At 69.5% G+C, this 114,060-nt stretch carries 101 protein-coding genes and 1 pseudogene (1 of these 102 only partly in view); 53 read left to right on the top strand and 49 right to left on the bottom strand.

All coding sequences use genetic code 11. From position 1 onward, the window contains the following. The 7 genes from FE263_RS05865 to FE263_RS05835 all read left to right on the top strand — a co-directional run. Nucleotides 1-369 carry the 3' portion of a hypothetical protein gene (locus FE263_RS05865; RefSeq protein ID WP_138325050.1) on the top strand. 153 nt of this gene lie to the left of the window's left edge, so the window shows 369 of its 522 coding nt (coding positions 154-522); its start codon lies beyond the left edge, outside the window; it ends in the stop codon at nt 367-369. Further along, nucleotides 366-653, top strand: a complete 288-nt coding sequence (locus FE263_RS05860) for a hypothetical protein (protein ID WP_138325049.1) — start codon at nt 366-368, stop codon at nt 651-653. Before FE263_RS05865 ends, FE263_RS05860 begins: the two co-directional genes overlap by 4 nt. An 85-nt stretch (nt 654-738) precedes the next feature. After that, the gene (locus tag FE263_RS05855) at nt 739-1,626 is read left to right on the top strand and encodes a DUF3034 family protein (protein ID WP_205880283.1); all 888 of its coding nucleotides are present in this window, start codon (nt 739-741) and stop codon (nt 1,624-1,626) included. An 11-nt stretch (nt 1,627-1,637) separates the two neighbouring features. Next, nucleotides 1,638-2,057 carry a group I truncated hemoglobin gene (locus FE263_RS05850; protein WP_171033972.1) on the top strand — a complete coding sequence of 140 codons (420 nt, stop codon included), beginning with the start codon at nt 1,638-1,640 and terminating at the stop codon, nt 2,055-2,057. After that, entirely contained in the window at nt 2,044-2,418 is a 375-nt protein-coding gene (locus tag FE263_RS05845) for a cupredoxin domain-containing protein (RefSeq protein WP_138325047.1), read from the top strand. Before FE263_RS05850 ends, FE263_RS05845 begins: the two co-directional genes overlap by 14 nt. Beyond that, nucleotides 2,419-4,911, top strand: a complete 2,493-nt coding sequence (locus FE263_RS05840; protein WP_138325046.1) for a putative bifunctional diguanylate cyclase/phosphodiesterase — start codon at nt 2,419-2,421, stop codon at nt 4,909-4,911. Between the two features lie 104 nt (nt 4,912-5,015). Further along, complete coding sequence (locus FE263_RS05835) at nt 5,016-6,197, top strand: acyltransferase family protein (protein ID WP_171033971.1); 1,182 nt, start codon at nt 5,016-5,018, stop codon at nt 6,195-6,197. A 155-nt stretch (nt 6,198-6,352) separates the two neighbouring features. On the opposite strand, the gene FE263_RS05830 is transcribed toward FE263_RS05835, so the two are convergent. The 6 genes from FE263_RS05830 to FE263_RS05805 all read right to left on the bottom strand — a co-directional run bounded on the left by FE263_RS05830 (nt 6,353) and on the right by FE263_RS05805 (nt 14,956). After that, nucleotides 6,353-7,684, bottom strand: coding sequence for a deoxyguanosinetriphosphate triphosphohydrolase (locus FE263_RS05830; RefSeq protein ID WP_138325044.1), 1,332 nt, complete (start codon nt 7,682-7,684; stop codon nt 6,353-6,355). A 160-nt stretch (nt 7,685-7,844) separates the two neighbouring features. After that, nucleotides 7,845-8,927, bottom strand: a complete 1,083-nt coding sequence (locus FE263_RS05825) for an alkene reductase (protein WP_138325043.1) — start codon at nt 8,925-8,927, stop codon at nt 7,845-7,847. Between the two features lie 605 nt (nt 8,928-9,532). Further along, nucleotides 9,533-10,891, bottom strand: coding sequence for a cytochrome P450 (locus FE263_RS05820; RefSeq protein WP_240759262.1), 1,359 nt, complete (start codon nt 10,889-10,891; stop codon nt 9,533-9,535). 2 nt (nt 10,892-10,893) lie between these two features. Further along, nucleotides 10,894-12,429, bottom strand: a complete 1,536-nt coding sequence (locus tag FE263_RS05815) for a complex I subunit 4 family protein (protein ID WP_138325041.1) — start codon at nt 12,427-12,429, stop codon at nt 10,894-10,896. A gap of 121 nt (nt 12,430-12,550) precedes the next feature. After that, nucleotides 12,551-14,380, bottom strand: coding sequence for a DNA mismatch repair endonuclease MutL (gene mutL / locus FE263_RS05810; protein ID WP_171034016.1), 1,830 nt, complete (start codon nt 14,378-14,380; stop codon nt 12,551-12,553). A gap of 9 nt (nt 14,381-14,389) precedes the next feature. Further along, nucleotides 14,390-14,956 (bottom strand): DUF3035 domain-containing protein, encoded by a 567-nt coding sequence (locus FE263_RS05805; protein WP_138325039.1) that lies wholly within the window; start codon nt 14,954-14,956, stop codon nt 14,390-14,392. Between the two features lie 120 nt (nt 14,957-15,076). Here FE263_RS05805 and FE263_RS05800 point away from each other — a divergent pair, with 120 nt between their 5' ends. The 3 genes from FE263_RS05800 (at nt 15,077) to FE263_RS05790 (ending at nt 17,266) form a co-directional block, all read left to right on the top strand. After that, nucleotides 15,077-15,718 (top strand): cytochrome b561 domain-containing protein, encoded by a 642-nt coding sequence (locus FE263_RS05800; protein ID WP_138325038.1) that lies wholly within the window; start codon nt 15,077-15,079, stop codon nt 15,716-15,718. A 256-nt stretch (nt 15,719-15,974) separates the two neighbouring features. Further along, complete coding sequence (locus FE263_RS05795) at nt 15,975-16,625, top strand: class I SAM-dependent methyltransferase (RefSeq protein WP_205880282.1); 651 nt, start codon at nt 15,975-15,977, stop codon at nt 16,623-16,625. Nucleotides 16,626-16,642: 17 nt separating this feature from the next. Next, nucleotides 16,643-17,266, top strand: coding sequence for a hypothetical protein (locus tag FE263_RS05790; protein ID WP_138325037.1), 624 nt, complete (start codon nt 16,643-16,645; stop codon nt 17,264-17,266). Here the strand turns inward: FE263_RS05790 and FE263_RS05785 are convergent. Beyond that, a complete protein-coding gene (locus FE263_RS05785) occupies nt 17,263-18,945 on the bottom strand; it encodes an aminotransferase class III-fold pyridoxal phosphate-dependent enzyme (protein WP_138325036.1) in 1,683 nt (560 codons plus the stop codon). The two genes, FE263_RS05790 and FE263_RS05785, sit on opposite strands and share 4 nt — an antisense overlap. A 23-nt stretch (nt 18,946-18,968) precedes the next feature. On the opposite strand from FE263_RS05785, the gene asd reads away from it, so the two are divergent. Next, a complete protein-coding gene (gene asd, locus FE263_RS05780) occupies nt 18,969-19,859 on the top strand; it encodes an archaetidylserine decarboxylase (RefSeq protein WP_138325035.1) in 891 nt (296 codons plus the stop codon). A gap of 55 nt (nt 19,860-19,914) precedes the next feature. On the opposite strand, the gene FE263_RS05775 is transcribed toward asd, so the two are convergent. Together FE263_RS05775 and FE263_RS05770 are read right to left on the bottom strand one after the other, a co-directional pair. Then, on the bottom strand, nt 19,915-20,799 hold the full coding sequence (locus FE263_RS05775; RefSeq protein ID WP_138325034.1) for an aldo/keto reductase family oxidoreductase: 885 nt from the start codon (nt 20,797-20,799) through the stop codon (nt 19,915-19,917). Between the two features lie 224 nt (nt 20,800-21,023). Further along, entirely contained in the window at nt 21,024-21,359 is a 336-nt protein-coding gene (locus tag FE263_RS05770) for a hypothetical protein (RefSeq protein WP_138325033.1), read from the bottom strand. A gap of 260 nt (nt 21,360-21,619) precedes the next feature. On the opposite strand from FE263_RS05770, the gene FE263_RS05765 reads away from it, so the two are divergent. From FE263_RS05765 to FE263_RS05745, 5 genes are all read left to right on the top strand, one after another. Then, nucleotides 21,620-22,666, top strand: coding sequence for a ubiquinol oxidase subunit II (locus FE263_RS05765; RefSeq protein WP_138325032.1), 1,047 nt, complete (start codon nt 21,620-21,622; stop codon nt 22,664-22,666). Next, nucleotides 22,663-24,741 (top strand): cbb3-type cytochrome c oxidase subunit I, encoded by a 2,079-nt coding sequence (locus FE263_RS05760; protein WP_138325031.1) that lies wholly within the window; start codon nt 22,663-22,665, stop codon nt 24,739-24,741. Before FE263_RS05765 ends, FE263_RS05760 begins: the two co-directional genes overlap by 4 nt. Beyond that, the gene (locus FE263_RS05755) at nt 24,738-25,382 is read left to right on the top strand and encodes a cytochrome c oxidase subunit 3 (protein WP_138325030.1); all 645 of its coding nucleotides are present in this window, start codon (nt 24,738-24,740) and stop codon (nt 25,380-25,382) included. Before FE263_RS05760 ends, FE263_RS05755 begins: the two co-directional genes overlap by 4 nt. Next, entirely contained in the window at nt 25,382-25,723 is a 342-nt protein-coding gene (locus FE263_RS05750) for a cytochrome o ubiquinol oxidase subunit IV (protein WP_138325029.1), read from the top strand. The genes FE263_RS05755 and FE263_RS05750 overlap by 1 nt, the downstream gene beginning before the upstream one ends. Before the next feature lie 135 nt (nt 25,724-25,858). Further along, nucleotides 25,859-27,496 carry a carboxylesterase/lipase family protein gene (locus FE263_RS05745; RefSeq protein WP_205880281.1) on the top strand — a complete coding sequence of 546 codons (1,638 nt, stop codon included), beginning with the start codon at nt 25,859-25,861 and terminating at the stop codon, nt 27,494-27,496. Between the two features lie 101 nt (nt 27,497-27,597). Here the strand turns inward: FE263_RS05745 and lspA are convergent, their stop codons facing one another. Together lspA and ileS are read right to left on the bottom strand one after the other, a co-directional pair. Beyond that, nucleotides 27,598-28,095: a signal peptidase II gene (gene lspA, locus FE263_RS05740; protein WP_138325028.1), complete on the bottom strand. Its 498-nt coding sequence runs from the start codon at nt 28,093-28,095 to the stop codon at nt 27,598-27,600. Then, on the bottom strand, nt 28,092-30,923 hold the full coding sequence (ileS, locus tag FE263_RS05735; RefSeq protein WP_138325027.1) for an isoleucine--tRNA ligase: 2,832 nt from the start codon (nt 30,921-30,923) through the stop codon (nt 28,092-28,094). The genes lspA and ileS overlap by 4 nt, the downstream gene beginning before the upstream one ends. Before the next feature lie 172 nt (nt 30,924-31,095). On the opposite strand from ileS, the gene FE263_RS05730 reads away from it, so the two are divergent. Continuing rightward, a complete protein-coding gene (locus FE263_RS05730) occupies nt 31,096-31,404 on the top strand; it encodes a hypothetical protein (protein WP_138325026.1) in 309 nt (102 codons plus the stop codon). A gap of 67 nt (nt 31,405-31,471) precedes the next feature. Here the strand turns inward: FE263_RS05730 and katG are convergent, their stop codons facing one another. The 9 genes and pseudogenes from katG to FE263_RS05685 form a co-directional block, all read right to left on the bottom strand. After that, on the bottom strand, nt 31,472-33,676 hold the full coding sequence (gene katG, locus FE263_RS05725; RefSeq protein ID WP_240759261.1) for a catalase/peroxidase HPI: 2,205 nt from the start codon (nt 33,674-33,676) through the stop codon (nt 31,472-31,474). Nucleotides 33,677-33,918: 242 nt separating this feature from the next. Continuing rightward, a complete protein-coding gene (locus tag FE263_RS05720; RefSeq protein ID WP_138325024.1) occupies nt 33,919-34,854 on the bottom strand; it encodes a bifunctional riboflavin kinase/FAD synthetase in 936 nt (311 codons plus the stop codon). Then, a complete protein-coding gene (gene mtnC, locus FE263_RS05715) occupies nt 34,851-35,543 on the bottom strand; it encodes an acireductone synthase (RefSeq protein WP_240759067.1) in 693 nt (230 codons plus the stop codon). The genes FE263_RS05720 and mtnC overlap by 4 nt, the downstream gene beginning before the upstream one ends. A 7-nt stretch (nt 35,544-35,550) precedes the next feature. After that, nucleotides 35,551-36,090: a 1,2-dihydroxy-3-keto-5-methylthiopentene dioxygenase gene (locus FE263_RS05710; RefSeq protein WP_138325022.1), complete on the bottom strand. Its 540-nt coding sequence runs from the start codon at nt 36,088-36,090 to the stop codon at nt 35,551-35,553. Next, complete coding sequence (locus FE263_RS05705) at nt 36,087-36,752, bottom strand: methylthioribulose 1-phosphate dehydratase (protein WP_138325021.1); 666 nt, start codon at nt 36,750-36,752, stop codon at nt 36,087-36,089. The genes FE263_RS05710 and FE263_RS05705 overlap by 4 nt, the downstream gene beginning before the upstream one ends. A gap of 13 nt (nt 36,753-36,765) precedes the next feature. Continuing rightward, nucleotides 36,766-37,038 (bottom strand): twin-arginine translocase TatA/TatE family subunit, encoded by a 273-nt coding sequence (locus tag FE263_RS22480; protein WP_138325020.1) that lies wholly within the window; start codon nt 37,036-37,038, stop codon nt 36,766-36,768. A 152-nt stretch (nt 37,039-37,190) separates the two neighbouring features. Further along, a pseudogene (locus tag FE263_RS22475) lies at nt 37,191-37,583 on the bottom strand (CHAP domain-containing protein); the annotation flags it as partial. A gap of 52 nt (nt 37,584-37,635) precedes the next feature. Then, nucleotides 37,636-38,340: a regulatory protein RecX gene (locus tag FE263_RS05690; RefSeq protein WP_138325018.1), complete on the bottom strand. Its 705-nt coding sequence runs from the start codon at nt 38,338-38,340 to the stop codon at nt 37,636-37,638. Beyond that, nucleotides 38,315-38,614 carry a DUF6481 family protein gene (locus FE263_RS05685; protein ID WP_240759063.1) on the bottom strand — a complete coding sequence of 100 codons (300 nt, stop codon included), beginning with the start codon at nt 38,612-38,614 and terminating at the stop codon, nt 38,315-38,317. The genes FE263_RS05690 and FE263_RS05685 overlap by 26 nt, the downstream gene beginning before the upstream one ends. A gap of 362 nt (nt 38,615-38,976) precedes the next feature. Between FE263_RS05685 and FE263_RS05680 the strand changes: the two genes are divergently transcribed. After that, nucleotides 38,977-39,561, top strand: coding sequence for a CarD family transcriptional regulator (locus FE263_RS05680; protein ID WP_138325016.1), 585 nt, complete (start codon nt 38,977-38,979; stop codon nt 39,559-39,561). A gap of 59 nt (nt 39,562-39,620) precedes the next feature. Here the strand turns inward: FE263_RS05680 and FE263_RS05675 are convergent, their stop codons facing one another. Beyond that, nucleotides 39,621-39,824, bottom strand: coding sequence for a hypothetical protein (locus FE263_RS05675; protein ID WP_138325015.1), 204 nt, complete (start codon nt 39,822-39,824; stop codon nt 39,621-39,623). Between the two features lie 281 nt (nt 39,825-40,105). Between FE263_RS05675 and FE263_RS05670 the strand changes: the two genes are divergently transcribed. The 6 genes from FE263_RS05670 (at nt 40,106) to clpS (ending at nt 45,247) form a co-directional block, all read left to right on the top strand. Then, complete coding sequence (locus FE263_RS05670) at nt 40,106-41,299, top strand: aspartate aminotransferase family protein (RefSeq protein WP_138325014.1); 1,194 nt, start codon at nt 40,106-40,108, stop codon at nt 41,297-41,299. After that, nucleotides 41,296-42,297 carry an ornithine carbamoyltransferase gene (argF, locus tag FE263_RS05665; protein ID WP_138325013.1) on the top strand — a complete coding sequence of 334 codons (1,002 nt, stop codon included), beginning with the start codon at nt 41,296-41,298 and terminating at the stop codon, nt 42,295-42,297. The genes FE263_RS05670 and argF overlap by 4 nt, the downstream gene beginning before the upstream one ends. Next, entirely contained in the window at nt 42,294-42,644 is a 351-nt protein-coding gene (locus tag FE263_RS05660; RefSeq protein ID WP_240759061.1) for a hypothetical protein, read from the top strand. The genes argF and FE263_RS05660 overlap by 4 nt, the downstream gene beginning before the upstream one ends. Nucleotides 42,645-42,708: 64 nt before the next feature. After that, nucleotides 42,709-43,737 carry an Hsp33 family molecular chaperone HslO gene (hslO, locus tag FE263_RS05655; protein ID WP_138325012.1) on the top strand — a complete coding sequence of 343 codons (1,029 nt, stop codon included), beginning with the start codon at nt 42,709-42,711 and terminating at the stop codon, nt 43,735-43,737. A 44-nt stretch (nt 43,738-43,781) separates the two neighbouring features. After that, nucleotides 43,782-44,906, top strand: coding sequence for a hypothetical protein (locus tag FE263_RS05650; RefSeq protein WP_240759306.1), 1,125 nt, complete (start codon nt 43,782-43,784; stop codon nt 44,904-44,906). A 35-nt stretch (nt 44,907-44,941) separates the two neighbouring features. Next, nucleotides 44,942-45,247, top strand: a complete 306-nt coding sequence (clpS, locus tag FE263_RS05645) for an ATP-dependent Clp protease adapter ClpS (RefSeq protein ID WP_138325010.1) — start codon at nt 44,942-44,944, stop codon at nt 45,245-45,247. Nucleotides 45,248-45,252: 5 nt separating this feature from the next. On the opposite strand, the gene FE263_RS05640 is transcribed toward clpS, so the two are convergent. Beyond that, nucleotides 45,253-47,436 (bottom strand): protein-disulfide reductase DsbD family protein, encoded by a 2,184-nt coding sequence (locus FE263_RS05640; RefSeq protein WP_276611173.1) that lies wholly within the window; start codon nt 47,434-47,436, stop codon nt 45,253-45,255. Here FE263_RS05640 and hrpB point away from each other — a divergent pair. The 5 genes from hrpB (at nt 47,420) to FE263_RS05615 (ending at nt 53,809) form a co-directional block, all read left to right on the top strand. Next, nucleotides 47,420-49,990 (top strand): ATP-dependent helicase HrpB, encoded by a 2,571-nt coding sequence (hrpB, locus tag FE263_RS05635; protein WP_138325644.1) that lies wholly within the window; start codon nt 47,420-47,422, stop codon nt 49,988-49,990. The genes FE263_RS05640 and hrpB overlap by 17 nt on opposite strands. 65 nt (nt 49,991-50,055) lie before the next feature. Continuing rightward, nucleotides 50,056-51,198 (top strand): S1C family serine protease, encoded by a 1,143-nt coding sequence (locus FE263_RS05630; RefSeq protein ID WP_138325009.1) that lies wholly within the window; start codon nt 50,056-50,058, stop codon nt 51,196-51,198. 103 nt (nt 51,199-51,301) lie between these two features. Continuing rightward, nucleotides 51,302-51,982: a winged helix-turn-helix domain-containing protein gene (locus FE263_RS05625; RefSeq protein WP_138325008.1), complete on the top strand. Its 681-nt coding sequence runs from the start codon at nt 51,302-51,304 to the stop codon at nt 51,980-51,982. 64 nt (nt 51,983-52,046) lie between these two features. Beyond that, the gene (locus tag FE263_RS05620; protein WP_240759059.1) at nt 52,047-53,486 is read left to right on the top strand and encodes a sensor histidine kinase; all 1,440 of its coding nucleotides are present in this window, start codon (nt 52,047-52,049) and stop codon (nt 53,484-53,486) included. 8 nt (nt 53,487-53,494) lie between these two features. Continuing rightward, a complete protein-coding gene (locus FE263_RS05615) occupies nt 53,495-53,809 on the top strand; it encodes a hypothetical protein (protein WP_138325007.1) in 315 nt (104 codons plus the stop codon). Nucleotides 53,810-53,890: 81 nt separating this feature from the next. Here the strand turns inward: FE263_RS05615 and FE263_RS05610 are convergent, their stop codons facing one another. The 8 genes from FE263_RS05610 to FE263_RS05575 form a co-directional block, all read right to left on the bottom strand. After that, complete coding sequence (locus FE263_RS05610) at nt 53,891-54,916, bottom strand: glycoside hydrolase family 16 protein (RefSeq protein WP_171033969.1); 1,026 nt, start codon at nt 54,914-54,916, stop codon at nt 53,891-53,893. Between the two features lie 327 nt (nt 54,917-55,243). Next, the gene (locus tag FE263_RS05605) at nt 55,244-55,663 is read right to left on the bottom strand and encodes a DUF3293 domain-containing protein (protein WP_138325005.1); all 420 of its coding nucleotides are present in this window, start codon (nt 55,661-55,663) and stop codon (nt 55,244-55,246) included. 28 nt (nt 55,664-55,691) lie between these two features. Further along, nucleotides 55,692-56,843 carry a rod shape-determining protein RodA gene (gene rodA, locus FE263_RS05600; protein WP_138325004.1) on the bottom strand — a complete coding sequence of 384 codons (1,152 nt, stop codon included), beginning with the start codon at nt 56,841-56,843 and terminating at the stop codon, nt 55,692-55,694. 111 nt (nt 56,844-56,954) lie between these two features. Next, the gene (locus tag FE263_RS05595) at nt 56,955-59,201 is read right to left on the bottom strand and encodes a beta strand repeat-containing protein (protein WP_138325003.1); all 2,247 of its coding nucleotides are present in this window, start codon (nt 59,199-59,201) and stop codon (nt 56,955-56,957) included. 113 nt (nt 59,202-59,314) lie between these two features. After that, nucleotides 59,315-61,180: a penicillin-binding protein 2 gene (gene mrdA / locus FE263_RS05590; protein ID WP_138325002.1), complete on the bottom strand. Its 1,866-nt coding sequence runs from the start codon at nt 61,178-61,180 to the stop codon at nt 59,315-59,317. 19 nt (nt 61,181-61,199) lie between these two features. Continuing rightward, complete coding sequence (locus FE263_RS05585; RefSeq protein WP_138325001.1) at nt 61,200-61,709, bottom strand: hypothetical protein; 510 nt, start codon at nt 61,707-61,709, stop codon at nt 61,200-61,202. A gap of 165 nt (nt 61,710-61,874) precedes the next feature. Further along, nucleotides 61,875-62,876 carry a rod shape-determining protein MreC gene (gene mreC / locus FE263_RS05580; RefSeq protein ID WP_138325000.1) on the bottom strand — a complete coding sequence of 334 codons (1,002 nt, stop codon included), beginning with the start codon at nt 62,874-62,876 and terminating at the stop codon, nt 61,875-61,877. Nucleotides 62,877-62,926: 50 nt separating this feature from the next. Next, complete coding sequence (locus tag FE263_RS05575) at nt 62,927-63,967, bottom strand: rod shape-determining protein (protein ID WP_138324999.1); 1,041 nt, start codon at nt 63,965-63,967, stop codon at nt 62,927-62,929. A 288-nt stretch (nt 63,968-64,255) separates the two neighbouring features. Between FE263_RS05575 and FE263_RS05570 the strand changes: the two genes are divergently transcribed. Together FE263_RS05570 and FE263_RS05565 are read left to right on the top strand one after the other, a co-directional pair. Continuing rightward, on the top strand, nt 64,256-64,489 hold the full coding sequence (locus tag FE263_RS05570; protein WP_138324998.1) for a hypothetical protein: 234 nt from the start codon (nt 64,256-64,258) through the stop codon (nt 64,487-64,489). Further along, nucleotides 64,489-64,830 (top strand): hypothetical protein, encoded by a 342-nt coding sequence (locus FE263_RS05565; RefSeq protein ID WP_205880280.1) that lies wholly within the window; start codon nt 64,489-64,491, stop codon nt 64,828-64,830. Before FE263_RS05570 ends, FE263_RS05565 begins: the two co-directional genes overlap by 1 nt. Before the next feature lie 36 nt (nt 64,831-64,866). On the opposite strand, the gene FE263_RS05560 is transcribed toward FE263_RS05565, so the two are convergent. Next, complete coding sequence (locus FE263_RS05560) at nt 64,867-66,441, bottom strand: 2-isopropylmalate synthase (protein ID WP_138324997.1); 1,575 nt, start codon at nt 66,439-66,441, stop codon at nt 64,867-64,869. A gap of 347 nt (nt 66,442-66,788) precedes the next feature. Here FE263_RS05560 and FE263_RS05555 point away from each other — a divergent pair, with 347 nt between their 5' ends. Then, a complete protein-coding gene (locus FE263_RS05555) occupies nt 66,789-67,367 on the top strand; it encodes a glycine zipper family protein (protein ID WP_138324996.1) in 579 nt (192 codons plus the stop codon). Between the two features lie 7 nt (nt 67,368-67,374). Here FE263_RS05555 and FE263_RS05550 read toward each other — a convergent pair whose 3' ends face one another. Beyond that, the gene (locus FE263_RS05550) at nt 67,375-68,253 is read right to left on the bottom strand and encodes an N-acetylmuramoyl-L-alanine amidase family protein (RefSeq protein WP_408886173.1); all 879 of its coding nucleotides are present in this window, start codon (nt 68,251-68,253) and stop codon (nt 67,375-67,377) included. 591 nt (nt 68,254-68,844) lie between these two features. Between FE263_RS05550 and FE263_RS05540 the strand changes: the two genes are divergently transcribed. The 3 genes from FE263_RS05540 (at nt 68,845) to FE263_RS05530 (ending at nt 74,876) form a co-directional block, all read left to right on the top strand. Next, nucleotides 68,845-71,961: an Rne/Rng family ribonuclease gene (locus FE263_RS05540; protein ID WP_240759050.1), complete on the top strand. Its 3,117-nt coding sequence runs from the start codon at nt 68,845-68,847 to the stop codon at nt 71,959-71,961. A 93-nt stretch (nt 71,962-72,054) separates the two neighbouring features. Next, nucleotides 72,055-73,584, top strand: coding sequence for an adenosine deaminase family protein (locus FE263_RS05535; RefSeq protein WP_138324994.1), 1,530 nt, complete (start codon nt 72,055-72,057; stop codon nt 73,582-73,584). A gap of 146 nt (nt 73,585-73,730) precedes the next feature. After that, the gene (locus tag FE263_RS05530; protein WP_138324993.1) at nt 73,731-74,876 is read left to right on the top strand and encodes a sulfotransferase family protein; all 1,146 of its coding nucleotides are present in this window, start codon (nt 73,731-73,733) and stop codon (nt 74,874-74,876) included. A 77-nt stretch (nt 74,877-74,953) separates the two neighbouring features. Here FE263_RS05530 and FE263_RS05525 read toward each other — a convergent pair whose 3' ends face one another. Both FE263_RS05525 and FE263_RS05520 read right to left on the bottom strand, forming a co-directional pair. Next, entirely contained in the window at nt 74,954-76,459 is a 1,506-nt protein-coding gene (locus FE263_RS05525) for a helicase HerA domain-containing protein (RefSeq protein ID WP_138325641.1), read from the bottom strand. Nucleotides 76,460-76,470: 11 nt separating this feature from the next. Continuing rightward, the gene (locus FE263_RS05520) at nt 76,471-77,697 is read right to left on the bottom strand and encodes a TIGR03862 family flavoprotein (protein WP_138324992.1); all 1,227 of its coding nucleotides are present in this window, start codon (nt 77,695-77,697) and stop codon (nt 76,471-76,473) included. Between the two features lie 137 nt (nt 77,698-77,834). Between FE263_RS05520 and FE263_RS05515 the strand changes: the two genes are divergently transcribed. The 5 genes from FE263_RS05515 (at nt 77,835) to FE263_RS05495 (ending at nt 82,753) form a co-directional block, all read left to right on the top strand. After that, complete coding sequence (locus tag FE263_RS05515; RefSeq protein ID WP_138324991.1) at nt 77,835-79,775, top strand: FUSC family protein; 1,941 nt, start codon at nt 77,835-77,837, stop codon at nt 79,773-79,775. After that, complete coding sequence (locus FE263_RS05510; RefSeq protein ID WP_240759042.1) at nt 79,775-80,002, top strand: DUF1656 domain-containing protein; 228 nt, start codon at nt 79,775-79,777, stop codon at nt 80,000-80,002. The genes FE263_RS05515 and FE263_RS05510 overlap by 1 nt, the downstream gene beginning before the upstream one ends. 12 nt (nt 80,003-80,014) lie before the next feature. Next, a complete protein-coding gene (locus FE263_RS05505; protein WP_138324990.1) occupies nt 80,015-80,899 on the top strand; it encodes a biotin/lipoyl-binding protein in 885 nt (294 codons plus the stop codon). An 85-nt stretch (nt 80,900-80,984) separates the two neighbouring features. Then, complete coding sequence (locus FE263_RS05500; protein WP_138324989.1) at nt 80,985-81,884, top strand: SDR family oxidoreductase; 900 nt, start codon at nt 80,985-80,987, stop codon at nt 81,882-81,884. 107 nt (nt 81,885-81,991) lie between these two features. Further along, a complete protein-coding gene (locus FE263_RS05495; protein ID WP_171033968.1) occupies nt 81,992-82,753 on the top strand; it encodes a COG4705 family protein in 762 nt (253 codons plus the stop codon). On the opposite strand, the gene FE263_RS05490 is transcribed toward FE263_RS05495, so the two are convergent. Together FE263_RS05490 and FE263_RS05485 are read right to left on the bottom strand one after the other, a co-directional pair. Beyond that, on the bottom strand, nt 82,690-83,862 hold the full coding sequence (locus FE263_RS05490; RefSeq protein WP_171033967.1) for a pyridoxal phosphate-dependent aminotransferase: 1,173 nt from the start codon (nt 83,860-83,862) through the stop codon (nt 82,690-82,692). The genes FE263_RS05495 and FE263_RS05490 overlap by 64 nt on opposite strands. A gap of 58 nt (nt 83,863-83,920) precedes the next feature. After that, on the bottom strand, nt 83,921-85,372 hold the full coding sequence (locus FE263_RS05485; RefSeq protein WP_240759040.1) for a gamma-glutamyltransferase: 1,452 nt from the start codon (nt 85,370-85,372) through the stop codon (nt 83,921-83,923). A 201-nt stretch (nt 85,373-85,573) separates the two neighbouring features. Here FE263_RS05485 and FE263_RS05480 point away from each other — a divergent pair, with 201 nt between their 5' ends. Next, nucleotides 85,574-86,329: a DsbA family protein gene (locus tag FE263_RS05480; protein WP_138324986.1), complete on the top strand. Its 756-nt coding sequence runs from the start codon at nt 85,574-85,576 to the stop codon at nt 86,327-86,329. Here FE263_RS05480 and FE263_RS05475 read toward each other — a convergent pair. After that, a complete protein-coding gene (locus FE263_RS05475; protein WP_138324985.1) occupies nt 86,326-87,033 on the bottom strand; it encodes a response regulator transcription factor in 708 nt (235 codons plus the stop codon). The genes FE263_RS05480 and FE263_RS05475 overlap by 4 nt on opposite strands. A gap of 248 nt (nt 87,034-87,281) precedes the next feature. Here FE263_RS05475 and FE263_RS05470 point away from each other — a divergent pair, with 248 nt between their 5' ends. Then, nucleotides 87,282-87,806, top strand: a complete 525-nt coding sequence (locus FE263_RS05470) for a L,D-transpeptidase family protein (protein ID WP_408886148.1) — start codon at nt 87,282-87,284, stop codon at nt 87,804-87,806. A gap of 10 nt (nt 87,807-87,816) precedes the next feature. Here FE263_RS05470 and FE263_RS05465 read toward each other — a convergent pair whose 3' ends face one another. The 3 genes from FE263_RS05465 to guaB form a co-directional block, all read right to left on the bottom strand. Beyond that, a complete protein-coding gene (locus FE263_RS05465; protein ID WP_138324984.1) occupies nt 87,817-88,338 on the bottom strand; it encodes a hypothetical protein in 522 nt (173 codons plus the stop codon). Nucleotides 88,339-88,468: 130 nt separating this feature from the next. Next, nucleotides 88,469-89,734, bottom strand: coding sequence for an RsmB/NOP family class I SAM-dependent RNA methyltransferase (locus FE263_RS05460; protein WP_138324983.1), 1,266 nt, complete (start codon nt 89,732-89,734; stop codon nt 88,469-88,471). A gap of 15 nt (nt 89,735-89,749) precedes the next feature. After that, nucleotides 89,750-91,267: an IMP dehydrogenase gene (gene guaB, locus FE263_RS05455; protein ID WP_138324982.1), complete on the bottom strand. Its 1,518-nt coding sequence runs from the start codon at nt 91,265-91,267 to the stop codon at nt 89,750-89,752. 148 nt (nt 91,268-91,415) lie between these two features. On the opposite strand from guaB, the gene FE263_RS05450 reads away from it, so the two are divergent. Then, a complete protein-coding gene (locus tag FE263_RS05450; RefSeq protein ID WP_138324981.1) occupies nt 91,416-92,735 on the top strand; it encodes an NCS2 family permease in 1,320 nt (439 codons plus the stop codon). Nucleotides 92,736-92,790: 55 nt separating this feature from the next. On the opposite strand, the gene FE263_RS05445 is transcribed toward FE263_RS05450, so the two are convergent. Further along, entirely contained in the window at nt 92,791-94,569 is a 1,779-nt protein-coding gene (locus FE263_RS05445; protein ID WP_171033966.1) for a putative bifunctional diguanylate cyclase/phosphodiesterase, read from the bottom strand. 414 nt (nt 94,570-94,983) lie between these two features. Here FE263_RS05445 and FE263_RS05440 point away from each other — a divergent pair, with 414 nt between their 5' ends. Next, complete coding sequence (locus tag FE263_RS05440) at nt 94,984-95,391, top strand: thiol-disulfide oxidoreductase DCC family protein (RefSeq protein WP_138324979.1); 408 nt, start codon at nt 94,984-94,986, stop codon at nt 95,389-95,391. Between the two features lie 31 nt (nt 95,392-95,422). Here the strand turns inward: FE263_RS05440 and FE263_RS05435 are convergent, their stop codons facing one another. From FE263_RS05435 to FE263_RS22365, 4 genes are all read right to left on the bottom strand, one after another. After that, complete coding sequence (locus tag FE263_RS05435; RefSeq protein ID WP_138324978.1) at nt 95,423-98,257, bottom strand: bifunctional diguanylate cyclase/phosphodiesterase; 2,835 nt, start codon at nt 98,255-98,257, stop codon at nt 95,423-95,425. Between the two features lie 291 nt (nt 98,258-98,548). Continuing rightward, nucleotides 98,549-99,913: an MFS transporter gene (locus FE263_RS05430; RefSeq protein WP_205880279.1), complete on the bottom strand. Its 1,365-nt coding sequence runs from the start codon at nt 99,911-99,913 to the stop codon at nt 98,549-98,551. Nucleotides 99,914-99,969: 56 nt separating this feature from the next. Further along, nucleotides 99,970-101,262 (bottom strand): MFS transporter, encoded by a 1,293-nt coding sequence (locus tag FE263_RS05425; RefSeq protein WP_205880278.1) that lies wholly within the window; start codon nt 101,260-101,262, stop codon nt 99,970-99,972. Continuing rightward, nucleotides 101,259-102,149 carry an ATP-grasp fold amidoligase family protein gene (locus FE263_RS22365; protein WP_205880277.1) on the bottom strand — a complete coding sequence of 297 codons (891 nt, stop codon included), beginning with the start codon at nt 102,147-102,149 and terminating at the stop codon, nt 101,259-101,261. The genes FE263_RS05425 and FE263_RS22365 overlap by 4 nt, the downstream gene beginning before the upstream one ends. A gap of 109 nt (nt 102,150-102,258) precedes the next feature. Here FE263_RS22365 and FE263_RS05420 point away from each other — a divergent pair, with 109 nt between their 5' ends. Together FE263_RS05420 and FE263_RS05415 are read left to right on the top strand one after the other, a co-directional pair. Continuing rightward, complete coding sequence (locus FE263_RS05420) at nt 102,259-102,831, top strand: gamma carbonic anhydrase family protein (RefSeq protein ID WP_240759038.1); 573 nt, start codon at nt 102,259-102,261, stop codon at nt 102,829-102,831. Nucleotides 102,832-102,839: 8 nt separating this feature from the next. Next, nucleotides 102,840-103,478 (top strand): flavin reductase family protein, encoded by a 639-nt coding sequence (locus tag FE263_RS05415; RefSeq protein WP_138324976.1) that lies wholly within the window; start codon nt 102,840-102,842, stop codon nt 103,476-103,478. A gap of 25 nt (nt 103,479-103,503) precedes the next feature. On the opposite strand, the gene FE263_RS05410 is transcribed toward FE263_RS05415, so the two are convergent. After that, the gene (locus FE263_RS05410) at nt 103,504-103,695 is read right to left on the bottom strand and encodes a hypothetical protein (RefSeq protein ID WP_138324975.1); all 192 of its coding nucleotides are present in this window, start codon (nt 103,693-103,695) and stop codon (nt 103,504-103,506) included. A 137-nt stretch (nt 103,696-103,832) separates the two neighbouring features. Here FE263_RS05410 and FE263_RS05405 point away from each other — a divergent pair, with 137 nt between their 5' ends. Together FE263_RS05405 and FE263_RS05400 are read left to right on the top strand one after the other, a co-directional pair. Continuing rightward, on the top strand, nt 103,833-104,882 hold the full coding sequence (locus FE263_RS05405) for an alpha/beta fold hydrolase (protein ID WP_138324974.1): 1,050 nt from the start codon (nt 103,833-103,835) through the stop codon (nt 104,880-104,882). 12 nt (nt 104,883-104,894) lie between these two features. Next, nucleotides 104,895-105,683 (top strand): methylenetetrahydrofolate reductase, encoded by a 789-nt coding sequence (locus tag FE263_RS05400; protein WP_240759036.1) that lies wholly within the window; start codon nt 104,895-104,897, stop codon nt 105,681-105,683. Nucleotides 105,684-105,806: 123 nt separating this feature from the next. Here the strand turns inward: FE263_RS05400 and FE263_RS05395 are convergent, their stop codons facing one another. From FE263_RS05395 to FE263_RS05385, 3 genes are all read right to left on the bottom strand, one after another. Beyond that, nucleotides 105,807-106,829 (bottom strand): dienelactone hydrolase family protein, encoded by a 1,023-nt coding sequence (locus FE263_RS05395; protein ID WP_171033965.1) that lies wholly within the window; start codon nt 106,827-106,829, stop codon nt 105,807-105,809. A 106-nt stretch (nt 106,830-106,935) separates the two neighbouring features. Continuing rightward, nucleotides 106,936-107,784, bottom strand: a complete 849-nt coding sequence (locus FE263_RS05390; RefSeq protein WP_138324972.1) for a prephenate dehydratase — start codon at nt 107,782-107,784, stop codon at nt 106,936-106,938. After that, nucleotides 107,781-108,524 (bottom strand): 3-deoxy-manno-octulosonate cytidylyltransferase, encoded by a 744-nt coding sequence (locus FE263_RS05385; protein ID WP_138324971.1) that lies wholly within the window; start codon nt 108,522-108,524, stop codon nt 107,781-107,783. Before FE263_RS05385 ends, FE263_RS05390 begins: the two co-directional genes overlap by 4 nt. Before the next feature lie 167 nt (nt 108,525-108,691). Here FE263_RS05385 and FE263_RS05380 point away from each other — a divergent pair, with 167 nt between their 5' ends. The 5 genes from FE263_RS05380 (at nt 108,692) to FE263_RS05360 (ending at nt 113,714) form a co-directional block, all read left to right on the top strand. After that, complete coding sequence (locus tag FE263_RS05380; RefSeq protein ID WP_138324970.1) at nt 108,692-109,693, top strand: c-type cytochrome; 1,002 nt, start codon at nt 108,692-108,694, stop codon at nt 109,691-109,693. Between the two features lie 13 nt (nt 109,694-109,706). Next, nucleotides 109,707-110,507 carry an inositol monophosphatase family protein gene (locus FE263_RS05375; protein WP_138324969.1) on the top strand — a complete coding sequence of 267 codons (801 nt, stop codon included), beginning with the start codon at nt 109,707-109,709 and terminating at the stop codon, nt 110,505-110,507. 55 nt (nt 110,508-110,562) lie between these two features. Next, the gene (gene serA, locus FE263_RS05370) at nt 110,563-111,810 is read left to right on the top strand and encodes a phosphoglycerate dehydrogenase (RefSeq protein ID WP_138324968.1); all 1,248 of its coding nucleotides are present in this window, start codon (nt 110,563-110,565) and stop codon (nt 111,808-111,810) included. A gap of 95 nt (nt 111,811-111,905) precedes the next feature. After that, nucleotides 111,906-113,399 (top strand): YifB family Mg chelatase-like AAA ATPase, encoded by a 1,494-nt coding sequence (locus FE263_RS05365; protein ID WP_138324967.1) that lies wholly within the window; start codon nt 111,906-111,908, stop codon nt 113,397-113,399. An 84-nt stretch (nt 113,400-113,483) separates the two neighbouring features. After that, on the top strand, nt 113,484-113,714 hold the full coding sequence (locus FE263_RS05360; protein WP_138324966.1) for a DUF3072 domain-containing protein: 231 nt from the start codon (nt 113,484-113,486) through the stop codon (nt 113,712-113,714). Nucleotides 113,715-114,060: the final 346 nt, after the last annotated feature.

Below are 114,060 nucleotides of genomic sequence, written 5' to 3'. Positions count from 1 at the left end.
GGCAGCCCGATCGAGGTCGACAGCATCGTCGCGGTGTCCGAGGCAGGCACATACACCGAGGCCGCCACCTATGTCGGGGGCTCGCTGGGGTTCGGAACGAACGACGGCACCGGCACCAGCGGCAACGAAACCTCGGCCTCCACCGACATTGCATTCACCAACAGCGGTGGCGCCGACAGCGCACCGACGCTCGGCATCGATACGCCGGCGATGACCCCGACCGTCGGCAGCACCGGACCGGCCCAGACGGTCGATGCGGGGCTGACCCTGACGGGCGACGCAGCCCTGACTTCATCGGCGGCAGCGGGACCTCGACGGTCTCGGGCGGTGCCGGCAACGATACCGTCTGGAGCGGCACCGGAACGATGACCGCCCAGCTCGGCAACGGAAACGACACCACCATCCTGCAGTCGGGCACCGCCGCGGTGTTCGGCGGCGCCGGCGTCGACCTCTACGACGTCGTCGACGGAGATGCCGGCGGGCACGACGTCATCTCCGGCTTCAAGACCGGGACGGACACCATCGCACTGTATGGCTATGCCGCGCCGGCGACGGTGACCGTGGCTGGCGGCAATACCGTTCTCGGCCTCTCGGACGGGACGTCGATCACGCTGGCCGGCATCACCCATCCCGGTGCGGGCTCGGTCGTCTGACCTGAACACGAACCGACTTAATTCTTGAGTGTAACGATTTTCTAATGCAACATTCATACTTGCTCATGTTGCTTTGGGTGCGTCGATGGAGGTTTTCCATGCCCGGCCCCGGCCGGGCATGATCGTAGCGTACAGCCTGGCGGTTCTGGCGCTCGGCGGTGCTGCGCGGGCCCAGGATAGCGCGAGGCTGCTGGCGACCTCGGGCGTCAGCGAGGTCGAGGGCGCCGGCGGTGGCGGCCTCGCCACTTGGGCGCTGATCACCGGCTACGGCTCCCGCGACGCCATCGGCGCCAACATGCACGGCACCTTCGTCGGACTGTCGGATTTCGGCCTGGGCTCGGTTGGCGCCAGCGTCGGGCTGTACGACCGGCTCGAGCTCTCCTATGCGCATGACTGGTTCGACACCTCGGCCGCCGGTGGCAGGCTGGGGCTGGGCCGCGGCTACCAGTTCAACCTCGACGTCGCCGGCGCCAAGCTGCGGCTGCTCGGAAACGCGGTCTACGACCAGGATACGTGGCTGCCGGAGATCTCGGTCGGCACCCAGTTCAAGGCCGCCGATAGCCACGCGGTGCTCAAGGCGATCGGCGCAGGCAGTCCCGACGGCGTCGATTTCTACGTGGCCGCCACCAAGCTGTTCCTGGCGCAGAGCCTGCTGGTGAACGCAACCGTACGTGCCACCAAGGCCAACCAGTTCGGCATCCTCGGTTTCGGCGGCGACCGCGACGATGGCTACAGCGCCGAGTTCGAGGGGTCCGCAGCGCTGCTGCTGACCCGCCGGCTCGCGATCGGCGCCGAATTCCGCACCAGGCCGGACAACCTGGCCTTCGCGCACGAGGGCGACGCCTACGACCTGTTCGGCGCCTTCTTTCTCAACAAGCACCTCTCGGCGACGCTGGCCTACGTCGATCTCGGCGCGATTGCGCGGCAGGGCGACCAGAAGGGCTACTACATCTCCCTGCAGGCCGGATTCTGATGGCGACGTGCATGCGTCACCTGCTGCTGACTGCAGCCATCCTCGGCATCGCGGGGGCTGTGCCGGGCCGCTGCGACGGCTCGCTCTACGAGCAGCTCGGCGGCAGCGCCGGCATACACCGCATCGTCGACGCGACCCTGAGGCGCTACTTCACCGACCCGCGGCTGCACGACGATTTCGACAACGTCAACCAGGCCTGGCTGCAGCCGCGCTTCGAGACCTTCATCTGCCACGTGACGGACGGGCCGTGCCGGTACCGGGGTCGATCGATGGCCGCGTCGCACCGCGGCCTGCATATCGACCAGGCGCGCTTCAACGCGGTTGTCGAGGACCTGCAGGACGGCATGGACGAGGCCGGGCTGCCGTTCCGCCTGCAGAACCGCCTGCTTGCACGGCTGGCGCCGATGGAGCGCGACATTGTCACGCGCTAGGCGCCTGCTGCGGCAATGGGGCCCGCTGCTGCTGCTCGCAGCCACCGTCCGGCATGGCTGGGCCGCCGGACCGCCGGCGCCACCACCGGCGGCGGCGGTCCAGCCGGGGGAGGTCGTGGTGACGCAGCGGAACCGGGCCTTCGACCGGCGGACTGTGCAGATCCCGGCGGGCGGCACGATCCGGTTCGATAACCAGGACGATTTCGACCACCAGGTCTTCGTGGACGCGCCGGCGATGTCCTACGAGTCGGAGGAGCAGCCGCCCGGCCACACCCTGAGGGTGGCGTTCCCGCACCCTGGCCAGTTCGACGTGCAGTGCCGCATCCATCCCAAGATGCACCTGCAGGTGGACGTCAAGTAGATGCCGATCCGCGCCAAGATACTGTCGGGCTGCCTGGCGCTGACCCTGCTGACCGCCCTGCTCGGCATCTTCGCCGAGCGTGCCGAGCGTCGGCTGGGCACCGTCGCCTTCGACATCTACGACAACGCCTTCATGTCGGTGAGCTACCTGCGCGAGGCGCAGCTCGACTTCGCCGCACTGACGGCTGGCCACGCCGCCGCCGGAACGAGTGCCGCGGCCACGGCTGCCGGCGGACGCGGGGTGACGGAGATCGCCCAGGAAGTGCTGGACGATCTCGACGTCGTGCAGGCGCGTGCGATGTCGCCTGCCGGTCGCCAGGAGGCCGGGGCGCTACGCCTTCGCATCGACCGCCTGTTGCCGCGCCTCGCCCAGGATCCTGCCGGCGCCGTGCAGGTGGGGAAGGCCTTCGACCACCTGGTCGAGACCTTTGCCGGCGACGGCTTCAGCTATCGCCGCAACGCCGGCCGTATGGTGGCCTCGCAGCGACGGCAGACCTGGACGGCGTTGGCCCTGAGCCTCGCTGCGGCGCTGGCGATCACCGTCCTCATCACCCGGCTGATCGTCCCGCCGCTGTGGCGCGCTGTGCGTATCGCGGAAGCCATCGCAGGCGGGCGGCTGGACAATCCGATCGAGGCGACCGGACGGGACGAGACCGCCAGCCTGTTGCGGGCACTGTCGGCGATGCAGGCGAGCATCGCGTCCGGCATGCGGCGCATCCAGGCGCTGATGGACCAGCAGCGGGCGAGCCATGCCGGCGAGATCGCCGCCCAGCACGCGCAGATGCAGGCCGCGCTCGCCAACATGAACCAGGGCCTGTGCCTGTTCGCCGCCGACGGCACCCTGAGCGTGGCGAATGCGCGCTTCGCCGAGATGTTCGGCGAACCCGTGCTAGGCGGGACGTGCGACCAGGTACTGCGCGCCGCCGGGCTGGACGCCCTGATCGACAACGCGCGCGAGGGCAAGCTGGAGGTATTCTCCTGCGAACTCGCCGATGGCCGCCATCTGGCAGTGTCCCAGCATCCGATCGCCGGTGGCGGCTGGGTGGCCACCTACGAGGATGTCAGCGAGCGGCGGGCTACCGAGCTGCGTCTGGCCCACATGGCGCGGCATGACCTGCTGACCGGCCTGCCGAACCGGCTGATGTTCGAGGAGCATCTGCGCGAGGCGCTGGCGGGTCTTGGCCCGATGGATGGTGTGGCCGTGCTGTGCCTCGATCTCGACCGCTTCAAGCTGGTCAACGACACGCTCGGGCACGGCATCGGCGACGGGCTGCTCAAGCTGGTCGCGGCGCGGCTGCGCGGCTGCGTGCGCGAGGAGGATCTGGTCGTACGGCTTGGAGGCGACGAGTTCGCGATCATCCAGGTCTCGCGCGGGCAGGAGCTCAAGGGACCGGCCCTGCTGGCGCCCAGGATCATGGAGCAGCCGCAGGAAGTCACGATGCTGGCGCAACGGGCGATCGAGACGCTGTCGCAGCCGTTCGAGGTCGAGCAGCACCAGATCGCGATCGGCTGCAGCGTCGGCATCGCGCTCTCCAGCGACAGCAGCCTGTCCGACGGCGGCCAGGGCATGAACTGGCTGCCGGATCCGCAGACGCTGCTCAAGGGCGCCGACCTCGCGCTGTATCGCGCCAAGGCGGACGGACGCGGCAACTTCCAGTTCTTCGCCCGCGAGATGGATACCCGCATGCAGGCGCGCCGCCGGCTCGAGCAGGATCTGCGCCTTGCGGTCAGGACCGGGCAGTTCGAGCTGTACTACCAGCCGCTGATGGAGAGTGGCGCCGGGCTGTCCGGCTTCGAGGCGCTGCTGCGCTGGAACCATCCGGAGCGCGGACTGATCAGCCCGACCGAATTCATCCCGCTCGCCGAGGAGGTCGGCCTGATCTCGGCGATCGGCCGATGGGCGATGCAGCGGGCCTGCGCCGATGCGGCATCGTGGCCGTCGAACCTGAAGGTCGCGGTCAACCTTTCGCCGCTGCAGTTCCGGCCGGGCCTGGCCGCCGAGGTTGCCGAGGCGCTGCAGGCGTGCGGCCTGCCGGCAAGCCGGCTCGAGCTGGAGATCACCGAGAGCGTGCTGCTGCAGGACGACGACGCGGTGCTGGCGATCCTGCACCGCATACGGGCCCTTGGCGTGCGGATCGCGATGGACGATTTCGGCACCGGCTACTCGTCGCTGGGCTACCTGCGCCGCTTCCCGTTCGACAAGATCAAGATCGACCAGTCCTTCGTGCGTGGCATGACCGAGCAGGCCGACTGCCTGGCGATCGTCCGCGCGGTGATAGGGCTGGGCCGCTCGCTCGGCATTGCCATCCACGCCGAGGGGGTCGAGACCGCGGCGCAGCACCAGGCGCTGCTGCGGGAAGGCTGCGACGAGCTGCAGGGCTATTTGTTCAGCCGGCCACGCCCGGCCAGCGAGATCGCCGGCATGGTGCAGCGTCTCGGCATCGGGATACTCCCCGGGCAGCACGAGGAACCTGCGAGCCGGCTGGCGGTCTAGCCGGCCTCGGGCGCGCCAAATTCAGAGCAGTCCTGATAAATCAGGGCGACAAGCGCTGCAGTTGAGATTTATAATGAAAATCTAACATGCGGGCGCAGTGTCGGATGACGTGGTTCCGGGGTCTGGAGGGCGTTCGCGCCTGGCTCGCGCTGGCGGTGCTGGTCGAGCATGTGGTGGGTCTTACCGCCCTCCCCGATCATCATCCGGCAACCCGGCAACTGGTGCATGCCGGCGACAGCGCGGTCAGCGTGTTCATCGTCATCAGCGGCTTCGTGATCACCCACATGATCCTGGCGCGCCACGAGCCCTACCCGCTCTACCTGGCGCGCCGCCTGCTCCGCCTCTATCCGGTCTATGCCGTCTGCCTGTTGCTCGGACTGGTCAGCACGCTGCTGCTGAACCGCATCATGCCGCTGCAGCCCTGGGGTGCGGCGATCCCGTTCACGCAGGCGATGGCGCGCGCCCGTGCCAGCCTTGCCGGCAATGGCCTCCCGCTGCACCTGGCGCTGCATCTGAGCCTGCTGCACGGCCTGGTTCCGGACAACCTGCTGTTCCGTGCCCAGCTCGCCCTGCTGACGCCGGCCTGGAGCCTGTCACTGGAATGGCAGTTCTACCTGCTGGCGCCGCTGGTTGTGCTGGCGCTGCGCCGGCCCGACACCACCCTTCTCGTCACCGCGATCGCCCTCGGCCTCTATCTGCTCGCCCGCAAGGGAGTGCCGGGGCCATACCTGATGCCGAGCCTGCTGCCGGCCAGCGCCTTGCCGTTCGCGCTCGGCATCGCGACCCGGCTGATCCTGCCCGGCGTGCCCACGCGCCGGAGCCTGCCGCTCTCGCTGCCGCTGCTGCTCGCGGTAGCGCTGCACACCCTGGCTCCCGGCCAGGGCTACCTCGTCGTCTGGGCCGTGCTGGTGCTGTACATGACGACGCAGAGCCCTATCGATCCGCTCAGCCGCATCGCCTTCCGGCTGCTGCATGCCGGCCTCGACAGCCGGGTCGCGCTCTGGGCCGGCCGGCGTTCGTACTGCGTCTACCTGCTGCATTTCCCGATCCTGCAGCTGCTGCTCTGCGCGGCGGGGGCCTGGCATCTCGGCTACTGGATGACGGTCGCGACACTGGCCATCGCCGGGCTGCCGCTGACCCTGCTCGGCGCCGACCTGCTGCACCGCCATGTCGAGCAGCCTGGCATCACGCTCGGCCGTACGCTCGCAGCGCGCTGGCACCAGGCGACACCCGCCCCGGCATCGACCCGGCTGACGCGCGCATCCCGACCCAATCTGGTGACCTGATCTACACCGGGAGACGGGCAGGCGCCGGAAGGACCGTCCGCGCGGCCGATCCGCGCGTGCGGCCTGCAGCATGCTGGACGTTGTCGCCCTCCTTCGAAGCCAACGGTATCGCCAGGAAGAATCAGCAGCCGGTCAGCAGGCGCGCAGAACGATGCTCAGCCGTCGATCGGGTTGCCGCGCGCGAACTGCGCCAGCCTGGTCACCTGGTTGTCGGTGAGCGCCGAGACGAAGTCGTTGATCCGCCGGTAGTGCTCCTCGATGCCGAAGCCGTGGCTCGGCGCCTGGTCCTCCATCAACTGCAGGATGCGGTTGGAGCGATAGGAGAGCGAGGCCGGGCTGCTGCTCGCCACCTGCTCGCGCGCTGCCTCGGAACAGGTGGCGAGCAGCGTGGCGACCGCCGAATAGGCGCCGATCTCCACCTCGGTCTTGCGGGAATGGCGGAAGATCTCGTCGCGGGCGAGCTGCTTGGCCTGGGCAATGCCGTCGCGCAGCCTGGCCGGGCCGGCCTCGACCAGGGTGCCGGCGAACTCCCCGGCCAGGATCGCATCGTACTGCGCGAAGAAGATCGCGGTGCACTCGGCGACCAACCCGTCGATCGCCTTGCCGCGCAGCCAGCGTATGCGCTGGCGCTCGCCATGTCCGGTGCGTCCGGCGTGGAATTCGGCCCGCAGGTCGTCGTCGAGCAGGTCGGTGAACACCGCGATCACCTCGGCGGGCCGCAGGATCTCCATCTCCATGCCGTCCTCGATATCGACGATGGCGTAGCAGATGTCGTCCGCTGCCTCGACGAGATAGGCCAGCGGATGCCTTGCATACACGCCGGACGCGACCTCGGGGATCCCCATCGCGTCGAAGATGTCCCGCATCAGCCGGAACTCGCTCTCGTAGCAGCTGTACTTGCCGTGCCGCGCGGCGGCGGCAGGCGCGGTCGAGCACCAGGGATATTTGACGAAGGTCGCCAGCGTGGCGCTGGTCAGCCGGATGCCGACGATGTCGTGCAGGCTGGTCAGCATGCGGAAGCCCTGCGCGTTGCCCTCGAAGGTGCACAGGTCCTGCACGCAATGCGCGCTGAAGCCGTCGAAGAAGCTGGCCGGCTGCCGGCTGTACCAGTCGCGGATGGCATATTCGCCAGCGTGGCCGAAGGGCGGATTGCCGATATCGTGCGCAAGGCAGGCAGCCTGCACGATGGCGCCGATATCGGCCGTCTGCACACGCGGCGGCAGTTCGCCACGCGCCTCTAGTTCGCGGCCGACCAGCTCGCCCAGGCTGCGGCCGACGCAGGAGACCTCAAGGCTGTGCGTGAGGCGGTTATGGACCTTGTCGTTGCGCGGCAGCGGATGCACCTGGGTCTTGCGCCCGAGCATGCGGAACGGCTCCGAGAAGATCAGCCGGTCATGATCCTTCTGGAATTCCGAGCGTCCCAGCCGGGCGCCAACCCGCTCGGGCTTGGCGGGCCGGCTGTCGTCGAGCAGGCGCTGCCAGTCCATCAACGGGACACGTCCATAATGCGACACTCCCCTCCTGCCTGCCCGGACTGTACAGTGTCGCACCGCGCAGACCCGGACAAGCGGCGAGAGAGCCCCGCGCCTGCCGCGTCGGTATGGTGGCGCCCGCCCAGGCCGCCGGAGACTCTCCCGGGTCGAGACCCTACAGCGCGTCCATCGTCGTGTAGTCGGTGTAGCCCTCGTCGCCCTGGCTATACCAGGTCGCCTGCACGTCCTTGTTGAGCGGCGCCTTCAGGCGGATGCGGGCCGGCAGGTCGGGATTGGCCAGGAAGGTGCGGCCGAAGGCGATCGCATCGGCGCGACCCTCGTCGAGCGCCGCCTGCCCGGTCCCGCCGTCGTAGTCGGCATTCAGCACCAGCGGGCCACCGAACGCGCGCTGCATCGCGGGAGCCACCGGCGGATGCGCGGCACGGCCGAAGCTGCCGTGCGGGCCGGGCTCGCGCAGTTCCAGGAATGCCAGCCCGAAGCGACCGAGTTCGGCGGCGGCCTCGGTGAAAAGCGTCTCTGGATCGCTGTCGTCGACGCCCTGGATCGGCTCGTTCGGCGACAGCCGCACGCCGGTGCGGTCGGCGCCGACCACGCCGGTCACCGCCTCGGTCACCTCGCGCAGCAGCCGCACCCGGTTCGCAACCGGGCCGCCATAGGCGTCGGTGCGGGTGTTGGGGTTGCTGCGCAGGAACTGGTCGATCAGGTAGCCATTGGCGGCATGGATCTCGACGCCGTCGAAGCCGGCCGCCAGCGCATTGCGTGACGCGACACGATAATCCTCCAGCAGGCGCGGGATCTCGTCGGACCGCAGCGCGCGTGGCTCACCATAAGGCTGCTTGCCCTTGTAGGTATGCGCCGCTCCCGGCGCGGTGGTCGCCGCCGATGAGACCGGTTGTGCGCCGCCGAGGAAGTCGGGATGCACGAGCCGGCCCATGTGCCAGAGCTGGCAGACGATGCGGCCACCGGCCTCGTGCACCGCGCGCACGACCGGACGCCAGGCCTCGACCTGCTCCCCGGACCAGATGCCCGGTGCGAACGGCCAGCCGAGCCCCTCCTGCGAGATGCCGGTCGCCTCGCTGATGATCAGCCCGGCGCTGGCGCGCTGCGCGTAGTACTCGGCCATGCGCGGCGTCGGCACATGACGCTCGCTGGCTCGGCCGCGGGTCAGCGGCGCCATCAGGATGCGGTTGGGCAGCTCGATGGCGCCAAGGCGGATCGGGTCGAACAAGGAGGGCATCTGGTTCACATCTGCAGTGGAAATCCGGGCGATGACCGGGGTCGCCGCGCGAATCGCTTGAAAAGCTTGGGGCAGTCTGCTTACGCTTCAACCAGCAACAACCGAAAGGAGGTGATCCAGTGTCTCATTGTTTGACGAAGGTTTCGCACGGATCGACCTGGGCCCTCGCTGTTTCCAACGAGATGGCGGCCTGACCTAGCGGTTCGGCCTCAACCCTTCAGACAATGGAAGGCCTCGGGGGGCGACCCCCGGGGCCTTCATTGCTTCTGGACGCCTGCTGGAGGGTGCGTCGTCCGGATCGTGTACAGCTGCTCGGACGCGTCGCTGCCGGCGCGGTTCAGGCGAAATCCGGCCGCCCTCCATGGGGCCGCGTCGGTCGATCGCATGATGCAGCTGCCGGGTGGGCCTGTCTTCATGCCGGAGGGCTTCGGGGTCCGGCTCCACCCAGGCGACTGGCTGTTCTGCAACGGGATCGTGCGCGGGCGGCGCAACGACCTGGACCGACCACCTGCGATGATCGGCCCACGTGTGATGATCGACGTGGTGCATGGAGCCCAAGCCGCCGGCTCGTCTGCGCCGGGCGGCCAGATCAAGGTTCCCCGGCTTCAGCGCGCCGTCAGCAGGAACGGCACCCGACGGTCAGGCTGGGTGGTGATCAATCCACGCGGCTGCACATCGGGCTGGCCGATCAGCGCGAGGCGGTACCGGCGAAGCAGCCGGGCCAGCACCAGCACCCCCTCGCTGAGCGCGAACTGCGCGCCGACGCAGATGCGCGGACCGGCGCCGAACGGCAGGTAGACCATCCGGTCCGGCGGCGTCGCACCGGGCAGGAAGCGCTGCGGATCGAAGCGCTCGGGGTCGCGCCAGTGGACGTGATGGCGGTGCAGCACCCAGGGCGAGATGCTGACGATGGTGCCGGGCTTGACCGCGCGGCCGGCGATCTCGTCCGCCGCCTGCGCTTCGCGCACGATCAGGTAGGCCGGCGGATACAGCCGCAGCGTCTCGTCGAGGAAGGCGCGGGTGAACGGCAGCCGCGATACCGCGTCCGGCGCCTCCAGGTCGGCGGATGCGGCCTCGGCGGCAAGGCGCTCCTGGTGCTCCGGCAGCCTTGCTGCGATGTAGCAGGCCCAGAACAGGGAGACCGCGGTGGTCTCGTGCCCGGCCAGGATCAGGGTGCTGACCTCGTCGCGGAGCTGCGCATGGTTGAAGCCCTCGCCGGTCTCCGGGTCACGGGCGGCACGCAGCAGGTCGAGCAGGTCGCGCGGCGCGTCATCCTCGCGTGCAACCGAGTCCCGTGACTCGATGATGCGGTCCATCAACGTCAGCCAGTCGGCGCGGAACTGCTCGCGGCCACGATCCAGCGGCGACCGCACATGGCCCGGCAGCATCAGGTCGAGCACGCCGACCTTGGCGTAGTTCAGCGCGTAGCGCAGCATCAGCGCCCGCATGTCCGGCCCGAACCTGCCCATCTCCAGCGAGAACATCGACTGGCCGGCGATGTCGAGCGTGAGCCGCTGCAGCACCGACAGCATCTCGACCGGGCGGCCGGTCCGCGTCGCAAGCTCGGTCTCGAACACGTCGCAGACGCGCAGGATATGCCGCACCAGGATCGGCATCACGCGTGGCGCCAGGGCCGGTGCGATCACCCGGCGCTGGTGCCGCCAGGCCTCGCCCTCGGCCAGGAACAGCCCCTCGCCCAGCACCGGGCGCAGCACCCTGCGGGTCGGCGCGCTGCGCTGGTAGTTGTCGTGGTTGCCAAGCAGGACATGCCGGATCGCCGCCGGATCGTTCAGCAGCAGCTGCTCGCGGCCGAGGAACCGGCCCGGCAGCACCAGGTGGCGGTAGGCGTCCGGGCCCCAGAGTTCCAGCGGATTGCGCCGCAGCACCAGGAACGCCTCGAGCTGCGAACGTCGCCCCGACCTGAGCCGGGCACCCGGAAGGATGTCGTCGCGGATCGCGTCCATGTTCAACGTGCCGCCTCCGACAGGCCCGGCAGCATCGCCTGCTGCGGCGCGTGCTGGCTGTCATGCTCCATCTGCGCCAGCACCCGCACGCCGGGGTCGAACACCCGGGTGAACGAGGATGGGTAGATGCCCATCCACAGCGTGATCAGCGCAAGCGGCGCCAGCACCGCCAGCTCCGGCCCGGTCAGGTCGCGCAGCACCCCGAGCGCGCTCTTCGCGGCGCCGAACATCACCCGGCGATACAACACCAGCATGTAGACCGCGCCCAGGATCATGCTCATGCCGGACAGCAGCGCGACCCAGAAGCCGACCTGGATGGCGCCGATCATCACCAGCAGCTCGCCGACGAAGGCGCCGGTGCCGGGCAGGCCGATATTGGCCATCGCGAACAGCATCGCCAGCGTCGCCAGCCGCGGCATCCGGTGCGCGACGCCGCCGAAGCCGGCGATCTCGCCGGTGCCGACCCGGCTGGTCAGCATGGCGATCGCCAGGAACAGGCCGGCGATGATGATGCCGTGGCTGAGCATCTGGAACACCGCTCCGGCGACCCCCGCCGCGTTCAGGGTGAACAGCCCGACCAGCACCAGGCCCATGTGCGAGAACGACGAGTAGGCGATCATCCGCTTCATGTCGGTCTGCGCCAGCGCCACCGCGGCGGCGTAGATCACCGCGACGATGCCGAGGCCGATCATCCAGGGCGCTGCACGGTGCGAGGCATCCGGCAGCATCGAGATGGCGAAGCGCAGGAAGCCGTAGGCGCCTGCCTTCGACAGCACGCCGGCGATCAGCGCGGTGGCCGGCGCCGGGGCTTCCGCGTAGGCGTCCGACAGCCAGCCATGCAGCGGGAAGATCGGCAGCTTCACCCCGAAGGCAAGCACCAGGCAGAGGAACATCCAGCCCTGCGCGTGCGGCGTGAAATGCGTAGCCAGCAGCGTCGGGATGTCGGTGGTGCCGGCGATCTGCCACATCGCGATCAGCGCGATCAGCATGAACAGCGAGCCGCCGAAGGTGAACAGGAAGAACTTGAGCGAGGCGAACACCCGCTTGGGGCCGCCCCAGACGCCGATCAGCAGGCTCGCCGGGATCAGGGTCGCTTCGTAGAACACGTAGAACACGACAAAATCGAGAGCGGCGAACACCCCGATCAGGGTGGTCTCGAGCAGCAGGATGGCCAGCATGTAGTCGCGCACCCGGCTGTCGATCAGGCGCCAGGAGGCGAGGATGGCGATCGGCGTCAGCGTGGTGGCGAGCAGCACGAACAGCAGGCTGATACCGTCCAGGCCGAGATGGAACGAGATGCCCAGCGCCGGCATCCAGTCGACCCGCTGCTGGAACTGGAACCCCGCAACCGACGGGTCGTAGCTCAGCCACAGCACCACGGAGAGCAGCCACACCACCACGCTGGTCCACAGCGCGATCCAGCGCGCGGTGTCGGAACTGGCCCTGGGTGCACCGTCAGGCGTGCCGCGCACCAGCAGCAGCACGAGGGCACCCAGCAGGGGCAGGAAGGTGACCAGGGACAGCAGCGGCAAATGCAAGGTGGCTCTCGATCAACCATGGATGGGCAGGCTGCAACCTAGACGGCTTGCGCCCTGCTGCACAGCGCACCGCCGCCTCCTAAGATGCTCAGGCCCGGTGCTCTATGGGGCCGGATGCCTCTCAGGATCTTCCGAACAGCCGCTCGATCTCCTGCCGGCTCAGCTTCAGCCAGGTCGGGCGGCCGTGCGAGCAGGTGTTGGCGCGCGGCGTGGTCTCCATGCGGCGCAGCAGGGCATCCATCTCGTCGCGGCTGAGGCGACGGCCGGCGCGTATGCTGCCGTGGCAGGCCATGCGGGCAATCACCCCGTCCAGCCGGCGCCCGAGCGAGGCGCTCTCGCCGGGGTGCGCTACCCCGCCCGCCTCCGCCAGCTCGTCGGCGAGGTCGCGCAGCAGCGCCGCCGGGTCCGGGCTGCCGAGCAGCGCGGGCAGGGTTCGCACCAGCACGCAGCCCTCGCCGAACCGCTCGATCTCGATCCCGAGGGAGGCCAGCGCATCGGCCTCGGCGAGCAGCGCCTCGACCGCGTCGCGCGGCAGATCCACCACCTCGGGCAGCAGCAGGCGCTGCGCCGCAACGACGCCACCGAGATGCTGCGCCTGCAGCGCCTCCTGGGTCAGCCGCTCATGCGCGGCATGCTGGTCGACCAGTACCAGGCTGCCGTCGCCGGCGACCGCGATCACATAGGTGTCGAGCACCTGCGCCACCGCCGCTCCAAGCGGATAGGCGGGCCGCTCCTCCGGGTGCCCTGCAGTGTCGGCCAGGGCCGGCGGACCGAATCTGCGAGCCCGGGGTTGCGCGTCGAAGGCGAGGGTCGCCTCGGCGAAGCCAGGCACCGGCCGCTCGGGGGGCGCCCAGATCATCCCGGGGCCGCGCGGGCGGGACTGAAGCGCCGGCAAGCCGGTCCCTCCATTCCCCGCGCCACCGGACAGCGCACGACCGAGGCTGCCGATCACCAGTGCGCGCACCTGGTCGGCGTCGGCAAACCGCAGCTCGGTCTTGGCCGGATGCACGTTGACGTCGATCCGCTCGGGCGGGATGTCGAGGAAAAGCGCCAGCACCGGATGCCGTCCATGGGTGATGACGTGCCGGTACGCCACACGCACCGCCAGGCGCAGCACCGGATCGGCCACCGGGCGACCGTTCACCACCAGGTATTGCGCCGCCGCGGTGGCACGATGCACCGCCGGTCCGCACGCGTAGCCGGTCAGCGCCAGTCCGTCGCGCTCGCCGGCCACCGTCAGCAACCCGTGCAGCCCGCCGCCCGCCGCATCCGCAAGCAACGCCGACACCCGAGCCAGCCGATCCTGCTCCGGCAGGTCCAGCACCATCCGGCCGTCGCTCTCCAGCCGGAAGGCCACGTGCGGAGTCGCCAGCGCCAGCCGGCGCACCACCGTCTCGGCGTGCCCCGCCTCGATCCGGGCCGACTTGAGGAACTTGCGACGCGCCGGCGTCGCGAAGAACAGCTCTTCCACCAGTACGCGGGTGCCGGCCGGACCCGCGGCCGGCCGTATGTCGCCAACCACGCCGCCGTCCACGCGGATCTGCCAGGCCGCCTCGGCGCCGTGGGCACGGGAGGTCAGGCAAAGCCGGGCCGCGGCACCGATCGAGGGCAACGCCTCACCCCGGAAGCCCAGGGTGGCGATGCGCACCAGGGTGTCGTCGGTGAGCTTCGAGGTGCAGTGACGTTCGACCGCAAGCCCAAGCTGCCCGGGCGCCATGCCGGAGCCGTCGTCGGTGACGCTGATGCGGTCGATGCCGCCGGCGTCGAGATTGACCACGATCCGCCGCGCCCCGGCATCGATCGCGTTCTCGACCAGTTCCTTGACCACCGCCGCCGGCCGTTCGATGACCTCGCCGGCGGCGATCCGGTTGACCAGCCGCTCATCCAGCCGCCGGATCAGCGGCGGGCCCTCGCGGCTTGTCGGGACCGGGTCGATCGGCGATGCCTCGATGGCAGGCGTCTAGAACAGGCCGGGCTTGCTGTTGTCTTTCACGGTCGGCGTCGCACCGTCGGTCGGCGAGCGGCCGAGAGCTGCGTTCTGCTGCAGCCGGCGCTTCTCCGCCTCGGTATCGACCAGGGTGCCGGGCTTGCCGCCGCCGCGCCAGAACATCAGCTCGTTGACGAAGCTGGCGCCGGGATGATCGAGCTCCCCGCGACCGGTCCCCGGAGGCGCCGCCGCCGCGGCGCCGGCATCCTGCACCAGTGCTGCCTGCCCGGGAGACGGGCCGCCATTGGCACCCTGCAGCGCCACGTCCGGAGCCAGCGTCTCGAGCGCCTGGGTGCGCGTGCTCTGCTCCTGCGGCCGGTCGGCACCCGGAGTCGGCGGTGCGATGCGCGCATCCGGCGGCATCGAGAGCGGCGCCCGCGTGGTCACGGTGTATTCGTCCGGCGCGTCGCGCACGAGCCCGAAATCGCGCTCGACCTCCTGGCCGGAGCAACCAACCAGGGCGAATCCGGTCGCCACCAGGGCCACGAAAGCCAGCGAAGCCGGCCGGGACGGGCGAGTGCGGTAAGGTGTGGGCGACATCGCGTCTCTCTAGCGCCAAAAGCAATTTTCCGGCAAGCGTGGGCAGGCTTCGCGGCCCCGGGGCATACGGATGGCAACACCCCCGGCGTCCGGCCGGCCGGGCTCGCCTGGATACACTGCATGCGTGACCCCTTCCTGCTCCACGGCACCCTGATGCTGATCGCCTGGCTGGTGCTGCTGCCGCTCGGCGCGCTGATTGCACGCACGCGCAAGGTGACGCCGCGACAGGACTGGCCGCGGGTGGTCGAGAACCTCACCTGGTGGTGGCTGCACCGACTGCTGCAGTGGAGCGGCGTGGGCATCGCCCTGCTCGGCCTTGCGGTGGCGTGGCGGGCGACGGGAGGGCTTGCCACCGGATTGCTGCATGTGCAGGCCGGGCTGCTGGTGCTGACGCTGGCGACGCTGCAGATCGTCAGCACCTGGTTTCGCGGCGACAAGGGTGGCCCCACCGGCTCCCACGCCGATCCGGCGCAGCCGGCGACCTGGCGCGGTGACCATTACGACATGACACCGCGGCGCCGCATCTTCGAGGCGTGGCACAAGACCGTCGGCTGGGGCAGCATCCTGCTCGCCCTGTTCACCGTGCTGCTCGGCCTGCAGCTCTATGGCTGGCCGCGGCCGCTGGTCGAGGCAACGGTCGCGCTTGCGTTGCTGCAGGCCGGCGTCGCGTTCTGGCTGATCCGCACCGCGCGCGGGGTAAACACCTACCAGGCGTTATGGGGGCCGGACCCGCGACACCCGGGCAATCGTCCGGAAGCGTGACTTTCCGGAACGATTTCACGATCCGCAAGTCGTGTCTTCACGCAAATGCAACACACGGCCGGCCGGAACGGTCTATTGCAGTCCCGGTGGTGGCGATCACGCTTGGCGACGCGTCCCGATAGTTGAGTGACAGGACAATGACCATTCGTTGTTCCGCGACACTGCCGAGATGTTCATGCGTGCAATCCCGTAGGCAGTGCCATGCCTGCGCCACGCCCCGGTCATACCGCCTGGTTCAGAGAGATCGAGACATCAATTGGCAGCCCTGATCGAGATGGATACGCGAAGCGTCGCACAGGCCTATGGCCGCTGGGCACCGGTGTATGATGCGGTGTTCGGTCCGGTCTTCCGGCGCGGACGCCAGGCCGCCGTACAGGCGGCGGAGCGGATCGGCGGCCGGATCCTGGAAGTCGGCGTCGGCACCGGACTCTCCTTGCCGGGCTATAGCCGCGGCAGCCGGGTCGTCGGCATCGATATCTCCGAGCCGATGCTGGACCGTGCGCGCGACAAGGTGCGCCGGCAGAAGCTGTCGCATGTCGAGGCGATCCGGAACGGCGACGCCGAGCGGCTCGAATTCGCCGACCGCAGTTTCGATGTGGTGGTGGCGCAGTACGTAGTCACCGCGATCCCTAATCCGGAGCGCGCACTCGACGAGTTCGTCCGGGTGGTGCGGCCCGGCGGCGAGATCATCCTGACCACGCGCATCGGCGCCGGGGACGGGCTGCGCGGCAGGATCGAGGGCGTGCTGATGCCGGTGACCAGCCGGCTCGGCTGGCGCACGGAATTCGCCTGGGATCGCTACCAGCGCTGGATCGACGCCACGCCTTCCGTGCAGCTGATCGAGAAACGCGCCCTGCCCCCGCTCGGCCACTTCTACCTGGTGCGCATCGCCCGGCTGCCCGACTGAGACGTAAAGGATCCTTGATGACCGGCTTCTTCGAGCATCTGCGCATCCAGCGTTGGGATGATCACCGCTACTACCACCACAGCATGGTCAACCAGTCGCTACACCTGCTCAGCGCGATGAGCTTCGTCTGCGCCTACATCCTGATGTTCAGGGATGCGGCGATGGCGGCGCTGCTGGGGTGGACGGTATCCATGACCAGCCGCCAGATCGGCCACCTGGTGTTCGAGCCGAAGACCTACGACACCGTCAACGATGCGTCGCACGACCACAAGGAAGCCATCAAAGTAGGATACAACCTGCGCCGCAAGATCGTCCTGATGACGATCTGGGCGCTGTCGCCGCTGCTGCTGGTGATCGAGCCGACTGCGTTCGGCCTGTGCCGGGCGCCAACCAGCCTGCTCGGCTTCGCACGCCACGTCGGCTCGCTGTGGCTGGCGATCGGTGTCGGCGGCCTGCTGTTCCGCACTGTGCAGCTGTTCGTGATCCGTGACGTGCAGACCGGCCTGGTCTGGGCCACCAAGATCATCACTGATCCGTTCAACGATATCTGGCTCTATCGCGGCGCACCGCTGGCGCTGCTGCGTCGCTCCGGCGCGCAGCACGACGACGAGTTCGCCGAGCACGCCATCGAGCTTCGCTAGTCGCTATTGCGTCCCCGCCGGCCGAGCCTGGCCGACAGCAATTCGCTCAGCACCCGGCGCTGCATTGCCTTGCTGCCGGCGCCGGCGGGAACCCACCACCAGCCATCCTGCCGCATCGCGACGCAGGCGGCCACGAAACAGTCGGCCACCGCCCCGAAATCCCCATCCGTATAGTCGAGGCTGAAGATCAGCCGGCCGGTGCCGACCCAGCTCAGCGCCAGGCCCTGCGCCCGCAGGTAGTATTGCAGCATCCAGTGGTAGCGCGACGGCGACGTGTAAAGCACGGTCCAGATCGAGGACATGTTCGCCACCCGCACCGGCAGGCCGGTGCTGGCGAGGCGTGCATTGAGACTGGCCGCGCGATTGTCCCAAAGTTGATCGAGACCTTCATACAGCGCCCGGATATCCGGCTCCTCGATACGGCGCAGGAACTCGTGCATGGCGCCCATCACCTGCGGATGCGCGTTGAAGGTGCCACGCGCGAAGCAGATGTCCGCCGGCCGATCGTCGCGGAACCGGCGCATCAGCCGATGGCCGCCGCACAGCACGCCGACCGGCAGGCCACCGCCCAGCGTCTTGCCGTAGGTGATCATGTCGGGCTGCACACCGAAATACTCCCGCGCGCCGTGCGGGGCGAGGCGGAAACCGACGAACACCTCGTCGAAGATAAGCACGATGCCACGTGCGTCGCATACGGATCGCAACTCCCGCAGCCAGGCGGCATAGGCCTCGCGATCGAAAGCGGCCTGGCGGCCGCCGGCGACCAGCGTGGAGTCCGACGGCGCCGAGCCGTTCGGACGCAGCGCCTGCAGCGGATTGACCAGCACGCAGGCGATATCTCGCCGACGACGCAGCACCGCCAGCGTGCGCTGCGACATCTCGGCCAATGTCAGGGTCCGGTCGGCCGGGGTCGGATTGCCGACGCCGGGCTGCACCTCGCCCCACCATCCGTGATAGGCGCCGCAGAACCGCACCAGCTTCGGACGTCGCGTGTGGTAGCGGGCCAGCCGGACCGCCTGCATGACCGCCTCGGTGCCGGACATGTGGAACGACACCTCGTCGAGGCCCGAGATGGTGCGCAGCCGGGTGACGTTTTCCGCCACCACCGGATGATAGGCACCGAGCGATACGCCGAGGTCGCGGGTGCGCTCGATACCGGCCTGCATGCACTGCTTGTAGAAATCGTGACCGAAGAGGTTCACGCCATACGAGCCGGTCAGGTCGTAGAACACGTTGCCGTCGAGGTCGGTAACGGTGGTGCCTTGCGCCGATTGCAGGAACGATCCGGTGGCGAGCTCGTCGCGCACCCGCCTGCTGAACTGGAACGGCACACGATAGGAGGCGGTGAATTGCAGATCCGAGATGATTTCGCTGCTCCGGCGCGTCATCGCCACGGTGCGCGGGTAACGGTCGCGGTACAGCTGCGACAGCCGAGCGAAGCCGTCGCGACGCTGTTGCACGACCGCCTCCGGCGCGTCATCGCTTCGAAAGAACTCCCCGTCACCGTATTCGTAGAACGGGATCAGGCCGGCGATGCGTCGCGACCAGCGCGCATGGCCGGAGAGCGACGGGTGCTTGGCGCGCGAGAGTTGCAGTCGCGCCCGGCCGCGAACGAACAGGTCGCCAAGCGCTGCACCGCCCGCCACCACCGGCGCCAGCGCCATCAAGCTCGTCCGCATCTTCAGGCCCCCCGATGCACGCAATGATCAGAACGAAGCCGTTCCGGGACCGCATCGCCGCCACGGCGGGCGATGAGCTGAACTACCGGCTCACCAACCATATCCCGCGTCGCCTGGCCAGCATCTGGATCGGGCACATCAGCCGCAGCGAGAACCCGCTGGTTCGTACGGTTGCGTTGTGGTTGTGGCGGCGATTCTCGGCACTCGATCTCTTCGACGCCGAAACCACGCGGTTCCGCAGCATGCACGAGTGCTTCACCCGCCGCCTGCGCCCCGGCACGCGGCCGCTCGATCGGGACCCGGACGTGCTGACCAGCCCGTGCGACGCCATCGTCGGCACCTTCGGGCGCATCGAGGGTGGCCGGGCGCTGCAGGTAAAGGGGATGGATTACGCGCTGGCCGAGCTGCTGGGCGACGGACGCGATGCCGAAGCGCTCGAGGGCGGCACTTTCGTGACGTTGCGGCTGACGTCTGCGATGTACCACCGGTTCCACGCGCCGTACGATTGCCGGGTGATCCGGGTGCGGCACATTTTCGGCGACCGCTGGAACGTCAATCCACCGACCCTGCGCCGCGTGCGACGGCTGTTCTGCCGCAACGAGCGGGTGGTCGTCGAAACGGTGCTGCCGGACGGTCGGGCGGTAACGCTGGTGGCCGTTGCCGCCATCCTGGTATCCGGCATACGGCTCGGCTTCATGACGCTGCGGGAAGGGCGCCGGCCGCTGCGCGATGTGGTGAAGTGCGACCTCGCCTTCCAGAAAGGCGACGAACTTGGCTGGTTCGAGCACGGTTCGACGATCATCGTGCTCGGGCGCCCTGGACTGGCCGTCATCGAGACGCTGCAGCCGGGCGACAGGATCAGGATGGGCCAGAAGCTGCTGCGTTTGTCCCACCCGTATCCAGGCAGCCGATAGACTGTCTCATCAACCCGGGGTTACCTCGCGCACAGCGCCATGAACAGCGAAGCTTTTATGTCGTGGCAGCTCCCGGCCCCGCGATGCCGTCCAGGTCCCGCAACGCGTCGTCCGGCAGGACCAGTGCACCGGCGGCGATATTTTCATGCAGGTGCGCGAGCGAGGACGTTCCCGGGATCAGCAGGATGTTGGGCGCCCGGTGCAGCAGCCAGGCAAGCGCCACCTGCATCGGCGTCGCATCGAGTCGCGCGGCAACCGCGAACAGGATATTCGACTGCAGCGGCGTGAAGCCGCCGAGCGGGAAGAAGGGCACATAGGCGATGCCGTCGGCCGCGAGTTCATCGACCATCACGTCGTCCAGGCGTTGCACCAGGTTATACTGGTTCTGCACGCAGACGATGTCGCAGATCCGTCGCCCCTCGGCGATCTGCGTCGGGGTGACGTTGGACAGCCCGATATGATGTACAAGACCCTGTCGCTGCAGCTCGGCGAGGGCCGTGAGGGGCGCCTCCAGCGAACCCTCGGCGGGACCGTGAACGCCGAACATCAGGCGCAGGTTGACGACATCGAGGATTTCGAGCCGCAGATGGCGCAGATTATCCTGCACGGCGCGGGTCAGCGCCTCCGGGGCGAAGTCAGGCAGCCAATGCCCCTCGGCATCGCGGCGGGCGCCGATCTTGGTGACGATGACGAGATTGTCCGGATACGGCGCCAGTGTCTCCGCGATCAACCGGTTGGTGATGTGCGGCCCGTAGAAGTCGCTGGTGTCGATATGGTCGACCCCCGCCTCGATCGCCGCACGCAGCACGGCACGAGCGGCCGCCGGGTCGCGCGGCGGTCCGAACACGCCGGGACCGGCCAGTTGCATGGCCCCATAGCCTAGACGGCGAACCGACCGGCCGCCGAGAGAGTGGGTAGAGGCTGCAAGATTGCCTGGCATTCGCAGAGGTCCGTCGTGATCGCTGGCAGGGTGGCCGTCCCCGAAGATTACGACAATCCGGATCTCCCTGTGCAGGCTTGACGGCATAGACCGCTGCGAGCCGCACCCACGGGGACCCGCTGGGGGGATTTCGCCGCGCTATCCATCGTTATGATAGCCGGATGCGCTGCGCGCCTTTGTCAGCTACGTCGCCCGCCAACCAGGGTGACGCGCAGCGCCCCGCATCAGGCCTTGGCGGAACCGGACTGTTCGGCAGCCGCCTGCAGAGCCTCGCCGAGGTGCTTCGCCTTCTCGGCGTTCTTGCCTTCTGCCTTGCCGGCGAACGTGACGGTTTCGTGGCCCAGCTTGGCGATCAGCTTGTGGACGGCGGCTCCATCGATCGGGTCGGCGTGCAAGTGCTTCTTCAGGCTCTCGAGATCTCGGATGATGGTTTTCACGCCCGGTGTGTCGAGCTTGCCGAGGGTCTCTTCCCAGCCCTCGATGTTCTTCGTGGCGGCGGCGATGGAGAAGCTTTTTACGCCCTCCTTGATGTGCTTAATGGTCGCGTCGAACTGCGGCATCTGGAACCTCGTGGGAGAGGCGCGGCGGATATCGCGGCGCGGTGGGTAAAGCCGCTGCCGGCACGCGAAGTTTCGGCCGACCGGCTGCTCCGCCATCGCATTGGCGTGTGCGGCCGGTTCTCAATCCAACCCGTCCCGCGCTCCATCTGCCCTTCGATCCGAGCTACCCCTACGCACGGCCACCTTCCCATCACCCAACCGGCGCGGCGCCCACCAAACTGTGATGAAGCTTCGCGCCACCCAGCCGGTAGAGCCCTGTCATGAGACAAAACCTGGACGAACGGAGCCCGGCCCCGCCCTCCCGCCGGCGTCGCGCCGGTCCCGGCCTGTTGCCCATCCTGGCGCGGGGACTGGGCCTTGCGTCGGCCATACTTTGCGGCGGCTGCTCGACCGCCGGCTTCTGGCTGATCCATCCCGCCGGCCCGGTCGCCGAGGCGAGCATAAAAAGCTGGATCGTCGATACCGGGGCGACCTTCCTGGTGATCGGGCCGGCCACCCTGCTGGTGATGTGGGCGATCTGGCGCTACAGCCGGATCGGCCGCGGCAACTACGTGCCGGGCTGGTCGCACTCGGTGCCACTTGAGGCAACCTTCTGGGGCGTGCCCCTGATGGTCGTCATCGGGCTCGGCGTCTATGCGACCCACAGCTCGTTCCAGACCGATCCGTCCGGCCCGGCTGCGATGACCGACCCCGCCAATCCGGACTCGAGACGAAAACCGGTCGAGATCGACGTCATCACCACCGACTGGCAGTGGCTGTTCATCTATCCGGATCGACATGTGGCACTCGCCAACGAACTGGTGGTGCCGGTGCATACGCCGATCCGGTTTCGCCTGACCTCGGCCACCGTGGCCACCGACATGTTCATCCCGCAGCTGGTCGGCCAGATCGACGTGATGCCCGGCATGCGCACCTACCAGGGATTCATCGCCGACAGGATGGGCACCTACCAGGGCTTCGCCTCGGACTATAACGGACCGGGATTTTCCTGGATGCGCTTCGAGACCCATGTCGTGTCGGACGAGACGTTCGCGCGCTGGTCCGAGGGCATGCAGACCGCAGAAGAGCATCTCGACGATGCCTCGTTCCTGAAATTCGCGGCCCCGACGATCAACACCGACAACATCACCCGGCGATTCTCCGGCGTGCAGCCCGGAATGTTCGACCGCGTCATGGACAACGTGATGATGGGTCGCATCTATGAGACACCGAGCGACATGACAGAGAAAGTCTCCCACGACATCAATGGCGGCCGGCAGCCGACGCACGCCGACCCGGCCGCCATCAAGCAGGACCAGAGCCGATGACTGACGTGCAGGGCCACTGGGACTGGCTGTTCGGCCGCCTTACCATCCAGCAGGTGCCGTACGACAACCTTGTCGTCGGCACCGCCTTCATATTCGCCGCCATCGTCGGATTGGCCATCGTCGGTGCGCTGACGTACTACCGCTGGTGGGGCACGCTGTATCGCGACTGGCTGACCACCATCGACCACAAGCGCATCGGCATCATGTACGGCCTTGTCGGCACGGTGATGCTGTTCCGCGGCTTCGTCGACGCCATCATGATGCGCACCCAGCAGGTGATGGCCGCCGGGCCTCTGTCGCACGGCTATCTCGGTGCCGAGCACGGTTATCTGCCGCCCTACCACTACGACCAGATCTACGGCTCGCACGGTACGATCATGCTGATCTTCGCCGCGACCCCGATCCTGGCCGGCTTCATGAACTACCTGGTGCCGCTGCAGATCGGCGCCCGCGACATGGCGTTCCCCTATCTCAACGCGCTCGCCTTCTGGATGACTGCGGTGGGCGCCGGGCTGGTGATGATCTCGCTCTTCATAGGCGATTTCAGCCATGCCGGCTGGGTCGGCCTGGCTCCCCTGACCGAGCTACCCTACAGCCCCGACGTCGGCGTCGACTACTGGACCTGGGCACTGCAGATAGGCAGCATAGGAACCACCATCGGTGCGGTGAACATCATCGCCACCATCGTCAAGATGCGTGCCCCGGGCATGACCTGGATGCGGCTGTCGCTGTTCACCTGGACGTCTCTCACCACCAACGTGATCGGTCTCACCGCCTTCCCGGTGCTCGGCGTCGCCATCGGCCTGCTCAGCCTGGACCGCTACTTCGGCACGCATTTCTATACCACCGGCGTCGGCGGCAACTTCATGCTGTACACCGACCTGTTCTGGATCTGGGGTCATCCGGAGGTGTACTTCATCATCCTGCCGTCCTGGGGGATGATGTCCGAGATCATCCCGACCTTCTCGCAGAAGAAGCTGTTCGGCTATCCGGTGATGGTCGCCGCGACGCTGAGCATCGGCTGCATCTCCTGGACGGTCTGGCTGCACCATTTCTTCACCATGGGTGCCGGGCCGATCGTGAACACCTTCTACAGCATTGCAACCATGCTGGTTGCGATCCCGACCGGCGTAAAGGTATTCGACTGGGCGCTGACCATGGTTCGCGGCCGCCTCACCTTTCCCACCCCGATGCTGTGGGCGGTCTCCGCCATCTTCATGCAGATCATCGGCGGCTGGACCGGCATGATGCTGGCCGTTCCCTCGATCAACTACATGACCCACAACAGCGTGTTCGTGATCGCGCACTTCCATTGCGTGGTGATGGTGACGGTATTTGCCGCAGTTGGCGGCGCCACCTTCTGGTTCCCCAAGATGTTCGGCTTCACGTTGCACGAGCGCAGCGGCCAGTGGGTGTTCTGGCTCTTGGTCGGCGGTTCGTTCTTTGTGTTCACCGCGATGTTCCTGCTCGGCCTCACCGGCATGCCGCGTCGCCTGGCCTATGTCCCCTACGCCGGCTGGTGGCCGCTGCTGGTGATCGAGGAGATCGGCATCTTCGTCGACATCGCGGCTCTCGTCGCCTTTGTCTGGCAGATCACCGTCAGCATACGCGACCGCAACCTCAACCGGGCCACCCGTGACCCCTGGGGCACCGCGCGCAGCCTGGAATGGATCACCCACTCCCCGGTGCCGGTGTACAATTTCGCCGTCATTCCTCACGTGAATGCCCGCGACGAATGGGCCTGGCGCCGCGAGCATCACCTCGAGCACATCATGCCCGAGCGTTATGCGGACATCGAACTGCCGGTGAACACCCCGGTGCCGATGCTGATCGGCGCCTGTACCGCGGCGTTCGGCTTCGCCATGGTCTGGCGCATCTGGTGGCTGGCGATAGCCTCGCTGGTCGCGATCTTCGTGATCGTAATTCTCCGTTCTTTCACCAGCGGCGGCCACACCATCATCCGGGCCGACGATATCCGCCGCATGGAAGACCAGGCGATGCGCGCGCCGCGTCGCTCGAGCGCAGGGATGGTCCCCGGCGCGGTCCCGGCCTTCAGGACAGGAGCGGCGGAATGAGCAGCTATGACTGGGGTCTGCACGATCCGGTTCCGGGCCCGCAGACCCGGCTATGGGACGAGGCCGACCACGAACATGACCTGATGAGCACGCGGCTGTTCGGCTTCTGGCTCTACATGCTCAGCGACTCGCTCATCTTCGCCGCCCTGTTCACCGCCTACGAAGTGCTGACCTTCCCGATGAGCTTCGCCGGCGGGCCGACGCCACGCGACGTTGCCTCGCCGATCTATGGCTATGCCGAGACCATCGTGCTGTTCACCAGCGTGCTCGCCTACGGCATGGTCATGGTGAACCTGAAGAAGGAACGCACTCGGCCAGCGATGGCCTGGCTCGCGCTCTCGCTCGCCATCGGACTCGGCTTCATCGGAATGGAGTATCACGAGCTCCACGATGTGGCGCTGGCGGGGGGACCGCCGCAGCGCAGCGGCTTCCTGTCGATCTTCTGGGCGATCGTGGTGGTGCACGGCGTCCATCTTGCGATCGGACTGCTCTGGATGGTGGTCATGCTGGTGCAGATCGCGAGACAGGGCTTTACGCAGCTGGTCACCTACAGGCTCGCCAACCTGAAAGTCTACTGGCTGTATCAAGGCCTGATCTGGACCTTCGTCTATACCTTCGTCTATCTGCGGGGATCGATCTGATGTCGGTGGATAATTCGCGGCCGGCCGACCATCCGGAAATCGCCTACTCCAATGCGCGCAGCTACATCATCGGCTTCGTCTCGACGGTCGCGCTGCTCGGGATCTCGCTGCTGCTGGTGCAGACCCACGCGATGTCGGCATTCAACCTGCTGGCGACCATCTCGGTGCTCGCCTTCCTGACCACGGTCGCCAAGCTGGTGTTCCTGTTCCATCTCGACTTCTCCGAGACGCAGCGATGGAACACCCTGACGCTGATGCTGAACGTGCCGTTGCTGATCCTGTCGATCGGCCTGACGGCGTGGATGTTCCGCACGCTCTACGAGCGGGTGATGATGCACTAGAGGCGGGACACGGGTTTCCATCACCCGTATGTGACCGCTTGTTCACGCTCCTGCGGCATTGCCCCTGGCCCCGTCACGGTTCTGGTTGCAGGATCGTGACGGGTCCAGCAAGCGGCCCCCGTCAGGAGGTTGCGCGTGCGCAAGGTTGCAGAAGACAGCCGGCTCTGGGTTCTTCTCCCAATCCTGCTTGCTGTCGGACTTTCGGGCTGTGCGTCCGGACCGCGGGGCGGATCGCCGACCGCCCTGGTTGTCGCGACCGACAGGGGAGCCGTGCAGGGCGCGGTCGTCAACGGCGTCGAGAACTTCCTCGACATTCCGTACGCCGCGCCACCGGTCGGTGCACTTCGCTGGGCGCCGCCGCAGCCTGCCGCCGCCTGGACCGGCACGCGACCGGCGGCACGGTCCGGCGCCTATTGCACGCAGCCGAAGAGCCTGGACGCTCCGAACGGTCCGGCCCTGGACGAGGACTGCCTGTCCATCAACGTGCAGCGGCCGATCGGCGCCAATGCCGGTGCCCGCCTGCCGGTCTATGTCTATATCCACGGCGGCGGATTCGTGACCGGTAGCGGCGTACGGGATGCGCAGGACGCCATCGTGCGTGCCAACGGCATCGTCGGCGTGTCGTTCAACTACCGGCTCGGCGCCCTCGGCTTCCTCGCCCTCCCCGCCCTCGCCGGACCACGTGGCGAGACCGGGGATTACGGCCTGCTCGACCAGCAGGCGGCGCTGCGCTGGGTAAGAGCCAACATCGCGGCATTCGGCGGCGATCCGGACGATGTCACCATCGGTGGCGAGTCGGCCGGAGGCTGGTCGGTCTGCAGCCAGATGGTCGCCCCCGGCTCGGCCGGGCTGTTCGGCAGGGCGATCATCGAAAGCGGCTCATGCGTCAGCAAAAGCCTGCAGACTGCCGAGGCGGCGGGCTCGTCATTTGCCACCAGGCTGGGCTGCACCGATCCGTCGAAGCTCGCCGAATGCCTGCGCGGCAAGCCGGTGGCAGACATCCTCGACGCACAGGACAAGCTGTACGTGCCGACCCGTGGCACCCCCTTTCTGCCCGGTGACCCACGCGAGGCCGTGCAGTCGGGGCAGTTCAGCCACGTGCCGGTGATGATCGGCTCGACGCGCGACGAGGGGCGCTCGTTCAGCCAGAAGCTGGTCGGCTGGTCACGGGCGCAATACGAACGGGCCATGCACGTGGCCTTCGGTCGCAACACGCCGCTCGTGCTGCATGTCTATCCCTACCCTGTGCACGACAAGGATCCGGCAGCCGTCGCATACCAGCTCGCCGCCGCACGCACCGACAGCGGCGCGCTGGGCGCGGACAACATCGAGCGCGGCATCGGTGGCTGCGGCAACGCGGCCTTGACGACGACACTGTCGCAGACGGTGCCGACGCACGCCTATGAGTTCGCGGTTCGCAACGGTCCGGGCTGGTACGCCATACCCGGCTATGCCTGGGGCGCCGGCCATGCCGCCGAGCTCACCTACCTTTATCCGCAGCATGACAGTGGCCGAACCTACGCCGCCTTCACACCGGCCGAGCGCGCCACATCCGACGAGATGGTCAGGCGCTGGGGAGCCTTCGTGAGCAAGGCCGATCCGAATGCGCCGGGGCTCGCTGCATGGCCCGCCTATGTCCCCGGCCAGTCGGTGCAGTCGTTCGGCGAGGCCGGACATTCGGTCACGCTGACCAACGCGCAATTTCGCGCCGAGCATCGCTGCGCCTTCTGGGATCGCCTTGCCGGACAGCCGGTCGGCGCGTGGCCCGATTGAAACCGGCCATCGACCGCAGCACCTGCCGGCCCGCGCGCTAGAGCCTGATCCTATCGATCAGGCTCAGCTTGTCGTTTCATAGAGCAGCTTTATCCGCTGCTCTAGCGCCGGTCCGGAACCGGCGCGTCGGTGGCCGCGGCTCGGCGATCAAGCAGGCTGTCCAGCAGCAGCACGCCGACGCCGCAGACGATGGCCGCGTCGGCGACATTGAACACGTACCAGGACCAGCCGAACACGTGCGCGTGGATGAAGTCGACCACCGCGCCGAAGCGCAGCCGGTCGATGACGTTGCCGATGGCGCCGCCCGCGATCGCGCCCAGGGCGCCGGCGACCAGGCGGGTGCGGGCACGGCGCATCCAGGCCAGCAGTAATGCGACCACCACCACCGCCACCAGCGTCAGCAGCAGCGGCCCGGTACGGCCGAGGCCGTTGAACATGCCGAAGGTGACGCCGTGGTTCCACACCATGGTGAAGTTCAGCACCGGCAGCAGTGCGATGGAGCCGAGCGCAGGCAGGTCCAGCCCGTTCAGGATCCAGTACTTGCTGGCCTGGTCGGCCACCAGCACGACACCGCCGCACAGCAGCCCGAGCCGCATCATGCGGCCATACCCTCCACGACGGCGACGCAGCGCAGGCACAGCGCCGGATGCGCCTCGTGCGAGCCGACTTCCTCGAGCACTTTCCAGCAGCGCGCGCACTTGCTGCCCGGCGCCAGCGTCACCTTCGGCGCGCGATGGGTTGGCGCGCCCTCGCCCGGCTGCGGGTCGAGATAGATCGAGGCCGCGTCCGGCTGCACCTCGATGCCGGCTTTCGAGACGATGGCGAGTTCCTCCCAGTCGATGCCGGCGAACGTGGCCGCTTCGCGCTCGGAGAACGGAAGCTCGATCGCCGCCTGCAGCGACGACCCGATGCTGCCGTTGCGTCGCGCCGTCTCGATCTCGGTGGTGACCAGCCGCCGCACCGCACGCAGGCTGGCCCAGCGATCGGCCAGCTCCGCATCGTGCCAATGCGCCGGGATTTCAGGAAAATCCTGCAGATGCACGCTGGAGCCTTCGCCGAAGCGCGCGATCCAGGCTTCCTCGGCGGTGAACACCAGCACCGGCGCAAGCCAGGAGGTCAGGCAACGATGCAGATGATCGAGCACGGTACGCGCGGCACGGCGGCGCACGGAGGCAGGCGCATCGCAATACAGCGCATCCTTTCGGATGTCGAAATAGAACGCCGACAGATCGCTGGCGCAGAAACCGTGCAGGGCGGGATAGACACCCACCCAGTCGTGGGTCTGCACCGCCCTCGCCACCTGGCTGCCGCACTCGGCAAGCCGGTGCAGCACCCAGCGCTCCAGCTCCGGCAGTTCGGCGAACTCGACCCGCTCGCCGTCGTGGAACCCGTCGAGCGCCCCGAGCAGCCAGCGCAGCGTGTTGCGCAGCCGGCGATACAGCTCGCCCTGCTGCTTGAGGATCTCCTTTCCGATGCGAAGGTCCTCGTTGGTGTCGGAGTTCATCACCCATAGCCGCAGGATGTCGGCGCCGAGGGTGTCGTTCACGTCCTGCGGAGCTGTGACGTTGCCGAGCGACTTGCTCATCTTGCGGCCCTGCTCGTCGAGCACGAAGCCGTTGGTGACCAGCGCGCGATATGGCGCCGCGCCGCGCGCGCCGACTGCTTCCAGCAGGCTCGACTGGAACCAGCCGCGATGCTGGTCCGAGCCTTCCAGATACAGGTCGGCCGGGAACGGCAGATCATCGCTGCCGAGCACGAAGTTATGTGTCGATCCGCTTTCGAACCAGACATCGACGATGTCGAAGACCTGCTCGTAGTCGGCGGGATCGCGATCGTTACCGAGGAAGCGCTGCGGCGGCGATGCGTACCATGCATCCGCGCCCTCGCTCCGGAAGGCCTCGACCACGCGCTGCATCACCTCGGGATCGCGCAGCACCTCTCCGGTGGCACGCTCGACGAACACCGCGATCGGCACGCCCCAGGCGCGCTGGCGCGAGATGCACCAGTCCGGGCGCCCGGCCACCATCGAGGTCAGCCGGTTGCGGGCCTGCGCCGGTACGAAATCCACCGTCTCCAGGGCGGCAAGCGCACGCCCGCGGATATCGGTTTCGCCATCCATGCGGATGAACCATTGCGGCGTCGCGCGGTAGATCACCGGCGCGCGCGAGCGCCAGGAATGCGGATACGAATGCACCAGCGTACCCCGGTGCACCAGGCCACCCGCCGCCGTCAGCGCCTCGGCCACCGGGTCTGACGCCTTGAACACATGGACACCGGCGAACATCGGCACATGCTCGGCATAGCGGCCATCGTCCAGTACCGTTTCCGGCACCGCGATGCCGTGCGCGGTGGTGATGGCGAAGTCCTCCTCGCCATGCGCCGGTGCCATATGCACCAGCCCGGTGCCCTGGTCGGTGGTGACGAAGTCGCCCGCCAGCATCGGCACCTCGTGCTCGTAGCCCCGGCCACGCAGCGGATGCGCGCACAGCACGCCCGCAAGGTCGGTGCCGGGCAGCGTGTGCAGCACGTCGTACGACGCGATGCCGACGGTGCTCGCGAACACCGCGGCGAGGTCGGCCGCCACCAGCAGCCGGTTGCCCGGTCCCACCAGGCACGCCTCGCCGCCCTCGCGCACCTCGATCACCGCGTAGGCGATGTCCGGCCCGTAGGCGATGGCGCGGTTGCCCGGCATGGTCCAGGGCGTGGTGGTCCAGATCACCGCCCGCGCCTCGGCGAGCAGATGCCCCGGCGTGGTGTCGTGGACGACCGGGAACGCCACCCAGATCGTGGTGCTGGTATGGTCGTGATATTCGATCTCGGCCTCGGCCAGCGCGGTCTTCTCGACCGGGCTCCACATCACCGGGCGCAGGCCGCGATACAGCGAACCGTTCAGCAGGAACTTGCCGATCTCGCCGGCGATGATCGCCTCGGACGCAAAATCCATCGTCGCGTAGCGGTGCGCCCAGTCGCCCTGCACGCCGAGCCGGCGGAACTCCTGCGCCTGGATGTCCAGCCAATGCTGCGCGTAGGCGCGGCACTCGGCGCGAAACTGCAGCACCGGCACCTGGTCCTTGTCGCGGCCGGCCTTTCGGTACTGCTCCTCGATGCGCCACTCGATCGGCAGCCCGTGGCAGTCCCAGCCCGGCACGTAGCGCACCGCGTAGCCCGCCATGCGATGCGCGCGGTTGATGACGTCCTTGAGGATCTTGTTCAGCGCGTGGCCGATATGCAGGTGGCCGTTGGCGTACGGCGGACCGTCATGCAGCGTGAAGCGCCGGCGCCCCTCCTCTGCCTCGCGCAGCCGGTCGTCCAGGCCCATCGCCTCCCAGCGCGCCAGCAGCGCCGGCTCGCGCTTCGGCAGGTCGCCGCGCATCGGGAATGCCGTCGCGGGCAGGAAGACGGTGTCCCGGTAGTCGGTCTCGGTCATCGCTCACACTCGCAGGATTGAACCACGACGGGTTCGGGCAAATGAAGTCCAGGCATCCCGGCCGCGTTCAGGACGCGTCCGGGTACGGAATTCGCCGGTCGGATGAAGGTGCGAGCATGGCCGGATTTATGCTCACCCCGCCATCGACCGGTCAAGCAGAGGAGCCCAGGGGATGGATATCGAGAGCTTCAAGGCCAGCCTGGCGGAGGACGCGCCACCGCCAGCCAGCAGCCTGGCACTGCAGGCGCTGTGGTGGGCTGGCAGGCAGGACTGGGACCGCGCGCACGGCGTTGCCCAGCAGGACGAGGGCAACCCCGCGTGCGACTGGGTGCATGCCTACCTGCACCGCGTAGAGGGCGACGAGGGCAATGCCCGCTACTGGTACAGGCGCGCCCGGCAGCCCTGGCCGACGCAGCCACCGGAGCAGGAGTGGGACGCGATCGGCACCGAGCTTCTGACGAGGACCGGACAGCAGGCCTGAAACGGCAGCGGGCGGCGCCCCGCCTGGGAACGCCGCCCGCCCGCCGGCTAGCTCAGGTCAGGTCAGCTCAGGTGAGGTCGAACCGGTCCAGGTTCATCACCTTCGTCCACACCGCCACGAAGTCGATGACGAAGGCGTGCTGGCTGTCGGTGCAGCCGAACACCTCCGAGACCGCGCGCAGCAACGAGTTCGACCCGAAGATCAGGTCGGCGCGGCTGCCGGTCCACTTCAGCTCGCCGGTGCGGCGGTCACGGCCCTCGAAACGCTCGTCACCCGAGCTGGTCGCCTTCCATGTCGTCGACATGTCGAGCAGGTTGACGAAGAAGTCGTTGCTCAGCACGCCGGGACGCTTGGTGAACACGCCCAGCTCGCTGCCGCCGTAGTTGGCGCCGAGCACGCGCAGGCCGCCCAGCAGCACCGTCATCTCCGGGGAAGTCAGGCTCAGCAGATGGGCGCGGTCCACCAGGTGAACCTCCTCCTGCTTGCCCTTCAGGTCGCCGACATAGTTGCGGAAGCCATCGACCTTCGGCTCCAGCACCGCGAAGGAATGCGTGTCGGTGAGTTCCTGGGTCGCGTCGGTGCGGCCCGGGGTGAACGGGACCTCCACATCGTGACCGCCGTCGCGCGCCGCCTTCTCCACGGCGGCGGTGCCGCCGAGCACGATCAGGTCGGCCAGCGAGATCTTCCTGCCACCGGGGGCCTCGGCATTGAAGGCGGCCTGGATACCCTCCAGCGTCTGCAGCACCTTCGAAAGCTCGGCCGGCTCGTTCGCCGCCCAGTCCTTCTGCGGCGCCAGCCGGATGCGTGCCCCATTGGCGCCACCACGCTTGTCGGTGCCACGGAAGGTGGACGCCGACTTCCAGGCGGTCGAGACCAGCTGCGACACCGTGAGGCCGCTCTCGAGCAGGCGCGTCTTCAGCGTGGCGATCTCCGCCTCGCCGACCAGCGGATGATCGACTGCCGGCACCGGGTCCTGCCAGATCAGCACCTCGCTCGGCACTTCCGGGCCGAGATAGCGGGCAACCGGTCCCATGTCGCGATGGGTCAGCTTGAACCATGCGCGGGCGAAGGCGTCCGCGAACTCGTCCGGGTTCTGGTGGTAGCGCCTGGAAATCTCGAGGTATTTCGGGTCGGCGATCAGCGCGATGTCCGAGGTGAACATCATCGGCGCATGACGCTTGTTTGGATCATGCGCGTCCGGCACCTGGCCGACGCCGCCGTTGTTCTTCGGCTTCCACTGGTTGCCGCCGCCCGGGCCCTTCTCCAGCTCCCACTCGAAGCCGAACAGGTTGTCATAGTAGCCGTTGTCCCACTTGGTCGGCTCGGCGGTCCAGGCGCCTTCGAGGCCGCTCGAGATGGTGTCCGGTCCACGGCCGCTGCGGTAGCTGTTGCTCCAGCCGAGGCCCATCGCCTCCATCGGAGCGGCTTCCGGCTCGGGGCCCACATAGTCCGCCGCCGAGGCCGCGCCATGGCTCTTGCCGAAGGTGTGGCCGCCGGCGACCAGCGCCACCGTCTCCTCGTCGTTCATCGCCATGCGCGCGAAGGTCTCGCGGATGTCGCGCGCCGAGGCCAGCGCGTCCGGGATGCCGTTCGGGCCTTCCGGATTGACGTAGATCAGGCCCATCTGCACGGCGCCGAGATAGTCGGCGAGCTCGCGGTCGCCGCTATAGCGCTTGTCGTCGAGCCAGGTGTCCTCGGGACCCCAGTTGATGTCCTCCTCGGGCTCCCACACATCGGCGCGGCCGCCGGCAAAGCCGAAGGTCTTGAGGCCCATCGATTCCAGCGCGCAGTTGCCGGTCAGCACCATCAGGTCGGCCCACGAGAGCTTGCGGCCGTACTTCTGCTTGATCGGCCACAGCAGCAGCCGTGCCTTGTCGAGGTTGGCGTTGTCCGGCCACGAATTCAGCGGAGCGAAACGCTGCGTGCCCGATCCGGCGCCGCCGCGGCCGTCGCCGATCCGGTAGGTGCCGGCGCTGTGCCAGGCCATGCGGATGAACAGCGGTCCGTAATGGCCGTAATCGGCCGGCCACCAATCCTGCGACGTCTTCATCAGGGCGAAGATGTCCTGCTTCACCGCGGCGAGGTCGAGGGTCTTGAATTCCTCGGCGTAGTCGAAGTCCGCCTTCAGCGGATTGGCGTCCACCGAATGCTGGTGCAGGATCTTCAGGTTGAGCTGGTTCGGCCACCATTCCTGGTTGGACCTCGGCCAGGCGGCCGAATTGTTCGGCGAGACGCCCTTCGCCGGGCCGCTGTCGCCCGGGCCCCCGTGCATCGGGCAACCGCCTACATTGTCTCCGTCCATGTCGTCCTCCGGTATATTCTGGCGCATCGGCCGGCGCGCATCGCGCCCGATGCCAAGCCACACGTGCCACGGCCCGAGCTTAACAGCCCTGGTCGCTGCTGCATCATGGGATCGAAGCGTAGCAGAGTGGTTTCACGAGACAATCATCCGTGTGGATGATTTCGCGAAAGGGTGTTTCCGCAAGCGGGATCTCGATCGTCCGATGTCCCGGTTCAGCACCGCCGCACTTCGAAATAGTCCCGCGCCTGGGCTGCGTCGAGCACGATCTGCGCCTTCAGGGCATCGAGGCCGTCGAACTTGCGCTCGGCGCGCAGCAGGGTGTGCAGCGCCACCGACAATTCCTGGCCGTAGAGATCGCCCTTGAAGTCGAACAGGTTGACCTCGAGGCGACTTTCCGTGCCGGCGTTGACCGTCGGCCGCCGGCCGATGTTGGCGACCCCCCGATGCACGCTGCCGTCCGGCCGCCGCACCGTCACCGCATAGACACCGCGCGACGGCTCCAGGTGCAGGCCGAGGGCGATGTTGGCGGTCGGGAAGCCAAGCAGACGGCCGCGTGCATCACCATGCACCACCAGGCCGCGCACCGCCCAGGGACGGCCGAGCTCCTCGGTGGCGCGCTCGGGATAGCCGTCCTGCAGGGCGCGGCGTATGCGGGTGGAAGAATACGGCCCCTCCGCATCGGACAGGGCCGGAACGATGGTAACCCCGATGCCGAGCGCTTCCGCCTGCACCGCGAGGCTGGCCACGTCGCCGCCGCGGCGATGCCCGTAGGCGAAGTCTCGTCCGCAGGCGAGATGCCGGACCCCGAGCGCCTGGTGCAGCACCTCCCGCACGAAGCGCTCCGCCGTCATCAGCGAGAACGCCTCGTCGAAGCCGATCTCGAAGATGTTGACCACTCCCAGTGCCTGCAGCGCCGCCGCCCGCTCGCTCGACAGGGTCAGCCGGAAGGGCGGATCCTGCGGCCGGAACAGCTGGCGGGGATGCGGCTCGAAGGTCAGCACGCTGAGCACGCCGTCGGGCCGCGCGCCATGTAGCGTGCGCAGCAGGTGGGCATGGCCTAGATGCACGCCGTCGAAATTGCCGAGTGCCACGATGCTGCCGCGTGCAGCATCCGGCACCATGCGCCAGTCGGTGTGCAGGGTGATCATGCGACCGGCAGGCCGAACCGGCGCGCCACCCCGGCGAAGTCGCTCTCGACCGGATGGCGCGTCCCGGCCACGGTGCCGTCCCCGGCCCGCACCAACTGGCACGTCAGCAGCCCGGCGCCGGCGGCGGCATCGAGCTCGGCCTCGACATCGGACAGGAACAGCATGCGGTCGACCGGCGCCTGCAGCGTCGCCGCGGCCGTCGCGTAGCTCGCGGTCTCGCGCTTGCCGCCGATCCTGGTGTCGAGGAAGGCCGACATCAACGGCCGCAGGTCGCCGTCTGGCGTATGGCCGAAGATCAGCCGTTGCGCCGCTTCCGAACCCGACGAGTAGACCGCAAGGCGCACCCCGGTCGCATGCCAGGCGCGCATCGCGGGCACCACGTCGGGATAGATCTCGCCCTGCAGGCTGCCATCCGCGTAGCCGTCCGCCCACGCGATGCCCTGCAGCGTCTTCAGCGGCGTGATCTTGGCGTCCTGGTCCATCCAGGCGAGGCACTGCGCCAGCGGGTCCTGCCCGGGGGCCAGCCTGCCGATCTCCGCCACCGCAACGGCCACGTCCGGTTCATGCACGCGGTCGCGTAGCAGGCCCGGAAGCGCCTTGCGGGCATACGGGAACAACGTCCGATGCACGAAGGCGATCGGTGTCGTGGTCCCCTCGATATCGGTCAGGACAAGGATCGGCGGTGCCACGGAGTGCTCAGGCGGCAGGGAATCGCTCGCTCACATCGTCACCGGTGTAGTGCGCGACCCATCCGCTGGTGTCGGTGAAGACCCGCAGTGCCGTCACCGTCGGAGTCTCGCCGGCGTCGAACCAGTGCCTGATGCCATGCGGTACCGCGATCAGGTCGCCCTGGGTGCAATGGGCGTCATACACCTTGCCGTCGACATGCAGGATGAAGCTGCCTTCGCCGTGCACGAAGAAGCGAACCTCGTCCTCGGTATGGACATGCTCGGACAGGAACTTGTCGCGCAGCGCCTTGAGGTTCGGCGTCTGCGCAGTGAGCTTGATGACGTCGGCGCTGCCGGCGCCGAGGTCGCCCATCAGGCGATCGAGATGCGGCCGATAGGCGTCCAGGATGGTTTCCGGGCTGTCATCCGGCGTCAGCTCGACCGGGCTGTCCCACCGCTCGAACCTGACGCCGATGGCGGACAGCTCGCGGGCGATCGCCTCGCCCTCCTCGGTGCGCAACAGCGGCGTGCCGGGCGTATCGTCCCGGAACACGGTCAGACGGCTCATGCCGGTATCCTCCTCTGTTCCAGCTTGCAGGCCAGCAGGAACTCCAACCCCTCCAGCCTGGCCAGGGCGACATCCATGGAGTTGCCCCACACATACACGCCGTGGCCTCGTATCACGTAGCCCATGCTCATGGCAGGCAGCAGCGGCTCCACCACGGTGCACAGCCGGGCAATATCCTGGTCGTTGTCGACCAGCGGCAGCCGCAGCGTCGTATCGTGGGTGTGTTGTCCCTCGAACACCTTCAGCAGCTCGAAGCCGGAAAACACCAATGCATCCTCGCGCAGTGCCAGCGAAAGTACGGTGGACGCTACCGAATGGCCATGCAGCACGGCTGCCGCCTCCGGGAATTTGGCATATATCTGGGTGTGCAGCAGCGTCTCGGCGCTCGGCCTGCCCTCGCCCTGGACGACGGCGCCGCCTGCATCGACGGCGATGACCTCGTCCCCGGTCAGGAAGCCTTTGTGGCAGCCACTTCGCGTGATGGCGATCCGTCCGTCGCGCAGCCGGTGGCTCAGATTGCCGGCGGTCGCGGGCACCCAGCCATGGCGGTCAAGACGCTGGCCGGCACGGACGATGTCACAAACCGCCACATCCCATTCGGCGCCGACCCCCAAGACTTCCGGAAAGGGCAGATCCTGGACAGGCGCGGAACCTTCCGGCATCGCAGAACCGTCTTCAGTTATGCCGCACCGGCTCCTGGCTGGCGCCCACCGGCGGCGGCGTATGCAGCGAGGTCTGGGTGATGCCGGGCGAGGCGATGCTGTTCGGCTGCACCGGATGCGTCTGGCCCTGGGCCTCCATCGACTCATCGTCGTTCATGTTCTTCTTGAAGGATTTGATGCCCTTCGCGAAGTCGCCCATCAGCGTGCTGACCTTGCTGCTGCCGCCGAACAGCAAAAGCACGACCGCCAGCACGATCAGCCAATGCCAGATGCTTAGACCACCCATCACACCCTCTTGCCGCCCGCAGGCGAATTCATTCTTTTCGTGTCAGCAGGACATGGCTCCCCTGGCGTTGCCATGCAAGCGCTGTTTGCCCCGAGGCTGGTCCACCGGGCCTCGCCCCCGTTTCGAGCGGGGTGCGCCATGGACCAGGGCAGGATGAATCCGTAGGTCGGATAAGGCCGGGTGCCGAGGGAGCGGGTGGCGCGCCACCAGACCCGCACCAGCGTCCAGTCGTTGTCGCGCGAGACGTCGCGCACAGGGGCGGCGCGATCGATCCGGCCCGGCTCCCAGTTGGCGTGCTCGACCAGAATGGTGCGGCTATCCAGCACCCGGCGCACCACCGACACGTGGCCCGCCGGCATCCTTCCGGTAGCCCGGAACACCAGGATCGCACCCGGCTCGGGCCAGCGGACCCGGACATAGCGGCCGGCCGCCTCGCCCCACCAGGCGCCGGCATCGCCCGACAACGCGACGCCGGTGATCCGGCGGGCGTAGGGCGCGCATTGCAGGCCGCCGCCGCAGCCGGAGAGCGCCAGGAGAAGCAGCAGCCACCCGACGGCGAGGGCGGGATACCGGCTGGCGCCGAGCCCCGTGTCTGTCTCAGCCACTCCGCAGCCGGGCGATCATCTCTTCCGCGGCGTCCAGCTCGGTGTCGAGAGCGCGGCTGGCGACATCGTGGGCAAAGCCGGCACGGGCCAGCGATGCGAGCGCGCGCTGCCGATCGGATGGCGGTCGCCGGGCCAGGCCGGCCCGCTCCGGGGCAGGATCCTCGTCGGACGCCTCCAGGTCAGCCGCCTCGCTGGGGCCGGCAGGCCGGCGGAACGGACCAATGCGGCGGCGGCGGGCCTGCACCAGGGCGGCTGCGAGTTCGGCCTCCTCCGGCGTGCAGACATCTGCGGTGGCGAGCCGCACCGCTTCGCCGGCCTGTTCGGCCGCCACGCCATGCTGCGCGAGGTGCGCGCCGATCGCGCGGCGGGACCTGCCGCCGCGGGCCAGCGCCCGGGCGCGTGACTGCGCGAACGCATTGTCGTCGACCGCGCCGATGCCACGAAGATCAGCCACGATGCCGGCGATCGCCGACCGTGCGCCCTGTTGCTGGGCCAGCACGGCGTCGGCATCGCCGCCGGCATGGGTCGCCCGCTGCGCCCAGCGCTGCAACCTGCGCTCCAGCACGCGCGTCAGTCCGGACTCCGTGGTCGAGAACCGCGCAAGATGGGCGAGCGCCGCCTCGCGCAGGGCGCCGGCGCCGGGAACCGGGCCCGGCGCGACTGGACCGCCGCTAGCGCCGCGCCTTGCGGGCGGCATAGCGCTTGTCGCGGGCAGCCTTCTGCTCGAGCTTCAGCAGTGCCTCCTGCTTGGCAGCTTCCTTCGCGGCCAGCTCCTCCTCGGCGAGCCGCGCGGCCTCGGCGGCGGCTGTGGCCGCCTGCTCCGCGGCCAGCCGGGCAGCCTCGGCCTCGCGCTCCGCACGGCGCTCTGCCATGCGCGCCTCGCGTGCCTCGACGATGGCGCGTCGCTCGGCCTGGCGCTCCAGTACAGCCGGATCGTCGGGAGCCGGACGGGCCTTGAACTTGGCGAGCAACTCGGCCTTGGCGGTCGCGGACGCCTGCTGGCGCTCGCTGAACTTGTTCTGCTTGAGAATGGTCGGATCCCTTTGTCCGTTGGCCCAACATCGGCCGACGCGAACCGGAAGGCACGCGGCCGGGTGCCGGGATCTAGTCCCGGACGACCGCGGTTTCTAGCCATTGGTGCGGTGCGGTGTCACCACCATATCCGCGTGAACGATTTTATGGCATGATGAGCCAAGCATGAAGCGGGCGTATCGCCGCGATCTTGCGAGGATGACCTAGTGGCGCACGGATCATCGGTCCGCGCCCCACAATACCAGGGGATGACGATGCGGCAATGCTTTCCACGTCAGACCACGATGGCGGGAGGCCACTCATGAACGTATTCAAGCCAGCCACACGCACCGCGATGACCGAGGCGCAGGTACGCAAGGCTGCCGCCAACACGGCGGGCCATGAGAAGACCGTGGACAACGACCCGTTCAAGGAGGGCGATGCCGTGGTCTACGCCGCGCACGGCGTCGGCCATATCGACCGGATCGGCACCGAGGAGATCGCCGGCCACTCCCTCGAGGTGATCCAGGTATCGTTCTCCGACAACCAGATGACCTTGCGTATCCCGCTGGCGCGCGCCCGCGCCTCCGGCCTGCGCAAGATCGCCAGCCGCGAGATCGTCGACAAGGCGATGGCCGTCATCAAGGGCAAGCCGCGTATCAGCAAGGCGCTGTGGGCTCGTCGCGCGGTGGAGATCCAGGCGAGGATCAATTCCGGTGATCTGTTGCAGGTCGCCGAAGTGGTGCGCGACCTTCAGCGCCACGTCGACAACCTGGAAGGCAGCTTCAGCGAGAGAAAGCTGTTCGAGCTTGCGCTGGACCGTTTCGGCGCCGAGATCGCCGTCGTCGAGGGCGTCGACAAGATGGCGGTGCTCGATCGCCTGACCTCGACCATGAAGGCAGCCTGAAGCCGTAGGCGTTACGGTGGCAGGCTATCGACAGCCTGCCACCCGGTCGAAGTCACGCTTCAGGAAGGACTGCCCTCTTCCTCGCCGTCAGTCTTGATATCCAGTGCCGCGTCGGACGCATGGGCGGCGCCAGCCGGCGCGGTGCCGGAGGCGCCGTCCTGCTGATCCTGGCCTTCCTTCTCGCGGCGCTTGGCTTCCTTCTTGGCCTGCTTCGCCCGGTCGCGCTCGGCCTTCTGGAAGGCATAGTTCACCTTGAACGCCATCGGTTCTCCTTCTGACGGACCGCCCGGCGCCGTATCGCGCATGACCGTCCTCTCTGCACTGCGGCGATCCGTACGATCGCCATCAAAGCGTTAGTATGGTCTCCCTGCCGGGTGATTCCCACCCCCATGGCACTCGCCCCTGGGTGGCAATTTGCCTGCCGGGCCCCCGTCGTTTGACTGCGGCCGTGGGTGCACTGCATCATCCGGCCAGGCGAACCGCCCAAGCAGACGCCCCAAGCAGACGCCAAGTCCGGGACCAAGAAGATGGCGGGACCAAGCAGATGATCGCCTCCCTGATGCCGACCTACAACCGTGCCGACCTCGCCTTCGAGCGGGGCGACGGGGTCTGGCTGTACACCTCGGACGGGCGACGCTATCTCGATTTCGGCGCCGGCATCGCGACATCCTCGCTCGGCCACGGCCACCCGCACCTGGTCGGCGCGATCGCCGAGCAGGCCGGCCGGGTCATGCATGTCTCCAACCTGTATCGTGTCCCGCAGGCGGAGCGGCTGGCGCAGCGTCTGGTGGATGCCTCGTTCGCCGACAGCGTGTTCTTCTGCAACTCGGGGGCGGAAGCCAACGAGGGCATGGTCAAGATGATGCGCCGGGCGATGTACGCCGGCGGCCACCCCGAGCGCACCCGGATGATCTGCTTCAACGGCGCCTTCCACGGCCGCACGCTGGCGATGCTGTCCGCCACCGGCAACGAGAAATACCTGCAGGGCTTCGGCACCCCGGTCGACGGCTTCGACCATGTGCCGATGAACAACCTCAACGCCGTGCGCGACGCCATCACGCCGCACACCGCCGGCATCCTGATCGAGCCGATCCAGGGCGAGGGCGGCGTCCGTTCGGCCGATGGGCGCTTCCTGCGCGAGCTGCGCAGCACCTGCGACGAATTCGGCCTGCTGCTTGGCTTCGACGAGGTGCAGTGCGGCATGGGACGCACCGGCCGGCTGTTCGCGCATGAGTGGGCCGGGGTGAAGCCGGACGTGGTATCGACCGCCAAGGGCATCGGCGGCGGCTTTCCGCTCGGCGCCATCCTGGCCACCGAGGCGGTGGCGAAGCACCTGACCGCCGGCTCGCACGGCACCACTTTCGGCGGCAGCCCGCTGGCCTGCGCGGCCGGCAACGCGGTGCTCGACGTGGTGCTGCAGCCGGACTTCCTCGATGGCGTCGCACGCACCGGCGAGGTGCTGCGCGAGGCGCTGGAGGCCCTGGCCGAGGCCCAGCCCGACGCCTTCAACGGCGTGCGTGGCCGCGGGCTGATGCTGGGCATCCATTGCGTGCTGCCGAACACCGCGCTGCAGGCCGCCTGCATGGCGGAAGGGCTGCTGGTGGTGGCAGCCGGCGAGAACGTGCTGCGCCTGGTGCCGCCGCTGGTGGTCAGCGAGGAAGAGTGCCGCGACGCGGTACAGCGCCTCGGCCGCGCCGCCGCCCGCGTGCGGCAGGCCGAGCCGGCGCATGCTTCATGAGTGATGCCCAGGGCACCACGCCGCGCCACTATCTCGAACTGCGCGACCTCGACACCGCCACCCTGCGCGCCATCCTCGACGCCGCCACGGTGATGAAGCGGGCGCAGCAGGGTCGCCGGTATCCGCTGCATCCCGGCCGCCCGCTGGAGGGCCGCACCCTCGGGCTGATGATGGAGAAGCCATCGACCCGCACCCGGGTGTCGTTCGAGGTGGCGATGCGCCAGCTCGGTGGCGAGGTCATCGTGCTGTCGCCCCGCGATACCCAGCTTGGCCGCGGCGAGAGCATCCCGGACACCGCACGGGTGCTGTCGCGCTTCCTCGACGCCCTGGTGCTGCGCACCGACGATCCCGGCAAGCTGCTGCAGCTGGTGGCAGCCAGCACCATCCCGGTGATCAACGGCCTGACCTCGCGCTCGCATCCGGTGCAGATCCTGGCCGACGTCCTCACCTTCGAGGAGCATCGCGGCCCCATCGCCGGCCAGTCGGTGGCGTGGTGCGGCGACGGCAACAACGTCGCGACCTCCTGGATCGAGGCGGCGGTCCGGTTCGGGTTCGCGCTGCGCCTCGCCACCCCCGCCGACCTGGCGCCCGATGCCGAGGTGCTGGGCTGGGCACGCGCACAGGGCGGCAACGTCACCCTCACCCACGACGCCTCCGAGGCGGTCGCGGGGGCTCGCTGCGTGGTCACCGATACCTGGATGTCGATGTCCGACGATCCGGCCGAGGACTGGTCGGCCTCCCTGCTGCCCTACCGCGTCGACGCCGCGCTGATGCGGCAGGCCGCTCCCGACGCGCTGTTCATGCACTGCCTGCCGGCGCATCGCGGCGAGGAAGTCACCGACGAGGTGATCGACGGCCATTGGTCGGTGGTGTTCGACGAGGCGGAGAACCGGCTGCACGCCCAGAAGGCGCTGCTGCTGTGGGCGCTCGGCGGTGCCCAGTGGCGGGAGCAGGCGCTCGCCGCCGGATACAGCCAGCCGATCAGGAACGCATCATGACCGACCCGGACCAACCGGCCTCCGGCCCCAAGGCGACGCCGTCCACCCCGATCACGACGCCGTCCACCACCGAGGACGTGCCATCGACGCCGGGCTGGGTCGAGCAGGGTGTCGACGACATCCTTGCGTCGCTGCCGCAGCGGCCGAACCTGCGCACGCTGCGCAATGCCTACCTGGATTGCCTTGCCGGCGCCGGGCGCACCCGCGACCTCGACGAGACACACGATCGCTGTCGCCGCAAGCTGCTGACGGCGCTGGTCGAGGATGAACACCTGCCAAAGGCGACGGTGTCGGAGATCGAGCGGAAGCTCGAGGCGCTGGAAGCCGATATCAGCGACAACGTCTGAGGGGTTCCGGCGGCCGCGACTTCGGCGACTGGCGATCCTCGGGCGCCCTCCCTATCTTGGCCGGATGGTCGAAACACCCGCCTTTCTCGATACCAGCCGCCCCGACGTGCCCGATATCGTGGTGCCTCGCGGCATCGTGCCCTTCTACATGCCGGACCGTCCGGTGCGCGGCCGGTTGGTCCGGCTCGGCGTCCTCGCCGATGCGCTGATTTCGCGGCACGACAATCCGGAGCCGGTCAACCGGCTGGCCGGCGAGGCGCTGGCGCTGGTGGCGGGGCTGGCCTCGGCGCTGAAATTCCAGGGCTCGTTCAGCCTGCAGGCCAAGGGCGATGGTCCGGTCTCGATCCTGCTGGCCGACTGCACCGAAGCCGGCGCGCTGCGCTTCTACGCCCGCACCGATCCGGAGCGTTTCGCCGCCCTGCTTCAGACCGACCCGGAGCCCAATGCGGCGGCCCTGCTCGGCAGCGGCTATCTCGCCTTCACGGTCGACCAGGGCGGCGCGATGGAGCGTCACCAGGGCATCGTCGCCATCGAGGGCGACAGCCTGGCCGAGATGGCGCAGCACTATTTCGAGACCTCCGAGCAGCATGATTGCAGCGTCAGGCTGTCGGCGCAGCACACCGACACCGGCTGGCGCGCCGCCGCCCTGGTGCTGGAGCGTATCGCGCATGGCGGCGGCCACGCCGAGGGCGCCGGCACCGCCTCCGGACTCGCCCTGCAGGACGGGGTCGAACTGGACAACCAGCGCCTGGACGCGGCCGCCAGCACGCGCGACACCGCGGTCGAAAGCTGGCGCACCGCGCTGATGTTGGCGGCCACGCTGACCGACGGCGAACTGCTCGATGACGCCCTCTCGGCGGAGGAGCTGTTGTATCGGCTGTTCCACAGCGAAGGCGTCGCCGCCGACCGCCCGCGTGCCTTGGCCTATGGCTGCCGCTGCTCGCGCGCCCGGCTGGCCGGCATCCTCGAGGGCTTCCCGAGCGAGGATCTCGACCACATGCAGGTCGGCGGCGACATCGTGATGACCTGCGAGTTCTGCGCCTTCGATTTCCGCTTCCCGCGCGAGAGCGTTAAGGGGAGCGCTGCCGGCTGACCGGCGGCCGAATGCGCAGTCTGGCCTCGACCCTGGAGTTGCCGATGATTTCTGCCCCGTTGCGTGCGCCGGCGATCCGGCTGGGTGCGGCCCTCATGCTCTGCGGCAGCCTCGCGCTGTCAGGCTGCGGCGGCTCCGAGGAGGCGCCGGCGAGCTTCCCGCCGCCCGACTACAGCTACCTGCCGAAGTTGCGGATGAATGTCGCCACGCTCACCGTCGTGGACCATGTCCAGCAGGCCGGCCCGGAACCCGGCGATATCGCCCAGACCGCGCCGGTGCCTCCCGACCAGGCGCTGCAGCGGCTCGCCCAGGACCGGCTGGTAGCCGCCGGCAACTCCGGCAGCGCCGTTTTCACCATCGACCGCGCCTCGATCGTCCAGGGATCGACCGGCGCCCTGGACGGCCACCTGGCGGTGCATCTCGACATCATCACAGCCAATGGCGGCCATGCGGGCTATGCCGAGGCGCACGTGTCGCGGCAGCTGGTGCCGGGCGATCCTGACGCCGCCGGTGGCACGCGGCGGCAGCTCTACGATCTCGACCGGCAGATGATGCAGGATATGAATGTGGAGCTGGAGTTCCAGGTACGGAGGTCGCTGCGCGACTGGCTGGTCGATGCCGGCGGCGCGCCGCTGGCCGGCAGCGTGGAGCAGCAGAGCCTGCCTCCCCCGGGCAGCCCGGGCTATCCGGCCCCGGCTGGCACGTCCTATCCCGGCGCGCCTGTCGGCACGTCCTATCCCGGCGCGCCTGCCGGCACGTCCTATCCCGGCGCGCCTGCCGGCACGTCCTACCCCGGCGCGCCTGTCGGCATGTCCTACCCCGGCGCGCCTGTCGGCACGTCCTATCCCGGCGCGCCTGTCGGCACGACCCCAATCGGCGCGGTCCCGGTCCAGAGCAACGGGCCGGTGGTGCTGGCGCCGCCCGGCTCGGCGCTGCCGCCCCCGGTGCCACCGGCCACCGCCACGGTCCCGCCCGATGGGACCGCACCCGCGATGTCGGCGCCGGATCCGGTCTTCCCCGACGGTGCACCTTCAGGCAACAGCCTGGCTCCGGCACCCGCAATGCCGCGGTCGCCGCCGCCTAGCTTCCTGCAGGCGCCTCCGAGCACGGCTCCGACGCCCTATCCGGCCCCCTATCCGGCCCAGGGGGCCACCCCTCCCGGCTACTGAGCGGCCCCCGTCACCATATCCGTGGATGCTTTCAGATGCCCGAGACCGTCACCACCCCGCGCGTCCTTCCGGAGATCAAGGTCGAGCGGCCGCGTCTCTACAAGGTCATGCTGGTCAACGACGACTTCACGCCGCGCGGCTTCGTGGTGATGGTCCTCAAGGCCGAGTTCAAGATGGCCGAGGAGCAGGCCAACCAGGTTATGACGACGGCGCACCAGCGCGGCGTCTGCGTGGTCGCCGTGTTCACCAAGGACATCGCCGAGACGAAGGCTGCGAACGCCACCGACATGGCACGCCGCAAGGAATATCCGCTGCTGTTCACCACCGAACCCGAGGAGTGAGGTGATCAGCCGCCGACTTCGTGCAGCACGCGATCTGCGGTGAGGATCTGCGGCAGCGCGTGGCCGTCGCCACCCGGCGGATAGAACATGTAGAACGGCACCCCGTCGCGGCCGTGGTCGCGCAGGAAGCTGCCGATCTGCTCGTCACGGTTGGTCCAGTCGCCGCGCAGGGTCGCGACATGATGCGACGAGAAGGCCTGCCGCACCTGCTGGGGGGCCAGCGCCAGGCGCTCGTTGACGAGGCAGGTCACGCACCAGGCGGCGGTCATGTCGACGAACACCGGACGCCCCTGCCGGCGCAGATCGGCCAGCCGCGCCTCGCTGAACGGCTCGGTGCCGGGGACGAGGCCGGCACCGCCGGCGGCAGCGCTACGGGCGCCGAGGCCGGGCAGGTCAGGTAGCAGGGCCAGCGTGGCCAGCAGGCTCAGCGCCGACGCCGCCATGCACCAGCGGCCGCGCCGTGGCGCCGATGCGGTGACGGCCCGCTGCGACAGGCCGAGCAGCCAGCCGGCCAGGGCCAGCAGCACCAGTCCCGCGCCGAGCAGCAGCACGCCGCGATCCCCGGCCTCGATCGACAGCACCCAGGCAAGCCATACGCACGAGGCGAAGATCGGGAACGAGAGCGCCTGCCGCAGCACCACCATCCAGGTGCCGGGTCGCGGCAGCCGCCTCGCCAGCCCGGGCACCAGGGCAAACACCGCGTAGGGCAGGGCAAGGCCAAGCCCCATGGTCAGGAACACCGCCATGCCGACCACGGCGGGAGCGGCAAGAGCACCGACGATCGCAACACCCATGAACGGCGCCGTGCAGGGCGTCGCCACCAGCACCGCGAGCAGGCCGGTGGCAAAATCTCCGGCATGACCGCGGCGGGAGGCCAGCCCCTGCCCCATCCCCGCAAAGCTGCCGCCGATCTCGTATAGGCCGGCGAGGTTCAGGCCGACGGCGAACAGCAGCCAGCAGGTGGCGGCGACGAACAGCGGCGACTGGAACTGGAAGCCCCAGCCGGCCGCCGATCCCGCCGCCCGCAATCCGAGCATGAGGGCGCCGAGGGCCGCGAAGGCGACCAGCACGCCGCCGGTATAGAAGGCGACGCTCGCCCGCTGCTCGGCATGGTGCGATCCGGCGATGCGGCTGAACGCCAGCGCCTTCATCGCCAGAACCGGGAACACGCACGGCATCAGGTTCAGCACGATGCCGCCGAGCAGGGCCAGCAGCAGCAGGCGGGGAAGATCCGATACCGCGAAGCCGGACGATCTGGCGCGAGGGGCGGCGCGGGGGGCCGACACGCTCAGCATGCTCTCGTTGCCGGCGACGTCGCGCAGCACCACCACCCCGTCGAGGCCCTTTGCGCGGGCGAGATCCGGCAGCGGCTTGAGGCCGATCCGGACCAGTCCCGGCGTCACCTGCACAGGCTGCGCCGCAACCTGGTCGATCAGGCCCGGGGCCGACGGCAGGAACCAGGCGTCGTGCACCGCCTGCGCGTCCAGCCCGCTGCCCGAGAGCTCCAGGCCGGCCGGAGTGAGGCTGGCCTTGAAGGGCGACGGCCGCGGCTGACCGGCCGCCGCCTGCGCGAACAAGGGCGCCTGGGCGGAGGCACGCGTCGCCGCGCCCCCCGCGGGCAGCCGCAGGGTGAAGCTGCCATGTTCGGGAACGCAGACGTTCGCGCAGGCAAGCCACTGGGCGTCGGCCTTCAGCAGCAGGGGGGTGCCCCCGCTCCCCTCGCCTGGCGCACTGAGCGCGAGGCGCATCGGCAGCACCACGTCGCCGGTGTAGCCATAGCTCATCAACGGCCCGTCCGGCAGGCGCCGCGGCGTCGGCCAGTCGATCTGCGCGGTGTGGCCCGCGGCTGGCCCGCCGGCGGTGACGTCGATGGTCGGCGCCTCGCCGGCATCGCCGGGGTTGGACCAGTAGGTGTGCCAGCCCGGTGCCAGCTTCAGCCGCAACCCGACCGCGAGCGTGCCGCCGGGGGAGAAGCCGTCGCTGCCGGTGACCAGGCTCACGCTGTCATGGTCGGTGGCGACGACGTTGCTCTCCGCGGCGCACGCGGCACGCATCGGGAAGGCGAGGAGCAGGATCGGGAGCAGCAGACGCAGGCACAGCATGACCGCCTCAATAGCACCGGCACGACGTCCGGACATGGTGTTGAACCGGCGCGCGCCATACACAGGCGTGATGTCCGGTGCGATCACCCTTTCCGATGCCCTCGTGGAATCGCTGCCCGTCTCGGACGCGCTGCCTGCCCTGCTGGCAGCGCTCGGGCGCGATGAGCCGGGAACCGGGGCCGCCGCCAACGTCGTGCTGATCGCGCCGCCGGGTGCCGGCAAGACCACGCTGGTGCCGCTGGCGCTGCTCGGCGCCGGGTGGCTCGGCGACCGGAAGATCGTCATGCTGGAGCCGCGCCGGCTGGCGACCAGGGCGGCGGCGCATCGCATGGCGTCGCTGATCGGCCAGCAGGCCGGCGAGCTGGTCGGCTACCGCACCCGGATCGACCACGCGGTGTCGGCGCGCACCCGTATCGAGGTGGTCACCGAGGGTTTGCTGGTGCGGCGGCTGCTGGCCGATCCGCTGCTCGATGGCGTCGGCTGCGTCATCCTCGACGAGGTGCACGAGCGCAGCCTCGACGGCGATCTCGCGCTGGCCTTCTGCCTGGACCTGCAGCGCACCCTGCGGCCCGAGCTGCGCCTGCTGGCGATGTCGGCCACCGTCGACGGCGCCGCGCTCTCGGCGCGGCTGCAGGCTCCGGTCATCGAAAGCGCAGGCCGGCTGTTCGAGGTCGAGGTGCGGCACGCGGCGCGCGACCCGACCGGCCTGCGCGACCTGCCGGATGCGATGGCACGGACCCTGCGCGGCCTGCTCGCCGATCCGGCGACGCCACCGGGCGACATCCTGGCCTTCCTCCCCGGCGTCGGCGAGATCAGGCGGGTGGCTGCAGCACTTGCCGGCGTCGCCGCTCATGTCCTGCCGCTGCATGGCGAGCTGCCGCCGGCGCAGCAGGACCTGGTGCTGCAGGCCCCGGCCGGCGACCGGGCACGCAGGATCGTGCTGGCGACCTCGATCGCCGAGACCTCGCTGACGGTGCCGGGGGTGCGCATCGTCGTCGATGGCGGATGGCGGCGGGCGCCCCGGCTCGATGCCGGCAGCGGGCTGTCGCGGCTGGAGACGCTGCGGATCAGCCGGGCGGCGGCGGCGCAGCGCTCCGGCCGCGCCGGTCGCGAGGCACCCGGGCTGGCAGTGCGGCTCTGGACCACGACCACCCAGCGCAGCCTCGCCCTGCACGACCGCCCCGAGATCTTCGATGCCGAGCTCTCCGGCCTGCGCCTGGACGTCGCCGCCTGGACCGCGTCGATGGGCACCACGCTCGCCGACCTGCCGCTGCCCGACCCGCCGCCGAACGGCGCCAGCGAGGCGGCGCGCAGCCTGCTGGCGGATCTCGGCGCGTTCGACAGCAGTGGCGCCATCACCGAGGTGGGCCAGAAGATGGCGACACTCGGCGCGCATCCGAGGCTGGCGGCGATGATGCTGGCCGCACGCAACGCCGCCGAGCGCGCGCTGGCCGCCGACCTCGCAGCCCTGCTGGAGGAGCGCGACCCGCTGCGACCGCGCCCGGGTAGTGGCGTGGCTGACCCGCCGGTCGACATCGCCCTGCGCCTGGCGCTGCTGGCCGGCGCGGATGCACCCCATGCAGATCGGGCCTCCCTCGCCCGCATCCGGCAATCCGCCACCCAGTTCCGCCGCCGGCTCGGCACCAGTGCGCCGGCGCATGGCGACGTCGCCGGTCTGCTGGCGGCGGCGTTCCCCGACCGCGTCGCACAGCGCCGTGGCGAGCCCGGCGCATTCCGGCTCTCCGGCGGCGGCAGCGCCAGGCTCGGGCGCGACGACGCCCTCGCCGGCGCCGGCCTGCTGGTGGCGGCAGCACTGCAGGTGCGCACCGCGGCCCAGATCCGGCTGGCGGCGGCACTCGATCCCGACGCCCTGCCGGCGTCGCTGCTGGCGCGCACCACCGAGCAGGTGGAGAGCGCGCTCGATCCGGTCAGCGGCGCGGTGCTGAGCCGGAGGCGGACCCGGCTCGGCGCGCTGGTGTTGCGCGACCGTACCGTCGCCGCCGACCCGGACGAGGTGGCTGCCCTCCTGGCAGCGACCGCCGCGCGCAACCTGCGCGCGACGCTCGACTGGAGCGAGGCGGCGTGCCAGTTGCAGGCCCGCGTGGCGGTGGCCCGTCGCGCGCCGCTGGACGATCTCGGGCTCGGCGCGGCGCTGCCGGACCTTTCGGACCCGGCGCTGGCGGAGCGGGCGCAGGACTGGCTCGCGCCGCGCCTTGCCGGATGCACGAAACTCGCCGACCTCGGCACACTCGACCTGCACGCCCTGCTGCGCGCCCAGCTCGATCCAAGGCAGGCGGCGTCCCTCGATCGTGCGCTGCCGACCCATCTCGACCTCGGCGGAAGCCGTGCGGCGATCGACTACACCGGCCCGGAGCCGCTCGCCTCCGCCCGCGCGCAGGCTTTCTACGGCCTGACCGTGACGCCGACGCTGGCGCAGGGCCGCGTCAGGCTGCGGCTCGCGCTGCTATCGCCGGCGGGTCGGCCGGCGGCGATCACCGGTGACCTCGCCAGCTTCTGGACGGGTGCCTGGATCGAAACCCGGAAAGACCTGCGTGGCCGCTATCCGAAGCACGACTGGCCGGAAAATCCCGCCTTGTCGTCCAGGGCCGGGGCCGGGCACCCCCGGACGTCGCAACGGTGAGACTGCGCGCGCATTATTTTACTGTTCCGTTCATTTTGAACCTAGGATGGTCTCGGAATGAGACGATGCTGATCCGCCTGACCGGTCGACCGGGTGCCAGCCTGTTGCTCGCCCTTGCGGCCGCCTCCCTTCCGGCGGTGCCGGCCTGGGCGCAGGACGCCGTTGCATCCGACATGCTGGCCACCCTGCCGACGGTGCCGCCCCTGGTGCGTTCCGGGCCGCTCAGCTTCGCGCCGCTGGTCCGGCGGGTGGTGCCTGCGGTGGTCAACATCGCGGTGACCCAGGATGTCGAGGACGAGGGGGGCAACGATAGTGGCCGCATCAAGGTGCCGCCGGCACTGCGCGGCACTCCGTTCGAGAAGCAGTATCGCGACCGGATGCGCAAGCGGCGCGAGCAGATGCTGGGCGCCGGCTCGGGCTTCGTGATCGATCCCGCCGGGATCATCGTCACCAACAACCACGTGGTGGGCAACGCCGACAAGATCACCGTCTCGTTCTCCGACGGCACCGAGCTGCCGGCGCGCCTGCTCGGCACCGACGAGCTGACCGATATCGCGGTGATCGCGGTGAAGCCCGCCAAGCCGCTGGCCTGGGTGAGCTGGGGCGACAGCCGGCACGTCGAGGTCGGCGACTGGATCATGGCCGCAGGCAACCCGTTCGGACTGGGGTCGTCGGTGACCGCGGGCATCGTCTCGGCGCGCGGCCGCGATATCGGCGCCGGCCCGTTCGACGATTTCCTGCAGCTCGATGCGCCGATCAACCCCGGCAACTCGGGGGGTCCGACCTTCAACATGAGCGGCCAGGTTGTGGCGCTCAACACCGCCATCGTCTCGCCGACCGGCGGCTCGGTCGGCATCGGCTTCGGCATCCCGTCCGAGATCGTGGCCCCGATCGTGGCGCAGCTGCGCGAGAAGGGTCACATCGACCGTGGCTGGCTTGGCGTCACGCTGGAGGAACGACCGGACCAGGGCCCCGGCGTCACCATCGTGGCGATCGATCGCTCGGGCCCCGCCATGCGCGCCGGTCTGAAGGCCGGCGACACCGTCGATACCGTGAACGGCGACAAGGTCGACAGCGCGCGCAGCCTGATCCGCGCCATCGCCGCCGCGGCGCCGGGCAGCTCGATACGCCTCTCGGTGGTCCGCGCGGGGCACAGCTTCGAAGTGCCGATGATGGTCGGACGCCGGCCGGCGGAGGATGCCGGGTAGCCTGGTTTTCCCTAATATTGCGGATTATTCAGGCACTTGCGCTGTCACCGGCGACGCGGACACCCTATGTCGGATCAGACGCAAGACGTTGGAGGCTGAGGCGGTGCGCATCCTGCTGGTCGAGGACGATCCCACGGTGCGCGGCTTCGTCGCCAAGGGACTGCGCGAGGCCGGCCATGTGGTCGAGCAGGCCGACAACGGCAAGGACGGGCTGTTCCTCGCCGTCAGCGAGACCTTCGACACCATCATCCTGGACCGCATGCTGCCCGGCGGCATCGACGGACTGCGTATCCTCGAGACGCTGCGGGGACAGAACAACGCCACCCCGGTGCTGCTGCTGTCGGCGCTGGCCCAGGTCGACGAGCGCGTCGCCGGCCTGAAGGCGGGCGGCGACGACTACCTGACCAAGCCGTTCGCCTTCGCCGAGCTGCTGGCGCGCATCGAGGCGCTGAGCCGGCGTGGCCGCGGCGAGGCCGGGCCGCAGACCAAGCTGGTGGTCGCCGACCTCGAGATGGACCTGCTGTCGCGCGCGGTGAAGCGCGCCGGGCAGAAGATCGACCTGCAGCCGCGCGAATTCCGGCTGCTGGAATACCTGATGCGCCATGCCGGCCAGGTGGTCACCCGCACCATGCTGCTGGAAGGCGTCTGGGATTATCATTTCGACCCGCAGACCAACGTGATCGACGTGCATGTCTCGCGGCTGCGGCACAAGATCGACAAGCCGTTCCCGACCGCGCTGATCCACACCATACGCAACGCCGGCTACATGGTGCGGCCCGAGTGACACGGCGCTAGCGACATTGCCTTCGGCCAGCGCCGTGGTAGCGCGGTTCCGGCTGGCGAGAACCGTGCGCTCTGCCAGCCTGCGGCTCGCCATCGTCTATGCGGCGCTGTTCGCGATCAGCGCCACCCTGTTCCTGTCCTTCATCTGGTGGGCGACGATCGGGCTGCTGGAGCGCCAGGTCGAGGCGGCGATCAATGCCGACGCACAGGCGTTGTCGGAGCGCTGGCAGGAGGGCGGGCTGCCGACCCTGGCGCTGACCATCCAGGACCGGCTCGAGCAGAATGTCGACGACGATGCGATCTACCTGATGGTGGACGGCAACGGGCTGCGCGTCGCCGGCAACCTGCGCACCTGGCCGCGCGACGTGACCCGCGTCGATGCCTGGTACCAGCTGCCGATTGCCCGCGCCGGGACCCGCGGGATGGCGGAGGTGCACGCCTTCGCGCTGCCGGGCAATTTCCGCCTTCTCGTCGGGCGCGACGTGCGCGCCCGGGTGATCCTCAAGCGGCTGCTGACCGACACCCTGCTGTGGGCGCTGGTGATGGTGGCGGTGCTCGGCACCACCGGCGGCTTCCTGCTGCGCGGGCTGTTCCGGCGCATGGTGCGCGACATCGCCCGCACCACGGCGGCGATCTCGCAGGGCGATCTCAGCCGGCGGGTGCCGGTGTCTGGCAGCGGCGACGAGTTCGACCGTGTGGCGGAGACCATCAACGCCATGCTGGATCGGATCGGCCGGCTGATGGACGGGGTGAAGCAGGTGTCGAACGCGATCGCGCACGATCTGCGCACGCCGATCACCCGCGCCCGCACCCGACTGGAGGATGCCGCGCTGCATGCCGGCACCACCGAGGATCTCCGCCACGCGGTCGAACGCGCCGTGGTGGATCTCGACGGCATCACCACGGTGTTCGAGGCGCTGCTGCGCATCTCCGAGATCGAGGCGGGCTCCCGGCGCTCGGCCTTCGCCAGCATCGACCTCGCGCCGCTGCTCGGCGACCTTGCCGAACTCTATGCGGCGCTGGCCGAGGAGGCACAGTTGACCCTCTCGGTGTCGGTGCCGGCGCCGCTGATGCTGTGGGGCGACCGGCTGCTGATCCAGCAGGCGGTGGCCAACCTGCTCGACAACGCGGTGAAGTTCTCCAGGCCCGGCGGCGTGGTGCGGTTGCGTGGCGGCATCGAGGCGCAGCAGGTCCGCATCGAGGTCTCGGACCAGGGCATCGGCATGGCGCTGGCCGATCGCGCCCGTGCGCCGGACCGCTTCTACCGCGCCGAGGCGGCACGCAGCACGCCCGGATCCGGCCTCGGCCTGTCCCTGGTGCAGGCGGTAGCGCAGTTGCACGGCGGCAAGCTGCTGCTGGAGGACGCCTCCCCCGGGCTGCGCGCGATCCTGGCGCTGCCGGTCATGCCGCGTGCGGAGGAGCGGCGCGATCCGTTGCCGGCGGACCAGGAGGTGACGGCCGCTTCATCCGCAGACCACCCTCCCGCCAACCCTGCCGCCCTATAGTGCGAAACATGTTGCCTCCTGCACGCACCGTCACCCGTGCCGCCCTTCTCGCGGCCGCGGCGCTTTGCCTCGGCGGCGGCGTGCGCGGCGCCGGTCAGCCGGCGGGACCTCTGGTGATCACCACCGACAGCGACGCCTATTGCCAGACGCTGACGAAGGCGATCGACGGGCACAGGCCGCTGCCGCGCGAGGTAAGCGACCTCGAGCGGCAGGGTCAGGCACTGTGCGGCAGCGGCCGCGTGCGCAGCGGCATCGTGCGGTTGCGCCGGGCGCTGCTGGTGCTGCAGGGATCACCGGCGCGCGACACCGCCGACGCGCCCTGATCGGCGTCGTATCAACTCACCGCAAGGTTCCGGAAGTCCTCGATCCCGTATGGCGACTACAGGATCGAGTACCGTTCGGCCTCAGCCCAGCAGCGAGTGGTGCTCGATCACGGCGAGCTTGGTATGGCCCTGGCCGACCAGGTCCAGCGAAAGCACGGAAGCTCCGCCAGCCTTGTGCACCGACAGCATGAGGTCGGCGCCGCCGTTGGTGGTGGACGAGGTCAGGTACTTCGCGAGGTCGGATGCCCGGTGATCCCAGCCGGCCGCCGACAACGCGCCGCGCAGATCCAGCGTATTGGACAGGATGCTGCCGCTCAGCGTGGCACTGCCCGCCGACGGCAGCGTGATGGTGTCGCCGGTGCCGGAGATGCTGAGCTGTTCACCCGACGTGACCGCCTGCGTCACGTTGCTTGCAGTCAGGAACTGCATCTTTGACGAGGGTGTGGATGTCGAGGTGGTGTCGCCGGACGCGGTGTAGCTCATGTCGTAGAGGTTGACGCTGACCGACGAGCTAACGGCGCCGTACTGGGCGTTGACGACCTGGGCACCGAAGCTTTCGTTGGTGCCACCATCCGCCGCATCGGTCGGCACATGCGACGTGGTCGAGAAGATCTGCTTGCCATCGACCGAGTAGGTGATGCTGCCGGGTTCCCAGTCGACCGTGAAGGTGTTCTTCTGTGTCAGGTCGATCGAGAAATTATGGTAGTCGTACTGGTCGGAGCCATCGGATCCGGCCCAGTGCACGGTCGCCGTGCCGGTGTTGCGGCTGCTGCCGGTCTCGAGCAGGTCGATCTCCTGGCCCGGCCAGGAATTGTTCGCTGGCCACAGAACGAGATTGACTCCGGCTCCCTGCCCGGAATCCAGGCTGGCGACCACGGAATATTTTCCGTAGCCGTTGCCGGACGAGGCACCGAAATCCGCCTGCATGAACCCGGTGTTGGACCAGCCTTCGGAAGCGCTCGACGTCAGCGTCAGTGCGCCGTTGGCAAAGGAGAAATCGTTCGAATTGCCCCATTTCAGGGCAAAGATGGACTGGTCCAGAGACGAGGCATTGTTGAAATTGACGTCCCAGCTAGTGCTGGAGCTGGAACTCTGGGTCGAAACCAAACTGTATTCCTCCGTTGCGTCGTTCCGCAACACGCTTGGCATGATGCCGCATTGCACCATCGCCGGGTGCAGAGCACGCGGTTGTAATCTTGGATAACGAAGTCGTGCTAACGAATGCCGCCGAATGCCGCAACCGCTTTTTTCATGTTGTCAGGCGTTATTATCAAGTTGCCAGTTTATATATAGAAACTTTCTAAGCCCGATACGGCACCATCTTGATCTTCATCATTAGGTCGAGATGTAGATCATGAAGATCACGTCCTGATCATCATGATCTTCATGATGCCGACGCCAGCGTCGACGCAATGAAACTGTAGTCGAATTTTGTTAGTTGCTGTCAAGCAACGAAAGTCGTGCACGAGCATCGCGTGACACCAGGATCACGGCGTTCTGCCGGAAGCGTCGCGCAACGGCGATACCGCGCCGCCGGTCGATCGCCACCATCACCAGCGGCTCGGACCACCGCCCGAGCACCCCGTGCCCGGCTGCATGCAGGACCGGCCGCGGTGCAGCCTGCACGACCTGTGCCAGTCGCTGCATCATCCGGTCGTTCCAGCCATCAGGGCGCCGCCGGCCCCCGGGATTGCACGCGCTCAGCAGAACCAGACCCTGCCGTCGCGAGGCCTCCCGCCACGCGGGGTCGAGCCCGGAGACAAGGCGGCCGACATGCAGCACCGCATGGCCGGCCTCGTAGCGGCTGAGCCGGTACGAGCGCAGGATCGCGTGCGTCGGTGGGGCAATCGCCATCTGTCGATCTGTTAGGAGAGACGTGCCGTCACAGCCCGTCGGGGTCGCGCGCCTCGAGCCGCTCGTCGCGATGCACATACACCGACAGCAGCAGCCCGAAGCCGAACATCACGGTCAGCATCGCCGAGCTGCCGTACGACACCAGCGGCAGCGGCACGCCGCCGACCGGGATCACCCCCATCACCATCGACAGGTTGACCGCGCAGTAGAGGAAGAAGTTCATCGCGATGCCCAGCGCCAGCAGCCGCCCGAACTGGCTGCGCGCGCGCAGCGCCATCAGCATGCCGCCCAGCACGAGCAGCACCAGCAGGCCGATCACCGACAGGCCGCCGACCAGGCCGAACTCCTCGGCGATCATGGTGAAGATGAAGTCGGTCTGCTTCTCGGGCAGGAAGTTGAGCTGGCCCTGGGTGCCGTGCAGGTAGCCCTGCCCCCACAGCCCTCCAGAGCCGAGCGCGATCTTGGACTGGATGATGTTGTAGCCGGCGCCCAGATGATCCTGCTCGGGATGCAGGAAGGTGGTGATGCGGGCACGCTGGTAGTCGTGCAGATGCGCGTACGCCAGCCGGGCCAGCACCGGCAGCGGCAGCGCGAGGGCCACCATCTGCCACAGCCGCATTCCGGCGGCGGCGAACAGGCTGAGGCCGACCAGGCCGGTGATCGCGCCGGTGCCGAGGTTGGGCTCCTTCAGCACCAGCGCCACCGGCAGCAGCACCATCGCCGCCGGCGGCAGCAGGAACAGCGGGTTGGCCAGCCGCTCCCAGCGGATGCGGTGGAAATAGGCTGCAAGCACCAGCACCAGGGCGATCTTGGCGAATTCGGACGGCTGCAGCTGCACCCCGCCGATGACGATCCAGCGCTCCGCTCCCTTGCCGACATGGCCGACGTGCAGGACCAGGCCCAGCAGCACCAGGGACAGGCCATACAGCGGCCACGCCAGCCGCATCAGCAGGCGCGGGGGCAGCATCGCCAGCGTGAGCATCATCAGCACGCCGACGCCGAAGCGGATGGTCTGCGGCAGCGCGTACGGCTGCGGCGCTCCGCCGCCGGCCGAATAGAGCGCCGCGTAGCCGACCCCGCCGAGCAGGCAGATCAGCAGCACGTAGAGCCAGTTGATGCGGCCGAGCCGGGCCAACGGCCCACGCGCCGGTGCACGCAGCAGCCGTCGCCCGGAGATCATGATGGCGCACGTTGCCGGCCGGGAAGCCGGGCGCGCGGGGTCGGGCCAGTCGCCATGACGCCGACCGTGCCCGTCCCGGCGGCGGCTTGTCGAGGCTTTCGATCGGCCGGCTCAGCCGGCCCGCTCGATCGCCGAGCCCAGGTTGGCGACGCCGAGCAGGGTGATGGTGGTGCCGTCCGAGACGCTGAGCGTGCTGCTGCCGCTTGCCACATGCAGGTGCAGGTCGGCAGCGCCGTAGCCGAACAGCGAGATCCGGTCGATCGCCGGGTTGAAGCCGCTCACCACGTCGCTGCCGCCCGCGCTTCCCTTCGTCACCTCGATCAGCAGGCCGCCGCTGCCCGCGTTGATCGTCGCGGCACCGGCGCCGGCGACGATCTCGAGCCAGCCGCTGCCGGCGCCGACCGTCATCGCGCCGCGTCCCTGATACACCAGCGCAGCCGCGCTGCCGGCTGCGACCTGGGTCGATCCGCTGCCGCCGACGACCAGCATGTTGCTGCCCCTGCCGTTGACCAGCAGGGCGCCGCTGCCGCCGGTTATGGTGTCGGCGCCACCGAGGCTGCCGGAGATCGTGGTGGCGCCGCTGCCGGCGAACACCGCCTCGCCATGACCAGCGCTCCCGATGACCTGCAGGGTGCCGGCGCCACCCATGATGGTGTCGCCGCCGCCCTGTTCCTGCACGGTGGCAGCTCCGGCGCCGGCATAGATCATCGCGGGCGCCGAAGTGCCGCCCAGGAACACGCTGCTGCCGCCGCCGCCGACAAGCGTTTCGCGTCCCTGCCCCGCCACCAGCGTGGTGCTGCCGGATCCGGCGCCGAACAACCGGTCGAGGGCGCCGCCGCCGGTCAGCGTCGTGTTGCCGCCGCTTGCAGCCAGCACGCTGCCGCCGGCGCGACCCGCGGTGAACATTCCGCCGCCGCTGCCGCCGTTCAGGGTGGTGGCGCCGCTACCGCCGATCACCGTGGAGGTGCCGCTGCCGCCGGTGAAGGTCAGCGCGCCGCTGCCGCCGATGACCGACACGTTGCCGGCCGGCGCCTGCACCGAGGCCGCATCGACGCCACCCCTCACGGTGTCGCCATCGAGCGCGACGTAGGTGGCGGAATGCAGGCTGTCCAGCCGCACGACGCTGCCGCTGCCGGCGACCGCTTCGGTCGCGCTCTGGAACGATGCGCCGCTCGCCGAGGCCACTGCCGCGGTGCCGGCGGTGGTGCCGTCACCGAGCCACAGGCTGGCATGGCCGGAGCTGTCGGTCCCGGTGAAGCCGATCATGCCGGAATAGTCGAACAGCCCGAGCGGAGCGAGGCCGCTGGCCGCCGCCCCCGCCGGCAGCACGACGTGCGTCCCGGCGGCAGTGCCGTCGCTGATCCAGAGCTGCGGATGGCCCGCCGCATCCAGCGCCGAGAAGGCCACCTGGCTGCCGAAGGCGGTGATGTCCTGCACGCCGGCATAGTGGCCGATGAGGATCGCCTTGACGCCGTCGGTGCTCCATAGCCCGGCCACACCCTTGCCGTCGGTCGCCGCGAACAGGGCGACACCTGCGCCGACGGCGACTGGCACCAGGGGGCCGATGCTCTCGAAGCCGGCGGCCGTCGTGACGATCTGCCTGGTACCGGCAGCGGTGCCGTCGGAGCGCCAGAGCGTCATCGCTCCGGGGCTGACGGTGCCCCAGGTGCTGTCGGTGATGCTGAACAGCGCGACGCCGGCGAGGCTGACCAGGCCGCCGGTGCCCTCGCTGGTCCCTGCGGCTGCCGGCATGATCCGGGATGCGGTCCCATTCGCCACCGCCCAGAGCGAGCCGTCGACGCCGTTGCGTACCAGGACCAGGCCGCCCGGCAGCGCGGCGATGGTATCCGGCGCCAGCGGCGTGCTGCCCGACGTGATCTGGTGCGTGCCGGAGACGGTGCCGTCGCTGCTGTAGAGCCGCCGGCTGGCGACGCCGCCCGCCATCGTCTGGCCGGTGAAGTAGAGCGTGCCGCCGATCGCGAACAGACCACTTACCAGCAGCCCGGTCTCGATGCATCGCGAAGTGATGCCGTTCGAAAGCCATAACGAGCCGGCCCCGCCCGCACCGGTGGTGGCGATCGCAGCCTGGCCTCCGAAGGCCGCGATCGCCGTCACGGTGAGCTTCGCGCCGGCGGACAGCGTGACCGGGGCGGTGCCGGCCAGGGTGCCGTCGGTGCCGAACAGGCTCGGTACCCCCTTGATGCCGCCGATGAACAGCGTGGTCGTGCCGACGCGCACCGGATCGAAAGCGGCGGCGATCGATACGCCGAGCGACACGGCGCCGGGGCCGTTGTCATCGGTCGACCACAGGGTCAGCCCGGCTGCCGAGGTGACGCCGAACAGGATATGCGCGGTCATGGCCGGGGGGTCCTTCACGAGAACCCTTGTTAGAGACCGGAATGATTAACAAAGCCTTCAGGAGCCAGGCTTCAGGTGCCGGGCTTCAATGAGCGGCCTGACCCCGGCAGCCTTTACCCTGCCGCGGCGACGCGCTGCCCGGGCGCCGTGGCGCGGTTGGCCGGATCGCGGCGCAGCGTGTCCATCATGATGTCGCGGGCCACCGGGGCCGCCACCTCGGCGGCGGCATTGCCGTGCTCGATCACTACCGACACCGCGTATTGCGGCGCATCGTAAGGCGCGAAGGCGATGAACAGCGCGTGCGGACGGTACTCCCAGGGCAGCTTGGAGCTATCGAAATGGCCGCCCTCGCGCGCCGCCCGCGACACCCGGCGTACCTGTGCGGAGCCGGTCTTGCCGGCCATCTGGACACCGCCGAGCGGCAGCCGCGCCTTCGGGGCGGTGCCACCAGGATCGTTCACCACCGCGAACATCCCGGCCCGGATGGCGCCGAGCTGCGCGTCGGGGATGCCGAGCGGCGGCCAGTGCTCCGGGGTCCGTCCCGCCGTCGCCGCGCCGCCCAGGCTGCGCGCGAGATGTGGCTGCACGGCACGGCCCGAGGCCAGGCGCGAGGCATACGTCGCCAGCTGCAGCGGGGTGACCTGGATGTAGCCCTGGCCGATGCCGGATACGATGGTGTCGCCGCCGTTCCAGTGATGGCCGTGCCTGCGCCGCCAGGCCGGGGTCGGGATCAGGCCCTCGCGCGCATGCGGCAGCTCGATGTCGATGGCGGTGCCGAGGCCAAGCTGGTGGGCGTGATCGGCGATCGCCTCCATGCCGGTGCGCCGCGCCACCTCGTAGAAAAACACGTCGCAGGAGTTCTTGATCCCGCCATGCAGGTCGAGCGAGCCGTGGCCGCCCTTGCGCCAGCAATGGAACCGGCTGCCGCCGACATCGAGGTAGCCCGGGCAGTTGATGCGGTCGTGCGGCGACAGCGTGCCTGCCGCCAGCGCCGACAGCGCCACCGCGGGCTTGAAGGTCGAGCCGGGCGGATACAGCCCCGCCGCCGCCTTGTTGAGCAGCGGGGTTCGTGGATCGACCGACCAGGCCTGCCATTGCGCGGCACTGACGCCGCTGTCGAACAGGGAGGGGTCGAAGGAGGGGTTGCTGACCATCGCCAGCACCTCGCCGTTGCGGCAATCCATCACCACCGCGCTGGCCGACTGGCCATCGAGATGCCGCTGCACCGCCTGCTGCAGGTCGAGATCCAGCGCCAGCTGCAGCTCCGCGCCGGGCACGCCCTCCTGCCGGTCGGTCTCGCCCAGCACGCGGCCGACCGAGTTCACCTCCATGCGCACCGACCCGGCATGGCCCTGCAGGGCGGTATCGAACCAGGCCTCCAGACCGGCGCGGCCAACCCGCATGCCGGGCAGCGCCAGCAGCGGATTGCCGGCGAGGTCGTCCTCCCCGGCGGGCGCCACGTAGCCCACCACATGGGCCAGCAATCCCCCCTGCGGATACAGCCGCGTGGTGCCGACATCGATCAGCACGCCAGGCAGGTCGGGGGCCGCCACCGCGATGCGGGCCATGTCGTCGTAGGTCAGGAAGTCGTGCAGCACGACCGGGATGAAGCGGCGCTGCCGGTGCATGTCGCGCTCGATGCGGGCGCGGTCGCGGGCATCGAGCGGCATGATGGCGGAGAAGCGCCGCAGGGTGAGGCCGAGATCGCTGGTCTGCTCCGGCAGCAGCAGCGCCCGCCAGTTGACCTTGTTGCCGGCCAGGGTGGCGCCGGTGCGATCGACGATCCGCCCGCGCGCCGGCGCCAGCTGCCGGGTGCTGATGCGGTTCGCCATCGCCATCTTCGCGTATTTCGGCCCCTCCTTGACCTGTAGGCTGTAGAGCCGCTCGGCCAGCACCCCGAGCACCCCCGCCTGCCCCGCCATCATCACCAGCGCCCGGCGCGTGAAGACCGCCCGCTGCGGGCTTTCCGGCCGCTTCATGGCTGCCCCCGGCCGGCGTCTAGGCGCGGTCGGGATCGGCGATGGTCCGGTGCTGCCAGGTCAGCACGGCGGAGAGCAGCGGATACAGGCCGAGCGCCAGCACCCAGGCGAACACCGGCGCCAGCAGCGGCATCGGCTGCAGCCGGAGCGCGGAGACCAGCAGCCATCCCAGCGCCAGCGACGCCGCGGCGACCGCGGCGAACACCAGCCACATCGGGATGAAGCCCAGCCGGGCCAGCCGTCCGCGCCAGGTTCGGCCACAGCCGAGCGCCAGCAGCAGCATGATCGCGGAGACCCCGACCGGCTGGCTGCCGAGCAGGTCGGACAGCACGCCGAGCAGGAACACCGGCACCGCGGGCATCGAGGCAGGGCGGAATACCGACCAGAAGAACACGCAGGCGAGCAGGAAGCCCGGCTGCATCTCGGCCTGTCCGGGAAGCCCGGCCGGGGTGTTCAGCAGCAGCAGCGCGAGGGTGGCGACCGCCAGCGGAACCGCACGGCGCGCCGAGGCATCGAGCAGGCGGGCCATGCCGGGTCCGGTCCCGCCGCGCCCCCTCCTGCCATGCGGCCCGGAGCTTCGTGGCCCGGAGCTTTGCGGCCCCAAGCTTTGCGGCCCGGACCTTTGCGGCCCTGACCTTTGCGGCCCTGGGCGGCCCGTCCTGCCAGCGTCGGGCTCCGCCATCGTCGCGGCGGTTCATCCACGTCCGATCGCCACCGGCTGTCCTGCGGATCCGGATGCGGCGCCCTGGCCGATCCCAGCTCCCGGTCCAACCGGCAGCAACCCGGCCGCCGGCTTGCTCGGCATGCCTGTCGCGCGTGGCAGCACCGGTCGGGACGCCAGATGGCCGGGCGCGACGTGCCCCGGGGCGTCCGGCGGCACGATGCCGGCCAGGCCAAAATCAATGATCCGCACGAGATCGAGGCGGGCCAGGTCCGCCGCCGGCAGCACCACCGGATCGCCCGGACCGCGATAGTGCACGATGCCGACCGGCAGCCCGGCGGGGAAGGCGCCGGCCTCGCTGCTGGTCAGCACCCGCTCGCCTTCCTCGGGATGGACGTCGTCGGGATAGTAGAGCAGCCGCGGGGTCTGCCGGTTGGTGCCGGCCAGCATCGCGCTCGCGTGCGACGCTTCCAGCATCACCGGGACGCGGCTTGCCAGATCGGTAACCAGCAGCACGCGCGCCGAGCCAGGGCCGGTCTCGGTGATGCGGCCGACCAGGCCCTGCGCGTCCATCACCACCTCGCCCTTGTGCAGGCCCTGCCGGCTGCCGGCGTTGACCAGGAAGGCGCGCGCATACAGGCCACCGGTCTCGGCGACGGCGCGGGCCACCACGACATGCGCCGCCGGATCGGGCAGCCAGTGCAGGTTCGCCTTCAGCGCCGCATTCTCGGCGAGCGCCGCCAGCGCCACCGCGCGCCATTGCAGCAGGCGCTGGTTGTCGGCGCGCAGGCGGTGGTTCTCGCGTGCCAGGTCGAACAGGCCGAGACCCTCGTCGAGCCCGCTACGCAGCCCCACGACCGGCGTGCGCAGCATCGCGTAGGCCGGCGCCAGCGCATCGGAAACCGACGCGCGCGCCTGGTCGGCGAGGCGGCGATCGGCCTGGCCCAGCAGCATCAGCGCAATGGAGATGACGACCAGGGCCGGCAGGGTGGTGCGTGACAGCGCCTGCCGGGTCTGGATGGAAAGGCGGATCATCGAAGGCTCCCGCCGACGCAGTGAGGGTCGCGCATCCTAGCCCGTCGGGGTCAGTACATGGTGGTCAATACGTTTCGCAGGCGCTTTATTTCTTCCAGGGCGCGCCCGGTGCCGAGCACCACGCAGGAGAGCGGGTTCTCGGCCACCATCACCGGCAGCCCGGTCTCGTAGCGCAGCACCTCGTCGAGGCCGTGCAGCAGCGCGCCGCCGCCGGTCAGCACGATGCCCTTGTCGACGATATCGGCAGCTAGCTCCGGAGGGGTGTTCTCCAGCGCCACCTTGACCGCCTCGAGGATCTGGCTGACCGGCTCGGCCAGCGCGTCGGCGATCTGGCGCTGGCTGACCACCACCTCGCGCGGCACCCCGTTCATCATGCTGCGTCCCTTGACCTCGCGCAGCGGGCCGTCGGTGCCGTCGAGCGGCGGGTGCGCCGAGCCCAGCTCCATCTTGATGCGCTCGGCGGTACTCTCGCCGATCAGCAGGTTCTGGGTGCGACGGATGTAGGAGATGATCGCCTCGTCCATCTTGTCGCCGCCGACCCGCACCGAGCGCGCATAGACGATGCCGCCGAGCGAGATCACCGCCACCTCGGTGGTGCCGCCGCCGATATCGACGATCATGCTGCCTGACGGCTCGGTGACCGGCAGCCCGGCGCCGATCGCGGCGGCCATCGGCTCCTCGATCAGCAGCACGCGGCGGGCGCCGGCGCTCTCGGCGCTCTCCTGGATGGCGCGGCGCTCGACCGGGGTGGAGCCCGACGGCACGCAGACGATGATCATCGGGCTGGCGCCGCGGCGGTTGTGCACCTTGCGGATGAAATGCTTGATCATCTCCTCGGCCACCTCGAAGTCGGCGATCACGCCGTCGCGCAGCGGTCGTATCGCCGAGATGTTGCCGGGCGTGCGGCCGACCATCTGCTTGGCCTCCTCGCCGACCGCCAGCACCTGCTTCTTGCCGCGCACGTCGGCGATCGCCACCACCGAGGGCTCGTTCAGCACCACGCCGCGACCCTTGACGTAGACCAGCGTGTTGGCGGTGCCGAGGTCGATTGCCATGTCGCGGGACACGAAGCCGAGCAGGCGAGAGAACATCGAGCCACTCCAGAACAGACAGGTTCGCTGCACGAGCCGGGCGCAGGCTCACCCAGCCAAGATCCTTCCGCCGGCGAGACGAAAGCCGTGTCTCGACCCGCTTAGCGATCAGGCCTCGATGGAGCAAGCATGCTCTGGACGGCAGGTGCCGATTGCCCGTCATGCGTGTTGCACAGCCCATCCACAGGTTGGGCAACGCGGCGGCGGGAACCGGGCGGCTCGCGAAATGTCTATAGCAGAAGACCGGCGCGGTGCTGTCCGTGCCGGCGATGTGCGGGAGTTCGTTCCATGTTGCGTACGGTGATGTTGCTTGCCGCCGGGGCCGGCCTGACCCTTGGCCTGGCGGCCTGCGACCCTTACAGCCCGGGCCAGCGTGCGGTCGGTGGCGGTCTGCTGGGCGCCGGTGCGGGCGCGGGCGTCGCCGGGATCGCCGGCGGCAATGCGGGTACCGGAGCGCTGATCGGCGGCGCCGTCGGCGCGGTAGGCGGCGCTGCGACGACGCCGGACCGGAGGGGCTATTGATGGCCGCCCCGGCGCCCGGTCTGGTGCTGCGCCGGGGCTGGCGACCGGTATTGGCGGTTGCCGGCCTGTCCGCGGCGCTGGCGCTGGGCGGCTGCACCGACCCGTACGATCCGGGTCAGCGCGCCGTAGGTGGCGGCCTGCTCGGGGCCGGCGGTGGTGCGTTGCTGGGCGGGATCGCCGGCGGTGGCCGGGGTGCCGCGATCGGAGCGCTGGCCGGTGGCGCCCTGGGTGCGGCCGGTGGCGCCGCTACCACGCCGCAACGCGCGCCACCGCCGCCGCCGGGCTACTACAACCAGGGCCCCGGCTACTACAGCCAGAGCCCGGGCTATTATAACTACTGACGCCGAACCGGGGCCCTGCGGCCCCGGTCGATCGTATCAGGCCGAGATCGCCTCCGGCTCGTGGCGGGCGCGCTTGACCAGCAGCTTGTTCAGGGCGTGCAGGTAGGCGCGTGTCGCCGAGACAACGGTGTCGGCATCGGCGCCCTGCCCGTCTACCATCTTGCCGTGCTCTTCCAGGCGTACGGTTGTGCGGGCCTGCGCGTCCGAGCCTTCGGTGATCGCGCCGACCGAATACAGGATCAAGGTCGCCTCGTGCGGGAACAACTCCCGGATGGCGTTGAAGGCGGCGTCCACCGGGCCGTTGCCGCTGGTGCTCACGCTCTGGCGACGTCCCTCGATCTCCAGCTCCAGCTCCGCGCGAGCCGGACGCTTCGACCCCGAATACAATTCCAGCGAGACGAAGCGCAGGTGTGCGTGGTCGCGCACCTCGTCATCGACCAGCGCCACGATGTCCTCGTCGTAGACGGTCTTCTTGTGGTCGGCGAGGCTCTTGAAGCGGGCAAAGGCGTCGTTGAGCTGGTTGTCGCCGAGTTCGCCGTAGCCCAGTGCCGCCAGCTTGTCGCGGAAGGCGGCGCGGCCGGAATGCTTGCCGAGTATTAGCGACGACTTGGTCCAGCCGACGCTCTCGGGAGTCATGATCTCGTAGGTGGCGGCGTTCTTCAGCATGCCGTCCTGGTGGATGCCGCTCTCGTGCGCGAACGCGTTGCGGCCGACGATCGCCTTGTTCGGCTGCACGTCGAACCCGGTGATGGTCGCCAACATGCGCGACACACGCAGCAGGTTCGGCGTCTTGATGTTGTTGGAGTACGGAAGTGCGTCCTGGCGTGTGCGCAGCGCCATGACGATCTCCTCCAGCGCCGCGTTGCCGGCGCGCTCGCCGATGCCGTTGATGGTGCATTCGATCTGGCGCACGCCGGCCTTCAGCGAGGCGATCGTGTTGGCGACGGCGAGGCCGAGATCGTTATGGTTGTGCGCCGACAGGATCACGGTATCGGCGCCGGGCACGCGCTCGCGCAGCATGGTGAAGATCGCCGCCATGTCCTCCGGCGTCGCGTAGCCCACGGTGTCCGGGATGTTGATGGTGGTGGCGCCCGCCACGATCGCCGCCTCGACGCAGCGGCACAGGAAGTCGGGCTCGGTGCGGCTGCCATCCTCCGCCGACCATTCGACGTCGTCGGTGTGGTTGCGGGCGGCGACGTTGCCGCGCGTCACCAGTTCCAGCACCGTCTCCGGCTCCATGCGCAGCTTGTATTTCATGTGCAGCGGCGAGGTGGAGATGAAGTTGTGGATGCGCGGACGGGCGGCGGTGCGGACAGCCTCGGCGGCGCGGGCGATGTCGTCGCGGCCGCCGGTGCGGGCCAGTCCGCAGATCACCGGCCCACGGACGACGCGCGCGATCTCCTGCACGCTGTCGAAGTCACCCTGCGATGCGACCGGAAAGCCCGCCTCGATGACGTCGACGCCGAGCTCCGCAAGCGCCTCGGCCATGCGCAGCTTCTCGGTGAGGTTCATCGAGAAACCGGGCGACTGCTCGCCGTCGCGCAGCGTGGTGTCGAACAGGATGACGCGGTCGTCGGCGATGCGGCCGAAGCTCGGATGGTCGATGCTCATGGAGGAGATCCCTGGTCACGCCGCCGATCAGGCGGAACGCGAGCGCGCGGCGCGTGGTGAAGTGCTTCGAGAGGCGGGCGGCGGACCCGCGAAGATGTCCCCTGGGCTCAGCCGTGCAGGACGGCGGTGGCGCTCAGGGGCGGATAAGTCGAAGCAGTCCGCGGCCAAGCGGAAGGGCTGCATCGGAGGATGCAGGATACGGCCTGGAGGTGATCAGCAGGCCCGCAGGGTGGCCCGCAAACATCGGAGACATTCCGACACTTTATCATTGTCGTCCGCCCGTGCAAACCGGAGGGCCGTGACATATCTACGCGATGGTTCGGTCCCGGTTCTGATGGAGTGGTTCGATGCATTCGGTCCTGCGCCTGCTGCCTCCCCTCGCCGTCACGGCGGCTTTGGGCGCCTGTACGGTGGCGCCCCCGCCTGGCCCCACGGTCATGACGACCCCCGGCAAGGGCAAGACCTACGATGCCTACCGCATCGATGATGGCCGCTGCCGGCAGGATGCGGCAGCTGCCAACAACGGCGTCACCCCTCAGCAGGGCGCCAACAGCAGCGGCGTCGGCAGCGCTGCCGTCGGCACCGTGGTCGGTGCCGGCATCGGCGCGCTGCTCGGCGCCGCCGCCGGCAACCCTGGCCTCGGTGCCGCGGCCGGTGCCGGCGGCGGCCTGCTGGTCGGCTCGTCGGTGGGTGCCGGAAACGCCGCCGAGTCGGCAAACGCGCTGCAGGGCAACTACGACCGCGTCTATGCCCAGTGCATGATCGCGTCCGGCGAGCAGGTCGAGGCGCCGCAGGTCGCATACGCACCGCCGCCGGCGCCTGTGGTGGTCGCGGCACCTCCGGTATACGCGTACCCGCCGCCGCCGTATGCCTATGGGCCCTACTACGGCGGCGGCTGGGGATACGGCTATCATGGCGGCTGGTAGATCGACCTCAGCCGGGTAGCCCCGCCTCGCCGCTCAGGCGGGTGAAGCCGGCCTGCGCGAAGTAGCCGTCGATGGCAGAAGCCATCGCGGCTGCCACCATCGCCCGGTGGCCCGCCTGGCGGAGCGCTGTCTCGTCCATGCGGTTCGACATGAACCCCATCTCGACGAGCACGCTGGGGATGTCGGCCGCCTTCAGCACCACGAAGGCGGCATGCCGGTCCGGATTGCTCAGCAGCCCGATGCGCGGCCGGAATGCCGCCACCACGCTACGCGCCATCCGCGCCGATCCGACCCGGGTCTCCTGGCGCACCAGGCTGGCGAGGATGCGCTGCACCTCCGGCGACACCGCCTGCACATGCGGGCCGGCATAGCGGTCGGCACTGTTCTCGGTGCGGGCCAGCGCGGCGGTCTGCGCGTCCGACGCGTTCTCCGACAGGGTGTAGACGCTGGCGCCGCGGACGCCGGGATCGTGCAGCGCATCGGCATGCATGGAGACGAACAGCGCCGCCTGCCGGCCCTGCGCGATCGCCACCCGGTCCTCGAGCGGGATGAAGATGTCGGTGTCGCGCGACAGCGCCACCCGGTAGCGCCCGGTGGCGAGCAGTTGCCGGCGCAGTTCCTCGGCGGCGGCCACCGCGATATGTTTCTCGTAGGTGCCGGACACCCCGATGGCCCCGGGATCCTTGCCGCCGTGGCCCGGATCCAGCATCACCAGCGGCTTCTGGGGAAGCGCGTTGCGCGCAACCGGAGGCGCGGCGAGCCGGTGCCGCAGCCGGGCATGGGTGGCGTGATACGTATGAGCCGGATCGGCCTGAGCCGATCCCGGCAGCGCCAGCGCGCCCGCGACCGCAAGGCCGAACTCCCGGCGCCGCAGGCGGTCGCGGATGTTGACGGCGCCGCTCCGGATGGCTGGTTTTTCCGACACGACCTGCTCCATTGGCCTGACCTTGCAGCATTATGCCCTGACGGCGAAGCGGTTGACAGCATTTCGAAGCCGGTTCGACCCCACCCAGGCGCCGCTTGCGCCGGACCAGGCTTTGCGTCACAGTATCGACATGTGGCAACGCCTCGCGCGTTGCCTGGCATGCTGGCCCCAACGCAGCGCCCGCCGTCTTCCCGAAGGGAATGGTCCGGCTGGCGGCAAGATGCGGCTGCTGCCGCGTCCTGCGAACCTCCCAGATGACCGGAGCGGCGCAGAACGGCAAGAGACGCTCAACCGGGCGTTGCGGCCCGCATCCTGCCGGTCCGTGCCGCCTTCCGCACAGGACCCGCATGCCCACCGGATACCGCCACCTGGCCCATCAGCAGACGCAAGCGTGGACGATCCGTCCGCGTCGCGCTCCGCTGCCGGCATGGCATGTTCGCTGGTCCGATGCCGGTCATCCCGTTCCCACCCAACATTCTGCCGCGTCGCGCGGCCTCGCCCGGCCCTGTCCCGGCAGAGGCGCTGGTGCGGCGCACCGGAGTCCATTTCTCAATGACCAAACGCATGCTGATCGACACGACCCACGCGGAAGAAACCCGCGTGGTCGTGCTGGACGGTAACCGCCTCGAAGATTACGACGTCGAGACATCCGCGAAGAAGCAGCTCAAGGGCAACATCTACCTCGCCAAGGTCATCCGGGTCGAACCGAGCCTGCAGGCGGCGTTCGTCGAGTATGGCGGCAACCGCCACGGCTTCCTCGCCTTCAGCGAGATCCACCCCGACTACTACCAGATCCCGGTCGCCGATCGCGAACGCCTGCTGGCCTTGCAGGAAGAGGAGGCCCGCGCCGAGGAAGCCCGTGAGGAGGCTCGCGAGGGCACACCGGACGAGGCCGGCCACGGGCCTGCCCCCTCGCACGAAGCCGCGGCATCGGTCGACCCGTTCCACGACAGCCCGGCGTCGGATCACACCGGGACCGACGCCGCTCCGCTGGAGCGCCAGGACGAGGCGGTCTCCGGTGAAGGCAACGGCTACGATGCGGCGGAGGCGGGCCACGCCGCAGAGAGCAACGGCGCCGACCAGAGCCAGCGCGAGGCCGCTGCCCAGCGTCCCGATGAGCCGGCTCCCGAGTCCATGGGTGGCGAGGAGGAAGGCAGCGACGACAACCGCACCTCCCGTCAGGCAGCACGGTTCCTGCGCCAGTACAAGATCCAGGAGGTCATCCGCCGCCGGCAGATCCTGCTGATCCAGGTCGTCAAGGAGGAGCGCGGCAACAAGGGCGCCGCACTCACCACCTATATCTCGCTCGCCGGACGCTTCTGCGTGCTGATGCCGAACTCGCTGCGCGGCGGCGGGGTGTCGCGCAAGATCACCTCGGCGGCCGACCGCAAGCGGCTCAAGGAGATCACCAGCGAGCTCGAGATCCCACGCGGCATGGCGATGATCGTACGCACCGCCGGGGCCCAGCGGCCGAGGCCGGAGATCAAGCGCGACTGCGAGTACCTGCTGCGGCTGTGGGACGACATCCGCGAGACCACCATGCGCTCGGTGGCGCCGGCGCTGATCTACGAGGAAGCCAGCCTGATCAAGCGGGCGATACGCGATGTCTACACCCGTGACGTCGAGGAAATCGCGGTCGACGGCGAGCAGGGCTGGCGGGCCGCGCGCGAGTTCATGCGCATGCTGATGCCGGCCAACGCGCAGAAGGTCAACCTCTGGCGCGACCACGGCCAGCCGCTGTTCTCGCACTACCAGGTCGAGCATCACCTCGACGCCATGCTGCAGCCGACCGTGCAGCTGAAGTCCGGCGGCTACCTGGTGATCAACCAGACCGAGGCGCTGGTCGCCATCGACGTAAACTCGGGCCGTTCGACGCGCGAGCGCGGCATCGAGGAGACTGCGCTGCGCACCAACCTGGAGGCCGCCGACGAGCTCGGCCGCCAGCTGCGCCTGCGCGACCTCGCCGGGCTTATCGTGGTCGATTTCATCGACATGGAGAGCCGCAAGCACAACGCCATGGTCGAGCGCCGGCTGAAGGACGCGCTGCGCAACGACCGCGCCCGCATCCAGGTCGGCACCATCAGCCATTTCGGTCTGCTCGAGATGTCGCGCCAGCGGCTGCGTCCGTCACTGGTGGAGAGCACATTCGTACCGTGCCCGCACTGCGCCGGCTCCGGCTTCATGCGCGGCACCGACAGCGCCGCCCTGCATGTGCTGCGAGCCATCGAGGAGGAGGGCGGCCGCCAGCGCCATGCCGAGATCGTGGTGAACGTGGCGAGCGCGGTGGCGCTGTATGTCCTGAACCACAAGCGGGTCTGGCTGAGCGAGATCGAGCAGCGGCATCGCATGGTGGTGAATTTCGCCGCCGACGACAGCCTGATCCCGCCGGCGCTGCGCATCGAGGGCAAGCGTCCGCAGGTGGCCCAGGCACCGGTCCCGGCGATCGAGGTGGCGGCTGAGCGCAGGCTGCCGGCGAACGGCATCATCGCGCATGGCGCCGCCGAGGAGTTCGAGACCGTGCCGGCCGTGCGGGGCCGCGACTTCGAGGGCATGGACCTGTCAGCCGCGCCCAGCTTCGACGGCGAGACAGACGATGCCGGCGACGAGCAGGACGACGATGTCGAGGACCGTGCGGCGGGCGCCCCCAGCGGACGGCCGGTGTCCGAGGGTTCCGGCGAGGGCGGCGAGCGCAAGCGCAAGCGCCGCCGTCGCAGCCGACGCGGTGGCCGACGCGACGATGCCGGCGGCGATGCGGCGCAGGGCAGCGGCGAGGCGCCGGTGCAGGAGCGTGTGGCAGCCGAGGGTGGCGAGCAGCCTGTGATCGCGGGCGAGATGCCGGAATTCGTTCCGCTCCCATCGGCGGTGCAGCCGGACGAGGCGGTCGCCTCCGGCACATCGGGGGATGCCGGATCGAACGGTGCCCTCGATGGCGTGCGCAAGGGTCGCCGTCGCGGCGGCCGCAACCGCAAGCCCCTGGAACAGGGTGGCGGCGAGACGAACGCGGCACCGGCCTATAGCGGCCCGACGCCGGCCGATCCGTTCGGGGGTGGCAGCTTCGACATCTTCGACGTCATCGAGCAGGATTTCGAGCCTGTGCCGCAGCGGCCGGAGCCGGAGCAAGCCAGGGCGGTGGAGGTCCAGCCGACGTTGGAAGTCCCGCTCGAGCCTGTCGAGCCCGAGGTTGCTCACGCCGGCGAGCCCGAGGCCCCGGCCGCCGCGGAGCCGGAGCCCCCGCTTGCAGGCAAGCCGGAACCGACGCTGGCAAGCGAGCCTGAAGTCGCGGCCGAGGCGCCTCCGGCGAAGCCGAAGCGCAAGCGTGCCGCCAAGGCAGCGCCGCCCGTCGAGGCCGCGGCGGAGGGCGAAGCCGTGCCGGAAGCCATGCCGGAAGCAGTGGCAAAGCCGGTCCGGAAGCGGGCGGCCGCCAAGTCGACCGGCGCCGCGAAGCCCCGGACCGGCAAGACCAGGCAGGCTGAGGCAGCCGAGCCGTCCGCTCCGGTCGAGGAGGCATCGCCGGCTCCGGAGCCGGTCGCAGCCGCTCCGCAACCCACGCCGGTCCCGGAGCCGGCGCCTGAGCAGGCGCCCGAGCGTCCCGCGCATGTGGTGCAGCCGATCCTGGTCGGCGCCACCGAGGCACCCGCGAAGCGCCGCACCGGCTGGTGGAAGCGCTGATCGCCTGACCACCACTCCCCGCCCGTGGAGCGTCATGCTTCACGGGCGGGGCAGCCGGTTGCGGAGCGGGTGCGGCTCCTCCACCATCGCGCGATGAACCGCGCTCGCGCCGCCTGTTGCCTTGCCATCGCGCTGCTGCTGCCCGGCCCGTCCGCCACCGCCGCGGAGGATGCGGCGACCCATGCCGGCCGCCTGTTCGACAGCCTCGCCACACAGCCCGCTCGCCTGCGCATGCTGCTGCGCGAGATGCCGAAGGGTGCCGACCTGCACAACCACCTCTCTGGTGCGATCTATGCCGAGAGCTATCTCGGCTGGGCCCGCCAGGCCGGCCTCTGCCTGGACCCGGCCACGCATGCGCTCGGCCCGGCACCTTGTCGCGCGCCGATGGTGCCCGCCGACCCGGCGCTGGCACACACCGCCGGGCTGAACGACAGCGAGATCGACGCGCTGTCGATGCGCGACTTCGAGCCGACGCAGGCCGACCGTTCCGGTCACGACCACTTCTTCAGCACGTTCGGCAAGTTCGACGCCGCCGGGAAGGGTCGCGCCGGCGAGATGCTCGCCGAGGCGGCGAACCGTGCCGCCGCCGACCACGTGATCTATCTCGAGATCATGCACTATCCGCTGATGCGCGAGTCCGCCGCCCTCGGGCTGGCGCACCCTTGGCACGGCGAGGATTTCGCACACGACCTCGACGAGATCCGCCCGGCACTCCCCGCCCTGGTGCGCGAGGCGCGGATACGCACCAGCCAAGCCGAGGCCCGCATGCGCACCGTCCTGCATTGCGGCACGCCCCAGGCGCAGCCGGGCTGCGCGGTCCGCATCCGCTATCTGACCCAGGTGCTGCGCGCGATGCCGCCGCCGGAGGTGTTCGCGCAGATGGCCTACAGCTATGCGTTGGTGGAGGGCGATCCGCGCTTTCTCGGCGTCAATATCGTGGAGCCGGAGGACGATCCGGTGGCGCTGCGCGACTACGACCTGCACATGCGCGCCTTCCGCTATCTCAGCTCGGTGTGGCCGAAGGTGCCGCTGACCCTGCACGCGGGCGAACTCACCGAGGGGCTGGTGCCGACCGCCGACCTGCAGTTCCACATCCGCCACGCCGTCGAGATCGCGGGAGCGAAACGCATCGGCCATGGCGTCGACGTCACCTACGAGGACGACGCGCCGGGCCTGCTCGCGGAGATGGCGCAGCGCCATGTCGCGGTCGAGATCAACCTCACCAGCAACGCGCAGATCCTCGGCGTCAGCGGCGACGAGCATCCGTTCGAGGTCTATCGCGCCGCCGGCGTGCCAATGGCGCTGTCCACCGACGACGAGGGCGTCGAGCGCATCGACCTCACCCACGAATACCTGCGCGCCACCACCACGTACCACCTGCACTACGCGGACCTGAAGCAGCTCTCGCGCAACTCGCTGACCTACTCGTTCCTGCCCGGGGCCAGCCTGTGGAATGTCGCCGACGGCCGCCTCACCGGCGCCTGCGCCGGCACCACGCCTGGCACGCCGGCGACCGGCGGCTGCGGCAACTTCCTGGCGCACGACGAGAAGGCGCGGGTGCAGTGGCAGCTCGAGGCGGCATTCACCGGCTTCGAGCAAGGTCTGCTGCGGCAGCGTTTCTAGCAGGCTGCCGAAGAGCTCCTACAACTGGTGATCCGACGCGCCTGCCCTGAGATCCAGCACCAGAAGTTTCTGAGCAGCCTGTCGAGACCGGGGGTAGCGGGGACCGGTCGGAAGAACCGGATGATGCCCGCTGCGTAGACGAGATAATGCAGCTCCCGAAACAGTCGTCGCGTGGCCGTGGCCGTGCGCATCGCCTCTTCCACCCGCTCTGCGGCGCCACCCTCCCGACCCTGGCCAGGCTGCTGCTGCAAGGCGGCGTCGCCCCGGGCCGCGCGCATGTGGCCGCCATCGCGGTGGCCATGGCCGGCCTGCGTCTGCCCTTCACGCTCGGCGAAGCGGCCTTCTCGGCGCTGCACGGCCATGACGACGACCTGCCCGCGCCGATCTTCATCGTCGGCCACTGGCGGTCAGGCACCACCCATCTCGCAAACCTGCTCAGCCGCTCGCCGGCGTTCGGCATCCTGTCGCCGATGTCGGTCGGCCTGCCGGCGGAGGCGCTCGGGCTGGCACGGGTAGCCAGACCGTTCGTCGAGCAGTTCTTTCCGCGCAACCGGCTGATCGATGCGGTGACGCTCGCCTCCGACCTACCGCAGGAGGACGAGCTGGCGATGGCCAATCTCTCCACCCTGTCGTGCAACCATGGCATCTATTTCCCGCACCGGCTGCGGGAGGAGTTCGACCGCGGCGTATTCCTGGACGGCGTGCCGGCCCGCGAACTTTCGCGCTGGGTGGTGAGCCTGCGTGGCTATGTCGGCAAGATGACCCGCGACGCCGGCCGGCCGTTGCTGATCCGCAATCCGGCGAACAGCGCCCGCATCCCGCTGCTGCGCGCAATATGGCCCGAGGCGCGCTTCATCCATATCCACCGCCACCCGGCCGAGGTGGTGGCCTCGGCGGTTCGCATGTTCGGGGTGCTGGTGCGCGAACTTTCGCTCGGACGAACGGAGGTCGATGTCGAGGCACTGGTCCGGCACGTCTATCCACGCCTGATGACGCGCCTGCTGCACGACGCGGCGGAGTTGCCGGAGGGGCAGCTTGTCGAGATAGCCTACGACGATCTGCGCCGGCAGCCGCTCGCGGAACTCGCGCGCATCCATGCTATCCTGGGTCTCCCCGGCTACGACGCAGCACAGGGCGCTTTCCGCGATTACGTGGCAAAGGTCAGCAGCTATGCGCCCCGGACCAGCCGACCCGATCTGAGCCCGCAAGCCTGGCTGGTAGCCGAGCACGCCGGGATCTTCCGCAGGCTCGGCTTCGAGTTGCCCGGTGACGCTGCCGCGATAGCCGCCTGAGGCCGCCCGTCGAGCCATCGACGCTCACCCGCGATGGGGCGAAATATCCCAGGCGATGACCGCGCACACGCTCCCGGCTAGCGAACCAGCTCGGCGACCGCGCCCGCCAGCGTCTCCCAGCCGCAACCCACCAACGCGGCGATACGTCTTCCAGCGGCATCGCGCTTCAGCACGATCGCCTCCTGCTCCTCAAGATACAGCAGCTGGCGACGGGCGCGCGACAGCGAGTGGGTGCCGTACGCGCGGGCGATGGCCTCGTCGTCCGGGCAGGGCAGCCGCTCGATCGCGGCGCGCGCCACCAGCAGGAACACGCCGCGTACGTCCTCCGGCAGACGCGTCGCCTCGGCTTCCGCAAGCGTCCATTCCTGACTGGCTGCCGCCTCGGGACCCACTCCGGAGCGCGCGGTGGCCAGTGCCTCCCGGAAGCGCCGCAGGTCGAGGGCGTCGCGACCGAGCCCGTCGATACGACAACGAACCAGGAAGTCCTGGTACAGCATCGGCACCGGCCGGAACGGCGCCTCCGGCTCGTCCAGCATCGCCAGCAGCAGTCCGTGCATGCGGCGACGACGCTCGGGCGCGGCCTCGTCCGCATCGTCGCACACGGCCCCGGGCGGATCGACCGGAACGGCGGCGGCGTGGGCCGCGAGTTGCGCCAGGATATCGACCGGTGGCGGCGCCGGACGACGCGCCAGCCGAACCGGCGTGTCGTGCGCCGGCGTCGGGCTCAACAGCAGCGCATGCGGATCGGCCGCGACATCCGCCGGCAGCGGCAGCAGCGCGGGACCGGCGGCACGGCTGGCGGTCTCGACGGCGCCGATCCGCACCCGCAGCGGACGCCGCGACAGCGCCGGGCCGAGCGCCATGAACTCGCCCCTGGGCAGGTCGCGGAACGCCTCCGCCTGCCGCCGCTCCATGCCGAGCAGGTCGGCCGCCCGCGCCATGTCGATATCAAGGAAGGTGCGCCCCATCAGGAAGTTCGAGGCCTCGGCCGCCACGTTCTTGGCCAGCTTGGCGAGCCGCTGCGTCGCGATCACACCCGCCAGCCCACGCTTGCGGCCACGGCACATCAGGTTGGTCATCGCCGCGAGACAGGTGCGACGTGCTTCGTCCGACACCTCGCCGGCCACCGCGGGGGCGAACAGCTGCGCCTCGTCCACCACCACCAGCACCGGGAACCAGTACTCGCGGGCGACCTCGAACATGCCGTCGAGAAACGCCGCCGCCCGGCGCATCTGCTGCTCGGCGTCCAGGCCCTCCAGGTCGAGCACCACGGGGATGCGGTGCATGCGCATGCGGGCGCCAGCCGAGTAGAGCGCAGCCTCGTCATGCGCGGCGGCGTCGATCACCAGATGGCCGTAGCGCCCGGCGAGCGAGGCGAAATCGCCCTCCGGGTCGATCACCGCCTGCTGCACCCAGGGCGCGCTCTGCTCGAGCAGCCGGCGCAGCAGGTGCGACTTGCCGGAGCCGGAATTGCCCTGCACCAGCAGGCGGGTCGAAAGCAGCTCCTCCAGGTCCAGCACGGCCCCGGCGGCGTTGCCGCCTGCCGCTCCGGTGGCCTCTCCAATCTCGATGGCGACTGTCATCGCCAAGGGGGTTACAGGTCCGCCGGAGTCGCGCGCAACGTCGCCTGCAACCAGTGCAGCACGCCCTCGGCCGCCGCCCGGCCGGTGGCGATGCCGGCCTGCAACAGGTAGCCGCCGGTCGGCGCCTCCCAGTCCAGCATCTCGCCGCAGGCGAACCAGCCGGGCAAGGCGCGCAGCATGAAGTGCTCGTCCATCGCCTCGCGCCGCACGCCGCCGGCGGTCGAGATGGCGCGGTCGAGCGCATCGGTGCCGACCAGCCGCAGCGGTACCGCCTTCAGCAGTGCCGCCAGCGCAGCCGGGTCGCGCGGGATCGGTCCGTCCAGCGCCGCCTCGCGCAGCAGTCCGATCGCCTGCGGTGGCAGGTTGAGCGCACGGCGCAGGCTGTTCGACAGGCTCTCCCGCGAGCGCACCCGCGCCAGCCGTGCGGCCAGGTCGTCCAGCGTCTGGTCCGGCCGCAGGTCGACCAGCAGCCGCACCGAGCCATCGCGTTCGATCGCATCGCGCAGCGGCGCCGACAGCGCATAGACGGCGCCGCCTTCGATCCCGCGCGCGGTCAGCATCAGGTCGCCCTCGGCCTGCGCCGGACCGCAGCGCAGGCCGACATGCTTGAGCGGCTGGCCGGCATGGCGGGCGGCGAAGATCTCCGACCACTGCACCAGCAGGCCGCAATTGGCCGGCCTGAACCGCGCCACGGCCACGCCGCGCGATGCCAGCAGCGGCGCCCAGCTGCCATCCGAGCCCAGCCGTGCCCAGCTCGCACCCCCGAGCGCCAGCAGCACGGCGTCCGCCGCGACCTCGGTGCCGTCCTCCAGCCTCAGGGCGCCCTGCTCGCCCCAGCCGGTCCAGCGCGCGCCGGTCCGCAGCACCACGCCCTGCGCCTCCAGGCGGCCAAGCCAGGCCCGCAGCAGCCCGGACGCCTTCATCGCGCGCGGAAAGACCCGCCCGCTGCTGCCGGTGAACAGCGGCTGACCGAGGCTCTCGGCCCAGGCGCGCAGATCGTCCGGCGCGAAGCCCTCGATGGCGGCGGCCAGCCAGTCGCGCCGGTCGCCGTAGCGGTCAAGGAACAACGGCAGCGGCTCGGAATGGGTGAGGTTGAGGCCGCCACGCCCGGCGATCAGCAGCTTGCGGCCCGGCGTGCGCATGCGCTCGTAGATCGTGACATCCAAGCCGCGCGCCGACAGGACCTCCGCCGCGGCAAGCCCGGCCGGCCCGGCGCCGATGATCGCAACCTGTCGCACCGCCGGCAGCCTCCCTATGCGGAGGCCGCTTCTGGTCGCATTCGATCGCGGGCGCAAGCGAACGTGAACCGGACCGCCGGGATGGCGTTTGCCACCAGACCTGAATTCCCTCCTGCTTTCCCGGCGGAACCGACCCCATGGCTGTGGCACTCGACCGGCTGATAAAAGGGATCGGCGTGCCGACCCTGCCGGCAGGGTGGCTGTCGTTCTGCTTCCGCACCTGGCTCGCCATCGTCCTGGCGCTCGCCGTCGCCTTCTGGCTGGAGCTCAGCTCCGCCGACTCCGCCGCCGTCTGCGTTGCCATCCTGGCGCAGCCGCTGCGCGGGCAGGCGATGTCGAAGGCGGTCTACCGCATGGCCGCAACCATCCTCGGCGCCGCCGTCGCCGTGGTGCTGTGCGCCCTGTTTCCGCAGAACCGCTTCCTGCTGCTCGGCGGCATCGGGCTCTGGGTTGCCGCCTGCACCGCTGCCGGAACCGTAACCCGCGACTTCCGGGCGTACGGCGCGATGCTTTCCGGCTACACCGTCGCCATCGTCGGGGTCGGCGTGATCGACGATCCGAACAACGCCTTCATCAGCGCCATGAGCCGCATCGCGGTCATTGCCGTCGGCGTCGCCGCCTCCACGCTGGTCAACGACGCGCTGCGTGCGCCGGATGCCTGGCAGCGGCTCACCGAGGGCCTGCGATACCAGGCGGACGCCGTGCAAAAGCTGTTCGAGGACGCTCTCGCCGGCAGGCCCATCCCGGACGACATGCAGTGCGCGGCGCTGGCGAACGCCATCCTGCAACTCGGCGGCCAGGCCAACTTCGCCCGCACCGAGCTGCAGGACGGCGCACTGCGGGCGGCGGGGGCGCGCAGCGTGATCGTGGCGCTGCTGGAGGTGCTGTCGGACAGCCGTGCCATCGCCGCCGCGCATCGCGCCGGGGATCTGCCGCCCGACTATGCCGCACGCGTCGAAGCGGCACGCACCGACGACGACGCGCTGGCAGCCCTCGCCGCCGACGCCCGCACCCCGGCGGAGGCGTTCCTCGTCGAGCGCACGCGGATGGCGGTGGCGCAGCGGGCGCTGATCGAGGATGGCATGCGCTCGCTCGCCACCGGCAAGGCGCCGATGCGCCGGGTCAGCCTCGCCACCCATGCCGACGTCTACGCCGCCCTGCTGAACGCCGCCCGCGTGCTGATCGCCTTCAGCCTGGCCGCAGGCTTCTGCATCCTGTCAGGCCTGCCCGACAGCACCCTGCTGCTGATCAACGTGTCGGCAATGTGTGCGCTGAGCTCGACCAACCCGAACCCGACCAGCTTTGCCTGGGGCGTGGTGATCGGGGCGCCGCTGGCCGTGGGGGTCGGCGCGGTGGTCACCTTCTTTCCGCTGACGCACGGCTCGGACATGGTGATCCTGGCGATGTCGCTGCTGCCGCCGGTGTTCCTCGGATGCGTGCTGAGCCTGATCCCACGGACCGGCACCATCGGCTTCATCATGCTGGTGTGGATGTTCATCGCCATCTCGCCCAGCAATCCGCAGAGCTTCGACCTCGGGACCTTCACCGAGAACGGCCTGCTGCTCATCCTTTCGAGTTTCATCGTGTTCCTGTCGATGGTGTTCCTGCTGCCGGCGTCGCCGCGGCGGCGCATCTTCCGGCTTGCGGACGCCATCGCGCTCGATCTCGAAACAGGTGCCGAAGGCGATCCGGCCACCCTGGTAAGCCGCCACTACGACCGCTTGGCGCAGGCCTGGAGCTGGATGCAGAAGCGACCGCAGACCACGGCGCGCCGGGCGGTGTTCTCGCGAATGACCGCGCTGGCACATCTGGGTGGCGCGATCGCGCGGGCGCGCCGGCATCTCGCCACCATCGGCCCCGGCGACCGGCTGGGCGGCCATGCCGAGGCCGCGCGGCAAGCGCTGGCGCAGCACGATCCGGCCGGCATGCGGGCGGCAGCGACGGCGCTGCTCGAGGGCGGCCATGACGCCCCGGACGTGCGTGACGATGCGGTGGGCGCCGCCTCCGGCCTGTACGGCGCAGCCGCCCTGCTGGACGCCAATGCGCGGATGCTGCGCCTGACCGGAGTGCTGCCGTGATGCGCGACATGCTGCTGAACCACATCGTCATCCGCCGGCATCTCGTCGATGTGGGCGGTGTATTGATCTCCAGCTTCGTGCTCGACGGCATCGTCGCACTCGCGATCCTGCTGGCGCTGCGCCCGCTGCTTGCACGCATCGGCTTCCAGCGTGTCGCCTGGAATCCACCGCTTGCCGAGATCGCGCTGCTGATCTGCATCTTCGGCGTCGTCACGCTGCTGTTCTGAGGAATACGATCGATGTTCAAACGCGCCAGGGTGGCCATGCGCGTGACCGCCACCCTGTTCCTGGTCGCCGTCGCGCTGGTCGTCGCCGGTGCGCTGTGGCGCTACTACACCGCGGCGCCATGGACGCGCGACGGCACCGTACGGGTGCAGGTCGCCAACATCGCGCCGCAGATCTCGGGTCAGATCACCGAGCTGCACGTCCATGATAACCAGGTGGTGCACAGGGGCGACGTGCTCTACGTGATCGACCCGTTCGATTTCCGGGTCTCGCTCGCGGAGGCGCAGGCAACCGCGCAGGAGCGTGACGACGACATGCGAAACAAGCAGGCCGAGGCGGCACGGCGCCAGGCTCTCACCACGCTCAGCACCTCGGTCGAGGAGAAGCAGACCTACCGCAACACCGCCGAGCAGGCCGCCGCCGCCTATGCCGCGGCGGTCGCGCAACTCAACCAGGCGAAGATCAATCTCGAGCGCACCAACGTACGCAGCACGGTGAATGGCGTGGTCACCAACCTGCTGATGCGGGTCGGCGACTACGCCACCACCGGCACCGCCAACGTGCAGGTGGTGGATACCGACAGCTTCTGGATCGACGGCTATTTCGAGGAGACCAAGCTGGGCGCGATCCACATCGGCGACCGGGCCGAGGCGTTGCTGATGGGCTACCGGCAGCCGGTGATCGGCCATGTGCAGAGCATCACGCTCGGCATCAGCAACGCCAACGCCACGCCATCGACGCAGGGCCTGCCTTCGGTCAATCCGGTCTACACCTGGGTCAGGCTGGCGCAGCGGGTGCCGGTGCGGATCCATATCGACACCATTCCGGGCGGCATCGTCCTGGTCGCCGGCATGACCGCGACGGTCGGCATCGTCGCGTCGCCGGCCACCCGGAACTAGGTCCGTCGCATCAAAGTGAGCGAACTGCCCGGATGAGATGCCGTTGGCCCGCCGACCGCATCATGCAGGCCGACGGAGCGACGCGATGACCACCATCAACCAGTATGCGATGCAGGATCCGCGCACGCAGTATCCGCAGCCGAAGTTCGACAAGCAGCCGCAGTCGGCGCCTGGACTGGCGCAGGACATGGATCCCAAGCCGGATCACGGCGAGGACAGCTACAAGGGATTTGGCCGGCTCGCCGGCCGCAAGGCGTTGATCACCGGTGCCGATTCCGGGATCGGGCGTGCCGTCGCCATCGCCTACGGCCGCGAGGGTGCTGACGTGGCGTTGAGCTACCTGCCCTCCGAGGAGAAGGACGCGCAGGAGGTCGTGGCCCTGCTGCGCGCCGCTGGAGTCAAGGCAGTGGCGCTGCCTGGCGACATCAGCGACGAGGCGTTCAGCAGCGGGCTGGTGCGCGAGGCGCATTCCTCGCTCGGCGGGCTCGACATCCTGGTCAACGTCGCCGGCAAGCAGACCGCGGTAAAGGAGATCGCCGACCTGACTACCGAGCAGTTCGAGGCGACCTTCCGCACCAACGTCACGGCGATGTTCTGGCTCTGCAAGGCCGCCATCCCGCTGATGAAGCCGGGTGCCACCATCATCAACACCACCTCGATCCAAGGCTACCAGCCCTCTCCGACGCTGCTGGACTACGCTTCCACCAAGGCCGCCATCATCGCCTTCACCAAGGCGCTGGCCAAGCAGGTGATCGAGAAGGGAATCCGGGTGAACGCGGTGGCTCCGGGTCCGTTCTGGACCCCGCTGCAGCCGAGTGGCGGCCAGCCGGCGGACGCCATCCCGGAATTCGGCTCGAAGACGCCGATCGGCCGGCCCGGCCAGCCCGCCGAGTGCGCACCGATCTACGTGCTGCTCGGCTCGCAGGAGAGCAGCTACGTCACCGCCGAGATCTACGGCGTCACCGGCGGCAACCACCTTCCCTGATCGGCACTCCGGCCCCCACGGTTTGTGAAGCTTCGAAGACGTAGCTTCCGACCACCTTGACCGGCTCCGTGTTCCCGCGATGGTGCGCGCGAATGCGGAGCCCGCAATTGCCACATCATCCGTACACCATCCCATACCGGCCGAAGGCTGATGTCCGCACCTGGCTCAGCCTGCTCGTCGCCAGCATCTGCGGAACCGCCTGCGGGGACTGGCTTGCCAATGATGCCGGCTTCGGGCTGCTGCAAGGCCTCGGCATCTTCGTGACGTTGCTGTGCCTGCTCGCGGCCCTGGTGCGCGGGACCACGATCAGCCGGGCGGCGCTGTATTGGACGGCTATCGTCCTGACACGGGGTGCGGCAACAAACCTCGCCGATCTCGCCACCCACCGTTCCGGCGTCGGCTACGGCGGCGTCCTGTGCATCCTTGCCCTGGTGCTGCTCGGTGTGCTCGCCATCGGCCGCGGCTGGTCCTCCAGATCCGGTACCGGCTACTGGCCTGCCATCCTGCTGGCGAGCACGCTCGGCACCGCCTCCGGCGACGGCATCGCCGACGGGCTGGGCCTCGGAGTATGGCCGGGCTCCGCCTGCATGACGCTGGTGCTGGGCGCCGTACTGTCCATCGGCTGGGCCTCCGCCAAGGGCTATGGCACCGCCTACTGGCTCGGCATCGTCGCCGTGCGCAGCGACGGGACCATGCTCAGCGACGGGTTGTCGCATCTTCCCGGGATCGGCCATGCAACGTGCGCCGTCGTCGCGGCGGTGCTGCTGCCCGCAACCCTGCTCATCGCGGCCCCGCGCCGCCGCGATCAGTGCGCGAGCAGGGCCAGCCTGGAGGGCGCGTTGCGCATGTCGTCCTCCGGCCCGCAATAGGAGAAGCGCAGGAACCCTTGCCCGCGTCCGGCATCGAAATCGACCCCCGGGGTCACCGCCACCCCGGTCTCGTCGAGGATGCGATTGGCAAAGCTCAGGCTGTCGCCGCTGCGCGCGGAAATGTCGGCATACAGGTAGAACGCGCCCTGCGCCGGCGACAGCGACGGGAAGCCGGCTCCCGGAAGGTGCTGCAGCAGGAAGTCGCGGCTGCGCCGGTAGCGCGACAGGTTGGCCGCGATCTCCGCGGTGCACGCGAACGCCGCCTCGGCTGCGACCTGGGACACATGCGGCGCACTGATGAACATGTTCTGCTTGAGCCGCTCGGCGGCGCCGACCAGGTCAAGCGGCAGCACCATCCAGCCGACCCGCCAGCCGGTCATGCTCCAGTATTTCGAGAAGCTGTTGATGACGATGGCGGTGTCGCTGAACGAGGCCGCGGTCGCCGCCGGCATCTCCCAGGTCAGGCCGTGATAGATCTCGTCGCTGACCAGGCGCACCCCATGGGTGTCGCACCACTGCGCCAGGACCGCGAGTTCGGTGGCAGCCAGCATGGTGCCGGCCGGATTGCAGGGCGACGCCACGATCAGTCCGTCCGGCAGGCCATCCTGCTCGGCCAGCTGCTCCAGCATGGCCACGGTCGGCTGGAACCGGGTGGCCTCGGTGGCCGGCAGCACCACCGGCACCATCCCGAGTGCGTGCAGGATGTTGAGGTAGGGCGGGTAGTACGGCGAGACCATCGCGATGCGGTCGCCGATGTCGAAGGCGGACAGGAAGGCCAGCAGGAAGCCACCGGACGCCCCGGTGGTGACTGCGATCCGTCCGGGTTCGACCGTCACGCCGTCGTAGAACGACGCGTAGTGCCGGCAGATCGCCTCGCGTAGCGAGCGCCGCCCGAACGCCTCGGTGTAGCCGAGCGGCTCCCCGGCCAGCATCGCCCGCGAGGCGGCCTCGACCGCGCCGCGCGGCGCCCCTGTGCCGGGCTGGCCGACCTCCATGTGGATGATCCCCGGAGCCCCGGCGGGCAGCGCCGCCTGGCGCGCATTGGCGCGGGCGATCACGTCCATCACCAGGAAGGGCGCGATCGCCGCGGCCGCGCCACGCTTGAGCATCAGGGCAGCATCCGGCCGGACGACAGCCAGGTCATGATCGATGCAATCATGCCCGGGCCTACTCGCTGCCGATGGCCAGTCCGGCGCCGCGCGGGTCGGTGACGCCGGCGCAACTGTTGCTGTCTCCTGGCAGGCCCTGCGGACAGGAGATCATGTTGACCCGGCCGGTGCGCGTCACCGGGTGCGACAGCGGCACGCCGCCCAGGACGTTGTGCATCCCGGCGGCAACCGCGGCGGCGGCCTCGTCCTGGCCGGAAGCGGCAACCGCGGCCCGGAAGCTCGGCCCGGAGGGGTTGCTGGCGATCGCCGCCGCCAGCAGCGGCGCCGGCACGCGCGCCGGCGATGCGGCGAGCAGGATGCCGGTATCGCCCGCGATGCGCCCGGTGCCGAACAGGTTGTTCATGCTGACGGCGCAGGTCACGGCGTTGCCGTTGCGGTCGAGTACGACGAAGCTGGTGGAGGCCGGCAACCGGCTCAGACCGGCTGCGGTAGGGAGCGGCGCCGACAGCATCGACTGCGCCTCCTCGGTCAGGTGGTCGCCGTTGCCCTGCCGCGCATGCCGGCTGCGCCACTCCGCGGCCGCCGCCTCCGAGACCGCGACGCCGTCGTCCTGGCCCCGGTCGAGCGCAGCGAACGCGGCCGCGGCCGCCAGGCCGCCATCCGCCGGCGGCGGCAGGAAGGCGATCTGCTCGTGTCCGTGATGAAGCAGCAGCGGCACGCGGCTGGTCGGCAGCGCGGCGCGCAACGATCCCTCGTCCAGACCGCCACCGGCCGCATTGGCGCCGGCGACCAGGTCGCGTGACAGCGCGCCGGTATAGAGGTCGCCTACGCCCGACAGGGCGATGCGGGCAAGGGTCTCCGACAGGGTCGACTGCACGAGTTCATCGCCGGACACCGGAACATGGCCATCGGCCCCGGTGGCGAAGATCGCGCGCGTCGCCGGATCGGCCAGCAGCGGTCCACTGACCGCGGCGAGGTCGAGGGCCAGCGCCCTCGACACGGTGATGCCGTTGCGCGCAAGGGCGGCGGCCGGACGGGTCAGCTCGTCGAAACCGACCGTGCCGTGCCGCGCCTGCAGGAGGAACAGGCCGCGCGCAAGCATCGGCACGGCGGCGGGGCGGTCGGCCTCGCTGCCACCCGGTCCGGGAACGGAGGTGAACAGGATCGCGTCCTGGTCGCCGTGCGCCGCATCGTAGGCGAGGCAGGCGCCGCCGGCTCCGAGCGAGGCCCGCGAGGGCAGCGTGACGGAGAGCGCCAGGCCGAGCGCGGTCGCCGCGTCGGCCGCGTCGCCGCCGCGGGCGAGGATGTCGCGCGCCACCAGCGCCGCACGCGGCTCGTCGGCCGCCACCTCGCCGATATAGCCGGTGAGATAAGGCGAGGATGGCCCGGTCACCAGCGACTTCACCTTCTCCACCGAGGCGCAGCCAGCCAGCAGGGACAGGCCGAGGCCCAGGGGAATGGTCTTGCGCACCGCCGTGCAAAACGTCTTGCGCAGGGCCGTGCCGGGCACGGGATGGACACTCGATGCCGTGCCCCGCACCGCAGGTCCGCACAGGTGCCGCGTCGAAATCCGCAAGGATCAACTCCCGTCGAGTGCAAGCGTCCGCAGCCGGGGCTGCGATCCCCGGCAGGCATTAGACGGCTTCTCGGATGACGGCAACTTGAGGCAACGGTGTTTGGGGCCTCGTGGGACGCATGCTAGAGCCGGGGCATGAGGTCAGCCGCCAGATCCGCCGTCCTGTTCACCAGCTTCCTGGTGGCTGCACCGCCCCTGCCGGCGCTTGCTCAGGGCGTGCCCGCCACCGCGCAGTTCACGCCGTCGCAGAGGCAGGAGATCATCGCCATCGTCCGCGATGCGCTGAAGAGCGATCCCTCCATCCTGAGCGATGCGATCGTCTCGCTGCGCGCCCAGGCGGATCATGCGCAGGCGGTGGACGCCCGTGCGGCGCTCGAGCGTGACCGCGCTGCCCTGGCGCCGGCAGCGGGCGACATGGTGATCGGACGGGGAAGCGTGACGCTGACCGAGTTCTACGATCCGCGCTGCCCGTACTGCCGCAAGGTGCTGCCGGATCTCGATCAGCTGGGTGCGTCGGATAGCCGGCTGCGGCTTGTCGAGAAGCTGATCCCGATTCTTGGTCCGGGCAGCGTGCTCGAAGCCAAGGCGATCGCGGCGGCAGGCCGCCAGCATCTCGCGTCAGCGCTGCAGCACGCCCTGATGAACGACAGCGCGGCACCGGATGAGACGCGGGTCATCGATCTCGCCCGACAGGCCGGCCTGGACACCGGACGCCTGCAGCGCGACATGACCGATCCGGCGATCCTCGCCGGACTGCAGAAGAACATCGCCCTGGCACAGGATCTCGGCATTACCGGCACGCCGAGCTTCGTGGTCGGCGACCGCATCATCCCGGGTGCGGTCGACCTGACCACCCTGCGTCAGGCCGTCGCCGCAGCCCGCGCCGGCTAGGCGTTGCCGCCCGGGTCGAGCCGGTAGCCGCCGCCTTCGGTCACCAGCAGGCAGGCGTTGGCCGGATCCGGCTCGATCTTCTGCCTGAGCCGGTAGATGTGGGTTTCCAGCGTATGGGTGGTGACTGCAGCGTTGTAGCCCCAGACTTCGTTGAGAAGCACCTGGCGCGGTACCGGACGCGTTCCGGCGCGATACAGGAACTTGAGGATCGCGGCTTCCTTCTCGGTAAGCCGGATGCGCCGGTTGCGTGCGGCCTCCTGCAGCAGCTTGGCCGATGGCCGAAAGGTATACGGCCCGATGCTGAAGACCGCGTCCTCGCTGTTTTCGAAGATGCGCATCTGCGCCCGCAGGCGGGCCAGCAGCTCGGCGATCCTGAACGGCTTGGCGACATAGTCGTTGGCGCCGGCGTCGAGGCCGCGCACCACGTCGCTCTCGTCGTCCGACCCGGTCAGCATGATGATCGGCATGCGCCGCCCCTGCCTGCGCAGATCCGAGCAGAAGTCCCGGCCGTCACCGTCGGGCAGCGTCACGTCGAGGATCAGCGCATCGAAGCGCGCACTGGTCCCGGCGAGCTTCTCGGTCGCGTCCGCCAGCGAGGCAGCCTGGTCGACCGTGAACTCCGCCTCGAGATGGAGTTGCTCGACCAGCGTCGACCGCAGGGCATCGTCGTCGTCGATAATAAGGATGGGGCGTTCACCCGCCATCGAAACCTCTTTCCATCGCCCGCCTGTGGGCACGTCTCTGAATGCCGGTCGCCACCCGTGCCAGGATCCTCCCGACAGCAGCCGATGGTCCGACGTCTGGTTGGGGCTCACAACGCAACCGGTTCGACTTCGATGGCACTCGTGCTACCAGACACACAATGTCGTGATGAAGTCATGCGCTGCAAGGGCTTCGGAAGCAGCCTGGACGGCACTGACACGGTTTCTTTCCTACCATCGAGGATGCCCCCATGCAGGTTGCCCCCACCGATCCCGGCAGGATCCGGATGCTCGGGCGCAGCGCAGGAGTATTGGAGTTCGGGCCGCGCATCCTGCGCTGCGTGCTCGGCGCCGGCGGCGTGAGCCTGCACAAGCAGGAGGGTGACGGCACCACGCCGGCCGGGCTGCATGCGCTGCGCCGGGTGCTGTATCGCGCCGACCGCATCGCCCTTCCGGCCGGCATCAGGCTGCCGCGCGAGCCGATCGCCCCGGACGATGGCTGGTGCGACGATCCCACCCATCGCGACTACAACCGGCAGGTGCGCCTGCCGCACGAGGCGCGGCACGAGCGGCTCTGGCGAGATGACGGGCTCTACGACCTGATGGCGGTGCTGGCCTACAACGACGACCCGGTGCAGCGCGGCAACGGCTCGGCGATCTTCCTGCATGTCGCGCGCGGGGACGAGGCGCCCACCGAGGGATGCGTCGCACTCGCGATGCCCGACCTGAGGTGGCTGCTGCAGAACGGGATGCAGGCGATCGAGGTTCCGGCGTAGCGACCGGGGCTCAGTGCCGGGTTGGCGGGCACCGGCAGGCGTCCGCCCAGGACCACGCGGAGGTTTCGCGACCCGGCTCGCCCGATCCCCCGGAGGCATCCCCGACAGGATCCTGGCGGGCGGAGCGGACCAGGCAGGGGAGCCGTTCCGCCATGTGCTCATGGGCGACCGTCTCGTCGACGACGGCGGCGAGGTAGAGTTCGTGGCGCGGATCGATGTCGTCCGGCATGACCCCGAGCAGCGGCACGCCCGGATTGTCGACCGCAAGCCGCAGGTGCGCGATCAGTTCGAGGACGGCGCTCACCGTCCCGGACAGGTCCACCACGACGAGGTCGGCGGCGTTCGTCGGCAGCCGCCCGCGATCAGCCGGCCTCAACGCCGCGGGCTCCGGCAGCACGTCATGCTCGTCGCCGATCAGCGCCTCGATGAAGCTGCGAACCAGGCAACCCGGCTGCGCGAACCTGCCTGCCAGCAGGACCCTGGCAGAGCTTTCGCTACGTCCGGCATGCACGCGACCATGGCTGCCCGGCATCGAGGCGCCTTCCGTTGTGGCACCCCGTTCCGCAGATCGTCTGGCGGCTGGGCGTCCGGCGACCATACCCTCTCGAGCGCCCCGGGGGAGTGGAAGACGAACCTCCCGCCCCATAACGAATCTGTGAGCATCACGCGCCGGTGGTGAAGGCCGCCGCGAAGAAGCCGTCGGTGCCGTGCAGCCGCGGCGTCAGGCTGATGACCGGATGGCCGTCCAGCGCGTCCACCTGCCGGAACTGCGGGTTCGCGGCGAGAAAGCCGCTCGCCTGCACCTCGTTCTCCTGCGGCAGCATCGAGCAGGTCGCATAGACCAGCCGGCCGCCGGGACGCAGCAGCCTGGAGGCATCCTGCAGGATCGCCGCCTGCTTGAGGGCGAGTTCCTCGAGGTCGCGCGGGCGCAGGCGCAGGCGGGCATCCGGATTGCGCCGCCAGGTGCCGGTGCCGGTGCAGGGCGCGTCGACCAGCACGCGGTCGAAGCTCGCCGCCCGCCGCTTGGCCCATTTGTCGCCCGCCACCAGCAGATGTCGCTCCACGTTGTGCACCCCCGCACGGCGCAGGCGGCGGACGGCGCCGTCGAGGCGCGGCTCCGATACGTCGCAGGCGACGATGTGGCCGCGGTTCTCCATGCTCATCGCGATCGCCAGCGTCTTGCCGCCGGCGCCGGCGCAGTAGTCCACCACCCGCATCTCCGGCGCGGCCTGCAAGGCAGCCACCACCAGCTGGCTGCCCTCGTCCTGGATCTCGACCAGCCCGTTGCGGAAGGCGGCGGTGGCGGTGACGTTCTGCCGTCCGCGCGCCCGCAGCCCCCAGGGCGACAGCGGCATCGGCTCGGTCTCGATCCCGGCTTCGGCCAGTGCCGCGGCAGCCTCATCCCGGGTGCCCTTCAGCAGGTTGACGCGCATGTCCAGCGGCGCCTGCCCGGTCATCGCCCCCAGCTCCGCCTCCAGCTCAGGCCCGAACCGCCCGGCCAGCAGCGGCAGCAGCCAGTCCGGCACCTCGTGGCGCACCGCGTCCGGCATGTCGGGATGCTCGATCGTATGGCCCTCGAGTGCACGCAGCACGCGCAGCTCGGCCGGCTCCAGGGTGTCGGGCGCATAGCGGCCGCCGGAATAGGCGCGCTGCAGTCCCTCGACCGGCCGGCCCTCCAGGATGGCGGCGGCGGCGGCAAGCAGCCTGGGCGTCGGGCTGCCCTCGCCGCGCTGCAGCCACCAGTCCAGACGGCGCCAGTGACGCAGCACGAACCAGACCCGGTCCGACACGTCGCGCCGGTCGCCGCCGCCGATATAGCGCCGATCGCGGAAGAAGCTGTTGGCCACCGCATCGGCCGGGCGACGCGGCGCCGCCTCGATCGCGGCGAGCAGGTCGATGGTGGCGGCGAGGCGTGCCGAGGGCGTCATGGAAGCTGTCCGGGGCTAGTCCTGGCGATAGTTTGGCGCCTCCCGGGTGATCGCCACGTCATGCACGTGGCTCTCGCGCAGCCCGGCTCCGGTGATGCGCCGGAACACCGCGCCGGTCTGCAGGGCGGCGATATCCGCGCTGCCGGTATAGCCCATGCCGGCACGCAGGCCGCCGACCAGCTGGTGCACCACCGCCGCCATGCCGCCCTTGAAGGCGACGCGCCCCTCGATGCCCTCGGGCACCATCTTCAGCGTGTCCTTGATCTCCTGCTGGAAATACCGGTCCGCCGACCCGCGCGCCATCGCGCCCAGGCTGCCCATGCCGCGATAGGATTTATACGAACGGCCCTGGTACAGGAACACCTCGCCCGGCGCCTCCTCGGTGCCGGCCAGCAGGCTGCCCACCATAACCACGTCGGCACCCGCCGCGATCGCCTTCACCAGGTCGCCGGACGTGCGTATGCCGCCGTCGGCGATCGCCGGCACTTCATGCTCGTGGCAGGCCGCCGCGGTCTCCATCACCGCGCTGAACTGTGGCACGCCGACGCCCGCCACCACGCGCGTGGTGCAGATCGATCCCGGCCCGATGCCGATCTTGACGCTGTCGGCGCCCGCCTCGATCAACGCAAGTGCGCCCTCCGGGGTGGCGACGTTGCCGGCCACCACCTGCACGTCGTTGGACGCCGACTTGATGCGCCCGACCGCCGCCAGCACGCCCGACGAGTGACCGTGCGCGGTGTCCACCACGATGACGTCGACGCCGGCCTCGATCAGCGCCTTCGCACGCAGGAACCCGTCCTCGCCGACACCGGTGGCGGCGCCGCAGCGCAGGCGCCCCATCTCGTCCTTGTTGGCAAGCGGGTACGCCACCGCCTTGTCCATGTCCTTGACCGTGATGATGCCGGTGCAGCGCCCCTGCCGGTCCACCACCAGCAGCTTCTCCAGCCGGTGCTTGTGCAGCAGGTGCCGCGCCTCCTCGGGCTCGGCGCCGTCGGTCACGGTGATCAGGTTGTCGCGCGTCATCAGCTCGTAGACGCGGCGCTCCGGGTCGGTCTCGAAGCGCATGTCGCGGTTGGTCAGGATGCCGACCAGCTTCTGGTCCGAGCGCTCGATCACCGGCAACCCGCTGATGCGGTTGCGCTTCATGATGGCGTGCACCTCGGCCAGCGTCTGGTCGGGGAACACCGTGACCGGGTTCACCACCATGCCGCTCTCGTAGCGCTTGACGCGCCGCACCTGCTGCGCCTGCTCGGCGATGTCGAGGTTCTTGTGGATGACGCCAAGTCCGCCCTGCTGCGCCATCGCGATCGCCATGCCGTCCTCGGTGACGGTGTCCATCGCCGAACTGACCAGCGGGATGTTGAGCGCGATGCGGCGGGTCAGGCGGGTGCGGGTGTCGGTGGCCGACGGGAGGACCTGGGAGTAGCCGGGCTCGACCAGGACGTCGTCGAAGGCGAGCGCCTCGCGTATGCGCTCGCGGGACGGCCCCGGGGATTGCGGGATGCCGGTGGTGGTGTGGAAGGGCACTGACATCGCGGGGCTCTCCTGACAGGGGGGCGTTCCCGACCTGCCGGAGGCATGTGACCCCAGCCGCCGCAGGCAATTGTCCCTTGGCGGGTCCCCTTACCTTTCCGCGCTGCGGCATGCAAGCTTGCGGAAACGACACCTGAGGGGGGTCCCCATGCTCGAACGGCTGTTCTCGCTCAAGGCGCACGGCACCACCCCCCGCATCGAGGTGATGGCTGGCCTGACCACCTTCCTGACCATGGCCTACATCATGTTCATCAACCCGAGCATCCTGGGCGATGCCGGGATGCCGAAGGGCGCGGTATTCGTCGCCACCTGCCTGGTCGCCGCCATCGGCTCGCTGGTGATGGCGCTGCACGCGAACTATCCGATCGCGCTCGCGCCAGGCATGGGACTGAACGCCTACTTCGCCTACGTGGTGGTGCTCGGCATGGGCTACCGCTGGCAGGAGGCGCTGGGTGCGGTGTTCATCTCCGGCGTGCTGTTCCTGCTTATCACGCTGCTGCGGTGGCGGAGCCTGATCGTCGAGGGCATCCCGGCCTCGCTGCGGATCGCGATCACCGTCGGCATCGGCCTGTTCCTGGCGATGATCGCCCTGCGCAACGCCGGCATCGTGGTGTCCAGCCCGGCCACCTCGGTCACGCTGGGCGACATGCACCGCCCGGGCGCGATCCTCGCCGTCGTGGGTTTCCTGGTGGTGGCGGTGCTGTCCGCCCGCCGGGTGCGCGGCGCCCTGCTGATCGGCATCCTGGCGGTGACCGTGCTGAGCTTCCTGGTCGCCGGCAACCGGTACGCCGGCCTCGTCTCGCTGCCGCCCTCGATCGCCCCCACCCTGTTCGCGCTCGACATACGCGGCGCGCTGTCGAAGGGGCTGCTCAACGTCGTGCTGGTGTTCTTCCTGGTCGAGCTGTTCGACGCCACCGGCACGCTGATGGGCGTGGCAGCCCGCGCCGGCCTGCTCGACAGCCGGCGCATCGAGAACGGCAGCGCGCAGGCGGAGCGCTTCAACCGCGCGCTGCTGGCCGACAGCAGCGCGATCTTCCTGGGCTCGCTGCTCGGCACCTCGAGCACCACCGCCTACCTGGAGAGCGCCGCCGGCGTACAGGCGGGCGGCCGCACCGGCCTCACCGCGGCGACGGTGGCGGTGCTGTTCCTGGCCTGCCTGTTGCTGTCGCCGCTGGCCGGCTCGGTGCCGCCCTACGCGACCGCGCCCGCCCTGTTCTACGTCGCCTGCCTGATGCTTCGCGAACTTGCGGCGCTGGACTGGGACGACGTCACCGAGATCATTCCCGCGGTGGTGACCGCGTTGCTGATGCCGTTCACCTACTCGATCTCGAACGGCATCTCGTTCGGCTTCATCACCTATGCGGCGCTCAAGCTGCTGACCGGCCGGGCGGCGGAGGTAAAGCCGGTCGCCTGGGTCATCGCGGCCTTGTTCCTGTTCAAGTTCGTGCACGCAGGCGCCGCCGGGTGAGCCAGGGTCGACGCCGGAAATCCCCCGACCGCCGGCACGCAGCCCGCACCCCCGGTCAATGCGACGTGTGGCTGCCGCGGTCGAAGGACAGCAGCGCCTCGAAGGCGTCGGCCGGGCAGGGTCGCGCAAACAGGTAGCCCTGGCCCTCCTGGCACCCCATGGCACTGAGCAGCTTCGCCTGCGCCTCGGTCTCGATGCCTTCGGCGCACACGCGCATCTCCAGGCGCTGGCCAAGGGTGGCAACCGCCTCGACGATCGCGGTCGCGCCGACATCGCTCGACATGTTGGCGACGAAGCTGCGGTCCACCTTGATCTTGCTGAACGGAAACCGCCGCAGATAGCTCATGCTCGAGTAGCCGGTGCCGAAATCATCGAGCACCACGCCGATGCCGAGCGCGCGCAGCCCGGACAGGGTGGCAAGCGTCGCCAGGCTGTCGTGCAGCAGCAACCCCTCGGTGATCTCGAGTTCCAGCCGGTGCGGCGGCAGCCCGGTCGCTGCCAGCACCTCGGTCACCTGCTCGACCAGTCCCGGCTGCCGCACCTGCACCGGCGACAGGTTCACCGCCAGCCGCACATCCGGCCAGCGCGCCGCCTGCGCGCACCCGGTACGCAGCGCCCAGGCGCCCAGTTCGCCGATCAGTCCCGACGTTTCGGCAAGTGCCACGAACTCCGCGGTCGGCATCATGCCGTGCTCCGGATGCCGCCAGCGCAGCAGCGCCTCGGCGCCGATGATGCGCCGCCGGTCGAGCGTGACGATGGGCTGGAAATGCAGCTCCAGATCACCGTTCGCTAGGGCCCTGCGCAGCTGCCGTTCCGCCTCGTGATGCCGCGCCAGCGCCGCGTGCATGCCGTCCTGGAAGAACCGGTACGTGCTCTGCCCCTCGCTCTTGGCCTGGTAGAGCGCGACATCGGCCTGGCGCAGCAGCAGCGCCGGCTCCGCATCCGCATCCAGCCGCGAACAGATCGTGATGCCGACACTGACACCGATGCGGGATACCCGCGCGTCCAGCAGGATCGGCTCCGAGACGGCGTCGATCACCCGGCGCGCGACGTCGGACGCCTGCTCGGGCGAGTGCAGGTCTTCGAGCAGGATCGCGAACTCGTCGCCACCGAGCCGTGCCACGGTGTCGCGGCCACGCAGGCAGTGCGCGATGCGACGGGTCACCTGGCGCAGGATCTCGTCGCCGCCGGCATGGCCGAGGGTGTCGTTGGCGATCTTGAAATCATCCAGATCGAGGAACATGACGGCCAGCAGCGGGTCCTCGATGGCCGCGGCCTCCGGGCCGTCGGCTTCCGGCGTCCAATCGTCCGGCTCGTGGCTCCGGGGGCTGCGGAGCGCCACCAGCGCATGCTCCAGCCGTTCGGTGAACAGGCTGCGGTTGGCGAGGCCGGTCAACGCATCATGATGCGCCATGTGGCGGACGCGCGCCTCTGCGAGGCAGCGCTCGGTGACATCCTCCACGGTCGCCACCCAGCCGCCGCCTGGTGTCGGCTCGTTGTGGATGACGTGCACGCGGCCGTTGCGCAGCGTCACCTCGGCGTCGTACGCCTGCCCTGCCAGTCCGGCCTCCTCGCGCATGCGGGCATAGTCGGCGGCGGCCATGTTCGGACCGGTCCCGGCTGCGCAGCGCAGCTCGATCAGTTCGATGACGCTCATGCCGACATACAGGCCGCCATCGTCGAGGTTGTACAGGCTCTCGAACGCGCGGTTGTACATCACGAGCTTGCCCCGGCTGTCGAAGACGCACAGCCCGAACCGTACATGGTCGAGTGCCAGGTCGCGCAGATCGCCCTCCGCCGACGGCGCCTGATCGCACCCTTCGATGGAGCCCACGCTTCGCATTCCGACGCGCACGCCGGCGCCACCTGGACGGATTGCCGTCCCGGATCGCATCATGCTGGCCATCGGGCACAAAAACTCCCGGTTCTGGCAATCGTCTCGACGTCGCGACGACACCCGGTTATATTCTCGAAATATAGCCTAGCCTCAAGTCTTGCGCCCCACCATTCAGGCTTGTCAAGCTTTGCGCACGAAACAACGACTTTTCTTGATCTCCGATTACTCGGCGATTGGCTCAGGACTCTCGCAAAGCTCTCATGCATTGGTAATGCGCTCGATATTTTGCCGAAATGAGACGACGTTTCGCTGCCGCAGCCTGGACGGCCCGGTCCAGGCCCTGCGCAGCGTGCTGGGCGGCATCGCGCCAGGCGAGGCGAACCGGGGTGCGCCCGGCGCGCTGCTGCCGGCATGACCGATCTCGCCGACGCCACTCCCTCGAAGGCCGCTTCCCTCACCGTCTGGTTCGACGGCGGCTGCCCGCTCTGCCGGCGCGAGGTGGCGCTGATGCGCCGGCTCGACCGGGCGCACGCCATCGACTTCCGCGACGTCTCGCGCGGCGATGCCGGGGCCGCCTGTCCGCTCGATCGCGCCACGCTGCTGGAGCGCTTCCATGCCGAGGAGGATGGCAGGCTGCTGTCCGGTGCGGCAGCGTTCGCGGCGATGTGGCGCGCGATCCCGCCGCTGCGGCCGCTTGGCCTGGTCGCCCGGAACCCTCTGGTGCTGGCGCTGCTGGAACGCCTGTACATCCGCTTCCTGCGCATACGGCCGCGGCTCGCCCGCTGGCTGCGCCGGCTGGAACCAGCGCGACCGGCCTGAGGGAGGGGATGCACGCTGCGGCACAGGCCGGTCACGCGGACCGCGCCACGGACGGGGTCGACCAGCCGAACGGGCGCTGCAGCCGGGCGCTCGCGGTGGCGGCATCCATCGCATGCGCCACCAGCCAGCCTTGCATCGCCTCGCAGCCGGATGACGCGATGACCGACCACTGCGCCTCGGTTTCGCACCCCTCGGCAATGACACGCAGATCGAGCGTGCGCGCCAGGGCGACGATGGCGCAGAAGAAGCGATCCGAGCGCAGGCCGGAGCCGAGCGACGACACGAAGCTGCGGTCGATCTTCACGAAATCCACCGGCAGGCTCTGCAGGTAGGCCAGCGACGAGTAGCCGGTGCCGAAATCGTCTACCGCAACGGTCGCGCCCAGTTCGCGCAGCAGATGCAATTCACGTACGCAGGCCTCGTGCATCAGCGCGCTTTCGGTGACCTCGAGGCAGATCGCCTCGCCAGGGACCTGCTCTGCCGCCAGGATCGCCGCCAGCAGGGTGCTGAACGATCCCTCGCCGAGCTGCAGCGCCGAGATGTTGATCGACATCCTCAGCGCCGGGCGCAGCCGCCGCCAAAGGCCGATCTGGCGTATCGCCCCGGACAGCACCCATTCGCCGATCCGCGATATCAGCCCGGCCTGCTCGGCGCGCGGGATGAACTCGACCGGCGACACCCAGCCGCGATCCGGATGGCGCCAGCGCACCAGCGCCTCGAAGCCGCACAGCGTCCGGTCGGGCACCGTCACCAGCGGCTGGTAGTGGATCTCCAGTTCGTTGGCGGCGACAGCGCGGAACAGGTCCTGCTCGGTCTGCATGTCGGTCAGCACGGCTGCGTGGAGGTGCGGCTGGAACCGTACCGCGCGGCCGCCGCCCTGGCGCTTGGCGGCATACATCGCGGCGTCGGCCTCGCGCAGCAGCGCATCCGGCCCGTCCGGAATGCCGCAGGCGATTCCGATGCTGGCGCTCGCATGGCGCGGCCGTCCCTGCAGCGTCACCGGGCGCGCCAGTTCCTGCACCAGCACCTGCGCCAGCCGCTCCGCCTCGTCCGCCCCGGCGCCGGGCCAGAAGATCACGAATTCATCGGCGCCCAGGCGCCCCGCGATGCTGCCGCCTGGCGCGAAATGGCGCAGCCGCGCAGCCATCTGGATCAGCATGTCATCGCCGCTCGCATGACCGAGCGTGTCGTTGATCGCCTTGAACCGGTCGAGGTCGAACGACAGCAGGGCGGCGCGCGGATGGAGCTGCTCCAGGCGCCAGCGCTCGAGATGCGCTTCCACGGTGCGCCGGTTGGCGAGGCTGGTGAGCGGATCGTAGGCCGAGAGCTGCGCGAGCTGCGCCTCCGCCTGGCGCAGCAGCGCGCCGGTGATGGTGCGGCGCAGATCGCGCGCCACCTGCAGGTCGGTCGCGGTCCACGGCTCGCTCCGGCCGCGCAGCTGCTCGCTCCAGACCACCAGCGAAGTGGACGGCCCGGCCAGCGTGAGTGCGACCGGGGCAACCTTGCTGCTGCCGCCGCTGCCGTCGTCAGGCCTTGGATCGCTGCCCCATTGCACCAGCCGCACCTGCTCGGGGCGGAACCAGGCGATGCCGTCCTCCGGGCTGTTGGTGATCGGCATCAACAGGATGCCGCTGGCGGTGGGCGCGCAATCCTCGGCCAGGCCACCCGCGAGCCCGGCCTGGTCGAGGCCGACGATCTCCTCGCCATGATCGCGGCGTAGCGTGGCGATCATCCGCGACGCCGCCGCGAGATCGGGGGTGTCGCCGATCAGGCTGGAATTGCCGCCGCAGCGAACCAGCGCGCCGGTTGCCCGCATCAGCTCCAGCACGTCGGCGGCGTTGCGCCGCAATCCCTCGGCCACGCCGGCGCTCGCCTCGATGCCGGCGCGCAGGCTCGCGATCGCGTAGTGACGGCGCAGCCGTTCGGCGAGTTCCTCGGTTTCCGTGACCCGCAGCAGCAGCACCGAGATCAGCTGTCCGATGACGTCGCAGAGCCCGCGCATCTCGGCATCGACCGCAAGCGGGGTCAGGTGCTGGCAGATCATCAGGCCCCACAGCACGTTCTCGCGCAGCAGCGAGATGGTCAGCGAGGCTTTGACGCCCTGCTGGCGGAGATGGTCGAGATGGACCTGCGGGATGCCGCGCAGGGCGCAGAAGGTCATGTCCAGGCCATTTACCGGGCCGGCGCCGTCCGCCGCGAGCAGCGCGGACGGCCGGTAGCCGGCGTCCGGGATGCCGCGGACACGCTGCAACAGGTACAGCCGGCGCGCCGGCTCGGTGATCTCGCTTGCCGGGTAGCGCAGCTGCAGGCTGCCTGGCAGGCCCGGGATGCGATCCTCTGCGATGATCGTGCCCTGGCCGTCATCGTCGAAGCGGTAGACCAGTACGCGATGAAAGCCGACCAGCTGCCGGATCTGGCGCACCGCGCTGTCGCAGAGCTGTTCCACCGTCTCCGACCGTCGCAGGCTGGCGATGATCGACGGCGCCAGCGACAGTGGCCCGGCATGATCCTCGATCAGTGGCGCGTCCTCGAGTTCCACCATCAGCCGCCCCTGGTGGCGGTGCGCCACGATCTTGCGGCGCGGCCGGATCGGGATCGGCAGCATCAGGGAGAGGACGTTCGAGGGGGCGTAGGTCTCGCTGCCGAGCAGGAGTTCGAACGAGGCGGTGGCGGCCGTCCCGAACAGCTGGCCGAGGTCGGCGCCGAGCAGGCGGTCGGCAGCGATCCCGAGCGAGGTTTCGATATTGTCGCTGACATGGCTGATGCGGGTCTGCTGCGGAAAGGTCGCCACCAGCACCCCGTGCGGCTGCACATGGCCGGGCGCGTAGATCGGCGCCGTCGCGCAGTCCGGCGTGTCAGGACCCAAGGCGGCGGCCCCGGCGCGGGTGACGATGGCGGTCAGCTATCAGCAAGTGGCGGTGCCTGTCGGATGGGGGTTTCGGGGTCGAACCCAAGTCCCCGATGTAAACAGTGCCGCGCCGTCGGCGGGAGATTCGGAAATTACTTAGACAGGCACATCTCCCAAGCCTCCCGCATGCCGCAAGCTGCGTACTCGTTGCTGTGACGAATATGCAGTTCAGGTCTTGCGGCTCAGGCCTGTGGAAAGATGACGCCTGCGCGGGGAAAGCCCCGCGAACCTGAGCCTGCCCAGAGGCGGTCAGGGTGCCGGTTTTGCGCCGCCCCGCGCGGGCAGCATGGGCAGCGGTGCGATCGGGCCGACGACGAACAGATAGGTCGCGGCTCCCACCAGGCAGAGTCCGCCCGCGGTCGCCAGCGGGATCACGAAGGAGCCGTGCGTGACGGTCAGCATCAGCCCGGTGAAGCTGGTCGTCACCACGCCGGCCAGGTTGGAGGCGAAGTTCTGGATGCCGCCGATCGAGGCCACCTGGGCGCGGGTCGGCGCGACGTCGCCGGGCAGCGACCAGATGCTGGCGGCGGTGAAGGCGAGCGCCGCATAGGCGACGCCGAACAGCACCAGCGCCATCCAGGCCGCCGGCACCACGGCGGCGAGCGTGATCACCGAGGACAGCAGCATGCCGCCGACCAGGCAGGTCTTGCGCGCGGCGGTCAGGCTCCAGCCGCGGCGGTACAGCCAGTCGGAGGTGAAACCGCCGAGCCAGCCCCCTGGCACCGCGATCAGGCCGGGGATCAGGCCGAGCGTGCCGAACTGCTTGAGCGAGAAGTGCCGTGTCGTCATCAGGTAGGTCGGGAACCAGGTGATGAAGAAGTAGATCACGAAGTTCAGGCAGAAGAACCCGATCATCATGCCCCAGATGGTGCGGTAGCGGAACAGGTCGATCCAGCGCATCGCCGGCGCACCCGCTGCCGCGGCGGCCTCGTTGCCGGCGCGGCTCTCGGCCATCTCGCGCAGCGCATCCGGGGTCACGTCCGGATGCTGCTCTGGTTTGCGGTATACCAGCAGCCACGCGGCTGCCCAGACAAAGCCGAGCAGGCCGGTCGCCACGAACGAGGTACGCCAGCCGAACGTGCCGATCAGCCAGGCGCAGAGCGGGATCGCCACCAGGTTGCCGACACGCGAGCCGCTGTCGAAGATCGAGGAGGCGAATCCGCGCTCGTGCGGGGGAAACCAGCGCGACACCACCCGCGCCGAGGCCGGATAACCGCCCGCCTCGCCGGCGCCGAGCAGCAGCCGGAAGCCGAACAGCGACGCTGTCGAGTTGGCCGCCGCGGTGAGCGCGGTGAACAGCGACCACCAGCAGACCGCGATCGGGAACATCAGCCGCGCGCCGTATCGGTCGACCAGCCAGCCGGCCGGCAGCTGCATCAGCGCATAGGTCCAGAAGAACGAACCGAGCAGCAGTCCCATGGTGGTGTTGTCGACACCGAGTGCCTGCCGGATGCTGGGCGCCGCCACCGCGAGGTTGGCGCGGTCGGTGTAGTTGATCGCCAGTGCCATGAAGCACAGCCAGACCATGGTCCAGCGTGCCGCCGGCATGTGCGTGCGCATCGGCTTGCGTGGTTTGCCGCCTTGCTGTGCAGCCGCCTGGACCGTTCCGGCCATCGCGACGCCCTCCCCCTCTGTTATTGAGGGAAGCTTAGCGGAACCATGCGGCGTGGCTACCGGTCGACCAGCCTGGCCGGCGTCGCGAAGACGAGGCAGGCGCCGAGCCAGACGATGCCGGCGATCGCGAACATGCCGGCCTCGGTGGTGCCGGTGGCCCGCGTCAGCAGCCCGACCAGGAACGGCGAGGCGAAGCCCGCGATATTGCCGAGGGCGTTGATCAGCGCGATCCCGGCCGCGGCGGACAGGCCTCCGAGCAGCGCCGGCGGCAGCGGCCAGAACAGGGCGGTGGCCGACAGCAGCCCGGCGGCTGCGGCGCACAGGCAGGCGAGCGCCGGCACGATCGCCTGGCCGGCGAGCGGTGCCAGTACCAGCCCGGCGCCGCCGACCACCATCGCGCCGGCCAGGTGCAGGCGTCGTCTTCGCCCGCGGTCGGCGCTTCGCCCCAGCAGCGGCATCGCCACCAGGGCGGCGAGGAACGGCACCGCGGTCAACACCCCGTTCAGCCCGAGACTGTGGATGCCGGCCTCGCGGACGATGGTGGGGAGCCAGAAGGAGATCGCGTACTGGCCCATGACGATGCAGAAATACAACGCCGACAGCGTCCAGATGCGCCGATCGCGCAGGAAGGCGGCGAGGCCGGCATGGTCGACCGCGAGCGCCGCATCGGCTGCACGATCCTGCTCGAGCAGCCGCCGCTCGCCGGCGTCCAGCCAGGGCGCATCGCGTGGTGTGTCGCGCAGCACGACCAGGCAGCCGAACCCGACCAGCACCGCCGGGGCCGCCTCCACCAGGAACAGCCACTGCCAGCCGCTCAGGCCTGCGATGCCCTGCAGCGCGCCGAGCAGCCAGCCCGACAGCGGCGCGCCGATCATGCCGGAGAGCGGGATCGCCATGAAGAAAGCCGACATCGCGCTCCCGCGATGGCGAGCCGGAAACCATTGCGAAACATAGAGCAGGATGCCGGGCGCGAAGCCTGCCTCGGCGATGCCGAGCAGCAGTCGGAGTGCGTAGAACTCCGCAGGGGTACGGACGAACATGCCGAGGGCGGAGATGCAGCCCCAGCTCACCATGATGCGCGCGATCCAACGGCGCGCGCCGACGCGGGCCAGGATGAGGTTGCTAGGAATCTCGAGCAGCGCATAGCTGAGAAAGAATATTCCGGCGCCGGCGCCGAATACCGCATCGCTGAAGCCGAGATCGCGCAGCATCTGGAGCTTGGCGAAGCCGACATTGATGCGGTCGATATAGGCGCAGAAGAAGCACAGGACCAGGAACGGGATCAGTCGCCAGGCCACCTTGCGATAGGCGGCCTCCAGCGCTTCCACCACAGCCGGATCGGGCTTCAACGACCTGTCCGGCCGACGGTCCAGTACGAGCCCAGCGTGCGGTCGAACGAGGCCGGCTCCCAGCGCTCCAGGCTGCAGCCGGGCGTTGCGGTCAGCTCGCCGAAGAACAGCTTCTCCGGGGTGTCGTAGAAGTCGATGCGGACGAAATCCATGTCGCGGCCGAGTTGTTCGGCGGCTCTCAGCATCTCGGCCAGGTGCGGCGGTGGCGCAGCCGTGCCGGGGCGGCCGGTATAGGGCCAGATCACGTCGACCGGCTGCCAGTCCGGCGTCAGCACGGCGTGCGAGCGCTCCTCGAAGCGACCCATGATGACCAGGATGAACTCGGTGCGTCCGTTGAACATGAACAGCTTGTAGTCGTGCGGCGTGATGCCGTTGCCGTCGTCGATCAGCTCCTCGACGACGATGCGCGGGGTGACGTTCCGGTACGCCCATTCGCGCGTCACCGCATGGTAGTTCTGGCGCAGCCAGCCCTGGCAGGTGGCGATCAGCTCGCGTCGATCGACCAGCGACCTGTCCGTGACGACGCGGACCCAGTTGGCGCCGTGCGTCGGCTTGACGACGAACTTCTCCGGCAGCGTGTCGAACGGGATGGTGCGTGGATCGGTGGTGACATGCAGCAGTTCCGGCAGCAGATGCTCGCCGACGCGCTGGCGCACATGCTCGCGCACGGCGAACTTGTCGGCCATGACTGCCAGGATCGGGCGGCGGTCGAACATGATGCGGCGCAGGATCTTTTCGGTGAACCGCGTCGGCCGGACCAGGTTCGGCAGACGCCGGTGGCGGGCGATATAACGCCAGACCAGCAACGGGCGGTCCGGCACCCAGTCGCTGCTGAACCGGTTCAGCAGGCGACGGCAGGACGACTTCAGGAGCTTGACCGGACGCAACGCCACCGCCTTTGTGAACTAAAGTTCATGCGTTACACGGCGATCCGCTGTCTGCCTAGACCGGGACAGCCGCGGCGCGGTACTTTCCCGCGCGCAACGACCCGACACGATGTCCACCAAGGAGCCTGCGATGCCGCTCTACCAGCTCGATGGCACCGGTCCGCTCGCCGCCGATCCGGCGCGTCTGTGGATCGCACCCGACGCCGTCCTGATCGGCCGCGTCACCCTCGGCCTGGACGTATCGGTCTGGTTCGGCGCCGTTCTGCGCGGCGACAACGAGCCGATCGACGTCGGCGACGGCAGCAACATCCAGGACGGCGCGGTGGTGCATAACGATATCGGATATCCGGTCAGCATCGGCGCCGGTTGCACCATCGGCCATCGCGCCATCGTTCATGGGGCCAGCGTCGGCGACCACAGCCTGGTCGGCATGGGCGCCACCATCCTCAACGGCGCAGTGATCGGCCGGCATTGCCTGGTGGGGGCGAACGCGCTGGTGACCGAGGGGCGCGAGTTTCCGGAGGGCGCGCTGATCATCGGTGCCCCGGCCAAGCTTGCACGCATGCTGTCCGTTGCGGAGATCGAGGCGCTGCACCGGTCGGCTGAGACATACGTCGCGAACGGACGGCGCTATGCGGCCGGATTGCAGCCGGTACCGGCAGGCCGAGGCGCACAAGGATGAACGAGCAGATGACGCGAGAGATCTTCGACGACGCCGCGATGCACAGCTACGAGCCCGCGGCCGGACACGGGCTGCGGCACGATCCGTTCAATGCCATCGTCGGGCCGCGGCCGATCGGCTGGATCGCCAGCCGCAACGACCAGGGGGTCCTCAACGTGGCGCCCTACAGCTTCTTCAACGCCTTCAACTACACGCCGCCGATCGTGGGCTTCGCCTCGACCGGCTGGAAGCACACCGCGGCGAATATCAAGGCCACGGGCGAGTTCGTCTGGAACCTCGCCACCCGCAGGCTCGCGGAGGCGATGAATGCCAGTTCCGCAACCATCGAGGGAAGCACCGACAAGTTCGCGCTGGCGGGGGTGACGCCGGTGCCGTGCCGGCTGGTCGATGTGCCGCGCGTCGGAGAAAGCCCGGTCGCATTCGAGTGCCGGCTGTTGCAGCAGATCCAGTTGCACGACCTCGACGGGAACGCGGTCGAGACCTGGCTCACCCTCGGCCAGGTCGTCGCGGTGCATATCGACCGCAACCTGCTGCGCGACGGCGTCTACGATACCGCCGCTGCCCATCCGATCCTGCGTGCCGGTGGGCCGTCGGCCTATATCGAGGTCGAGGCCGCCGCCTTCTTCGACATGCGGCGGCCTCGATAGAACCCCAGCCTGGTCTTCCGGATTATCAGGGCGCGGTGGCGACCGTGCCGGTGTGGTTGAAGAGCAGGAACAGCACGATGATGATCAGCAGGACCGGCAGCAGGCCGAGCCCGTTGAAACCGGTTCCGCGCGAGCCGCCGTACCAGCCGGAGCGGTAGCCGTAGCCGCCGCCGCCGAGGGCGAGGATGATGAGGACGACAATCAGGATGGTCAGCATGGAACGGCTCCGGATGCGGGTGTAGGGACGAACCCAGCATCAACGCCGGCGGTACGCTTTCGTTCGGTTTCGGAATATATGCGCCCGCAACCCCATCCCGTCTGCCGCGTGTCCGCCTGCGGAACATGGAGCGCCCGATGCAGACCGAACCGACCTGGCCCACCGAGGAAGGCATATTCGAGCTCGGCGTCCTTGCCCTGCAGGGCGGCGGTACGCTCCCGGATGCGAGACTGGCGTGGAAGAGCTACGGCACGCTGTCGCCGGCGCGGGACAACGTGATCCTGTATCCGACCAGCTACAGCGCCACGCATCACGGCCAGGAATGGCTGATCGGGCCGGGCCGGATCCTCGATGCGACGCGCTGGTTCATCCTCACGCCGGACATGTTCGGCAACGGCCTGTCTTCCAGCCCGTCCAATACCGAGGTCTATCCGCCGCTGGTGACCACCGCCGACAATGTCGCGGCCCAGCGCCGGCTGCTGCGCGAGCGGTTCGGCATCGAGCGGCTGGCCTGCGTGTATGGCTTCTCGATGGGGGCTCAGCAGGCCTATCACTGGGCGGCGCTGCACCCGGGCGAGGTCGAGCGCGCCATCGTGGTGTGCGGCAGCGCCCGCACCGCCGTGCACAACCGGGTGTTCCTGCAGGCCCTGCTGGCGACGCTAGAGGCCGCGCCGGAGCATCTCGGCGGCGGCCGCTTCGCTTCCGAGCCGCACGCGGCGCTGCGCGCCTTCGCCCGCATCTATGCCGGCTGGGCGATGAGCCAGGACTGGTATCGCGCCGGGCTGCACCTGCAGACGGCCGGCAGCCTGGATGATTTCCTCGATCGCGAGTGGGAGCCGGGTTTCTCGTCGTGCCGGGCGGCAGACCTGTACGCGCAGGCACGCACCTGGGAGGCCGGCGATATCAGCGCCAACGAGCTGTATGGCGGCGATCTCGAACGCGCCCTGGCTGCCATACAGGCTCGCGTGCTGCTGATGCCGGCGACCACCGACCTGTATTTCCGGGTGGCCGACAACGAGGCCGAGCTGCCGCATCTGCGCCACGCCGAACTGCGGCCGATCCCGACGATCTGGGGCCACCGCGCCGGCAGTCCGAGCCGCTCGCCGGAGGACGAGCAGTTCCTGCGGCGCGCCGTCGCCGACTGGCTGGGGCGCGATCCGGTCGATGGTGGCCTGCCCGCCGTCTGACGGGAGGGGCTGATGCCCGCATCGATTGCGTATGCGCCCCTGGTGTCGGACAAGGTGCCGATGAGGATATCAATCGAGTTGATCCCGCGCGGCGAGACGGAACTGCTGCGGGACGCCGGCACTGCCCGATCCGTCATGCCGGAGGCGGCTGCGTTCAACATTCCAGACCTCATGCGCTTTCCGCTGCGCAGCTGGGAGGCCTGCCGGCTGACCAGCAGCATCCTGCCGGCTTCCATCCCGCACATCAGGGCGATCGACATCCCCCCGGGAGATGATCTTCCGATGGAAGATGCCATCCTGGCGGCGGGACTGGGCGAGGTTCTGGTCATACGCGGCGATCCGCCGCACGACATGGGACATCGCACATACCCGAACAGCAGCGAGGACATCATCCGCCGCTTCAAGCGGCGTTGCCCCGGGCTGCGCGTCTATGCGGCCTTCGACCCCTACCGGCTCGGCTTTCGTGACGAGCTGACCGCGGTCCACCGCAAGCTCGATGCCGGCGCCGACGGCTTCTTCACGCAGCCGGTGTTCGACCTACGACTTCTGGAAATGTGCGCCGAGATGCTGCACGGGCAGACCGTCTACTGGGGCATCGCGCCGGTGCTGGGAGCACGGTCGCAGGCCTACTGGGAGACCACCAACCGGGTGATCTTTCCGGCCGGCTTCACGCCGAACCTGTCATGGAGCCGCACGTTCGCAACCCAGGCGGTGCAGCGCGTCCGGGAGATCGGCGGCCATGTCTATTTCATGCCCATCCGCGTCGACATGGCATCGTATCTGACCGGCCTCCTCGGCTAGAGCAGCATCCGACGCCCTGGAAATCGCCTTGCGATGCCGGGTGGCGGCTAAGGCCGCTCCACCGAACGACAAGCAGAGCATGATCGATCGGATCATGCTCTGGCAGGCTGCCGGAAGACGAGGCTACCCGCCGGGGGCGAGGCCAGGATCGTCGAGGGTATGGGCCAGGAAGCGCAGCAGGTCCCGGTCGGACTGCGCCACCACCGTCTCGTCGCGTCCGATCGGCCAGGGGCGGCTGCCGGTGCAGGCCGCCAGCACCAGGCCACGCATCAGCCAGCCGCCCATCGCGACCCCGGTGCCGGCATCATGCACGATGCCGTAGCGATCGACCCGGAACCGGCAGTCGGCCAGGTGCCGTCCGATCAGCCGCGGCTGCATCTCGCCGTCCCACTGATGCACCGCCCGCGGATAGTCGATGATGGTGACCACGCTGCCGCCCTGGCGCAGGTCGTTGGCGATCTCGCCGCAGCGGTCCGGATGGATCAGCTGGTCGCGCCCGCCATACAGCATCAGCAGTGGCGCCCCGGTGGTGCGGCTGTCGTCGAAGCGGGCGATGCAGGGCGTGTAGTAGGCGATGTGGGCAGCGAAATGCGGGCCATGCGGCACCAGCCGGTCGGCGATGGTGTCGTAGAGCGCATACGTCGTCGCCATGCCGCCATAGGAGAAGCCCATCAGCGCCACGTGCGATGCGTCGATGTCCGGGCGGCGCGACAGGAAGCGCAGGCCGGCATAGGCGTCGGCGTCGAACATCGTCTCGGTGATGTGCAACGCGCGGCCGATGAAGGAGGTGGCGAGATTGGTGCGCGACGCATAGGTCTCGACCACCAGCACCGCAACGCCGCGTGCGGCGAGCGGCAGGCCGTAGCGAAAGCCGCGTTCCTCGTAGTTGCCCACCGAACCGTGCAGCAGCACCACCGCGGGGACAGGGTGTCGCGGCGGGACGCCCGGCGGCAGGTAGAGCATCGCCCGCACGTGCCGGGCCGGAGCGCGCCCGATATCGGACGGCATGAAGGGATCGCTGCTGTCGAGCGTCACCTCCTGCGGTGTCACGTGGCTCACGCTGTCCGGATCAGGCCAGGGCGCGGCGGCCCGGGACGGGTGGGCGATCAGCAGGACCGCGAGGAGGATCGGCAACAGTCTGGTCATGCGGCCGGAACGCCTGAGCCGGGTCCGGAAGCGGCATCCCAGGCGATGGTGAGATCGGCGTGGACCGGATCTCGACCTCGACCGGCTCCCGCACCTGTCGCCATGATCAGGTCGCGCGATCCCGGAACGGCGAGCGCGGATAAGTGCCGAGGATGCGCAGCTCGTCGGAAAAGAATGCCAGCTCGTCGAGCGCATGGCGCAGGCCGGTCTCTTCCGGATGACCGTCCACATCGGCGAGGAACTGCGTCGCGGTGAAGCTGCCTTCGAGCATGTAGCTCTCCAGCCGCGTCATGTTCACCCCGTTGGTGGCGAAGCCGCCCATCGCCTTATACAGCGCGGCGGGCACGTTGCGGACACGGAACAGGATCGTCGTCATGGTGCCGGGCACGTCCGGTGCGACCGGACGCGGCTCGCGGGCGGCGATATAGAACCGCGTGGTGTTGTGCGCGGCATCCTCGACGTTGCGACGCAGGATCCGCATGCCGTGCAGCTCGGCCGCCAGCGAGGAGGCGATCGCGGCGTCCTCGATGCGTCCCCATTGGGCGATCAGCGCCACCGATCCCGCCGTGTCGGTCTCGATCACCGGCTCGACGCCAAGCTCGCGTATCAGGCCGCGCACCTGCCCCATCGCCACCGGATGAGTATGCAGCCGCCGGATGTCGGCGATCGTCGCACCCGGCACGCCGATCAGGCAGTGCTCGACGCGCTGGAACTGCTCGCCGACGATATGCAGCCCGGCCTCGGGCAGCAGCGTGTGGATGTCGGGCACCCGTCCGGCCAGGCTGTTCTCGCAGGCCAGCATGGCGAGGTCGGCGCCGCCGTCATGCACGGTGTCGATCGCGATCGCGAAGCTGGCGCACGGCACCGTCTCGCAGCCCGGATAGGCATTGCGGCAGGCGAGGTCGGAATAGGCGCCACGCTGTCCCTGGAACGCGATCCGTCGCGGGGTGATCATGCGCGGGCTCCGATCGCCCGGCGTGCACGCTCGAGATCCTCCGGCGTATCGACCCCGAACGGCGGTGACGCCACGCGCGCGCAGCCGATCCGCATGCCGGCCTCGAGCGCGCGCAGCTGTTCGAGTTTCTCGCGCTGCTCGAGCGGGCTTTCCGGCAGCGACACGAACCGGCGCAACGCGTCGCGGCGGTAGGCATACACGCCGACATGGTGCCACAGCGGCCCGTCGCCCCACGGGATCGCGGCGCGCGAGAAATACAGCGCCGCCGCATGGCCCGCGCCCGGTCCGAACGCGCACGCCGCCTTCACCACGGACGCCGCCTGCGCCTCTTCCGGGCTGGTGATCGGCGTCACCAGGGTGGCGATGTCGTAGCGGTCGATCCCCGCGCCGAGCGGCCCGAGCACGGCGCCCAGATCCTCCGGCGGCAGGCCCGGCAGATCGCCCTGCAGGTTGACGACGATGTCGTGCCGCCCCCCCGGATCGAGCGCCTCGGCGGCTGCGTGCACGCGATCGGACCCGGATGGCAGGGCGGGATCGGTCATCACCGCGACGCCGCCGGCGTCGCGCACCACCGCATGGACATCGGCGTCGCACACCGCCACCGCGACCGGCCCGATGGCGGCAGCATGCGCCCGTTCCAGGACATGCAGGATCATCGGCCGGCCGCCGATCAGGGCGAGCGGCTTGCCCGGCAGGCGGGTGGACGCCATGCGCGCCGGAATGAGGATGAGAGGGTTCATCGAGGATCTGACCGGCACTCGGACATGGCGGGGCGCGGGATGGCGGCCCGGTTGCCGCCCCCCGAGGCTTCGCATAGGGTTCAACCCACCTTAGGAACGACCTCCACGCAGCGCAACGTGCGGCGGTTGGCGATCAGCTGAGCGGCGGCAGGGGATCCGAGTCCGGCATGGACAGCACCGAGCTTAACAAGATCATGGCCGCCTTCCTCACCGCGGGCATCGTGTTCGGGCTCGGCGGCGTGCTCGGCGGCAAGCTGATCCACTCGCCACGCCCCGAGCATCCGGCGTTCGCCATCGTCAGCGCCCTGCCCGAGGGCGTATCGGCCGCACCGCGCGAGGTGCCGATCGCCGCCCTGCTCGCGCATGCCGATCCCGCGAAAGGGCAGTCCGACGCGGCGAAGCTGTGCGGCGCCTGCCACAGCTTCAACAAGGGCGGCGCCACCATGGTCGGGCCGAACCTCTACAACGTGGTGATGGCGCCGATCGCGGAAGGCGACGGCTACGATTTCTCCGCCGGGCTGAAGGCGCACCACGGGAAGTGGACGTTCGATGACATGAGCGCCTGGCTCAAGGATCCGAAGGCCTACGCCCCCGGCACCAAGATGGCGTTCGCCGGCATCGCCAACGGTCGCCAGCGCGCCGACGTCGTCGACTACCTGCGCACCCTGTCGGACAGCCCGCAGCCTCTGCCGCCGGTGCCGAAGGAGGCGCCCGCCGCAGCCGCCACCGCCGCCGCGGGGAGCGCACCCGCAGCCCCGGCCGGACCATCCTTCGCGGAGGAGGTCGGCCATGCCGACCCCAAGCTCGGCGAGGCCGCGGCGGGGCGTTATTGCGGCGCCTGCCACAGCTTCGACCAGGGCGGCGCCGCCCTGGTCGGGCCGAACCTGTACAACGTGGTGGACAGGGCGATCGCCGCGGCACCCGGCTACAGCTACTCGGCAGCGCTCACCGCCAAGCACGCCGCCTGGACCTACGCGAACCTGAACGCCTGGCTGACCGACCCGCGCGGCTACGCACCGGGCAACAAGATGGGGTTCGCCGGCATTCCCAGCGAGAAGCAGCGCGCCGCGGTGGTGGCCTACCTGCGCAGCCTGTCGCCGAACCCGCATCCGATCTCGGGCGCCGGCGCGGGCGGCGCCGACAAGCCGGGCCAGGGCGCCCACAAATAACGGCCGGCATGGGATGACCGAAACCGAGCGCTGGCTGCAGGCGGCGGAGGCGGCGGCCGATGTGGCCGCCTGCGTGGTCCGGCCGTTCTTCCGGGCGAAGCTGGCAACGCAGGAGAAGTCGGATGCCAGCCCGGTCACCATCGCCGACCGCACCGCCGAGCAGGCGATGCGCGCCGTGCTGGCCGAGCGGCTGCCGGAGCACGGCATCCTCGGCGAGGAGTTCGGCCTCGACCGCCCGCAGGCGCGGCATCGCTGGGTGCTCGACCCGATCGACGGCACCCGCGCCTTCATCACCGGCCGGCCCAGCTTCGGCATCCTGGTTGCCCTGCTGGAGGACGGCGTGCCGGTGCTCGGCGTGCTCGACCAGCCGATCACCGGCGAGCGCTGGACCGCCCGGAGCGGCGGCACGACCAGCTACCGCCCAGGCGTGCTGCAGGGCGGACGGTCGGACATCGGCACCCGCCGCTGCCCGGCGCTTGCCGACGCCGAGCTGTCGTGCACCTCGCCGGAGATGCTGCAGGGCGACGACCTCCCACGCTGGACCGCCCTGCGGCGGCAGGTGAAGCGCGCCAGCTGGGGCGGCGACTGCTACGCCTACGGCCTGCTGGCGCTCGGCCAGATCGACATCATCGCCGAATGCACCATGCAGCCGTGGGACTGGGCTGCCCTGGTGCCGGTCGTCGAGGGCGCCGGCGGACGCATCACAGACTGGCAGGGCCGCCCGCTGCGGCCGGACGGCGACGGCACCGTGCTCGCGGTCGGCGATCCGGCGCTGCTCGGCCCTGCAGTGGACGCACTCGCCCAACGCTCCTGATCGCTCTATGTGACGGCGCGGCCGACGCGCGGCCGCCACCAGACCAGGACCTGCCATGACCAGCCAGCTCTCCCTGTCCAAGGACCGGATCAAGATCCTGCTGCTCGAAGGTGTGCACCAGAGCGCGGTCGAGCTGCTGCGGTCGAGCGGCTACACCACGATCACCGCCCTGCCCGGAGCCCTCGAGGGCCAGGCGCTGCTCGACGCCGTCGAAGGCGTGCATGTCATCGGCATACGCAGCCGCACCCAGCTCAGCGAGGCGGTGTTCGCTCACGCCGACAAGCTGGTCGCGGTCGGCTGCTTCTGCATCGGCACCAACCAGGTGGCGCTCGGCGCCGCCCGCGCACGAGGGATACCGGTGTTCAACGCGCCGTTCAGCAACACCCGTTCCGTCGCCGAACTGGTCATGGGCGAGATCGTCATGCTGATGCGGCGGATCTTCCCGAAATCCGTCGCCGCGCACGCCGGCGTCTGGGACAAGTCCGCCGCCGACAGCTGGGAAGTGCGCGGCAAGGTGCTGGGCATCGTGGGCTACGGCAGCATCGGCAGCCAGCTCTCGGTGCTGGCGGAAGCCTTCGGCATGCGGGTGATCTATCACGACGTGATCGACAAGCTCGGTCACGGCAATGCCAGCGCGGCGCCGACGCTGGACGCGCTGCTGGCGGAGAGCGACGTGGTCAGCATCCACACGCCGGAAACGCCGGAAACCCGCGGCCTGTTCGGCGAGAGCCAGATCCGGCGCATGAAGCCCGGCAGCTTCCTGCTCAACAACGCACGCGGCCATGTCGTCGATCTCGAGGCGCTGGCGGCGGCGCTGCGCGACCGGCACCTGCTGGGGGCGGCGGTCGACGTGTTTCCGAGCGAGCCCCGCAGCAACAACGAGCGCTTCGAGACGCCGCTGCAGGGGCTCGACAACGTCATCCTGACCCCGCACATCGGCGGGTCGACGGCGGAGGCGCAGGACCGCATCGGCGTAGAGGTGGCGCGCAAGCTGATCGGCTACAGCGATGTCGGCGCCACGCTGGGGGCGGTGAACTTCCCCGAGGTGCAGCTGCCGTCGCGCCCGCGCGGCACCCGCTTCATGCACGTGCATCGCAACGTTCCAGGCATACTCGGCAAGATCAACGACATCTTCTCGCGCGCCGGGGTGAACATCGCGGCGCAGTATCTCGAGACCGATGCCGAGATCGGCTATGTGGTGGTGGAAGCCGACACCGATCGCGCGGATGCGGTGCAGCTGCTGGACCAGCTGCGCGCGCTGGACGGCACGGTGCGGGCGCGGCTGCTCTACCAGCGGCGGTAGGTTCCGCGGGGCCGCGTCAACCGGTCCTTTACCTCGCGGGAGCACACTGCGCCCACGCCGTCCTGACGGCACCAGGCTGCAAGGTTCCCGTACCGATGCCGATCGCCCGCATACGCAGCTTCGCCTTTTCCGGCATCGAGGCGGTGCCGGTGGATGTCGAGGTGCAGATCTCCAGTGGCCTGCCGGCCTTCCTGATCGTGGGCCTGGCCGACAAGGCCGTCGCCGAGGCGCGCGAGCGGGTGCGCGCGGCGCTGACCGCGATGGGGCTGTCGCTGCCGCCCAAGCGCATCCTGGTCAACCTCGCCCCCGCCGACCTGCAGAAGGAAGGCAGCCATTTCGATCTCGCCATCGCGCTCGGCGTGCTGGCGGCGATGGAGGTGCTGCCGCGCGACGAGATCGCCGGCTACGCCGCCATGGGAGAGCTGTCGCTCGACGGTCGGGTCAATCCGGTGACCGGCGTGCTGCCGGCGGCACTCGGCGCGAGCGCGCTCGGGCTGGGGCTGATCTGCGCCCGGCAGCAAGGCGGCGAGGCGGCGTGGGGCGGCGAGGTCGAGGTGCTGGCGACCCCTGACCTCTTGTCTTTGATGAACCATTTCCGTGGCAGCCAGGTGCTGAGTCCGCCGGCGCTGCCGGGCAGCGCGCCCACGCCGCACATGCCGGACCTGTGCGAGGTGAAGGGCATGGAGAGCGCCAAGCGGGCGCTGGAGATCTGCGCCGCCGGCGGCCACAGCTTGATGATGGTGGGACCACCGGGGGCCGGGAAGTCGATGCTGGCGGCGCGGCTCGCCGGGCTGTTGCCGAACCTCACCGCGGCGGAGGCACTCGAGGTGAGCGCCATCCACAGCGTCGCCGGCCAGCTCACCGAGGGCAAGCTGATCAAGCGGCCGCCGTTCCGCGAGCCGCATCATTCGGCGAGCCAGGCGGCGATCATCGGCGGCGGTCCGCGGGCGCGGCCCGGCGAGGTCAGCCTGGCCCATCGCGGCGTGCTGTTCCTGGACGAGATGCCGGAGCTGCCGCGCCAGTCGATGGAAGCGCTGCGGGCGCCCATGGAGACCGGCCGCACCACCGTCGCACGGGCGGCGGCGCACGTGACCTATCCGGCCCGGTTCCAGCTGGTCGCCGCGATGAACCCCTGCCGGTGCGGCTACCTTGGCGATGCCAGTCGGGAATGCGGCCGGGCGCCGCGCTGCGGCGAGGAATACCTTGGCAAGATCAGCGGCCCGATGCTGGACCGTATCGATCTTTGCGTGCAGGTGCAGCCGGTGCCGATCGCCGAGATTGCGCGCGCGCCCACCGGCGAGACCACGCAGGTGGTCGCGGGCCGGGTCGAGGCCGGGCGCGCACGCCAGCATGCGCGGCAGGGTGGCCTGTCCAACGCGGAGGCGGGGCTGGAGGCCCTGGCGGTCTCGGCTCTGGCGCGGATGCTCGCCGAGCAGGCGGCCGAGAAGCTGCACCTGTCGGCGCGCGGCTACACAAGGCTGCTCCGGGTGGCGCGGACCATCGCCGACCTGATCGGCTGTATCGAGGTCGAGCGGACCCATGTCGCGGAGGCGCTTGGTTACCGGCACCGCTTTCCCGGTAGCGGTTGAGCAGGCGAGGCATCATCACCGGCTCTTGATGCGACGGCCGATGCTGGCTCCGGAACTAAACAGGAACATGAACGTCCTGTCGACATGACAGCAAACAAGAACACGGTGAACGAGCAGGCGCTGCCGTCGAACACCGAAAAGGATCCGAGCGACTGGGCGACCGGCGGGGAGACCATGACCGGGGCGCAAGCCTCCTATCTCAAGACGCTCTGCACGGAGGCGAACGAGGAGTTCGACCCGTCCCTCACCAAGGGTGAGGCATCGAAGCGGATCGACGAGCTGCAGGCCGCCACCGGACGTGGCAAGGATCACTAGCTCCGATCAGGTCATCGAACGAACGCAATCGCTGGTCAGCACCACGGTAGGCCGCCGGCCAGGTGGCCGGCGTTGTTCCAGAACTGGTGCCTGATGACCTTGTCCCGGCTCCTCAGAAGGGTCGTCACCCTGCTGACTGCAGGCACCATGTTGCTGGGTCTCCTGCCCTTCGACGCTTTGGCACAGGATCCTGCGGTAACTGACACCGTCGGGCCGGGCGGCCCCCCCGGGGGGGGGGGGGGGCGGGGGGGGGGGGGGGGGGGGGGGGGGGGGGGGCGCGGTGGCGCCACGGCCCCCCACCCTGCCCCGCGGGGCGGGCCGCCCCCGCCCGCGCGCAGGGGGGTGC

This window comes from Lichenicoccus roseus (assembly GCF_005844085.1).
GTDB lineage: Bacteria > Pseudomonadota > Alphaproteobacteria > Acetobacterales > Acetobacteraceae > Lichenicoccus > Lichenicoccus roseus.
The sequence above is the reverse complement of the archived record's forward strand: the minus strand, read 5'-3'. Positions and strand labels throughout refer to the sequence as shown.

Bases quoted from the DNA above. Each gene is read 5' to 3' on its own strand.
- FE263_RS05730 (WP_138325026.1), top strand. From the start codon at position 31,096: ATGGATATCGAGAGCTTCAAGGCCAGCCTGGCGGAGGACGCGCCACCG.
- FE263_RS05605 (WP_138325005.1), bottom strand. From the start codon at position 55,663: ATGGCGATTGCCCCACCGACGCACGCGATCCTGCGCTCGTACCGGCTC.
- FE263_RS05650 (WP_240759306.1), top strand. From the start codon at position 43,782: ATGATTTCTGCCCCGTTGCGTGCGCCGGCGATCCGGCTGGGTGCGGCC.
- FE263_RS05820 (WP_240759262.1), bottom strand. From the start codon at position 10,891: ATGGACGCGATCCGCGACGACATCCTTCCGGGTGCCCGGCTCAGGTCG.
- FE263_RS05800 (WP_138325038.1), top strand. From the start codon at position 15,077: ATGCGTGACCCCTTCCTGCTCCACGGCACCCTGATGCTGATCGCCTGG.
- FE263_RS05375 (WP_138324969.1), top strand. From the start codon at position 109,707: ATGACCGAAACCGAGCGCTGGCTGCAGGCGGCGGAGGCGGCGGCCGAT.
- FE263_RS05710 (WP_138325022.1), bottom strand. From the start codon at position 36,090: ATGAGCCGTCTGACCGTGTTCCGGGACGATACGCCCGGCACGCCGCTG.
- FE263_RS05805 (WP_138325039.1), bottom strand. From the start codon at position 14,956: ATGTCGCCCACACCTTACCGCACTCGCCCGTCCCGGCCGGCTTCGCTG.
- FE263_RS05360 (WP_138324966.1), top strand. From the start codon at position 113,484: ATGACAGCAAACAAGAACACGGTGAACGAGCAGGCGCTGCCGTCGAAC.
- FE263_RS05835 (WP_171033971.1), top strand. From the start codon at position 5,016: ATGACGTGGTTCCGGGGTCTGGAGGGCGTTCGCGCCTGGCTCGCGCTG.
- FE263_RS05825 (WP_138325043.1), bottom strand. From the start codon at position 8,927: ATGCCCTCCTTGTTCGACCCGATCCGCCTTGGCGCCATCGAGCTGCCC.
- FE263_RS05515 (WP_138324991.1), top strand. From the start codon at position 77,835: ATGGCTGTGGCACTCGACCGGCTGATAAAAGGGATCGGCGTGCCGACC.
- FE263_RS05660 (WP_240759061.1), top strand. From the start codon at position 42,294: ATGACCGACCCGGACCAACCGGCCTCCGGCCCCAAGGCGACGCCGTCC.
- FE263_RS05415 (WP_138324976.1), top strand. From the start codon at position 102,840: ATGACGCGAGAGATCTTCGACGACGCCGCGATGCACAGCTACGAGCCC.
- asd (WP_138325035.1), top strand. From the start codon at position 18,969: ATGATCAGAACGAAGCCGTTCCGGGACCGCATCGCCGCCACGGCGGGC.
- FE263_RS05670 (WP_138325014.1), top strand. From the start codon at position 40,106: ATGATCGCCTCCCTGATGCCGACCTACAACCGTGCCGACCTCGCCTTC.
- FE263_RS05525 (WP_138325641.1), bottom strand. From the start codon at position 76,459: ATGACAGTCGCCATCGAGATTGGAGAGGCCACCGGAGCGGCAGGCGGC.
- ileS (WP_138325027.1), bottom strand. From the start codon at position 30,923: ATGACCGAGACCGACTACCGGGACACCGTCTTCCTGCCCGCGACGGCA.
- guaB (WP_138324982.1), bottom strand. From the start codon at position 91,267: ATGTCAGTGCCCTTCCACACCACCACCGGCATCCCGCAATCCCCGGGG.
- FE263_RS05385 (WP_138324971.1), bottom strand. From the start codon at position 108,524: ATGAACCCTCTCATCCTCATTCCGGCGCGCATGGCGTCCACCCGCCTG.
- FE263_RS05860 (WP_138325049.1), top strand. From the start codon at position 366: ATGACCGCCCAGCTCGGCAACGGAAACGACACCACCATCCTGCAGTCG.
- FE263_RS05475 (WP_138324985.1), bottom strand. From the start codon at position 87,033: ATGGCGGGTGAACGCCCCATCCTTATTATCGACGACGACGATGCCCTG.
- FE263_RS05395 (WP_171033965.1), bottom strand. From the start codon at position 106,829: ATGACCAGACTGTTGCCGATCCTCCTCGCGGTCCTGCTGATCGCCCAC.
- FE263_RS05430 (WP_205880279.1), bottom strand. From the start codon at position 99,913: ATGGCCGGAACGGTCCAGGCGGCTGCACAGCAAGGCGGCAAACCACGC.
- FE263_RS05855 (WP_205880283.1), top strand. From the start codon at position 739: ATGGAGGTTTTCCATGCCCGGCCCCGGCCGGGCATGATCGTAGCGTAC.
- FE263_RS05465 (WP_138324984.1), bottom strand. From the start codon at position 88,338: ATGCCGGGCAGCCATGGTCGCGTGCATGCCGGACGTAGCGAAAGCTCT.
- FE263_RS05760 (WP_138325031.1), top strand. From the start codon at position 22,663: ATGACTGACGTGCAGGGCCACTGGGACTGGCTGTTCGGCCGCCTTACC.
- FE263_RS05490 (WP_171033967.1), bottom strand. From the start codon at position 83,862: ATGCTCAAGCGTGGCGCGGCCGCGGCGATCGCGCCCTTCCTGGTGATG.
- FE263_RS05850 (WP_171033972.1), top strand. From the start codon at position 1,638: ATGCGTCACCTGCTGCTGACTGCAGCCATCCTCGGCATCGCGGGGGCT.
- FE263_RS05755 (WP_138325030.1), top strand. From the start codon at position 24,738: ATGAGCAGCTATGACTGGGGTCTGCACGATCCGGTTCCGGGCCCGCAG.
- FE263_RS05675 (WP_138325015.1), bottom strand. From the start codon at position 39,824: ATGGCGTTCAAGGTGAACTATGCCTTCCAGAAGGCCGAGCGCGACCGG.
- FE263_RS05585 (WP_138325001.1), bottom strand. From the start codon at position 61,709: ATGGCCCGCCTGCTCGATGCCTCGGCGCGCCGTGCGGTTCCGCTGGCG.
- FE263_RS05765 (WP_138325032.1), top strand. From the start codon at position 21,620: ATGAGACAAAACCTGGACGAACGGAGCCCGGCCCCGCCCTCCCGCCGG.
- FE263_RS05705 (WP_138325021.1), bottom strand. From the start codon at position 36,752: ATGCCGGAAGGTTCCGCGCCTGTCCAGGATCTGCCCTTTCCGGAAGTC.
- hrpB (WP_138325644.1), top strand. From the start codon at position 47,420: ATGTCCGGTGCGATCACCCTTTCCGATGCCCTCGTGGAATCGCTGCCC.
- mreC (WP_138325000.1), bottom strand. From the start codon at position 62,876: ATGATCCGCCTTTCCATCCAGACCCGGCAGGCGCTGTCACGCACCACC.
- lspA (WP_138325028.1), bottom strand. From the start codon at position 28,095: ATGATGCGGCTCGGGCTGCTGTGCGGCGGTGTCGTGCTGGTGGCCGAC.
- hslO (WP_138325012.1), top strand. From the start codon at position 42,709: ATGGTCGAAACACCCGCCTTTCTCGATACCAGCCGCCCCGACGTGCCC.
- FE263_RS05470 (WP_408886148.1), top strand. From the start codon at position 87,282: ATGCAGGTTGCCCCCACCGATCCCGGCAGGATCCGGATGCTCGGGCGC.
- FE263_RS05440 (WP_138324979.1), top strand. From the start codon at position 94,984: ATGACCGATCTCGCCGACGCCACTCCCTCGAAGGCCGCTTCCCTCACC.
- FE263_RS05565 (WP_205880280.1), top strand. From the start codon at position 64,489: ATGGCCGCCCCGGCGCCCGGTCTGGTGCTGCGCCGGGGCTGGCGACCG.
- FE263_RS05480 (WP_138324986.1), top strand. From the start codon at position 85,574: ATGAGGTCAGCCGCCAGATCCGCCGTCCTGTTCACCAGCTTCCTGGTG.
- FE263_RS05500 (WP_138324989.1), top strand. From the start codon at position 80,985: ATGACCACCATCAACCAGTATGCGATGCAGGATCCGCGCACGCAGTAT.
- FE263_RS05720 (WP_138325024.1), bottom strand. From the start codon at position 34,854: ATGATCACCCTGCACACCGACTGGCGCATGGTGCCGGATGCTGCACGC.
- FE263_RS05530 (WP_138324993.1), top strand. From the start codon at position 73,731: ATGCAGCTCCCGAAACAGTCGTCGCGTGGCCGTGGCCGTGCGCATCGC.
- FE263_RS05785 (WP_138325036.1), bottom strand. From the start codon at position 18,945: ATGCGGACGAGCTTGATGGCGCTGGCGCCGGTGGTGGCGGGCGGTGCA.
- FE263_RS05405 (WP_138324974.1), top strand. From the start codon at position 103,833: ATGCAGACCGAACCGACCTGGCCCACCGAGGAAGGCATATTCGAGCTC.
- FE263_RS05615 (WP_138325007.1), top strand. From the start codon at position 53,495: ATGTTGCCTCCTGCACGCACCGTCACCCGTGCCGCCCTTCTCGCGGCC.
- FE263_RS05460 (WP_138324983.1), bottom strand. From the start codon at position 89,734: ATGACGCCCTCGGCACGCCTCGCCGCCACCATCGACCTGCTCGCCGCG.
- FE263_RS05540 (WP_240759050.1), top strand. From the start codon at position 68,845: ATGACCAAACGCATGCTGATCGACACGACCCACGCGGAAGAAACCCGC.
- FE263_RS05630 (WP_138325009.1), top strand. From the start codon at position 50,056: ATGCTGATCCGCCTGACCGGTCGACCGGGTGCCAGCCTGTTGCTCGCC.
- FE263_RS05570 (WP_138324998.1), top strand. From the start codon at position 64,256: ATGTTGCGTACGGTGATGTTGCTTGCCGCCGGGGCCGGCCTGACCCTT.
- mrdA (WP_138325002.1), bottom strand. From the start codon at position 61,180: ATGAAGCGGCCGGAAAGCCCGCAGCGGGCGGTCTTCACGCGCCGGGCG.
- FE263_RS05555 (WP_138324996.1), top strand. From the start codon at position 66,789: ATGCATTCGGTCCTGCGCCTGCTGCCTCCCCTCGCCGTCACGGCGGCT.
- rodA (WP_138325004.1), bottom strand. From the start codon at position 56,843: ATGATCTCCGGGCGACGGCTGCTGCGTGCACCGGCGCGTGGGCCGTTG.
- FE263_RS05575 (WP_138324999.1), bottom strand. From the start codon at position 63,967: ATGTTCTCTCGCCTGCTCGGCTTCGTGTCCCGCGACATGGCAATCGAC.
- clpS (WP_138325010.1), top strand. From the start codon at position 44,942: ATGCCCGAGACCGTCACCACCCCGCGCGTCCTTCCGGAGATCAAGGTC.
- FE263_RS05595 (WP_138325003.1), bottom strand. From the start codon at position 59,201: ATGACCGCGCATATCCTGTTCGGCGTCACCTCGGCAGCCGGGCTGACC.
- FE263_RS05840 (WP_138325046.1), top strand. From the start codon at position 2,419: ATGCCGATCCGCGCCAAGATACTGTCGGGCTGCCTGGCGCTGACCCTG.
- FE263_RS05410 (WP_138324975.1), bottom strand. From the start codon at position 103,695: ATGCTGACCATCCTGATTGTCGTCCTCATCATCCTCGCCCTCGGCGGC.
- FE263_RS05380 (WP_138324970.1), top strand. From the start codon at position 108,692: ATGGACAGCACCGAGCTTAACAAGATCATGGCCGCCTTCCTCACCGCG.
- FE263_RS05750 (WP_138325029.1), top strand. From the start codon at position 25,382: ATGTCGGTGGATAATTCGCGGCCGGCCGACCATCCGGAAATCGCCTAC.
- FE263_RS05560 (WP_138324997.1), bottom strand. From the start codon at position 66,441: ATGAGCATCGACCATCCGAGCTTCGGCCGCATCGCCGACGACCGCGTC.
- FE263_RS05680 (WP_138325016.1), top strand. From the start codon at position 38,977: ATGAACGTATTCAAGCCAGCCACACGCACCGCGATGACCGAGGCGCAG.
- FE263_RS05790 (WP_138325037.1), top strand. From the start codon at position 16,643: ATGACCGGCTTCTTCGAGCATCTGCGCATCCAGCGTTGGGATGATCAC.
- katG (WP_240759261.1), bottom strand. From the start codon at position 33,676: ATGCACGGGGGCCCGGGCGACAGCGGCCCGGCGAAGGGCGTCTCGCCG.
- FE263_RS05770 (WP_138325033.1), bottom strand. From the start codon at position 21,359: ATGCCGCAGTTCGACGCGACCATTAAGCACATCAAGGAGGGCGTAAAA.
- FE263_RS05510 (WP_240759042.1), top strand. From the start codon at position 79,775: ATGCGCGACATGCTGCTGAACCACATCGTCATCCGCCGGCATCTCGTC.
- FE263_RS05450 (WP_138324981.1), top strand. From the start codon at position 91,416: ATGCTCGAACGGCTGTTCTCGCTCAAGGCGCACGGCACCACCCCCCGC.
- argF (WP_138325013.1), top strand. From the start codon at position 41,296: ATGAGTGATGCCCAGGGCACCACGCCGCGCCACTATCTCGAACTGCGC.
- FE263_RS05400 (WP_240759036.1), top strand. From the start codon at position 104,895: ATGCCCGCATCGATTGCGTATGCGCCCCTGGTGTCGGACAAGGTGCCG.
- FE263_RS05505 (WP_138324990.1), top strand. From the start codon at position 80,015: ATGTTCAAACGCGCCAGGGTGGCCATGCGCGTGACCGCCACCCTGTTC.
- serA (WP_138324968.1), top strand. From the start codon at position 110,563: ATGACCAGCCAGCTCTCCCTGTCCAAGGACCGGATCAAGATCCTGCTG.
- FE263_RS05420 (WP_240759038.1), top strand. From the start codon at position 102,259: ATGTCCACCAAGGAGCCTGCGATGCCGCTCTACCAGCTCGATGGCACC.
- FE263_RS05775 (WP_138325034.1), bottom strand. From the start codon at position 20,799: ATGCCAGGCAATCTTGCAGCCTCTACCCACTCTCTCGGCGGCCGGTCG.
- FE263_RS22480 (WP_138325020.1), bottom strand. From the start codon at position 37,038: ATGGGTGGTCTAAGCATCTGGCATTGGCTGATCGTGCTGGCGGTCGTG.
- FE263_RS05690 (WP_138325018.1), bottom strand. From the start codon at position 38,340: ATGCCGCCCGCAAGGCGCGGCGCTAGCGGCGGTCCAGTCGCGCCGGGC.
- FE263_RS05535 (WP_138324994.1), top strand. From the start codon at position 72,055: ATGAACCGCGCTCGCGCCGCCTGTTGCCTTGCCATCGCGCTGCTGCTG.
- FE263_RS05830 (WP_138325044.1), bottom strand. From the start codon at position 7,684: ATGGACTGGCAGCGCCTGCTCGACGACAGCCGGCCCGCCAAGCCCGAG.
- FE263_RS05365 (WP_138324967.1), top strand. From the start codon at position 111,906: ATGCCGATCGCCCGCATACGCAGCTTCGCCTTTTCCGGCATCGAGGCG.
- FE263_RS05390 (WP_138324972.1), bottom strand. From the start codon at position 107,784: ATGATCACCCCGCGACGGATCGCGTTCCAGGGACAGCGTGGCGCCTAT.